We start from the raw sequence: 111812 nt of genomic DNA, 5'->3' as shown, positions 1-111812 counted from the left end.
CAGGCGCTGATCGATCAGCAAGGCGGGTCCATCAAGCCGCTGCTGATGCAGGTCGGCTTTGACATCAATGGCCTGCGTCAGGCTCTGGCAAAAGAGCTGGACCAACTGCCGAAAATCCAGAATCCCACGGGCGATGTGAACATGTCCCAGGACCTGGCGCGCCTGCTCAACCAGGCCGACCGCCTGGCCCAGCAGAAGGGCGACCAGTTCATTTCCAGCGAGCTTGTGTTGCTCGCCGCCATGGACGAGAACAGCAAGCTTGGCAAACTCCTGCTCAGCCAGGGCGTGAGCAAGAAGGCGCTGGAAAACGCCATCAACAACCTGCGCGGCGGTGCGGCGGTCAACGACCCCAATGCCGAGGAGTCGCGCCAGGCTCTGGACAAGTACACCGTCGACCTGACCAAGCGCGCCGAGGAAGGCAAGCTCGACCCGGTGATTGGCCGTGACGATGAGATCCGCCGTACCGTGCAGGTCCTGCAGCGTCGTACCAAGAACAACCCCGTGCTCATCGGTGAGCCTGGCGTGGGCAAGACCGCCATCGCCGAAGGCCTGGCCCAGCGCATCATCAACGGCGAAGTGCCCGATGGCCTCAAAGGCAAGCGCCTGCTCGCCCTGGACATGGGCGCGCTGATCGCTGGCGCGAAGTATCGCGGTGAGTTCGAAGAACGCCTCAAAGCGTTGCTCAACGAATTGTCGAAGCAGGAAGGCCAGATCATCCTGTTCATCGACGAACTGCACACCATGGTCGGCGCCGGTAAAGGCGAGGGCGCCATGGACGCCGGTAACATGCTCAAGCCGGCCCTGGCCCGTGGTGAACTGCACTGTGTGGGCGCAACCACGCTCAACGAGTATCGCCAGTTCATCGAAAAAGACGCAGCGCTCGAGCGCCGCTTCCAGAAGGTGCTGGTCGAGGAACCGAGCGAGGAAGACACTATCGCCATCCTGCGTGGCCTGAAGGAGCGCTACGAGGTGCACCACAAAGTGGCCATCACCGACGGTGCCATCATCGCCGCGGCCAAGCTCAGCCACCGCTACATCACCGACCGTCAGTTGCCGGACAAGGCTATCGACCTGATCGACGAAGCGGCCAGCCGCATCCGCATGGAGATCGACTCCAAGCCTGAAGTGCTCGACCGCCTCGACCGTCGCTTGATTCAGCTGAAGGTGGAGTCCCAGGCGCTCAAGAAAGAAGAAGACGAGGCCGCGAAAAAAAGCCTCGAGAAGCTGACCGAGGAAATCGAGCGTCTGGAGCGTGAGTACTCCGACCTGGAAGAAATCTGGGCCTCGGAAAAAGCCGAGGTGCAGGGTTCTGCGCAGATCCAGCAAAAGATCGAGCAGGCCCGTCAGGAACTCGAAGCTGCCCGCCGCAAAGGTGACCTGAGCCGCATGGCCGAGCTGCAGTATGGGATCATCCCTGATCTTGAGCGCAGCCTGCAGATGGTCGACCAGCACGGCAAGACCGAGAACCAGTTGCTGCGTAACAAGGTGACTGAAGAAGAAATCGCCGAAGTGGTCTCCAAGTGGACCGGCATCCCGGTGGCCAAGATGCTCGAAGGCGAGCGTGAGAAGCTGCTGAAGATGGAAGAGTTGCTGCACCAGCGCGTGATCGGCCAGAACGAAGCCGTCACCGCCGTGGCCAACGCCGTACGTCGCTCCCGGGCCGGTCTCGCCGACCCGAACCGCCCAAGCGGCTCGTTCCTGTTCCTCGGCCCGACCGGTGTGGGCAAGACCGAGTTGTGCAAGGCGCTGGCCGAGTTTCTCTTCGATACCGAGGAGGCCATGGTACGGATCGACATGTCCGAGTTCATGGAGAAGCACTCCGTGGCTCGCCTGATCGGCGCTCCACCCGGATACGTCGGTTACGAGGAGGGCGGTTACCTGACCGAGGCTGTGCGTCGCAAGCCGTATTCGGTGGTGCTGCTGGACGAAGTGGAAAAGGCTCACCCGGACGTGTTCAACGTGCTGTTGCAGGTACTTGAAGATGGCCGCTTGACCGACAGCCATGGCCGTACCGTGGACTTCCGCAACACGGTGATCGTGATGACCTCCAACCTGGGCTCGGCGCAGATCCAGGAACTGGCCGGTGACCGTGAGGCGCAACGTGCGGCGGTGATGGACGCGGTAAGTTCGCACTTCCGTCCGGAGTTCATCAACCGGATCGACGAAGTGGTGGTGTTCGAGCCGCTGGGCCGCGAGCAGATCGCCGGTATCACCGAGATCCAGCTTGGCCGCCTGCGCAGCCGTCTGGCCGAGCGCGAGCTGTCGCTGAGCCTGAGCCCAGAGGCCTTGGACAAACTGATCGCAGTCGGTTACGACCCGGTGTATGGCGCACGGCCGCTCAAGCGTGCGATCCAGCGCTGGATCGAAAACCCGCTGGCGCAGTTGATCCTCGGTGGGCAGTTCCTGCCTGGTGCGGCGATCACCGCCAAGGTCGAAGGCGACGAAATCGTCTTTGCCTGAGCCCGGCAGTCAAGAAAGAGCCCCGCCTTGGCGGGGCTTTTTCGTTTCGGCTTTGCGGCGTTGGGCCTGTCGACGCAGTTGCTCGGTAACGCAAACCCCTGATTTTTCTGGGCCCGATCTAACTAGCTGAATATTTTGAAAAAAATGCTTGCACAGAAAATCGAGTGCCCCTAATATACGCCCCGCTGTCAGGCACTACACAGATCACCGGCGGTACAAGGGATCTGAAAACAATTTGCAAATCAGTAACTTGAAAGCAAATTGGGGGTTGACAAGCAAAACGAAGAATGTAGAATAGCCGGCCTCAGCAGCGACAACGCTGAAGAGTTCGAAGCTAACACAGGCTTCGAAGTTGTACGAAGTTCAGTTCCGCGATAGCTCAGTCGGTAGAGCAAATGACTGTTAATCATTGGGTCCCTGGTTCGAGTCCAGGTCGCGGAGCCAATTTCGGGGTGTAGCGCAGTCCGGTAGCGCGCCTGCTTTGGGAGCAGGATGTCAGGAGTTCGAATCCCCTCACCCCGACCATTTTCCGGGTCGTTAGCTCAGTTGGTAGAGCAGTTGGCTTTTAACCAATTGGTCGTAGGTTCGAATCCTACACGACCCACCATGTAAAAAGGGCATCTCGAATGAGATGCCCTTTTTCTTTTGCCTCGAATTTATCCAAACTTGTCACTGCACGACGGCACCCGTCAGTGCCCCTTCAAAGATTTCGGGCAGTACCCGACGATGAAGCACAAAAAAAGCACCTTCCGGTGCCTTGATGTGTATCGCCGCCGGTTGGAGGAGCGGGTTTGCCTGCGAAAGCGATAGCCGATTCACTATCGTACTCGCGGACAACCCCATTCCTCCAAGCGAGAGCTGGTCTGTCAGTGCAGTTTCAGGCGCGGCTCAGTACCCCGCCCAATCTTGCTACCCAGCATCATCAGTGCCGTGCGGAAGAACCCGTACAACGCCATTTGGTGCATCCGGTACAGCGACACATAGAACATCCGCGCCAACCAGCCCTCCAGCTTCACGCTGCCCATCAGGTTACCCATCAGGTTGCCCACCGCCGAGAAGCGAGACAGCGAAACCAGCGAGCCGTAGTCCTTGTATTCATAAGTCGGCAGCGGCTTGTTCTCAAGCCGAGCCCTGAGGCTCTGGGCAAGCATCGAAGCCTGCTGATGCGCGGCCTGGGCCCGTGGCGGCACGTTGCGGTCGCTGCCGGGTTGCGGGCAGGCGGCGCAGTCACCGAAGGCGAAGATGTTGTCGTCGCGGGTGGTCTGCAGGGTCGGGCGCACCACCAGCTGGTTGATGCGGTTGGTTTCCAGGCCATCAATGTCCTTGAGGAAGCCTGGCGCCCGGATACCGGCCGCCCATACCTTGAGGCTCGCCTGGATCACTTCGCCGGACGCCGTCTTCAGACCATCCTCGGTCACTTCACTGACCGCCGCGTTGGTCATCACTTTCACCCCGAGTTTTTCCAGGGTCTTGTGCACCGGCACGCTGATACGCTCAGGCAGGGCAGGCAACACGCGTGGGCCTGCCTCGATCAGCGTGATGTGCATGTCCTTGGGCTGGATGCGGTCCAGGCCGTAGGCCGCCAGTTCGTGGGCCGCGTGGTGCAGTTCGGCCGCCAGTTCCACACCGGTGGCGCCGGCGCCGACGATAGCCACGCTGATCTTCTCGCTGGCCACATCACCGGCATGGGCGCGCAGGTAGTGGTTGAGCAACTGCTGATGGAAGCGCTCGGCCTGCTTGCGGGTATCCAGGAACAGGCAATGCTGCGCTGCACCGAGTGTGCCGAAGTCGTTGGTGTTGCTGCCCACGGCGATGACCAGGGTGTCGTAGCCCAGGGTGCGCGCAGGCAGCAGTTCGCGACCTTCTTCATCGAGGGTTGCGGCCAGTTGGATCTGCTTGGTCTCACGGTCCAGGCCGCTCATGCGCCCCAGCTGGAAATTGAAGTGATTCCACTTGGCCTGGGCCACGTAGTTCAGTTCGTCTTCCGAGGAGTTCAGCGAGCCGGCGGCCACTTCGTGCAGCAGGGGCTTCCAGATGTGCGTGAGGTTGGCGTCGACCAGGGTGATCTCGGCCTGCTTGCGCTTGCCCAGGCTTTTACCCAGGCGGGTCGCCAGTTCCAGGCCGCCGGCGCCGCCGCCGACAATCACGATGCGATGAGTCATGGGGATATCTCATAAGGTTTAAGGAATTCTTGGCCCCAAGGGCCGGCCGCGACAGGGGCGAGGGGAGGGCGAGCGCAAGGCAGCTCATAGCACCAGTCCACTCAACAGGCGGCTAAGCAGGCCCAGGCCGATGGTCACAGCCACCACTACCACGAGGAGCAGCAAAGGCCGGAATGGCTTGCGCTCGACTCGATGCTGAGGTGCCTGCAGGTATTCATCGACACGACGCTGATCTTCTGGATTCAAGCGGCTGGTCATGGTGGGCCTCGTCAGATAGACGCTTGTGACTGCGAAAACACCACAGGGTTCTCGCAAGCACTTGATATCGAATGATAATGCTTTCTATCACTGGCGCCGAGTGTACGCCATCGCAAAGACTCTCGGCAGTGGATCAAAGACTGATACCGACATCGAAGACAATGCTGCGCCCCAGGTTCCCGCGCAGAAAATCCGGTGCGTCGGGGTGGGCGAACAGCACCCGGGCGAACGTCGGCCCCACCAGCGACAGCGAGCGCCACCCCTGGCGCAGGTATTCGGTAGGCGGCGGGAAGTGGCTGTTGAGGTCCAGCACTTCGCGCTTGAGGCTGGCGAAGGCGATGATATCAAGCTCGCTCAGATCCAGCCCGCGTTCCCGATAGTTGTGCGCCTTCTTGCGCAGCGTCGGGGCCAGGCGCCCGAGCAGCTCCTGGGCGCTGATCCGCCTTGGCCGCGCCTCGCGACGCACCAGCTGGCTCAGGGAAAACGCACTGCGCCGGCGTTGCAGCTCCTCGCGCCATTCGTCATTGAGCCGGCGCCCTTCATCGAGCACGAAGAACACCTCGAAGGCGGCATCACGAAACAGCACGTCAGGCGGCTCCTGGCCCGCCGGTGTGAAGTCCTCGCTGCGATAAGCGATGTTCAAGCCTTGCAACAGGCGCTGGCACACCCAACGCTCTCGTTCCCATTTGCGGGCGTTGGAGAGAAAGGCATTGGCTTGTTCGGCCTGGATGGTGAGCAGGCGCAGGTAGTCTGAGTCATCCATGGGAACAAGCTTAGTCGCTAATCCATGACGGTAAGATGCTGTTTGTGCGCAGGAAACCGGTGGCAGAACGATAGCCTCGGCAATCGGGTGTAGACTCGGCGTATCCGCGACCGTCCGAAGGAGCGAACCGGTGATCAGTGCGCAGGTCCTGTCCACCGCCAGCCTGACCCTGGGTTGGCTCGGCTATGTGCCCCTGTTGGTATGGGCCCTAAGCCGCACGCGTTGGGTCGAGTTGTTCAGTGACAGCCGTCGCCAGCATTTATTGTTTGGCACGGTCTTCGGCTTGTTCGTGCTGTGGTTGGTCCGGCGGGATTTCGACACAGGCGTCTCCTACCACTTCATCGGTATGACTGCGGTGACCCTGTTGCTGGACTGGCCGCTCGCGGTTCTCGGCGGTTTCCTCGCCCAACTCGGGTTGCTGGCGCTGGGCCGACAGGACCTGGCCGCCCTGGGCGTCAACGGCCTGTTGATCATCGGCCTGCCGGTGCTGGTCACGGAGGTCTGCGCGATCCTGGTCGAGCGCGCCCAGCCGCGTAACCTGTTCGTCTATATCTTCTCTGGATTTTTCGCCGCGGCGTTGTCGGCCTTGCTGTGCGTCCTGGCTGGGCTTGGCCTGCTCTGGCTGGATGGACGTTTCGCCATGCCGGAATGGCTGTCGGACTTCATTGGCTACCTGTGGTTGATCATCTTCCCCGAGGCTTTTATCAATGGGACGGTGATCAGTGCTTTAGTGGTGTTTTGTCCGGAGTGGTTGGAGACGTTCAATCGCACCCGATATTTACAGGCGCCTTGGAATGATGACGAGAGGCGTTGAATAGTTATCGCCGGTAGTCAGTTCTTGTTTGATAGTTCCAACAGTGTCTGTAGTACGTTTCCTTGTTTGACCTTTTACTGCGCTTGCGCCGTTGCCGCGTGCTTCATACGTCCCTACTCTCGATCAGCTGTTGGTGCTGAATAATTAAGGGAAATACGTATGAGGTACCTGAGTCTGAAGCCCGGTCGTTTATCAATCTTGAAACCAAAAATTACGAATCGCTTAAATCAGAGCTGATGCTTTCACGAAATCAACTCGCGAAATTCGATGTTTTAAATGCGCATCTTGCCGGCGGCGTGGTGATAAAAGGTGAGCTGGTGATTCTCGGTGATCCCTCTACACCAAACTGCACCAGCCATGAGGCCTTTCTGATGGCCGAGGCTGCAAACATCCACGCCGATCTGGCCCGCAATGGTCCAGATGACTTCCTTATCCAGAACTTTGACTTCATTAAAGGCTTGCTGGCCCACGCTTCAATGGGGGTGGGCATGGCTAGTGATGCCTGGAGCAGGCATCTGGAGAGCATCAAGAAAACACTTCAGGAAATAGAAAAGCTTTATCAGGACTTTCTGAGGGATGGACGTGGCAACCGGCGTGATAGGTTTTATGTAAAGCGCGCGGATTTATTTGCGAGGTTGAGGCAGCAACTGCGCTTCTTCGCCTCCTTTGGCTCGGGGCTACGGGGAGACGGATCGATAAAAAGCCGCTTGGGTATCTCCACGAAGAGCTTTTTGCACACCGGTGAAATACCGGGGTATGCCGAAAAGGTCGCGGGTGTGGTGCGGGCGTCGAATCTGCTCAAGAGGGGGACCTACCTAGCCATGACAATCGAGGTGGGTTCCACGGCATTGTCTATTAATAAAGCCTGCACCTTGGGACGTGAGGAGGAATGCCGTAAAGCCAAATATGTAGAAGGCGGAGCGCTGGTCGGTGGTGTCGGTGGAGGCTGGGGGGGAGGCATTCTCGGCGCCGGTGGCGCTTCGTACATATGTGCCGCACTCGGGATTTCTTCATTGGGCACAGGCGCATTGATTTGTTCAGTTCTGGGGGGAGCGGTAGGAGGAACAATAGGAGGGATGCGCGGGAGCGAGTTGGGCGAGGCACAAGGTCTCAAGTTATATGAGGGGGGAGGGCTTTGACTATCAGTTTCGGGCTAACGATAGGGTTATTGATATTGGGTTCGCTGTGGGTTTCTCTTTGCGTATTGGCATATGTGTCGTGGCGCTATCTAGACTATCTAGAATCCTTGATGTCGAGAAGCAAATATGTGGTAGAGACTCGAGAGTATTATTCGAATGCAGGGCTGCCGGGGCGAATGATTCGGCTCATCTCAATTTCTTTGGCGCTGTCTTATTCCAAGATTGGAGTACGTAAAGGATTTGTGAACGCTGAGGATGTAAAAAACTTTCCGCTGCATATAAAAAGAAGATTGCTTTTGCTGTTGTATTTTCTCCATTTTTCCTTAGCAGCGTTGATTCTCGGTAGTTATCTGACGCCAAGCTGACCAATTTTCGCTTGCAGATAAAAAAGAGTCTCTACCTCTGTCAAGCAGGGCAGGCGAAGCAGTGCTGCAAAGGGGCGCAATGCGCCCCAAAACGCCACCGATCAATGCCTCGGCTCCAGATCCCCGGAATACAACTCATCCTCCGACTCTTCCGAAGCCGGAATCTTATGCTCCTCAGCCGCCCAGGCGCCCAGGTCGATCAGCTTGCAACGATCAGAACAAAACGGCCGAAACGGGCTTTTCTCGCTCCATTCCACAGGGGCCTCGCAAGTCGGGCAGTCAACGGTCAATGGCTGGCTCATGGCTGGCCTCCTCGTAAAGTCAGGTAAAAGTGATGCAGACGATCGATCTGCTCATGCAACCAGCCCAGGTCTCGGTCGTTGACCACCACGTCATCGGCATGGCGCAACCGCTCCTCGCGGGCGGCCTGGGCCTTGAGAATCGCCTGCACCTGTTCCGGGCTGGTGTTGTCGCGGGCCAGGGTGCGTTGGATCTGCAGCTCCTGTGGCGCATCGATCACCAGCACACGCTGGGTCTTCGCGATCTGGCCGGACTCCACCAGCAGCGGCGACACATAGATCGCATAAGGCGATTCCGCCTTGGCCAGGTAGCTGAAGATTTCCTGGCCGATCAGCGGATGCAGCAGCGCCTCCAGCCATTGGCGCTGGGCGGGGTCTGCGAAGATCAGCTTGCGCAGGGCTGCGCGGTCGAGCTGGCCGTCCTCCTGCAATACGCCCGCGCCGAAGCGCTCGACGATACTCGCCAGCGCCGGCCGGCCAGGCTCGACGACCCAACGCGCTGCCTGGTCGGCATCGACCAGATGTACACCCAGCTCGACGAATCGCTCGGCCGCAGCGCTTTTGCCGCTGCCGATGCCGCCGGTGAGCCCGAGAATCCAGGGGGTAAATGCCGCAGTGGTCATCAGTGTCCAAACAGTTGCAGGTAGGAGACGTACATTTCATCACCCCAGAGCACTGCGATCCAGCCCGCAATGGCCAGATACGGCCCAAACGGCATGGCCGACCCCATCGATGCTCGGCGCAAGCGCAACAGGCACAGCCCAATCACCGCCCCCACCACCGATGACATTACCAGCGTCAACGGCAATACCTGCCAACCGCCCCAGGCGCCGATCAAGGCCAGCAACTTGAAGTCGCCATAGCCCAGCCCTTCCTTGCCAGTGAGCAGCTTGAATAGCCAATACACCCCCCAAAGGCTCAGATAGCCGATGGCCGCACCCCAGAGCGCATCGGGCAAAGGCGTGAACAGGCCAAAGGCATTGCACAACAGCCCCAGCCAGAGCGTGGGCATCACCAGTACATCGGGCAGCAGTTGGTGGTCTGCATCGATCAAGCTCAGGCTCAGCAGGCACCAGGTCAACAACAGGGCGAACAACGCTTGCAGCGACGGCCCGAAATGCCAGGCCACCACTATCGAAAGAACTGCACAGCCCAGCTCCACCAACGGATAACGTGCATCGATGGCAACCTTGCACGCCGAGCAGCGACCGCGCAGCCACAGATAGCTCAGTACCGGGATGTTCTCCCAGGCGCGAATGCGATGGCCGCAATGGGAGCAGCGCGAGGCCGGCAGGCACAGGTCGAAGCGCTCATGCGTCACCACCGGCAGGCCCAGCACCTCCTGCGCCTCGCGCTGCCACTGACGCTCGAGCATGATCGGCAAGCGATACGCCAGCACATTGATGAAGCTGCCGAGCAACAGCCCCAGCAGCCCGGCGAAGGTCAGAAACAGCACCGGCTGATTGGCGAAAACAATCCAAAGATTCATGTCAGACCAAGTTACCCAGCTGGAAGATCGGCAGATACATGGCGACCACCAGGCCACCCACCACCACCCCAAGGACCAGCACGATGGTCGGCTCCAACAGGCCGGTCAACTGGTCGAGTGCCTGGTTGACCTGTTCCTCATAATGGGCCGCGGCCTTGTTCAGCATCTGGTCCAGCGTGCCACTGGACTCACCGATCGCCGCCAACTGCACCAGCATCGGCGGAAACAACCCATCCGCCTCCATCGCCTGATGCAGCCCCTGGCCGTTGCCCATGGCCTGGCGCAGCCGCCCAATCGCCTGTTCATGCACTGGCCCACCGCTCACCGCCGCCACCGTGCCCAGCGCATCGAGCAGCGGCACCCCAGCCCCATAGGCCGTGCCCAGGCTGCGGGAAAATCGCGCCAACGCCGCTTCGGCCAGCAACGTGCCGAGCACAGGCAAGCGCAACACCTGGCGAGATATCCACAGGCGGGCAGGGGCATGGCGTTGATACAGCTGGCGCAACGACACACCCAACATCACAAGCGCGCCCAGCAACCACGGCGCATGCCGACCCAGCGCTGTGGATAAGTCGATCACCCATTGCGTGAACGGGGGCAGCGCCGAATCGAAACTGGCGAACAACCCCTGAAACCGCGGCACGACCTCCAGCAACAACAACGCCGATACCCCCAAGCCCGTCAGCAACAGCAGCAGCGGATACAGCATCGCCTTGCGCACCCGCCGCTGCAGCGCCCGGCGCCGCTCCAGCAGGTTGGCGAGTTGCTCGAGCTGCCGATCCAGCGTGCCGGACTGCTCACCCACCCGCACCAGGTTGCAATACAACCGGTCGAACCACCTCGGGTGACGCTGCAGCGCATCGGCCAGGCCCAGCCCTGCGCCCACATCCTGTTGCAATTGCGTCAGCAGCCGCCCCAGGTGTTCATCCCCACCGCTGCGCCCCATCACCTCGAATGCCTGCAACAGCGGCACCCCGGCCCTGAGCAAGGTCGCCAGTTGCCGGCTGAAGCCCGCCGCATCCGCCTTGTCGCGCCCAGCGGGCCAGCGCCACTGCACCCGGCTCGCCGGCCGCACGCGGGCAGCGCGGATGCCCTGGCGCAGCAACTCGGCCCGCACGAACGCCTGGCTGCGCCCCTCGGTGCGGCCATTGATCTTGTTGCCGTTGATGGTGGTGCCTTCCCAGGCGTACATGCGTGTCGAATGGCTCATGCAAACGTCCCTAATTGCCGCCCCGACAAGCCCCGTAACAGCTTGTCGCGTCCCTGACCGGGCGGGTTTCCCTGTTGATCACTAGAGTAGTCCAGCGAGCCCGGCCACCTGACGGGCAGGGGTGACAAAAGGTGTCGGTTCGGCTCTACTGCGCGCCTGTCTGCCCGGGGGCCGAGACTGCAACCCAGGCATAGCCGTATCAACAAGGAAAAGCGTTCATGAAAGGGCAACGGGGCATCACCCTGATCGAGCTGATGATTGTCGTGGCGATCATCGGCATCGTGGCGACCATCGCCATACCCATGTACACCAACCAGCAAGCTCGCGCCAAAGCTGGCGCCGGCCTTGCGGAAATCTCCGCACTCAAGACCGCAATGGAACTGCGCCTGAACGAAGGCAAGGACGTCACCGACGTCACCGCCCTCGGTGGCCAGCCCAGCACCGCCCACTGCGCCATCACTGCCCGCGGCACCGCCGCCGATGGCACGGCCAGCATCACCTGCACCCTCGCCGACGCCCCCGCCAACGTGCTCGGCAAAACCCTCACGCTCACCCGCTCCGCCACCGGCTGGACGTGCACCACCAACGTCGAAGCAGACCTCGCCCCGACCGGGTGCAGGGCCTCCTGACCCAGGCGCCGGGGGAGGGGGAATAAGCGAGGCGAAACAGGCGTTTGCGTAACCGCCACGGCAGTGGTAGCGTTGCGCTCACGCCGGTGTAGCTCAGTCGGTAGAGCAGCGCACTCGTAACGCGAAGGTCGCAGGTTCGATTCCTGTCTCCGGCACCAGTCAATAGATTCATGCAGTGCCAAGCAGTCGCATGAAACCCCTCAGAAGCCCGCCTAGTGCGGGCTTTCTGTTTCATACGGTGCCATCCGATCCCATCCCAGCCCTTGCCATCTGAGTACCCCTGCGAGTACCTTTGCGCTGTTCAATAATCTATGGGTACTCACATGCCTTTGACAGCGCTGCAAGTGAAGAACGCTGCACCCCGCGAAAAGGACTTTGGCCTTGCTGACGGAGGAGGCTTATTCCTCTGGATTCGAGCCGCCGGCGGCAAGTCTTGGCGCTTCCGTTTCAGGCTGGACGGTAAGCAGTCGCACATTTCTTTGGGCACTATCGACAACGTTACGTTGGCGCAGGCTCGCCAGCTTGCATTTGATGCACGCCAGCAGGTTTCGCAGGGGCGGCATCCAGGCCTTGAGAGAAAGGTCGCTCGGGCCCAGGCGGCAATTTCTCGTGCTAATACCTTCAAAAGTCTCGCATTGGAGTGGCATCAGCATAAGTCTGCACGCTGGTCAGAAGGGTATGCGACTGACGTCATCGAGGCTTTTGAGCTGGACATCTTTCCGCAGGTTGGAACCTTGCCCCTGTCTGAGATCAAGCCCATGCAGTGGTTACAGGTCTTCCGCCGCATAGAGTCACGTGGGGCTTTGGAAAAGCTACGCAAGGTTCGACAGCGCTGCCAAGAGGTGTACCGCTTTGCGATTGCCACGGGCAGGGTCGAATACAACCCCATCGCAGATATCGGAGGAGCACTTCAAACGCCTACCTCCCGGCACTATCCCTTCCTTCCTATCGCCGAAATCCCAGATCTGATTCGAGGCTTCCAGGCGTGCCCAGGGCATGACGTGGTGAAAATTGCTACCCGTTTACTAATTCTCACGGGTGTACGGACTGCCGAGCTCAGAGGGGCGCCGTGGTCCGAGTTTGACCTCGACAATGGACTTTGGACGATTCCAGCCCAGCGGATGAAAATGCGCCGCGCCCATCTAGTCCCGTTGTCGACGCAAGCGGTGACTGCATTGCGTGAACTAGAAGGCATCACAGGTGGTTACACGCTTGCGTTTCCTGGTCGTAATGACCCTGCGAAGCCGATGAGCGAGGCTGCGATCAATCAGTTGTTGAAGCGCTCCGGTTACGACGGCAGGGCTACAGGGCATGGTTTCCGCCACACGATGTCAACCACCCTGCATGAGCAGGGATATCGAAGTGAGTGGGTCGAGACCCAGCTGGCGCATGTGGATAAGAACAGCATTCGCGGTACCTATAATCACGCTCAGTACTTAGAAGGACGTCGTGAGATGCTTCAGTGGTACTCAGACCATTTAGACGCTTTGTCATGCAACGAAGCCGGAGCCCATGCTGGAGGCAGTACTGCATGAATGATGTAGTAAAACTTTCAGAATTAATTTTGGGAAGCACGCACGGCTCTAAACTTGATTTTGAAGAGTCAGTGTACGACTTATGTGGGTTGGTCAAGGGGCTGCGAGCATATTATGAGCAGCAAGGAAGGGTTATGCTGCCTGCTAATGTGCTTTGGGTTGGAGGAGGAGACTCACCAATAAAATCGGTCCGTAACTACAAGGTTTCATATGCAGGGTTGGAAGATTATTTAAATAATTTGTGTGGGCCTGTTTCTGAGAGTGGCTGCGATTTCATTCCATCCTATTGCGAGACTGACGCCACCGTTAGGGACGTACCTATAAACTTGATCTACGTCTCTTTGAGTGAGCTAGAGAAATTGACTTTGGAGGCGGGGGTAAAACATTGGGCGCCTGTATCGAAAGCAAAATTGACTGTCAGTGTTCAGGCAAAAGCCTCAGGTGAGGAACTTCGACAGATAGAGCTTAATAAAGTTAGTGTGATAATTAATGGGCTGATTAGCTTGGTGAAGGAAGTTGGCAAGGCCTACTCGGATAATCACGTGGGTGATGTGGAAAAGCGGCGCGCGGATTATATTAAGAGTGCTGTGCGTAATATTAATAACGCAACGCGTAAAGACTTTGACATCTGTAATGCGCTAAAGCTGCTTGCCGATGATGCTGGTGTTGATATGCGAGTAGATCTCCAGACATTTAAAAAATATAAAGCGGGAGGGGCAAAAGTAAAGTCTTAATTCTGAAAGTCTAGAGAGAATTTGGGAATCTCCGACATAATTTGGGAATTCCCATGACTTTCATCTTGGTGTGCCATTGAATGCCTAGCCATCCAACCCGGCCTCAGGAGGGCCTCTAGATGGCTAATCAATCTGTCTCACCTTTGTTACTTCGTCTGCCGGGAGTCTGCGCCCTTGTGGGGCTGAGTAAGTCTCAGATCTACCGCTTGATTCGAGCTGGGGAGTTTCCTTCCGGAATTTCTCTCGGAGCGAATTCTGTGGCATGGCCGGCGGAGCAGGTACAAGCTTGGGTAGCGGATAAAATCAGTTCGTCTGTTCGTTGACGATGGCTACAAATCCGCCACTGCCACCGCGCGTGAATATAAAGATAGAGGAGCTTAGAAAGAGCTCCATTGCTCGGCGTAAAGAAAAAGATAAGGATAAACACGTTGAGGTCGAGGTTGAGATCGAAACCAAACGTGAATCTCTACCAAATTGGTCCGACTCTGTTAGGCGTGTACCTAATGTGGCTCTTAGATCGGCGTTATTTGGAGCCTTGAGGAAGGGGGGGCGACCTTATGTTGAGCAGATGGAGGTCAACGCGCTAGGTAGCGTCAGCATCCTCTATACAGGGGTTCTCCTTGATCAAGGAGATTTAGATGTTTGGGAGGCAGTTCTACACTTGGCGCGCATGCAAGAGTTGGGAGTGGAATGCAGAATTACTGCCTACCGTCTTCTGAAGGTTTTGGGGAAAACCGATTCAGGTAAGAATCGACGTATCTTAGACTTGAGCATCAGTCGCTTGAAAGCCACTGCTTTACAAGTAAAGGTTGGTAAATATTCATATGAAGGCAGTTTGATTCATGAGGTTTATCGCGATCATCATGAGCGGAGTGAGCGAGTTTATGTCATGCGATTAAATCCAAAGCTGGGTGTTTTGTTTCGTGAGGATCAATTCACTGATGTGGATTTGTCTATTAGGTATGCGCTACGCGGTAAGCCGCTTGCACAGTGGATACATGGATTTTATTCCAGTCACGCACGGCCGTATGATCTTAAAGTCGAAACTTTGCATAGGTTGTGCGGAAGTCGTGCAAGCTCCTTGGTTGACTTTAAAAAGGACTTGCTGAAGTCTCTTGAGGCAGTAAAGCAAGCGAGTGCCAACGTTGGTAGACCGTTTAGCTATCTTGTTGAAGCTCATTTGGTCCAAGTTAAGACAACTCCTAGCGCCTCTCAAAAGCGGCATCTAGATAAGAAACGTTGATACCGCCCCAGTTCCGCTGGTACCGCTCAAGCATTCCTGCTCGTAACGTACCAGCTTTCTACTTATACCGTTCCAGCGCCCCTGTTAATGTCGTTCCAGTACCCCTTTTGATGCCTTCACCACCCCTGTCGATACCGGTCCAGCACCCCTGTCGATACCGTTCCAGCTCCCCTGTCGTTGCCGTTCCAGCACTCCTGCCGATACCATTCCAGCACTCCTGCCGATACCATTCCAGCACTCCTGTCGATACCGTTCCAGCACTCCTGCCGATGCCGTTCCAGCACTCCTGTCGATGCCGTTCCAGCACTCCTGTCGATGCCGTTCCAGCACTCCTGTCGATACCGTTCCAGCACTCCTGCCGATACCGTTCCAGCACTCCTGCCGATACCGTTCCAGCACTCCTGCCGATACCGTTCCAGCACTCCTGCCGATACCGTTCCAGCACTCCTGTCGATACCGTTCCAGCACTCCTGCCGATGCCGTTCTAGCACCCCTGAATACCGTTCTAGCACCCTTAGAATGCCGTTCTGACACCCCCATCATTACCGTTCCAGCACCCCTTGGACGATTTGAAAAACCGCGCTCCAGCCCAGTAGGAATAGGGTGTCGGCCGTAGCACGGGAGGCTGCTAATCTCTTACTAATCAAATCTAATCGCTGCTTACAGTTGGGTGCTAATAACTGACTGTGAGAAGAGATTACGATCCCTCTGGAGGGCTTGTTTCACGACTGCTGCCGTCGCATCGTCGCCAGTAGCCCATGTCTCCATGAGCACGTTTAGGTAAGCGATGCGGTCGTGCATCAACTTGACCTGTCTCTGATCGTCAGAGGCGGCCTTGATCGCGGCGTCTCGCTCTTGGTCAGCGATACCGAGAATCTGCATAAGGCTAGCTACCTCATGTCGATGATGCGTTGCAGTTGCAGCTAAGCGCTCAAGGTGCAGCTGTTCGAGAGCTTCAATTTCTTTGCCTTGTTCTTTGTGCAGAGCTAGCTGTCGCTGAGTGCTGGCATCCAGCAACGTTTCAGTTTGCGCTATAGCTTTTTTGCTCTCGATAAGTAAGAGGAGGAGCACGACAATTAGAATGAGCGACGCACCTAAAACGAAGAGAAGGCAGCTTTGAATCAGGGTTGGATCGATAGTGGTGCTCAACGCAGATAGACCTCGGTAATCTCAGGGCGGAAATGGCCCAGTTCCTGTGAGACCACCTCCAAGGCTTGTTTCCGTGGGAGATGACGTTGTAGTGAAGCCATTCGCTCTTGAGCGTACGTGTGGCGTAATCCATGTGCGCCATTTGACCAGCCGAGAGCTTCCTTCGAGGCAGTGCTGACGCTTTTGCTCCAAGGCTGGCCGCCGCCAATTGCATAGAATTGCTGGTAGTTGATGCCGCGATCCGTTACGCCCCGTGGTGCCGCCAGCCTGGTCCTTTCTAATCGTTGAGCCAGTGGAATCGGGATACGCACCTCGCGAACCAGTCCACCTTTACCGTGAACGGTGTAGCTGATCGTGGTTTCCCGAATTCCTGCAAATTTCATCCCGTGCGTTGGACGTTCATCCGCTACACGGCGATGAGTTCTTTGGAGGCTCAGCAATTCATGTGCACGGAGACCCGCTGCGTATGCAATCTCTGTCGCAAGCGAGTTGTGAGGCGCTTGCCGAGAGGCGATCAGCGTCATCTGCTCGCGGTTATATGCTCGTGTTTGGTTGGCCAAACGGCGACCCAAAGTCGGATGCTCCTTCGTGCTCGTGCGAGCGGTCGCGCTGCTCTTGATTACTTCTAGAGTCTGGCCTAGCGGCAGTTGTAGGGTGACGTGCTGCATCATGGCCTGGAGAGCCTGACGCTCCATATCCAGGGTTTTCTGGCCCACGGTCGTCGCTCTTTGCTGTAGGTAGCTAATAGCGCGATCAGGGGTCATTTCACGGAGGCTGCCTAAGCGATGCTCCTGTAGGTAAGCGGTGATGCGTACCAACCGCTGCTCATAGTTACGAACAGTGCCCACGGATCGAATGTGGGTGCCCTGGAGCTTTTTCATCACGGATGCAGCTTGCGTTGTAGGCTTGGCAAACTTAGCCACTCAGGCGATTCCGATGTAGCCATCGGTGCACTGTAGAACGCTGAATTTTGATACCTTTTTCCGCTATCCAGCGTTGCAGTTCGGTGCCATTGCAGCCTGCGGAATCAAGCTGCAACAGCTCGTACTTATAGTTATCCAGCAATGAGCGACGTTGGGCATAGGTTCGGGGTTTTCTCCGAATCCTAGATTCGGCCTTGAGGCGTGCAGTAATGCTCTGCGCATCGAATTCGCTCATGGGATTCTCTCTATCAGGTGTAAGAACTCCTGACCGTTACCGGTTCAGCGACACACCATCCGTAGATGGTTCGTTGTGTGCCTGTTCGCCCCCCTTAGCATGAGATGCAGGCGGGGACTGTTCACGCCTACTCGGATTCTCCGAGTGAGTTCCTGAGTGTCCGCTCAGGTTCGGCTGCCATTGGGTCTGGCTGACCATGTTGGGTTGTCTTCTCTCCTCAAGTGATTGGTCGTTGATGGTCCCGATTTGTAGTCGGCGTTGGGCCGGGCACACACGCGATGACGCAGGTGTGGCCGATGGGCTAATGCCCGCGATGACGCAGGCCGAGCCCCCTGCCACTGTCCCAACCCATGAATCACACGGGTAACGAGACTGCCGGGCAGTGCGGTTTGGTTCGTGATCAGCTTACGAAAATGGGGGAGGGCAAACAACGCAACTGCGCTGCGTTGTATTTGTTGCGCGAAATCAAACCGTTCGATGGTGCCCGCTATGTGGCGCGACGTTTAGGAGCGTTACATAGCGGGCACGGGGCGCGAGCAGAACCAGTAGCAGTAACTACATAGGGTTCGGTAGAACCGCAGCCAGTGGATTCATAGGATCGATACGTATCCTTTATCACTGGAGTGATGTGACGATGAAATTCGCGATTTTTTTGGACTGGGTTCAGGTGCGTATGCCATTCCTTACCAGGTGGGCGGGTCGGCTGGGATTGCTCCTAGGCCCCGTTCTTTGCGTTCTGCATCTGATCGCCGCATCAATTTTTCCACCATACGGGCAACTCGTACTCGCCCAATATGATGCGGTCCAGCTCACCGGAAGCCTCTTAGCCGCTCCGACTGCGCAGTATTTCATTCTGTTGGGCGTGGTCTTCGGTGTCCTGTGGGTATTCCTTTGGGCTGTCCGGTGTGCCTTGGCTCTGCGTAGTTGGATCATCTGTCGGCGGGCGGCATGATGAGCATTGGCACGGCTGAGGATTTCGCCGGATTCAATTGGGTATTCGGGCTGTGGGAAAACGTTGCGTTGACGATCCTGACTGCCACCGAGCCGCTATTTGTTGCATTCAACGAAACCAGCAACGCGCTTATCGTTGCGGTTGGTTTTGGGTGGATGCTGCTCGTTGCATTGCGCGTGGGACAGGGCGCGGCGCGTACGTTGTTGTCCGGAATTATGATTTTCCTGGTTGTAGCGTACGGAATGAGACCGGTGACCGTAACCCTTCCAAGCGGAGCAACGGTCCGGTTGGTTGAGGCTCAGGCGGTGCCGCTCAGTTTCGTGATGACGATTCACAAAATCTACAGACAGGCTTTTGATCAGGTTCTTAGTGATCAAACAGTAGCAGGGACAATCGTCCCCGCGCAGTCCGCGATTGACAACATGGTAGGTCGATCAGCCGAAGTGTTTGCCGGCAGTGATTTGGCTCGGTTGATTAGAGATTACAACGCTAGTTGTGCCCCGGCGCCGGCGGAGCTTGCCGGTCCCGAGCACGCGGCCAAAGTCGAAGCTTTGCAGTCTATAGGGCTGCTCGGCGGTGGTGGCTTGGGGATACCGGATGAAGAAGTCGGCGTGATAGCACAAGCACGCACCGCTATTGGCGGCGCGTGGACATATGTGTTCGGTTCAGCCGAAGAAAATGGAGGTTGGGGAGCTTATCTGTTAGGCGGCGGGGCTGCCCGAGCTAGTCTGGGTCAGGTGCTTGACCAGAGAGCTATCCAGTCGCGTCGTGAGGCCGGTATTCGTGCTCTTGAATCTGCCGGGCCGTTCATGGGGGAACGCTATGCCCTGCCAACGCAAGCGCATTGGGCCGCCAAGCTTGCAGGGGAATCTCAAGCTACGCCGTCTTACTTGTCGATCAGCACAGTGCCAGGGCAGGAGTCGGCTATCGTCGGCGACGATCAAGGAATAATGTTTCGACCCACCAGTTGCATCGAGGCATACAAAATTGCCCAGATGGGCGCTGAGCAGGCGTATCAGGCGTTGCGCGAGTCGGGTGCGGTTATAGCAGGTGGGCAGAGAGTAAGCGCTGAGGTGGGGGCTGTCAGTACAGCGACAGCTTGGCAGCGATTCATGGCTGGTTCATTGCAGAAAACGGCGGGCCTCTCTCGTGGGGATAGTGAGGTTGCTGGAAGCTTCTTAGCCGCGGCTCAGATGTGGAAGAACTTTAGCGGGTGGCTTGATCTGCAAACGCTGTTACCTGGTTATGTGATCATGTCAGCCTGGTTGTTTTGGATTGTGTTACTCCTCGCGCCGTTCTTCTTGATGCTCGCGCCTCTCAGGGGCGGTAGGATGTTGACCAATTGGCTGTCGCTGCTGATGCTGCCGGTCATCTCCGTCATGACCGCACAGATGATCACTGTTGCGGTGTCCCAGACGGTGGCTGCTGTTGCGGTTGCCCAAGCGGGGGCTGCTAGTGGGTGGTCAGGCGTCGGAGCGGACTATGACGGTCTTCGTGGGTTGATGTCAGCTATTGCAGCTGTATCACTGGGCATTTCCACCTGGATCACTTCGAGTATGCTAGGTGTATCGTTGGGGGGGTTGGCTGGTAGCCTGTCCGGCGCTGTGGCAACTGCCAGCGATGTAGGACGCCTAGGTATGAAAGCGGTTGGGTTTGCCATGATGGGCTCCCGAATTGCTAGCATAGCGGGAGCGGCCTCGACTGGGCGCAGGCGTGGCTCTAAAACTCAGTCGGGCAACGAAACCCCTCCATCCATGCCACCGTCAGCCAATCCGGTTGGGCCTAGCTCGATTCCCACATTTCGGCCCGGTAGCCCTGGTGTGAGATCGCTAAACCCACCGAAAGCCGGACGTTAGAGTTCGGGCAAGGGGGGCGGCGCTGACCGCCCTGGTACAGGTGATGACGTCGCTTTTTGCGGGGCTCATCTGTACAAGCCCACCATTTCCGAAAGAAACCAACAGATGCATTCGCGGCGCCCTAACAACTCAATTGGGGGCACCGCTTTTGCGTTGCCGAAGCAGTTGGCCGCACAAGCTCGCAACTGCCGTTCCAGTGACTCACCTTTAAGGCTCCTCTGAGATGAGTCACTGGTTCTTCGCCCTGCCATTGGCATGGCGTCGCCAGACCCAATCAAGCCTGCGCCACACCAGTGACTACCCAGCGAAAATCTCCGAAAAACCACTGAGAATCATCGGCGCACCCTCTCGTGCTTTGGGGGACTGTTGATACACCCCGGCTTACCTATGAGATCCGCCACGAACTCCTCGATTCCCACTTGGGGTAGTGAGCATTTTTTTCCGTGGCCCGATGACACCATGCCAAGTGGTGTTTTGCTTCCCCCTCTACTGGGAGAGGAGATGAGCATGAAGACTCTTTTGATCACGGTTGTATGCGCTGGGGGAGGGTATTTGCTGGGAACGAATCGCTTAGTACCTCCATGGCTGGTAATCGGATTGGGAATTTTGGGCGTGGGGTTATGGGCCATTGCCGAGTGGATTGAGCTCCGGGAAGGGAATGACGAGGGCAAACCATGATGTATGCCGATATGAAGGATCTTGCCGTTCTATCTGCAATGTTTCCTTCCTGGAGTTGGAGGCTGGCGGTGAGACGACGGGTATTTGTGGCATCGGAAGGGCCAGTCATCCGACTCTACTGGATGCCAGCCTTGTTGAGCCTTGACGAGTTTCGTGCCCAGCTTTTTGTGAAGGAGCTCAACGCCTTAGGCGCGTCTGGTGGCTCAAGACAGGGGGAGAGGTGATAATGGCAAATTGTTATCAAGGAGTGTGCTGTGTGAAAAAATGGAAACTGGTGATGCTGGCTGTGGCATCCGCCTCCCTTGCCGGGTGCTGGCAGAGCGATTACGCCTTTGAGGGGAAATACTTCGTTGCGGAGGGGGAGGAGTGCGCGCCCCCTACTAGCGCCTCGGATCGCGAGCAATATCTTCTGGATATCACCAAACAGGTCCACGACGGTAAAGCTTTGTACTCGGCCAGATTCCCAATCGCTGCGAAGCTGGGAGCTCCTCTCACCAGCGAACAGAGCGTGACTGCAACAGACGATAATGAGCTGACTTTCCGGTTCAATAAACCTGAAGTTTCCGGAGTGTTTTCAGGAAGCCCGGCAGTGGAAATCATGCTCACCGTCGTGCCTAACAAGAGCAGAAAAGATCATCTCTGGATGAAAAAAGCGACTTTCACTAGCGTTCGAGACGGGAAGGTCATCGAACGAGATTTTTTAGCCAGTCTGAGAGCTGCAAGCAAGGTCGGGGAGTCCGGTGCTTGTTTGAGAAAAGATAGCGTCGCCCTATGATTGGCTAAACATCGGGCTGCCAGAGATAAGGGGGAGCGCCTTGGCGCTCCCTCCGTGTAACAAACCAATCGTGTTGCAGTTCGCTTGAGAGCGGGCAGAAGCCGCGAGCCATTTGGGATTTTCGAGTGATGCGCTAAAGTCCGCTATTTTCGCTCTGTCACTCGGCCAAGATAGTGGCAGTCTGTTTCCCGGTTGAGTATGTCTATAATTTCATCAAGTGCAATTTTTTTATGCAGTCCAATTTTGAAGCTGGCTCCATTGGTATAAAAAAGGTCGGCATGGTCTAAGGGGTGTTTGTGCCCATCTCGTCTGTCGGGGTCATGGTCGAAGCGCAGATATCCGTCTTCTGCATCAAGTAGCTCGGCCAGAACAGGCCAAAAGTCATTTGAAGCCCCACCCTGGCTTTCGAAATGTTCCGCTAGAGTCCACTCATTGATCAAGCCATTATTTTTCAGAAGTGATGCTATCAGTAGTATTTCTGAGGATAGCCTACTATCAATATCAATGCCGGAGATGGTTTTTACGGTAAATGAGCCTGCATCGGCTTCAACCCTAAATGGAAAGGCTACGGAAAAAGTTTTAGGGCCGCTGGAGTAAAATAGTCTACTCATTCTGGAGTTGTGGATGTGGATTTCTGCGGCAGTAATAGCTTCATGCGGTGGAAAGTAGTTGATGATTACTTTTATTGAGTCCATCCATAGTCTCAAAATATCAAACCTGCTGCGTATGGCCTTAGTGAAAGCTTCAGTCTGATATTGGTCCACTTTGAAAATATTTACCGTCATACCGAGCTATTCCGACGTAAGCTTACGGGCAAGCTTGTGGATCTCGACTTTAGATGCATCAGGATCGAGGAGAGACTTCATTGCACTGAGATAACGAGCGACTTGAGATTCAGGTGTGCCCAGTTCTGTGAGAATGTCTAACGCGAGATCATCGAAAGATTTAAGTCTGCCATGCCATTTGACGGAGGCTCTAATTCGATCTTGTTCTTCAGCTGGTGGCGGCATGACTCTCAATACACCGCTTTCGGAGATCTTTTCTAGACCTTCCTGAATCCTGTCGAGCGTTTGATTCATAGCCCCATTCGGGACTAAAAAATACGTCTTAAGGAAGGACCTCGTAATTGCCATGTAGAGTGCATTTCGATGATTGAATGACTCCGAGAGGTGGGAGGTTACGCAGATTACAAATGGGAACTCTAAGCCCTTCACATGGTTAGTGTTGCTGAGGAAAAGCTCTCCATCTTTGCTTGGATTACCAGATTCATAGGCTTTGTTAACAGGCCAGCCGACTTCTCTAGGTATGATCTGAGCAAGCATGTCAGACATTTCGTAAATTGCTTTTCCTTTGTCGATCATGATAATACCGACATCATTTGCAGTTACGTTGGGGTACTGTCTTTTTATATCTCTTATGCATTCTATGATTTGCAGGCAGCTTTGCTGACGATACTCTCCATTTAAGCGAATTAAGTCTACGCTTCTGCTTTCTTGAGATATGTCTTCAAATCTGCTGATAGGCTCGCGCTTGAGAATTAGCTCTCCCGTGTGCGGATCGGTATGGTTTTGGTAGCCGCAAGCATCTAAATCGTCGTTGTCTAGCCAGTTAAGTTTCCGGTCTTCGAAGTATCCCATAGCTAGCGCCTGTGCGAACATAAGCGTAGTGGGTGCCGTGCGGTAGCACTTGCTAAGTGTAAATTCCGCCTTAGCTCCGGCGTTTTTTCTTTCGTCGAAAATGCTTTGGAATATGTCGCCGGCTATGAATAGAGAGTTTTTTGTTGCCAGTTCGCATAGCACAAAGAAACTCTCGGGGAAATCTTGACTTTCATCGATCAGCATGTAATCGAACGCATATACTCCGTCCGTTCCACCTTTCGCTTTCAGTGCTTCTAAAGACAGTGAGCAAGCTCGGTCAAAATCCATGGAGCGTGACCAGGGGTGGCAGGGGATATCGTACGCGCTGCAAATAGCTGCGTATGCGCCGGAATATGGCTGGCCAGATGAACCCCATGCATGAACACAAAGAAGCCTTTGGTTCCATTCAATCTGCTGCTCAACCTTCATGAAGTTAAAGAACTTCGGGATTCTTGCTCGAAGGTTAGCGGCAAGAATTTTGTTGTGGCACGTGACAGCAATTTTGGAACTGTCATCGGCAACGTAGAGCTCTTTAAGCTTGTGAAGCAGTAACTCAGTTTTGCCGGTCCCTGAGAGACCTTGTATGCGGACTTCTTTTTGTTTCAAGTCTTGATATACGAAGCGAGTCTGATCTCCATCGAAAAGCAAAATATTACGCTTAATTCGATCGAGGTCATTTTCAGGTACTTCTACACCGACACGTTCGATGTCGTTAATGCTGCCGGTGGCTAATGAAACAAGCAATTCTGAAAGGCGTTGTTCTTCTGGGTTGTCTAGTTCCGACGCTTCAAGGTATTCTGCTATTGATAGATTTTCGGCGTTTGGCTTCTGAGAGGTTAAAACATTTTGCCAGCGCTTCGGTCGACCGATTTTTTCTTTGTAGTTGAATTTTGTTGAGATGTAGCCAATATCCTCAACGAAATCATCGGCATATTCTGATAGGGTGTTTTCGTCTGTGCTGCAACTTGCGAATACGATCTTTCGTTTTGGGATTAATATGGCGAAACATTTGTCTGATTCGTAGTTGCCTTTGACTTCAATCAGTGGCTTGTCGATTATGTAGCACTGTACGAATTTTTGTGCGCACCAATCGGCCAGCTCATGCAGAAAACCTTCAATTTCTGCGCTTGCCTCAATGCTACTGAAGATATAACTGCTCATATTTTTCTCTGTTCTGGATGGCGCTTGAGCGAGGGGTGGTGCTTTTTACTGAGTACTCAAGCTAGGTCGTGAACGGATGATGGCCCAACCTTGGGCCACCGGCAAGGAAAGCAGCTGTTACCGGCGGTGTCTCAGCTCTACCTACAGGCTCACCAGCTCGGATATCACCGTAAGGATGCTTTGTCCTTTGTCCTACCGCTGAGAGCGCCGAAGGTAGCCCTCAATCGCATTCCCTTGTGAAGACGAGCCCGAGCCCGAGCTGAGTACCTAGATGAGTGCCTTTTTGTATATTCAAACTGAATTAAACGCCTGATTCTCTGGCGTTGAGCTAGCTGATTCGACTCCTGTCTCCGGCACCAAACATCAAGGCTTGCAGCAATGCAGGCCTTTTTTGTGCTTCGAAAAAGTGTGGCGCTGAGCGGGTTCGTGTCGCCCGCTGAAACTTCACACACCCAACCTGCGACTGCCCTACTCATCCCAGAGCCTGCACGATCCCTGTGTGAGCGGGTTCACCCGCGAACACGGGCGCAGCCCGTGCCATCCAATACATCATCTCTGGTTAACGTGGGCCGCTGACGAGCTAATCGTTTTCTATCGCTCTCACTACCCACTGCGGGCTGCGGCAATCTAAACACTAATTGGCACAATTCCCGACAAACGCCGCGTGCTTGGGAATCTGGAATGCGCCTGTGGATAACTAGCGTGAAGCCATTACGGTTCATGACTTTCTGCCTCTTTGGAGTATCCACAGTCTTCGGGCCGCCCAATGAGTGCTGTCGCTAATAGGAGGACGCTTTTGCTCACTAACAGGGCTGCATCTTGGTCCCTCGCTAGCTGGTCAAAACTGGCTGCTTTCGACCCTGCCAACCCGACGACCGTCTGTTCCATCCGTATTTTTATTGACGCCCCGAAAGCCTCTCAGTATCGTCCGTCCTCCCTCCTTTCCGGCCACCTCTGCCGTGAACCGCCCAGGCGTTAACTCGCGAAGCGGTCATACAAGTTGCCGACACTTAATAGGGTTCGCTATCTACTAGTGCGCCTCATTACCTATATCAAGTGTAAAGGATGATTCTATGATCATTCGTCAGGCTACTAACGCCGACCATCCGCATCTGCTCAACATTTGGCTGCGCTCCGTTCGCGTCACTCATCACTTCCTGAAAGAATCCGATATTGAGGAATTGCTTCCACAGCTCCGCGATATCTACCTACCCGCTGTTGAGTTATGGGTTGCGGTAGATGCTGAGGACTGCCCGCTAGGTTTTGTCGGGCTCAATGAAAACCATGTAGAGATGCTCTTCATCGAGCCCGGTCTGCGAGGGAAAGGCATCGGTCGCACGCTGCTGGATCATGCCCGCAGATCGCGCAGTCAGATGAGTGTTGATGTGAATGAACAAAACCCCGACGCGGTGGGGTTCTATCTACATTACGGGTTCATTCAAACAGGTCGTTCTCCGCTGGATGGCGAGGGACGCCCCTTCCCCTTGCTACACCTGAGCCTGGCCGGCTAGGGATGTAGTCGTGAGTCGCTCCTAAGTTTCTGCTTCGGGGCGATTCAAAATCAGCTTAGGCCGATGTTGAGATCTTTGATTGGCCACGGCTTTTGAGGGTTGCTTGAACATCCGTAATGGGTCGAAAGCGGCCGGTCGTGAACGGCAACTTAAAACCCAAACTGGTCATCGCCGTGCAAAGTCTTTCGATCCGAATATGAAGGGGCTAGTTGGCCTGAGCTTGCAGGTAAATTAGTACGATTTTACGCTTGGGAGTTTGAAGGCTATCGAGCCTGAAACTGCCCCCGGTGCGGCACCTTCGAGAATTCTAGTGAAGGACTTTGGTGCCGCCTATCAGGCGCAAAGCACAACAACCCCATCCTCTTCCTCATCCGGCACTTCATCCGTGACAATCACCCGCGCATGAGCACTTCGCTCATCTTCGATCCGCAACCCGAAATACCGTTCATCGTTGTCATCCCAAAACGCTTCCACCTGGGCCATGGAGGCGTTTTCGAGGAGTACCTCGGCGCTGTGTTCCAGGATGATCGAGTAGCGTGTTTGGGTATTCATTACAAAGGGGCTCGCGAAGGCGGGGTGGTGGTGGGGGTCGTAAAAAATGCGATGCCATTATGCCGTCTTGCTGGATTTCAGCCCTAACCACTCATCGTTTCAATGACGTTTCTGTACCCAACGGTATGGCTATCCGTCGGGTTATGGCCGGGCGGGGTGGGATTTCGTAGCAATACCTTTCAGATCAAACCCCAGTCCTTGCGCTGATCGAGCCGCAGGGATAAATTCCCCCGGTCGCGGCAAATTCCGCGTCCGGGTTTGGCGACCCGAACGAAAAGGCGCAATGGCGCCCAGATCACGATTGCAGGCGCTTTTTTTGTGCCCGCAGTCTCGTGTAATGGCGGCTGTGCGTGGGAGACCTTCGGGTCTGCCGAGTTCCTTTTCCTCGGTTCGCCAACCTGCGTACAGCTGCCACCCTAATCGTTTGGCGACGGTTGGCGTGGTGCTTCAAATGAAAAGGACCTCATGCATGACCATCACAAGTCTGTTCCGGATCCTCGCATCCGCTCTCCACCGCCCAACTCCTCGGGCTTCCCACCGCTTCTACCCCATCCACACCCAGGGCAACCCAACGCCAGCCCCAAGGCAGGTGCCTCATGACTGACCATGAACGCCTCACCACCCTGCAAAGCTACGTCTGGACCCTCGAACTGCTCGGCGAATCGCTGGTGCAGCGCGACGAGCAATTGGAGTGCGAGCACGAACCCCAACTGAGCTTTCGCGCCTCGGCGGGGATACATCAGGCGATCAAGATCATCAGCCGGTTGGCCAGTGAGCAGTGTGGCAAGTTGCTGGGCGATGAGGAGCGCGTAGGCCGTTAGCCCGTGATGCTTGATTGAAGCCGCGTCTTGTTGTCAGGACGCGGCTTTTGTTTGGGCTGTGGATAAGTGGAAGGGAGGGTTGGAGAGCGGTGGTGTTCTCTTCGCGGGTAAACCTGCTCGCACAGGGGGCGTGCTGCGCACACTGCTCCCACTGCGCACGCTGCTCCTTACTGCGGGTTAGCCACGTCTGCGGCCATGCTGCGCAGCAGGCCGGCCGAGAGGGTAGAGTCCGGCAGCGAGAGGATGGTGTCGTAGAGCAGGACCATGCTGTTGCAGGTCGCCTTGGGCTCACGGGTGAACCGCTCGGGGTTTGCCACGATTTCCACGGCGCGGCGGTCCTTGGCCATGACGCTCATCAGCACGCGGCGAAAGTCTTGCTCGTACACCGACAAGGGTTTGGCGTGTACCGGGTGTTTGGCCGTTTGCTCCACCACGTCGACCAGGGCTGCCAGGTCTTCGTTGGCCTGGGCTTTGGGGATCTGGTGAATCAGCTCGACTTTGGGCGTGTTGTTGTCCAGGCCGAGGAAGGTCAGGCAATGGGCCGGGTTGGTCTTGCCGAAGAACTTCATCTCCTCGACCTGCGCGCGCCAGTAGCGCAGCAGGGCGTGGTCGGGGGCGCGGACCAGGTAGTTGGGCACGATGGAGGTGGCGATCAGCGCTTGGATGCCGGCCTGGATCTCGACGGTCGAGCGGCCGCTCTGCACGCCGTCGACCACGATCTTTCTCAGGTGGGCATAGTTGTCTGCGTCGTGGGCTGCCAGGGCGGCGAAGACGGGTTGCTTCAACAGGGCCTGTTCGATCTGGTTGGCGTCGCGCCATTGCGTCAGGCCAGACAGCCCGAAGTACCGGGAGTCGACCTGCTCGGTGATGATGTGCTGTTGCTTGAGGGTGTCCTTATCGGGGTACCACATGTCCGTGGGGCTGGTGGTGGTCGCGCGGGTGATGAATTCGGGCGAGGCGCCGACTCGCGAAAGTGCCGTTCTGAAGCTGGCGTTGACGTCCAGCTCGTCGCTGCCGGTGGCGCCATGGACCGAGGCGCTGTGAAAGCCGATCTGGCCTTTTTCACCGATGTAGCGTTCGCGCCCGGCGAGGAAGGCCAGGGCGCAGGCGCTCGAGCAACTGGTGCGGGTGTAGGTGATCAATTGGCGTTGCGCGATCAAGTCGGCGAGCTTGTTGGCTTCGTAGATGCGCCCGCCGGTGCTGTTCAGGTGGATGACGCGCACCTTTGGCGAGGCATCGAGCAGGTCGCGCACGGCGTCGGTGGTGCCGATGGGCAGGCCGCCGGCCACTTCGAGTTCGGTGTCGTCGCGCATCAGGCGCAGGGCGTAGGGCGGGATGTTGTCGGTGCCGCGGATCATGTCCACGCCTTCGCGCAGGATGGGGACGCCGTCTTTGACCACGCTGATTGCCATCTGGATGGCGCCCAGGCACACCAGCACCTTGGCCAGGATCGCCCAGAAGGCCTTGCCGCCGCGCGAAACGTGGGCCGAGGCCGAGCGGAACACGCCGACGAACTGCCAGACCGACACCGCCAGGATGCCCAGGTAATAGCCGACGATCAGCACGCCATGGCCCTGGGGGCCTAGCCTCATGGCGTCGCTGACGGTATCGATCGCCAGGGATAGGCCGATGATCAGCAGCGTCAGGAGAAAGCCGAACAGCCAGTAGGACACGCCGAGCGAGTACTCGCCGCGCCAGTGTTTGGCGATGAAGTTGGATGACTGGGACTGGCTAGGCTGTGCGTCTTGCAAGGTCGCCGTGCCGGTGTCGTGCTTGGCGACGGTCTTGCCGCAGTGGTGGCAGAAGTTGGCTTCGGCCGTGTGGGTGGCGCCGCATTGGGCGCAATAGAGCGTTTCGTTCATGCCGGTCCTTGAACTGCGTTGGCTGTCCTGATGGCCGGTGAGTGTAAGTGGGGTGGGCGGGCAGGGCCACCTTTGGGCCCAATCGCCGTGGGTTCAGTTGTCCAGCTCGGGCACTTCGCTGGCGTGCAGGGCAGGTGCTTTGAGGGTGGCCTCGGTGGTCGACTGCGGCGCAAGGCCACTGCCACAGGGCTTGGCGATGGTGGTGGTCGCGGCGGGGGCTTGGAACCAGGTGGGCCAGGAGCTGCGGTGGCGGGTGTCGGCGTCGATGCAGGGGATCAGGCGTTCGGTGAGCACAGCGGTTTGCCGGACGGCCTTGGCGGTGCGGTACTTCACGCTGTGGATGCACTCGCGGTCGCCGAACTCGCAGCGGTTGAGCGTGGTGCCGCCGCAGGGGCCGTTGGCCAGGCCTTTGGGGCAGGTTTCCGGGCAGATGTAGAGAGTGTCTTCCAGGCGGCAGGTACCGCAGGTGTCGCACCCGACCAGAGGCCTTTTCGCACTGCGTTCCAGGCGATGGAGCACGCGGGCGCCGGTTGGGGTCTTCCACAGCGGGCGTTGCACGGCCCAGCCGAAGGCCTGGCTCAGTGGGTTGCGGCGGCTGAACAGCAGTGAATGCAGGCCGTGCAGCAGGTGATAGCGCGCGGTCTCCTTGGGCGAGGCGCTGACCTGGGATTCGCCCAATCGCTAGTTGGCGCCGGGCGGGTGGAAGGTGACGTCGGGTAGGCCGGGCATCTGCCAGCACGCTTGCCAGGCGGGGGCCCATTGTTCCAGTGAGAGCAGGCGTGCCTGCCAGTGCTCGAGGCTGCGCTCCAGGGCGTCCAGCTGCTCCAGGTCGTGGATGCCGGAGAGGTGGATGCCGGCATAGCCCATCAGGCGCAGGCCGATGATCTGCAGGGCCAGGCGTTCGAGGCTGCGGGCTTGGGCGTGGGCCTTGGAGACCTCGGCTTCGGCGGCGAGCACATCGTGCATGGACGGGGTGACGACGATGCCGGCGACGTGCTCGAAGATCTTCGCGCGCCCCAGGGTGAGGCCCATCACGCAGGCCGTAAGCGGCTTGGGGTGGGGCTGGCGGCGCATCCACTCGATGGCTTCGAGGTGCTTGCTGGCGTCATAGCCCAGTTGCAGGGCCAGAAAGTCCGCGCCGGCGGCGAGCTTCTTTTCGGCCTTGAAGTATTGGGCGCCGCCTTCTTCCTCGCGGTACTTGAACGGGTGCATGCCGGCGCCGAGTAGCCAGTCGGGGCGTGCCTGGCGCACGGTCTGCAGGGCAGCGATGGATTCGAGGTAGCGCACTGGGCGCTGGCCGGGGACGTGGCCGGGCAGGCGGTCGCCGGTGAGCAACAGCAGTTGGTCGAGGCCGGCGGCGTCCATCTGCTGCAACTGCTCCAGCAAGTGGTGGCGCTCGCGGTCCTTGCCGGAGAAGTGCAACAGGGCCGGCAGGGGTTGCCTGAAGCTTGAATAGGCGTCCAGCGGCGACATTTCGAAGGGGCTGCCGACCCGGTCGGCGATGGCCACGGTCATGGGCCAGCCGCACAGGTGCTGGCGCGCCATGAGGGCTTCGAGGCTGGCGAAGCGCTCGCTGGAGGACTTGGGCACGAACTCCATGATGCAGACGAAGGTGTTGTCGTGCAGCGCGGTTTTCAGCTGGCTCATGGGCGCTCGGATATCGGGTTGGGGCACGGTGGCATTGTGGGGCAGGGCGAGGGTTGGGTCATGTCCGGTTGCGTAGGGAAATGCGCTGAAAGAGACATTCGAGGTGGTTGTGCTGGCCCTTTCGCGGGTCCTTGTTGCGCTCGACCTGTTCGACGATCATGAGCAATTCTTGAGTTGATCTCAAATTTAATGAGTTTGTCTCACAATGGCTCAGCCGGGAAAATTCCCTCATTCAATTTCAAGATTTCTGAGGGATAAGACATGGCACTGGCGCACAACCTGGGCTTTCCGCGTATCGGTCGGGACCGCGAACTGAAGAAGGCCCAGGAGGCGTTCTGGAAGGGCGAGCTGGACGAAGCCGGCCTGCGCGCCGTGGGCCAGGCGCTGCGGGCCGCCCACTGGCAGGTGCAGAAGGACGCCGGGATCGAGCTGCTGCCGGTCGGCGATTTCGCTTGGTACGACCAGGTGCTGACCCATTCGCTGACCTTCGGCGTGATCCCGGCCCGCTTCGCTGGCCACGAGGGTGCCAAGCCGTCCCTGAACACCCTGTTCGCCATGGCGCGAGGCGTCAGCGACAGCTGCTGTGGCGGTGGCCACGCCCAGGAAATGACCAAATGGTTCGACACCAACTACCACTACCTGGTCCCGGAGTTCACCGCTGACCAAGCGTTCGCCCTGAGCTGGGAGCAGTTGTTCGAGGAAGTGGACGAGGCCAAGGCCCTGGGCCACGCAGTCAAGTCGGTGGTGATCGGCCCACTGACTTACCTATGGTTGGGCAAGACCAAGGGCGCCGATTTCGACAAGCTCGAGCTGGTGGATCGCCTGTTGCCGCTGTACGACCAGATCTTCAACCGCCTGGCCGCCCAAGGTGTGGAGTGGGTGCAGATCGATGAGCCGATCCTGGCGCTGGATCTGCCCCAGGATTGGAAGAACGCCTACGAGCGCGTCTACAACATCCTGCAGCGCGCGCCGCTGAAAAAGCTGGTCGCCACCTACTTTGGCGGCCTGGAAGACAACCTGGGCCTGGCGGCCAACCTGCCGGTCGATGGCCTGCACATCGACCTGGTGCGGGCGCCGGAGCAGTTCCCGACCATCCTCGACCGCCTGCCGGCCTACAAGATCCTCTCCCTGGGCGTGGTCAACGGCCGCAATGTGTGGCGCTGCGACCTGGACAAGGCCTTGGACGTGCTGCGTTACGCTGCCGAGCGCCTGGGCGATCGCCTGTGGGTGGCGCCGTCGTGCTCGCTGCTGCACAGCCCGGTGGACCTGGCCCGCGAAGATCAGCTCGATGCCGAGCTCAAGAGCTGGCTGGCCTTCGCCGTGCAGAAGTGCCAGGAAGTGGCGTTGCTGGCCAAGGCGATCAACACGCCCGAGGCCGATGAGGTGATCGCGGCGCTGGCCCAGAGCCGCGCCGTACAGGCCAGCCGCGCCACCTCGCCGCGCATCCACAAGCCGGCGGTACAGGCTCGCGTAGCGGCGATCCAGCCCAAGGACAGCCAGCGTCAGTCGCCCTTCGCGCAGCGCATCGCCAAGCAGCGGGCGGGGCTCGATTTGCCGGCGTTTCCCACCACGACCATTGGCTCGTTCCCACAGACTTCTGCGATCCGCCTGGCGCGCCAGGCGTTCAAGCAGGGCACGCTGACCGAGGCCGACTATGTCGAAGCCATGCAGAGCGAGATCCGCCATGCCGTGCAGATCCAGGAACACCTCGGCCTGGATGTGCTGGTGCACGGCGAGGCCGAGCGCAACGACATGGTCGAGTACTTCGCCGAGCAGCTCGAGGGCTACGCTTTCACCCGCTTCGGCTGGGTGCAGAGCTATGGCTCGCGCTGCGTGAAGCCGGCGGTGATCTTCGGCGACCTGAGCCGGCCGAAGGCCATGACTGTCGGCTGGATCCAGTACGCCCAGGGTCTGACCGACAAGGTGATGAAGGGCATGCTGACGGGCCCTGTGACTATGCTGATGTGGTCCTTCCCACGGGAGGATGTGAACCGCGAAGTCCAGGCCCGCCAGCTGGCATTGGCGATCCGCGACGAGGTGCTGGACCTGGAGGCGGCGGGCATCAAGATCGTGCAGATCGACGAAGCCGCCTTCCGCGAAGGCCTGCCGCTGCGCCGTGGCGCCTGGCCGCACTACCTGGAATGGGCCACCGAAGCCTTCCGCCTCTGCGCCTCGGGCGTGCGTGACGAGACGCAGATCCACACCCACATGTGCTACAGCGAGTTCAACGATGTGATCGAGTCGATCGCGGCCATGGACGCCGATGTGATCACCATCGAGACCTCGCGTTCGGACATGGAACTGCTGGAGGCCTTCGAGCGCTTCGACTACCCGAACGAGATCGGCCCTGGCGTGTACGACATCCACTCACCGCGCGTGCCGAGCAAGGACGACATCATCGGGCTGCTGAACAAGGCGGCCCAGCGTATCCCCGCCGAGCGCCTGTGGGTCAACCCGGACTGCGGCCTGAAGACCCGTGCCTGGCTGGAGACCGAGGCGGCGCTGGTCAACATGGTGGCCGCGGCGCGGGAGTTACGCCGTACGGCACTGGCCTGATTCGAGCCCTGAGCTGACGCTACATCGCGATCGATGTAGCGTTTTTTTTGTGCCGGCACGAGAGACGAAGTCGCGCTCGACAGGGTAGTGGCACATTAGTAGCATCCATGCCCGCGATGGAGGCACCCCACCGATCGCGGCCTCCCCCCATGGATGATTGTTCGATGCAAAAGAGCGGATACCTGTGCCTGGCGTTCATGATCGCCGTCGGCTTCCCGAGTTTTTTCCTCGATCGTGAGCTGATGATCGCTTCATTGCTCGCGATTGCCGCCTTCTCGTTTGGCTACTTCGTGTTCTACCTCATCCGCCACAAGCTCTATCACGGGATGCTGCAGGGCATCTTGCTGTCGCTGTTGGTGATCGCTTTCAGCTTCGTGCCGGTGTTGGGCTGGATCGTGCTCATTGGCTTTGTGCTCTACAACATCGCCAAGGCGGTGGAGGGGCTCAAGGTCCTGGTGCCGGACGTGCTGGTCAGTGCGCTGATCTATGGGCTGCTGACGGCACGGGTGGCGTTCGATGTGCGTGACCTGCTGGCCATCTCGGTCTTGGCGATGATCTATCTGTGCGTGTGCGTGCAGTACTGCCGCCGCCTACAGGGGCTGGGCACGGAGCTGGCGCTGTTCAAGATGAGCATCATGTGGCTGTCGATTCCGTTCGTGGTGCTGACCATCGTGTCCATCGTCTCGGCGCTGGGCAATCTGTTCCGCACTGTCAGCTCGACCTTCACCCGCACGATACTGACGCCCCAGACGGTCTCGGCCCATCTGCGCGCGGGCGTTCAAGTGGCCGAGTACACCCGCCATGTGCAGAGCTCCGTGACGCAAACCGTGACCCAGGTGCTGCCGGGTGCAGGCGCAACCATTGCGGGGGCCTCGGGTGGCCTGGCGAGCGATGTGAAGCAGGCCAAGGGCAAGGTGTGAGGCCCAGGCCATAGGGGGCGCTCTGCGCCCCCCGGGCGATGGATCAGCGTTCGATCGCCAGTGCCACGCCTTGCCCGCCGCCGATGCACAGCGTCGCCAGGCCTTTCTTGGCGTCTCGCTTGATCATTTCGTGCAGCAGGGTCACCAGCACGCGGCAGCCCGAAGCACCGATGGGGTGGCCCAGGGCGATGGCGCCGCCGTTGACGTTGACGCGCTCGGCGTTCCACTCCAGCGCCTTGCCCACGGCCAGGGCCTGGGCGGCGAAGGCTTCGTTGGCCTCGATCAGGTCCAGCTCGCCCAGTTGCCAGCCGGCTTTGTCCAGGCAGCGCTGGGTGGCCGAGACAGGGCCGATGCCCATGATCGCCGGGTCCACGCCTGCACTGGCGTAGGCGCTGATCTTCGCCAGCACCGGCAGGCCCAGGGCCTTGGCCTTGTTCGCGCTCATCAGCAGCACCGCGGCGGCGCCGTCGTTGAGGCTGGAGGCGTTGCCGGCGGTGACGCTGCCGTCTTTCGTGAAGGCCGGGCGCAGTTTACCCAGGGCTTCGGCGGTGGTGCCGGGGCGCGGTTGCTCGTCGGTGTCGAACACCAGCGGCTCGCCTTTTTTCTGCGGCAGGACGATCGGGGTGATCTCATCCTTGAAGCGGCCCGCCTCGATGGCGGCCACCGCCTTGCGCTGGGACTCGGCGGCAAAGGCGTCCTGCTGCTCGCGGGTGAGGCTGTATTTTTCCACCAGGTTCTCGGCGGTGATGCCCATGTGGTAGTCGTTGAAGGCATCCCACAGGCCGTCGGTGATCATGGTGTCGACCAGTTGGCCGTGGCCCATGCGCTGGCCGGTACGGGCCGAGGGCAGGACGTAGGGCGCAAGGCTCATGTTCTCCTGGCCACCGGCGATCACCACCTCGGCATCGCCGCAGCGGATGGCCTGGGCAGCCAGGTGCAGGGCCTTGAGGCCCGAGCCGCAGACCTTGTTCAAGGTCAGGGCGGGCACGCTGTAGGGCAGGCCGGCCTTGATCGCGGCCTGGCGCGCCGGGTTCTGGCCGGCGCCGGCGGTCAGCACCTGGCCGAGGATCACTTCGTCGACCTGGGCCGGGTCCAGTTGGGTCTGCTCCAGCAGGCGCTTGATGACGGCGGCGCCCAGGTCCACAGCGGGCACATTGGCCAGGGCACCCTGGAAGCTGCCGATGGCGGTACGGGTGGCGGCGACGATGACCACGTCGTTCATCTTGTTGTTCTCCGTGCAAGGGGTGGACGCCGGCTCGGCGTATTACCGGCAGCATCGGCGGGTTTGGTTCATTTGTTAAGTTTGTTTTTCTTTTGCATTGATCTGAAATTCAAATCAATGGAGTCGTTTCAGGGCGTCCAAAGGCCGCTGGCACTAAGCTTGGCTTCAGCTTCGCGTCGCACACTGCGGTTTCCAAAAACAAAACGGAGCTTCCCGTCATGCGCCAGATCCTGATCGCCACTGCCTTGATTTTCGCCAGTGCCAGCGCCTTCGCCGAACCCAAGTGCACCACTGCCGAGCGCAGCACCTGGCAGGACGCCGACCAGTTCCAGGCCCAGCTCAAGGAGCAGGGTTACCGCATCAACAAGTTCAAGATCACCAAGGGCAACTGCTACGAGATCTACGGCTTCGACAAGGACGGACGCAAGGTCGAGATCTACCACGACCCGGTGAGCGGCAAGGCGGTCAAGAGCGAGATCCATGACTGATGGCCAGCGTGCGGCTCTGGGACCCCTTGCTCAGGTGCTGCCACTGGTCGCTGGTGTTCGTGTTCTTCGCCAACTCGTTCTTCAACGAGGAAGGTGACGACTGGCATCAGTGGTTGGGCTACTACGCACTCGGTGTGGTGATCGTGCGCCTGGTGTGGGGCTTCGTCGGGCCGCGCAGTGCGCGCTGGGCGGACTTCTGGCCGACCCCGACGCGCCTTGCGGCGCATGCCCGGGCCTTGCGGCGGGGTGAGCATTACCAGCGGCTGGGTCATACGCCGATCGGCGCACTGGTGATGGTGCTGATGCTCGCCTGCGTCGTAGGGCTGGGAGTGACCGGCTGGCTGTCCCAGGAGGTAGACGCCCTGTGGGGCGTCGATTGGCCCAACGATGTGCACAGCTTCCTGGCCAACGCGCTGCTGGCGCTGGTCTGCGTGCACCTGCTCGCGGCACTGGTCGAAAGCCTGCGCCTGAAGGAAAACCTGCCCCTGTCGATGCTCACCGGGCGACGGCGTCAGCCCCAAGACCCGCGATGACTGCATGCCTGAGCGCCAGGTTGTTTTTGAATCGCGCCAATCACCCCCGTAATATGTGTCGGATAACCTGCGGGGGTAGTCTCACCCTCTGATCAAACGGAACCGTCCCCTGCGGCGCGCTTCCTCGGCACAAACCTGAAGAGGTACAGACATTGGCCATCATTCATCCTAAGGTTCGCGGTTTCATCTGCACCACGACTCACCCGAAGGGCTGCGAGCTCAACGTCCGTGACCAGATCGAAGCCACCCGCAAGCTGGGCGTGCGCGAGGATGGTCCGAAGAAGGTCTTGGTCATCGGCGCATCCAGCGGCTACGGCCTGGCGGCGCGCATCACCGCAGCCTTCGGCTTCAAGGCCGACACTCTGGGCGTGTTCTTCGAAAAGCCGGGCACCGAGACCAAGGCCGGTACCGCGGGTTGGTACAACGCCGCTGCCTTCGACAAGTTCGCCAAGCAAGCCGGCCTGTACAGCAAGTCGATCAACGGTGACGCCTTCTCCGACGAAGCCCGCGCCAAGGTCATCGAGCTGATCAAGAACGAAATGGGCGGCAAGGTCGACCTGGTCGTCTACTCCCTGGCCTCGCCCGTACGCAAGCTGCCGCAGACCGGTGAACTGGTGCGCTCGGCACTCAAGCCGATCGGCCAGCCGTACAAGTCGACCGCCATCGACACCAACAAGGACACCATCATCGAGGCCAGCATCGAGCCGGCCACCGAGCAGGAAATCGCCGACACCGTCACCGTCATGGGTGGCCAGGACTGGCAACTGTGGATCGACGCCCTGAGCCAAGCCGACGTGCTGGCCGAAGGCGCACGCACCGTGGCTTTCAGCTACATCGGCACCGAAATCACCTGGCCGATCTACTGGCACGGCGCCCTGGGCCAGGCCAAGCAGGACCTGGACGAAACCGCCCTGCGCCTGGACAAGAAGCTGGCCAGCGAAATCAAGGGCGGCGCCAACGTAGCGGTGCTCAAGTCGGTGGTCACCCAGGCCAGCTCGGCCATTCCGGTGATGCCGCTGTACTTGTCGATGGTCTTCAAGATCATGCAGGAGAAGGGCGTTCACGAAGGCACACAGGACCAGCTGGACCGCATGTTCCGCGACCGCATGTACCGCGCCGACGGCGCACCGATGCCGGTGGACGAGAAGGCCCGCCTGCGTCTGGACGACTGGGAACTGCGCGACGACGTTCAGGACGCCTGCAAGGCCCTGTGGCCGCAAGTGACCACCGAGAACCTGTTCCAGCTGACCGACTATGCCGGTTACAAGAAGCAGTTCCTCAATCTGTTCGGCTTCGAGCGTGCTGACGTCAACTACGACGAAGACGTCGCCACCGATGTGAAGTTCGACTGCATCGAGCTGTAAGCCTGTCGCCCCACCGTTGGGGCGATACTCGCTGAAGCCTGCAAGCCCTCTCGCAGGCTTCGCCAGTGCCCACACGCGCAGCGCCTTCCAGGTGTTGCGCGGGCTCCGTGGGAGCAGGTGTAGCCTGCGACGGGCTGCGCAGCGGCTCCTGCTAGGGGATGGCTGAAGACGCTTTTTTTGCTAGCGTTGGCGCACCACTGCAGGGAGCGCGTCATGAGCAGCCTGACCCAGCCCGCCACCGCCTTTCGCCACAGTACCGCCGACGGCTACAGCCTCGGAGGCTTCCTCTGGCGCCACGCTTCCCCCGACCCCCAGCGCCCGCTGGTGATCATCAATGCCGCCACCTCGGTGCGCTGCCGTTACTACTCGCGTTTTGCCGACTACCTTTTCGCCCAGGGCTTCGACGTGCTGACCTACGACTACCGGGGTATCGGCGAGTCGCGGCCGGCTTCGTTGCGCGGCTTCAAGGCGTCGTGGAGCGACTGGGGGCGGCTGGACTTCGAGGCGATGCTGCAACTGGCCGCCGAGCGCTTCGCGGGCCAGCCGGTGGATGTGGTGGCCCACAGTTTCGGCGGCTGCGCGGTGGGGCTGGCGCCGTCCGGCGGGCGGGTGCGACGGGTGGTGATGGTCGGCGCGCAGTTCGCTTACTGGCGCGACTATGCGGCGAACGAGCGCTGGCGGCTGGTAGGTAAATGGCACGTGGTGATGCCGTTGCTGACCCGACTGTGCGGGTATTTCCCGGGCAAGCGCCTGGGTTGGATGGAGGACACGCCGGCGGGTGTGGTGCACGACTGGACCACTCGCACGCCGCGCTACGAGCAACGTCCGAGCGGGCGGACACTGGCGCAATTGCCGTTCGCCCAGGTGCAGGCCGCGACGTTGGCGATCAGCCTCACGGACGACCCGTTCGGGACCGTGGCGGCGACCGAGCGGTTACTGGGCTACCTGCAGCACGCCGAGCGGCGGCACCTGCGGTTGGCGCCTGGAGATATCTCGGTCGCGCAGATCGGGCATTTCGCGTTCTTCCATGACCGCTTCCGCGAGACGCTCTGGCCGATTGCCCTGGCCTGGTTGCAGCAGGGCAGGCTGCCTGAAGCGGTACCGGGACGGATCATCAGCTGAGGTGGCCTGGGCCGCAAAGCGGCCCCGGCGATATCAGGCGTTACGCTTGAGCGGCTGCTCGGCGAAGGTGACGCCGGCCAGCCCGTGCTTGATAAGTGCACGGATGTTGCCATGGTCGCTGCCTTCGGGGGTGGCCAGCACGCTGCGGTAGTGCTCGCCAAACGCCAACAAGGCTTCCTGGTCGCTCAAGCCTTCGAGCAGGGCCAGGCCCAGGGTCTTGCACGAGCCTTCGTTCTGGCCGGCGGCGTTCTCAACGCCACCATTGCTGAAGGCCTGGGGCTGGTAGCTGTAGTTCGCGGCGATGAACGCCAGGGTGTCGGCGAAAACATGCTCGCCGCTGGCGAGGCTGTTACGCAGGGTGGACAGATCAGTCACGTGGCTTTCCTTTTTCGAACGCCGCTTGTTGGTCGGCGCTGGCTTCTTTCTGGTACTGGGCTTTCCAATCGGCATAGGGCATGCCGTAGACCTTCTCGCGGGCATCGTCCAGGCTGACGTCGATCTGGCGCTCGTCGGCGGCGGCCTTGTACCACTTGGACAGGCAGTTGCGGCAGAAGCCGGAGAGGTTCATCAGGTCGATGTTCTGCACGTCGGTGCGCTTTTGCAGGTGTTCGACCAGGCGCCGGAACGCGGCGGCCTCGAGTTCGAGCTGTTGTTGCGGGGTCATGGGGCTTCCCTCAGGTCATGCGATTCTTCAGGTGGCGGCCACCGTTGATGACCACCTGGCTGCCGGTGCTGTATTGGCTTTCGAGCAGGAACATCACCGCCTCGATCAGCGGGCGGGCGCCGGGCTCGAACTCCAGCAGGGCTTTTTTCAGGGTCTGCTGGCGGTAGGCGTCGTCGCCACCTTCCTTGAGGATCAGCAGGCCCGGCAGGATACCGTTGACGCGCACCTTCGGCGCGTATTTTTCGGCGAACGACAGCACCATGTTCTGCAGCGCGGCCTTGGTCGCGGCGTAGCCGATGTGGCTCTTGCTGCCGCGTGAGGAAGTTTCGTCGCAGATGTGGATGATGTCGGCCTTCTCGACCTTGCCTAGCAAATCGCCCAGGGCCAGGTTGAGGTGATAGGGCGCCTCGACGTGCAGGCGGAACATGGTCTGCAGGTTGTCCAGGCCATCGTCCAGCCACAGCGAGGCGTTGTGGATGATCGCGCGCAAGCCGTCGTAATGGCTTTGCAGGTACTCGATCAGCGCCTGGCGGTCGGCCTCCTGGCACAGGTCGGCGCGAAACTGCACGATGTTCGGGTGGGGCGTTTGTGGGTGAATGCTGCGGCTGGCGCTGACCACCGTATGGCCGGCCTGTGCCAGTTCAAGGGCCAGGGCCAGTCCGACGCGCTGGCTGGCGCCGGTGACGAGGATTGGGCTGTTCATGATCGGGGCGTCAACTTGTCTGTCCTTGCATTGATGCCCCAGCATACCCGAACTGTTTCGCTCTTGTGCGGCTGCGCCTCAGCGGCTGCGCAGCCCGCGCGATGCCTGGCCGGTGGCAGGTACTGTTGGGTTCAGCCAGCCGGCCAGCAGACGGGTGGACAGCGGGATGAACAGATAGACCATCACCGGCGTCAGGGCCAGGGTGCTGATCAGTACCCGTGGCAGCAGATCCAGCGGCGCCAGCCAGTGGCCGAACAGCACGTTGAACAGCAGCGAGACCGGAAAGAATGCCAGCCAGATGGCGGTTGCTTGCTTCCAGCGTGGCGGTTTTTGCACTGTATTGGTGCCGAACCAGTCGTCCAGGCCGCTGACGCGCCTCTCTTTGGGGCGCTCGAACAGGCCGTCGCCACGTTGCAGCCAGGCCCGACGCGAGGCCGAATGCTCCCAGGCGTGCAGAGTGGATTCGTTGGTGAAGCGGAAGATGATCTGGAACTCATCGCCCTCGGCCGGTGGCGCGAGGATGCCCGAGCCCAAATAGCCGGGGAAGTCGGTGGCCAACTGCTCGCCTTCATGAAGCCAGGCCAGCAGGTCCTGGTAACGGCCATGGGCGGCGCGGCGCGACACCATCAGGGTGACGGGAGGGGTAGACATCGTGTATCTCCTGGCGACGGGGCTGGCGGGTAGCTGGCCCCTAGGCTTACATCGCCCGGGGTGGTGGGCGATGCGAGCAGGCTTGCAAGAATCGGGCACGGATTATCGCTCAGGATTCGTGACCGGTCAGTGTCAGCCGGCGGATGGTTGCACTGACCTGGCGGAGTGTCCCGGCGTAGAATGCAGAATCTGAAACAAGAGGCGTTGTCCGTGCACATCAATGATCAGGTGGCCACCTCGGCCGGCCTGGAACACCAAGAGCTGTTCCCCATTCGCGAAGTGGCCCGGCTGACCGGTGTCAACCCTGTGACCCTGCGCGCTTGGGAGCGCCGCTACGGGTTGATCCAGCCCACCCGCACCGACAGTGGCCATCGTCTCTATTCCCAGGCCGATATCGACGATATCCGCAGCATCCTCGGCTGGCTGGAGCGTGGCGTGGCGGTGAGCAAGGTGGGCAGTATCCTGGCCCGCAATCAGGGCGTGACGCAGGATGGCCAAGGCGCCGGCAATGCCGAGGAGCTGGCCGGCTGGCGCGGCCAGGTGCAGGAGGCGACCCAGCGTTTCGATGGCCTGGCACTGGAACGGTTGTTCGACCAAGTGTTTGCCTGCCATGCCCTGGACGCGGTGTTCGATGAGGTCTTCATGCCTGTCTGGCGCGGCTTGCGAGCGGGGCAGGGCAATTTTGGCCGGGTCAGTGAGTGGTTGTTCCTCGACCAGTTTTTGCGAGGCAAGGTGCTGCTGAGACTGCAGCTGTCGCGCGGGCCCTGGAGCCAGCGCGTGGTGCTGGCGCCGTTGTCGGGCCAATGCCATGAGCTGGAGTTGCTGGTGGCGGGGCTGTTGCTGGGCAGCGACGAGGTGGGCGTCACGGTGCTGGCGACCGGGCAGCCCATGGAGGAGCTGGCGCTGGTGTGCGAGCGCCTCGCGCCCGATGCCTTGGTGATGTTCTCCCATCAGCCCCCCACTCAGGCGCTGGGCAAGCGCCTGGCGCGGCTGACCCTCGGCGTTGGGTGTCCGGTGGTGCTGGCGGGGGAGGTGGCGGAGCTGGCCCAGGAACAGCTGGGCGGTAGCCCGGTCGCCTGCCTTGGCGCGCAAGGCAGCCTGATGCGCAGGCGCTTGCGCCAGTACCTGGCCGGGCAGTTGGATACTTAGGCGTGCATCTGCTGATGGGCCTGGAGGATGTACTCGCGCAGGCGCTCGAGGTCGTCGGCCGGGCTGCGGGACAGGTCGTAGGCGGCCAGGTCCGGGCCGATGCGCCGGCGCAGCACGCCTTTGAGGCGGATGGGTTCGATGCCCTCGGGGGCGAAGTTCAGGGCGAAGCGCACCGGCGCCTCGGGTAGATCCCGCACTTGCACCAAGGTGCCTTTGGAGGAAATGTCCCGGATCCACAGGCCGCTCTGCTTGCCATGGGTATCCAGCAGCGGGGCCGGCTGCTCCAGCGAAAGACGCCAAGGGCGCGGGGTGGGGCCTTCTTCGAAGATTTCAGGCGAACCCACCTGCAGATGCACGGCATGGAACTCGTCTTCGACCAGCTGCAGCGGGAAGCTGATCTGCTGGTTGTTGTACTGGGCCTGAAGCGTGACTTGCTCATTAGCCACCAGGCGGGCGAGCAGTTCCTGCACATGGCGGTCGCCATTGACCAGCAGACTCGACATGGAGTCGGACACATTGAACTGGGGCGAATGCTGCATGTCCTGGATGAAATCCAGTTCGTCCTGGGTCAGGAGGGCATGTGCTTGCATGATCGGGCTCGAAGGTAGCGATTTCTTCAAGGGGATTGACCGCGCGCAAAGCGCTTCGTTCAGCTACGTTCGTCGGATTCCAGCGCGTGCAGCCGGGCCTGCGCTTGGGCCAGTGCCCGCTCCAGTTCTACCTGACGGCTGACGTCCTTCTGGATGCCGATGAAATAAGTGCGCTGGTCGGCGGGGTTGTGCACCGGCGTGATCGACAGCTCGTTCCAGAAGGCGCTGCCATCTTTGCGGTAGTTGCGCAGCACCTCCCGGCATGGCCGGCCTTCGGTCAGGGCCCTGCGGATTCGCGCGCGGCCGAGTTGGTCGCGATCATCGGCCTGCAGGAAGCGGCAGTCCTGGTAGAGAATTTCGTTGCGGGCATAGCCAGTCAGGCGTTCGAACGCTGCGTTCACGTAGATCAGGATGGTGTCGTCGCCTTCCTGTTCGGCGACCACGATTCCGTCGTTCGATGCATCGATCATCGATTGCAGCAGTTGCGCGTTGATCATGTCCGGGCCTTGGGCAAGCGGGGGACTTTGGTGGGAGTGCGGCCTTTTGCCACGGGTGAATGCTAGTATCCTACGTTTTCACTCAGTTTCGGAATCCTCTGCCCGATGAAAGTCGCCATTATTTCAGGCTCGGTGTATGGCACCGCCGAAGAAGTCGCCCGTCACGCCGAGTCTGTGCTCAAAGCCGCCGGTTTCGATGCCTGGCATGCCGCCCGTGCCAACCTCCAAGACCTGCAGGGCTTTGCCCCGGATGCCTTGCTGGCCGTGACCTCCACCACTGGCATGGGCGAGCTGCCGGACAACCTGATGCCGCTGTACAGCACGATCCGCGACATTCTGCCGGCGGCCTGGCGAGGATTGCCCGGCGCGGTGATCGGCTTGGGCGATTCCAGCTATGGCGATACCTACTGCGGTGGTGGCGAGCAGATGCGCGAGCTGTTTGCCGAACTGGGCGTGCGGGAAGTACTGCCGATGCTGCGCTTGGATGCCAGCGAGACCGTGACCCCCGAGGCTGATGCCGAGCCGTGGCTGGCTGAGCTGGCGGCGGCGCTCAAGGTTTGATACGGGCGCATACCTAACACGGCCCGTTCGCGGGTGAACCCCTACAAGCTCAACGCAATCCTTGTGGGCGCGGGTTTACCCGCGAACAGGACGTCGCCGCGGCTACAGGCCTGACGCAGGCCGTTCGCGCACCAACTGCAACCACGCCTGTGCTGCTTTCGACAGGTAGGCCCCACGGCGCCAGATGAACGCGATGTCCCAGCGCAGATCCGGTGGGTTCAATGGCACCCGCACCACGCCTGGACGTTCCAGAGCCCGCGCCACGACCCGCGGCAGCAGCACCACCCCTTGCCCGGCCGCCACCAGTGCGGCCAGAAAGTCCGCTTGCCCGCTGCGTCCCCCTTCCTTGGGCGTGAAACCTAGTTGTTGGCAGGCACCGAGCAGCCGGTCATTGAGCACGAAACTGCGCTGATACAGCAGAAATGGTGTGTCCGCCAACTGCAGCAACTCGATCTGGAGCTCCTTCGCCAAGGCATGCGCCTGGGGCAACAGCGCATCGAGCGGCTCATCGCAGAATGGCTGGTACTCGAACGCCGGGTCCGTGGGCGTGATGCAACCGCCCAGCTCCAGTTCGCCACTGCTGACGGCCTGTTCCACCGTGCGGCTGCCGCCCTCGATCAGCTGGATCGAAATGTTCGGGTGACGCCGCCGGTATTCGGCGAACAAACCGGCGAACAGCGCATCGCTGCCCAGCAGCGGCAAACCCAGGCGCAGTTCGCCGCGGGCCATCTGGCTGAGATCGTCCAGCTCGTTTTGCAGCTCCTGGCGCTGGCGCAGCAATGCCTCGCCGCGTGCCAGGACGATGCGCCCGGCGGCGGTCAGGTGCAATTGCGAGCCTTGGCGCTCCAGCAAGGGCTGACCTAGGGCCTGCTCGAGTTGCGCGACTTGTTTGCTCACGGCGGACTGGCTGATGTGCAGGGTCTGCGCCGCCTGGGTGAAGCCCCCGCGGTGCACGACTTCGATGAAGCTGCGAAGCTGCTTGAATTCCATGTTTCGAATTCCGTTTTGGAATGGCGATCAGTCTAACAATTCGCTTCTGGCCTAGGCAGGGCAAATCTAGAATGGACCCCAGCCGAGGACCCTTCCCAATGAAACCCGCCTTACTGAAAAAATACCTGCGCCTGCTCGTCGAGCTGGCGGTCCTGCTTGCCTTGTTTCTGCTCGGCGGCCAGCTTTCCACTTGGCTGGGATGGCCGATCCCGGGTGGGGTGATGGGCTTGGCCTTGCTCCTGCTGTTGTTCGCCTGCGGCGTGCTCAAACCTGCCACCTTGCAGGCCGGCGCGGGTTGGTTGATGGCTGAAATGCTGCTGTTTTTCATTCCGGCGCTGATGAGCCTGCTGGACTACGGTGGCCTGCTGCGCAGCGAGGGTTGGCGCATCCTGCTGGTGATCGCAGTGAGCACCCTGATGGTGATGGTGGTGACCGCTGTCACGGTGGAACTGGTCTGCCGCTGGAGGCTGCGCCATGAGCCTTGAGCCAATGCCGTTGTTCTGGCTTGTCCTGACCCTTGTTGCTTACTTGGGCAGCCGCTGGCTGTACCGGCGCAGTGGGCGCTATGTCCTGTCGCCGCTGATTCTGGTGCCGGCATTGCTGTTGGCGGTGGCCGTGCCGCTGCACACTGCGTATGCCGAGTACGCGCGCGACACCCACTGGTTGATGGGCGTGCTGGGCCCGGTGACCGTGGCCTTCGCGGTGCCGATCTGGCAGCAGCGGATGATGCTGGCGCGCCATTGGCCGGCGCTGCTGGTGGGCATGCTGGCCGGTAGCATGGCTTCGATCGCCAGCTCCTGGGGCCTGGCGCACCTGCTGGCACTCGACAATGCGGTGAGCCGGTCGTTGTTGCCGCGCTCGATCACCACGCCCTTTGCCATGCCCTTGGCCCAAGACTTGGGCGGCGTGCCGGAGCTGACGGCGGTGTTCGTCATGTTCACCGGCGTACTTGGCGCCATGTTCGGGGGCGTGTTGCTGCGCGTGCTGCCTTTGCGTACGCCCCTGGCCCGTGGCGCGCTGTTTGGCGTCGGTGCCCATGGCGCTGGGGTCAGTCGGGCGCAGGAGGTGGGCCGTGAGGAAGGCTCGGTGGCCGGCTTGGTCATGGTGCTCACCGGCCTGCTCAACCTGTTCGCCGGCCCCCTGTTGGCAAGACTGCTGTGACCGTTCGTGCCCCTGACCCGCAAAGCCAGCAAGCTGGCTGCCAACGCAAGTTTCGTCGCCCGGTGTGCTGGCTAGACTGAGCCTCGACATAGAGAGCACATGTAAGTGCCGAGGTAACTTGCAATGAACGCAGCCCTGCCTTATGACGCCAACACTTATCTACCGGGACAACACTGATGCCACTGGCCGAAATACCATTGTGCGTCTGGCGTACCCGAGCTCAGAGTTTTGCCTTTCGGGGCCAGACCATCCGCTACTGGACAGCAGGGCAAGGAGAGCCACTGCTTCTACTTCACGGTTTCCCCACGGCCAGCTGGGATTGGCACTACCTGTGGGTACCCTTGACCCAGCGCTTTCGTGTGGTCGCTTGCGACATGCTCGGCTTTGGCGACTCGGCCAAGCCGCTGGACCATGACTACAGCCTGATGGAGCAAGCCGACCTGCAACAGGCCTTGCTCGCCCATCTGAACATCGATCAGCCTGTACATCTGCTGGCCCACGACTACGGCGGCACCGTTGCCCAGGAGTTGCTGGCGCGCCACTGTGAACAACGCATCGAGATCGCCAGCTGCGCGTTCCTCAACAGTGGGCTGTTCCCAGAGTGCTACCAGGTCTTGCTGGTGCAAAAGCTGCTGCTCAGCCCCCTAGGCTGGCTGGTGTCCCGCAGCTTTGGGCGCGATGACCTGGTGCGCAACGTTAGCCATATCTATGGCCCTTGCACGCACCCGAGCGAAAGTGCCCTGGATGATTATTGGAGTCTGATCGTTGCCAATCGCGGCACGCGCATCCTGCACAAGCTGATCGGTTACCTGCCCGAGCGACGCCTGCACCGTGAGCGCTGGGTGGGCGCCTTGCTGCGACGATGTGTACCGCTGCGTTTCATCAATGGCTTGGCCGATCCGCTGTCAGGCGCGCGGATGCTCGAGCGCTACCGGCAGTTGGTACCCGATCCCGACACCGTGGCGCTGCCGGGCATTGGGCACTATCCCCACACCGAGGCTCCGCAACAGGTGCTGCGCCATTACCTGTCGTTTCGTGAACAGCCGATGATCGAGGCGCCACGCAAGGTGGCCTGGTCCTAGGGGGTTGCAGGCATAAAAAAGGCCGCTGCATCGCAGCGGCCAATCGAGACGTTAGATCAAGGAGCTTCAAAATCAACGTCGGTGAACCTTGGTGGCCCGAAAGGCTGGGGGGCGCCTTCGTACCGATCCAATGCCGTAAGAATAGGTGTATCTCGAGGTGGGAAAAACACCTCCTTGTGACATTCACCTTTACATTGCCGGTGATAATCCTTCCCCTCGTCTCGAGGCTCATTGCGGCGTTTTCAGTAGGTTCTTCAGGTCTGAACGTAGGTTAGTACACCTGCATTTCCATCAGCTTTGTTCTTTCTGATTTCTGCACATTGCGATTTCCTACATTGCATTGAGACAGAAGTCATGAATTTTCCCTTGACCTTTCCTTCCACGGTCTCGCCTGTCGCTGGCCAGGATGTCCTGAGCGCTTTGGTCGTGTTGACCATGATGATGCAGGGCGAAGTTGCGCTTGCGCCCGGCTTGCCGCCTCGTGTCACGCCTGTCGACGATCCCGAGCGGTGGCTGGACGAACATTGGCAGGTCAAAAGCGATCACTGGTGGATGGAGCAGTCCCCGCTGCTGAATGAACAGCTTCGGGCGTTGCTGACTCTGCAGGTGCGAGCCCGTGCCTTGCGTCGTGGCGCTCCCAGACAGGACATCGAAGCTCTGCTGCCAGACGCTGATCCCGTCTTTGCATCCGTCTCACTGAAGACGAAAGAGGGTGAGCTGGTGCGTATTCCTGGCTTTGTGGCGCTGTGCGATAACCCCTATGACGATGAGCTGTCATTCGTCCTCTACGGCTTGGGGGCCGGTGTCTGGTTCGATAGCCATTAACGTATGGTCGAGACATTGGTCCGCTACCTGCGGGCGGATAATTGCTGGACACAGGGTCTGCCCGCCCGAGCGCGTGCGGCCCTGACGGACACCACGTCCGTCGAGCTGGTGTTGAGGCCGCTGCGGAGTCGACCTGAGGTGTATCTGCTTGAAGATATGCAGTTGCTGCAACGCCGGCTGGTCATCGACGGGCTTGCTGCTGAGCCTGAAAACGGTGAGGGTGCCGTTGCCCTTGTGCCCTTGTTCGAACAACTCCAAGCAAGCGTGGCCGATGCCGTCGGTGCTTTGCGCAAGGACCTGGCGCCGCAGTGGTTGCGACACCTGTCGCCTGCCGAGCGCGAGCGGTTGGCGAAGCTGCATCAGGCTGTGAACGAAACCGAGCGCCAACTGGCCGAGCAAACTCAGCACAGTGACTTCTATACCTATGCCAGCCAGCAACTTGACGCTTGGTTGACCGCTAAAGGGTTTGCGCAATTGTCTGCCGAACAGGTACGACTGCATGTCAGGCACGACTTCACAGCGGATGCGCCGCCGCAAATGGTTTCACTGCTCGAATGGGTCTGTGGCGGTGCTTACCATGGCAAGCGCCTGGCAATGACGATCCAGCACGAGGGCCTGCGCAAGGCCCTGGGCGACCAAGGCGTATGGTCGCTCGCCAATGAATTACAGCTGCATCGAGGTTATGTCGAGCGCGTCGAGCAGACCTATGCCCTCGACGAAAACCGCTATCTGCTGAGCAGAGCGCTGGATGCCAGGCTGCAACTCGCCAGGCAGGCGGCGGATTTCCAGGGCCTTGATCGCAGAGCGGTGCGGTTGCTCGAGCAGGCCACACAGGACACATGGGCGCAGCGCTCCGGAACAAGCACCATCACGGTGGCCCTGTTGTCCATCAATGGCGAAATGCTTCTGACCGATCATCTGTACATCTACAGCGATGATATCCATGTGCTCTATGCGCCCGGGTCGCCGGCGGGCGATCTGCAAGCGTTCAACTCACCTGGGCAGATGAGTTTCGCGCTGGGGGCACTGACCGCCATGCCTGCGGGGCGCGACTACCTCGTCGAGCGTGTCCGCCATGCCGACCGTCCTGCGTTGAATCGATATCTGACGCGTATAGCCAGCCTGCCTCAGGAATGGTCACGCGAGACGATCACCCTGCATCCGCAGGACATTGACGGCTGGCAGCAGGTGATCCAGCACTGGACCGAGTTGAGGGTGATGAAGATTCTCGACGATCTCGAAGAGATCCGGCCGGTGGTACCTGCCAGGCCGGACGGGACGCTGCAACGACTCGTGGACGACATCGACCACGAGTTGCGCGTGCTGATGACGGATTACCAGGCAGCTGCCCAGGTGCCGACGTTCATGGCCTATGCCCGTGACCGCGTGAGCGAGCGCATCAATCGTTTCCCGGGCAAGAAGGAGGGATGGATCGATGCCGATACCGTTCTGGTCGAGCTGGAGCATGGCGTTCGTCAGTCCTTGACCCAAGTGGTGGCCAGCGGATACCCCGCGGATTTCAATTTTAGGGACTTCGCCAGGCTGACGTCGACCGTGGGCCAGGACCTGTCCCATTTGAGCAACCGAGCGATCGATGGTTACATCCGGGCCGCCAGGCTCGGTGAGGGGTACTGCGATGAGATCCGCAAGAGTTATCTCGACCCGGACGCAGATGCCCAGTCCAGGCCGCTGGAGCTGCATCGCCACATCACAGGCATGAAAATTCAACGCGATTGTCTGGTGGAGCTGCAGAGCGGACGCCTCAGCGACGCGCATGCCGACTGGCTGAAACCGGTCTGCATGGCATTTCATCGGGGCAGTTTTGTCGACGATTGCAAATTGGCAATGCTGAAGATCAACGGGGCCGCTGTAGTCGGTGGGTACCTGCTGCAGTCGCCCCAGGCCAAGGGCACTTTGGTCTATCTCAGCGATGGGCCTGGTGGGCGGTACCTTTATACGGTCGAGGATTTTGTCGAGCAGTGGCGAAGCGATGCTCTGCAGGACTGGGTCTACGCGCATGTCTCGATTGACGATGAGCTGTTGATCCGCGAACTCAATGAGAGCGTGCGAAACGATGACTTCGCCGATGCGTCAGAAAGCAAGGGAAATGCGAGGATCGCCCGGTCGTTGCAGGTGCTGTACAACATCCGGGATCTTTCGGTTGCTCTACGCCAGCGTATACAGCGCTTGCTGGCCGATGCGAAACGCGATGCCTACAGCGCGGCGAGGCGTATCACCCAAGAGGTGTTCTGGCTGGTCGGTCTGGTGGCGGATGTCATCGCCTTGGCGTTCCCGCCGGCGCGAATCGTTCTGGGCTTCATCAAGGCCGGTGCTGGGTTCTACCGCAGCCTCGCGGCGTTGCGTGATGGCGATAAGACGGCAGCACTGTTATCCCTGCTCGGAGCCGTCGCCAGCTTGCCCGGGATTACGGATGTGGTGAAGTTCTATGGTACCCAGCTGGTTGATCGAGGCAGCAAACTCTGGTCGACGTTGTTTCCTGGGGAGTCATCCGCACTGAGTCTATGGGTGAAGAACCAAGTCGAGGCACTCAAAGCGTTCTATGAGCGGCATGAGGTGTTCAAGGAGCTTGGCTCGGGTGCTTTCCAACCGTTGAATAAACGATTCGAGGAAGAGTTGTCGTGGTATACGCAACTGGTTGCTTCCACAGAGCAATCAGCCCCTCGTCAGTTCACCTGAGGCCGCCATCGGGGTCAGGGACGGCACCTCAACGCATGAGCTAGGCCGCTGGCTCATACCCCATACGCTTGCTGACGGCGCCTGCCGCCGCCAGCAAGCGCTTCGCCGCCGGTCCCTGTTCGTCGGCATGAAAGATCGACGTCGGACCGACCACCGTCATCACCGCGGCAATCTGGCCCATGGCGTTGAACACCGGCGCGGACAGCGCGTCCACGCCGGGCATCAGCAAACCGTGCACGTGATGCAGCCCGCGTGCACGGATCTGGGCCAGCACGGGCTCGTAGTCGCTGAATGACTGGTCCATGGCGGCCAGCTCCTGGTCGCGCAGTTCCACTGTCTCGCGTTCGGGCAGGTGGGCGGCGAACACCAGGCCTGTGGACGAACTGAGCAGCGGCAGGACCGAGCCGATCTGCGTGACCACCGTCACCGCGCGCACCGCAGGCTCGATGCTGACCACCGTCGCCCCCTGATTGCCCCACACCGCAATGAAACAGCTTTCGTTGAGCTCGTCGCGCAGTTGCGACAGGGGCAGCGCCGCGACCTTCAGCACGTCGATGCTACCCAGCGCCGCCATGCCCACCCGCAGTGCCTCACGGCCCAGCCCATAATGGTTGGTGGCAGGATCCTGCTCGGCGAAGCCGCTGGCGATCAGCGCCTGCAAGTAGCGATGCACCTTGCTCGCCGGCATGTCCACGTGTTCGGCCAGTCGCGACAGCGACGTGGATGGAGAGAGTTCGGCAAGGGCTTTGAGAATGTCGGTGCCGACTTCCGCCGAGCGGACCTTCTGCTTGCCGTTGTCGGCAGGGGAGCTGGCTTTGGCCATGGGATGGGAATCCAGGGGAGACAGGTGGGCGTCTTTATAGCTTGACGCCTTTCGGCAATCAAATTACGTTATTCGTAATCTGATTACGATAAAAACAATGCAGACGCGCTGCAACGCCTGGAGTACTCACCGGAACGCGCCGGACAGGGCCAGCAGCCAGCTGCCAGCAACGGCTCTCATCGAGCCCGGAGGCACCCGATGAATCTCGATTCTTCCCCTGATCTTCAGTACCTGAGCGGCTTCGGCAACGAGTTCGCCAGTGAAGCGCTGCCCGGCGCCCTGCCGGTCGGGCAGAACTCCCCACAGAAAGCCCCTTACGGCCTGTACGCCGAACTGCTCTCGGGTACCGCGTTCACCATGGCCCGCAGCGAGCTGCGTCGTACCTGGCTGTACCGCATTCGTCCCTCGGCGCTGCACCCGCGCTTCGAGCGTCTGGAGCGTCAACCGCTGACCGGCCCGCTGGGCCAGATCACCCCCAACCGCCTGCGCTGGAGCCCCCAGCCGATCCCGTCCGAGCCCACCGATTTCATCGAAGGCTGGCTGCCGATGGTGGCCAACTCGGCCTCGGAGAAGCCGGCTGGCGTGAGCATCTACATCTATCGTGCCAATCGTTCCATGGAACGGGTGTTCTTCAATGCCGACGGCGAACTGCTACTGGTGCCGGAGCAAGGCCGCCTGCGCATCGCCACCGAACTGGGGGTGATGGAAGTCGAGCCGCTGGAGATCGCCGTGATCCCTCGGGGCATGAAGTTCCGCGTCGAGCTGCTCGACGGCCAGGCCCGTGGCTACATTGCCGAGAACCATGGTGCCCCGCTGCGCATCCCGGACCTGGGCCCGATCGGCAGCAATGGCCTGGCCAACCCGCGTGACTTCCTGACCCCAGTGGCGCGCTACGAAGAGGTCAGCGGGCCAGTGCAACTGGTGCAGAAGTTTCTCGGCGAACACTGGGCCTGCGAACTGCAGCACTCGCCGCTGGATGTGGTCGCCTGGCACGGCAGCAACGTGCCGTATAAGTACGACCTGCGTCGCTTCAATACCATCGGCACGGTCAGCTTCGACCATCCCGATCCTTCAATCTTCACCGTGCTCACCTCGCCGACCAGCGTCCACGGCATGGCCAACATGGACTTCGTGATCTTCCCGCCACGCTGGATGGTGGCCGAGAACACCTTCCGTCCACCTTGGTTCCACCGCAACCTGATGAACGAATTCATGGGCCTGATCCAGGGGGCCTACGACGCCAAGGCTGAAGGTTTCCTGCCGGGCGGTGCCTCGCTGCACGGTGTGATGAGCGCCCACGGGCCAGACGCCGAAACCTGCGAGAAGGCCATCGCCGCGGACCTCGCTCCGCACAAGATCGACAACACCATGGCATTCATGTTCGAGACCAGCCAGGTGCTGCGTCCGAGCCGTCATGCCCTCGAGTGCCCGCAACTGCAGGCCGACTACGATAGTTGCTGGGCCACCTTGCCGAGCACCTTCAACCCGAATCGGAGATAACCCATGAACCAGACCGCCATCGCCCGTAGCTGGGTCGAGCACGCCAACGGGCACAGCGACTTCCCGTTGCAGAACCTGCCCCTGGGCATCTTCAGCCGTCCAGGCCAGGCACCGCGTTGTGGCGTAGCCATCGGTGACGCGATCCTCGATCTGGAAGCCGTGCTGGGCGCCGGCCTGTTCGACGGCCAGGCCAAGGTCGCTGCCGAAGCCACCCGAGGCGGCGCGCTGAATGCGTTCTTCGCCCTGGGCCGTGAAGCCCGTGTGGCCTTGCGCGAGCGTTTGATGGTGCTGCTGGGCGAGCACAGCGAGCATCAAGCGGCCTTGAAGGCTGCCCTGTATCCGGCCAGCGATTGCCAACTGCACCTGCCTGCGAAGATCGGCGACTACACCGACTTCTACGTAGGCATCGAACACGCCAAGAACGTGGGCAAGCTGTTCCGCCCGGACAACCCGCTGCTGCCCAACTACAAATACGTGCCGATCGGTTACCACGGCCGTGCCTCCACCATCCGTCCCTCTGGTACCGACGTGCGCCGTCCCAAGGGCCAGACCCTGCCGGCCGGGCAGACCGAACCGAACTTCGGCCCGTGTGCGCGCCTGGACTACGAGCTGGAATTGGGCATCTGGATCGGCCAAGGCAACGACATGGGCCAGCCCATCCCGGTGAGCGACGCCGCTGAGCATGTGGCCGGCTACTGCCTGCTCAACGACTGGTCCGCGCGCGATATCCAGGCCTGGGAATACCAGCCACTGGGCCCGTTCCTGTCCAAGAGCTTCATCACCAGCATCTCGCCCTGGGTGGTTACCGCCGAAGCCCTCGAGCCGTTCCGTTGCGCCCAGGCGCCGCGTCCTGAAGGCGACCCGCAGCCCCTGTCCTACCTGCTGGACAAGCGTGACCAGGACGCGGGTGCCTTCGATATCGAACTGGAAGTGCTGCTGGTTACCGAGAAGATGCGCGAGCAGGGCCTGCCAGCCCATCGCCTGACCCTGAGCAACACCCGCAGCATGTACTGGACCGTGGCCCAGATGGTGGCTCACCACAGTGTCAACGGTTGCCAGTTGCAGCCGGGTGACCTGTTCGGTTCGGGCACGCTGTCCGGCGCCACGCCCGGCTCGTTCGGCAGCCTTCTGGAGATCACCGAAGGTGGCAAGCATCCGGTGGAGCTGGCCAGCGGCGAGGTGCGCAAGTTCCTGGAGGACGGCGACGAGATCATCCTGCGTGCCCGCTGCATCCGTGACGGCGTGGCGAGCATCGGCTTCGGCGAATGCCGCGGCAAGATCATCTCGGCCAACTGAGAGGTCAGGGCGATGGAGCTGTTCACCTATTACCGTTCCACTTCCTCGTATCGGGTACGCATCGCCTTGGCGCTCAAGGGGCTGGATTACCAGGCCCTGCCGGTCAACCTTCTCAAGGGCGAGCAGCGTGGGGCGCACTACCTGGCGCTCAACCCCCAGGGGCGAGTGCCCGCGCTGCGGACCGATGGCGGGGAGTTGCTGGTGCAGTCACCGGCGATCATCGAGTACCTCGAAGAGGTTTATCCACAACCTGCGCTGTTGCCGGCCAGTGCCGAGTCTCGGGCCAAAGTGCGGGGTGTGGCGGCGATCATCGGCTGCGACGTCCACCCGCTGCACAACGTCAGCGTGCTCAACCAGTTGCGTCAGTTGGGCCATGACGATACCCAGGTCAACCAGTGGATCGCCCACTGGATCGGCCAGGGCCTGGCGGCGGTGGAACAATTGATCGGTGATCGAGGCTTCTGCTTCGGTGACGAGCCGGGGTTGGCAGATGTCTACCTGATCCCTCAGCTCTACGCCGCCGAGCGATTCAATGTCGACCTCAGCGGCTATCCACGCATCGCTCGCGTGGCTGCTTTGGCACAGGCACACCCGGCCTTCGCCAAGGCGCATCCCTCCTGCCAGCCGGACACCCCGGCTCAGTGAATCGAACGCTTGGTCGACGGGAGTTGGCCAAGCCGTTCGCTCAATTTCAGACGTTGGATCGGGTCGTCGGTCAGCAGCAAGGCGTGCTCCAAGTCATAGCGCTCGGCCTGGGGGCAATCCAGGTGCTGGTAGAGCGTGGCGCGGGCCAGGTAGTCGCTTGCCAGTACCGGGCCTAGTTGCATCACCCGTTCGGCGTCGATCAAGGCGGCCAGGTCGTTTTCGTTGCTGCTGTGCAGATGACGCAGGTTGCGCGACAGGCGCTGGAGCATCTGCATGGGGGCTGCGCTGTGCATGTGTTCGGCGCTCAACGGCATATGGGGACCGAACTGGCGGGCCAGCAGTTCTCGGCAGTCGGCGGGGTACAACCGTCGCCCGCCACAGGGATCGAGCAAATGGTCGGCCCCGGGCACACGCAGCAGGAAGTGGCCGGGGAAGTTCACGCCCTCCAGGGGGATCGATAGGCGTCGCGCCAGTTCCAGGGCGAGGATGGCCAGGGTCAACGGCTGGCCGCGGCGGCGCTGCAAGACTTTGTCCATCAACGCCACCTGGGGTCGCAACGGATGGTATTCATCCTGCGCGAAACCCAGGGCATTGAGTTGACGCAGCAGGGGCTGGGCCAGCTCGTGGAGCGGCAGCATTGGCAGGTTGGCGCTGATTTCTCGCTGCAAGTCGTGCACTTGGGCGAGGCTCGCCGCCGGCTCTACCGTCCGGTCGTGCTCGGCCGCTATCCACAGCGTTGCTTCCAGCAGCGCGACAGGCTCGCGATCCAGGCAGGCCAGGCAGGCTTGACGTGGGTTCATGGGCACTCTCCGCATACGCTTATCTTTTAGCCTTGGCGCGTGCTTTCGTCCAGTGGTCCGCCAGAGGCTCGGAGCCTGGCGGCCTGCCTATACTGGAAGGAGCACCTCTCGGGGGAGCCCGTTGATGTTCGCGCTCATGCAAAGCACCCGCACCCAGTCCTTGCACCTGTGCATCGACCCGCCGACAGGCCTCAAGGCCGTCGTGGTCATTCATAGCGAGCAGTTGGGCCCGGCCATGGGCGGCTGTCGCTATCTACCCTACGCCGATGATGAAAGTGCCATGACCGACGCCATCCGTCTGGCCCAGGGCATGAGCTACAAGGCGGCATTGGCGGGCCTGCCTTTGGGGGGCGGCAAAGCGGTGATCGTGCGCAATCCGCATGTGGAAAACCGCGCCGCGCTGTTCGAAGCATTCGGCCGGTTCATCGATACCCTGCAGGGGCGCTTCATCACCGCCGTGGACAGCGGCACCTCCACCCTGGACATGGACTGCATCGCCCAGACCACACCCCATGTCACCAGCACCACAGCCTCAGGCGACCCGTCGCCGCATGCCGCGATGGGTGTGTTCGCGGGCATTCGCGCCACGTCCATGGCGCGTCTGGGCAGCGATAACCTGGAGGGGCTGCGCATCGCTGTGCAAGGCTTGGGCAATGTCGGCTATGCCTTGGCCGAACAGTTGCACGCGGCGGGCGCGGAATTATTGGTCAGCGACCTGGATCCTGGACGCGTGCGCCTGGCCGTGGAGCAATTGGGGGCACATCCTGTGACCAACGACGCGCTGATCAGCACTCCCTGCGATATCTTTGCCCCCTGTGGCGTCGGGCCGGTGCTCAATGGCCAGAGCGTGATGCAGTTGCGCTGCGCTGCCGTGGCAGGCGCGGCGAACAACCAGCTCACTACGCTGCAAGTGGCGGATCAGCTGGAAAATCGCGGCATCCTCTATGCGCCGGACTACGTGATCAATGCCGGTGGCCTGATCTATGTGGCCCTGACCCACCGGGGCGAGGACCTGGGCACCATCACCGCACACCTGGCGCGCATTCCCACGCGGCTGACCGAAGTGTTTGCCCATGCCCAGGCGGAGAAGCGTTCGCCAGCGCGGGTGGCGCAGATGCTGGCGGAGCGGTTGCTCTACGGATGAGCCTGGGTCATTCAGCCTGATTCTCAAGCAGCTCGGCCAAGGCATCCGGCTGGTTCTTGAAGGCCCGGGCGAACACGTCGCGGTTCTTGGCCATGTAGATGCCGGCTTCCTCGACTTGCTGTTCGCTCAACGATGGCACGGCCTTTTGCAGCACCTCGGCCAGGCGCTCGGCCAGTTCGAGCATTTTGTCGTGACGGTCTGCTTCGGCCTTATCCATGAACAAGCGCTCCGGGTCGCGGCTGCTGCGGTACACCACTTCGACGGCCATTCATCACCTCTGTGCCTTTTGCTGTTGGGGTTATGGGTTAACTGTATTTATATACAGTACTCGCTCCAGCCACCGTGATGCAACTCAAGTGATGGCCTTTTCCCTTCAGAGCCTAGCCCACAGGTGTCTTGCGGCAATTGGTCGCCTTCCAAGGCAAAGGCCTGGCCTTTTTACTGCATGCACAAGCGTCACAGAGGTGACGCATCATCCTTCAGCTCGTATCGGGGAAAACGAACATCGTGAACATCAAATGGGCAGAAAAACTACGCAAGGGCCTGCATGGCTCGGCGGACTCGCTGGGCAACCTGTGCGTCGAGGCGTTCCACTACCTGGCGTTGTTCGGCATCGGCGCCATCACTGCCTATGCGGCGGTGGTGACCTTCCTGGACATGCTGGGCAAAGGTGGGGTCAGCGTCGATGACATCCTGCTGCTGTTCATCTACTTGGAGCTGGGGGCGATGGTCGGTATCTATTTCAAGACCAACCACATGCCGATCCGCTTCCTGCTGTATGTGGCGATCACCGCGCTGACCCGTCTGCTGATCGGCGATGTCTCGCACCACAAAGCGCCAGACGTCGGGCTGCTGTATCTGTGCGGCGGCATCCTGCTGCTGGCGTTTTCGATTCTTGTGGTGCGCTACGCCTCGTACCGCTATCCGTCCACCAAGGTGCTCGATGCCAATGGCAAAGAGGTCGAGGACGGCAAGTAGGGGTCAGTTGGCCAGGCCTGGGCCATGCTGTTGTTGCTCGGTTGCGAACCCGGCGCTGAACGGGTTGAAGAGTAGCCGTGTCCCCAGGGATATGAAGTGTATTTGCGCAAAGGCCAGACTAGGCGAAACGGGGTCAGAAAGCGAAGTGCGCTGGAGTGCATGAGCATTCCGAGCCCCGTTTAAACGTAGTATGGGCGAGTGCGGATACATTCCGTACAGAGTCTAGGTGTTCAAGATGTGCAGCTGGTGAACATTGAGTTCACTGTCGTGACAAGTATCGTCTTGGACTGTCTTTGCTCGGCAGACAAAATATTTGAACCAGGGCGCTTATGAACGCGATCCAGCGGATTATATAGTCACCTCCCAAAAAATCTCGGGAGGGTAGATAGAATAAAACATAGCCATAACGGGCTACGCTGAGTTGGGTCGCTCCCCAGAGTATAAGTGGTGCAAGAAAAATTAAAAATACTCTAGGGGTAAGACGTGCTCCGGAAATTATTTTTGATGTCGAGTGGAAGGCCAAGAAGGCTATCAAGGAGATCAGTAGGTATAAGGCCTCCATCAGTAACGGGTTACTGGTCACCGCTTTGACTCTCCATATATAAGGCGTTGAGGGTGGCGGTGTCGGAGATGGCTTCAAATGCTAATGCCGCTTTGCTTGATTTCTCATATCCTCGAACATAATCGCTGCGTACATCCTAAATAAACGCCATGCATCTGGTTTCAATATCAGCTTACTAAGGCTGTAGGCCGAAAGAGCCAAGTCGACGGAACCATAAGCCATATTTCCTTCCAAGGCGCCTGCTCCCACTCTTTTTGCAGCCTGTTGGTAAGCCTTCCTCACTGAGCACAATCTGAGCGACCGGCCGATAAATTGCCTCTATTTCATACATATTATTGGACATTCTGCCGTGCCCCAGCGATACGAAACTTCTGGCATAGACTGAGAAATAGTCATCGGTTTTTTTATTGCACGCAGGCGTACCGGCTCTCCGGGATCTAGTAATCGCCTGATGCTAGATAGCGTATTGGGGTGCGTTGCGCGGAAGCCGCATCTGTACCTGTGCGGCGGCATCCTGCTGCTGGCGTTTTCGATTCTTGTGGTGCGCTACGCCTCGTACCGCTATCCGTCCACCAAGGTGCTCGATGCCGATGGCAAAGAGGTCGAGGACGGCAAGTAGGGGTCAGTTGGCCAGGCCGGCGGCGGGGAAGCGGCGTGGTGTCTGGTGGGGGGCTTGGGTGAGGGCGGCCATGACCTCCAGCGGGTTCTGGCCCAGTTCGATGGCCAGCCCCAGGCGGATGCTGTCGATCACCCGCTGCAGACGCTGCGGGTCATTGCGCTGGGCGGCGGTGATCAGGCGTTTGGCGACCACACCGCTGTCGTCGGAGAGGGTGAGCATGATGCTGCCGTCCAGGCGTTCGATGCTTAGGTTGACCCGGTACTCGGGGGCGAAGGCGTCGCTGATCTGGTCGAATGGATTGTGCATGGTCGGGCTGTCTGCAATGAATGACTGCAGAGGTTGACCGACTGAGCGCGCGGTTGGTTCAGGGCCATTGATCGGTGGACATGAAAACGCCCGGCAATGCCGGGCGTTCTTTGTCGATCGCGGGGTTCAGGCTTCAGGGTCGCTCATCTGAAGTACCCCACGTTTGCTGCGCAACTTGCCGTAGAAGTGATCCAGCGCGTTGTTCAGCTTGCTGGCGGCGCCATCCACAGCCTGGTCCAGGGACGTGGCGGTGTGGGTCACGGAAATCGGTTGATGGCCTTTCGGGCGAGCCTCCATCTGGCAGCGTTTGTCATGTGGGCCGGGCTTGGCGCCGTTCTCGTCACGCAGGTGGACCTCGATGCGGGTGAGGTCGTCCTCGTAGCGTTCGAGCGTGCTTTCAAGCGTGCTGCGAACCCACTCGTTGAGCCGGATGTTGCCTTCGATGTGATTGCTGCTGTTGACCTGGATTTGCATGATTCAATCCTTATTCAGCTTGCTCGCAAGAGACGCGCCTAGGCCTTTGAGGCCCTTGGAATTTCTTCGCCTCTTGACCCTAAAGTCAGCCAACGGCGAAACGAAATCAAGCCCCTTTAGAAAATAAATTTTCTGTTGCAAATCGGCCTTGGCAAACCGCCGAAACATGCTTCTGGTGCTGATGCGCCCGGCGAACGTGCGCTCGTCGCTCAGCCGGAGAAGGCCGCCCGGTAGTCCCCGGGCGTCGCGCCCAGGGCCTGGCGGAAGCGGTTGCTGAAGTGGCTGGCGCTGGCGAATCCACATAGCAGGGCCACCTGGCCCAGCGGCAACTGGCCCAGGCGCAACAGCTGGCAGGCGCGGTTGAGGCGGCGGGCCAGCAGGTACTGGTGCGGCGGCAGGCCGAAGCTTGTACGGAACATGCGGGCGAAGTGGTATTCGGACAGGTTGCAGCGCACGGCCAGCTCGCCCAGGGTGATGGGTTGGTCCAGGTGCGCTTCGATGTACTCCACCAACTGCCGGCGCTGGTGCGGTGCCAGGCCGCCCTTCAGGCGCAGGCCCTGGCGCAGACCTGCCTGGCTGAGCACGGCGTGGTCGACAATTTCGTGGGCCAGGCTACTGGCCAAGAGACGCTCGCCGGGTTCGTCCCAGTCCAGGGTCACCAGTTGGCGGAAGCGTCGGGCCTGTTGCGGATCATCGAGGAAGGTCGCCTCTTGCAGCTGCATTTCCCGCGGTTCGCGGTCGAGCAGGTGCAGGCAACCCAGGGCGAACTGGGCCTCGCTGATGTAGAGGTGGGCCAGGCGGATGTGCCCATTGACCACCCAGTTGGACTCGTGACCTGCGGGCATGATGCACAGTTTGTCCGGCGCGCCCTTGTCGGCCGGGCGCTGACGTCGGAAGGTGCCGGTGCCGTCGGCGATGTAGCACGACAGGGTATGGTGGCTCGGTGCCTGGTAGTCGCGGGCATCGTCGCGATTGCTCCACACTGCTGCAGCAAGGCCGTCGCCCAGGTGCGCGCTCAGCTCCAGGCGGGCATTGGGGGAGGCGTGCATGGCGTTGAAAACTTGCAATTGGGTCAGTGGGGTCATCGGCGATTCCTCGTGTTGCCATCCTACTGCGTGGCGTTCGGGCTGACAGCCCCGGGGATGGCAAATGCGCAAGTTTGTGCAAGCGCAGGCATCGGCGGCGGGTGGAGACTGGAGATCACGACGAGGGCTGGGCCCTCGATCACAGGCTTCGCCTGCAGGTGCCACTGAGCCTTGTGGGCGCTGGCGAAGCCTGCGATGGGCTGCAACGCAGCCCCAGCTCTTGTGACCGCCACGGAAGTCCTGCCATGAACCTCTCGCTCTATCTGCTCACTGTCCTGATCTGGGGCACCACCTGGATCGCCCTGAAACTGCAGCTGGGCGTGGTCGCCATCCCGGTGTCGATCGTCTATCGCTTCGCCCTGGCCGGGTTGATCCTGTTCGCCATCCTCTTGCTCACCCGGCGCCTGCAACCGATGAACCGCCGCGCCCACCTGGTGTGCCTGGCCCAGGGTTTTTGCCTGTTCTGCGTCAACTTCATGTGTTTTCTCACCGCCAGCCAGTGGATTGCCAGTGGGCTGATCGCCGTGGTGTTCTCTACCGCCACCCTATGGAACGCACTCAACGCGCGGATCTTCTTTGGCCAGCGTATCGCCGCCAATGTGTTGGGTGGTGGTGCCTTGGGGCTGGTGGGCCTGGGCCTGCTGTTCTGGCCGGAGCTGTTCAGCCACACCGCCAGCCGCGAGACCTTGTACGGCCTGGGCCTCGCCTTGCTGGGCACCTTGTGTTTCTCGGCGGGCAACATGCTTTCCAGCGTGCAGCAGAAGGCAGGGCTCAAGCCCATGACCACCAACGCCTGGGGTATGGTGTATGGGGCGATGATGCTGGCACTGTACTGCCTGCTCAGCGGCATTCCCTTCGACATGGAATGGAACACCCGCTACATCGGTTCGCTGCTGTACCTGGTGATCCCGGGGTCGGTCATCGGTTTCACCGCCTACCTGACCTTGGTCGGACGCATGGGGCCGGAGCGGGCGGCCTACTGCACGGTGCTGTTCCCGCTGGTGGCGTTGAATGTCTCGGCCGTCGCCGAGGGCTACCAGTGGACGGCGCCAGCGCTGCTGGGGCTGGTGGCGGTGATGGCGGGCAACGTGCTGGTGTTTCGCAAGCCAAAGGCCAAGGTGATGGGGCGTGCGGTCGGCGTGAGGTAGGCGACGGCCCTCTGGTGCGGTTCTTTCATGGGGAAGCCCGCGAATACCGCGCGTCAGATTCGCCGGTGTCTACACTAGGCCAGACCTTTTATCGTTGGATCCGGCCATGTCGACACTGTCAGCCTGGGACCGACACCTGTCGTACCGCCAGGTGCAGTTGCTGTGCCTGCTCGCCCTCGGCCTGCATCTGATCCCGCTGTTGCTGGCTGACTACCCGTACATGGACGACAGCTGGCGCGGGCATCTGGCCGGCAATGCCTGGGCAGTCGAGGGGCGGGTGATGAACGACCTGTTCTACGGCGCGCTTGGCTTCGGCGATGGGGCGCCGAACCTGTTCCCCTTGCCGCTGTTGCTGGCAGGCACGGCGGCCGCCCTGGCCCTGGCCCGCCTTGTGCGTCACTATTTCGTCGCTCCCACCGCCAGCGCGGTACTGGTGGTGCTGCCGCTGTGGTATCAACCGTTCTTCCTGCAAAACCTCTCTTACCAGTACGACGGACCGACCATGGCACTGGCGCTGGCCGCCTGTGTGCTGGCCATCACCCTGGAGCCTGGCAGCTGGCGACAGATACTCTGCGGCGCACTGCTGGTGGCGGTGGCGCTGGCTTTCTACCAGATCAGCCTGAACGTGTTCGCCGGGCTGTGCGGTGTGGAGGTCATGCGCCAGGTAATGCTGGGCAAGCGGTGCGGCCAGGTCTGGCGCCATGCGCTAGGGCGCCTGGGCCAGGCGCTGGGCGGTTGTGCGCTGTATGGGCTGACGGCCTATCAACTGATGACGCCCTTGCGCCAGGGCTTGCTGCCTGTCGAGGGGCCTTGGCCGTTCATCACTGTGGCACGGCTGGAGGTGATCGGCGAGCGAGTGGGGTTGTTGTTCACGCCGGGCACCACGTGGTGCTGCCTGGTGTTGATCGCGCTCGCGATCGTCGCGCTGGCCCGGCAGCTCTGGCGTGTGCTGGACGGGCAGGGCAGCGTCGGCGCCCGGGTCGGCTTATGCCTGGCGTTGCTGGTGCCGATACCGGTGATTCTGCTGCTAATCCCCGGCATCACGTTGGTGTTCGCCGATTTCAACGATGGCGCGCGCACCTTGATGGGCCTGGGCGTGCTCATGCTGCTGGTGCTGCTGCTCGCCCATGAGGCGCTCAGTGAAATCCACCCGCGCCTGGGCTGGCTGCTGGTGATACCGCTGTTGTGCATGCTGTCGTTCGCCTTCGCCTACGGCCGCGTGCTGATCGTGCAGAAGACGCTGCACCAGGCCGTCACCTTCGCCCTGGCCCACGACATCAGCGCCCAGCCCTCGCTGGCCAGCGCCCGACGCTACTACGTGCTGGGCATCGACTCTGGCGGCCAGTGGTTGCCGGCCGCCAGTGGCTCGTTCAAGGCCATGCCGGCGCTGCGTTATGTGCTCAACATCAACTACCTGCTGCTCCCGGAAATGATGCCGCGTGTAGGCCTGAGCAACTTCGGCTCGCATCCGCCGCTGGACCGTCGACAGGTGCTGGCGCGTAGCCCGCAACCTGTAGTGCGGGGCAAGTTCTATGACATCCATGGGGTGGGCGATACCGTCTACGTGCTGATGAAAAAGCCCCGCGACCCCGAGCGCTACCGTTGGTGAACCTTCGGCGCTTCGCCCGCTATGGCGTGGTCGGCCTGGTCAACACAGGCGTGCACTGGCTCGTGTTCTTCGTGCTGCACCTGGTCCTTGGGCGCAGCCAGGCGCTGAGCAATGTATTGGCCTTTGCCGGGGCGGCGAGCCTGTCCTACCAGCTCAACGCCCGCTACACCTTCTTCGCCCGGCCAGGCGGCAAGCGCTACCTGTTGTTCCTGGCGGGTATGGGAGGGCTGAGCCTGGCCATGGGGGCGGTGTCCGACTGGGCGCGCCTGTCGCCCTGGTTGACCCTCGTGGCGTTCTCCACGGTCAGCCTGGTGGTGGGCTATAGCTATTCGCGCACTGTAGTGTTCAGACGGAGGGCGCCATGAACATTTCCCTGATCGTGCCGGTGTACAACGAGCAGGACACCCTGGAGCGCTTCTACCGCGCCGTGCGGCGCGAGCCGTCGTTGCAGGGCATGACAGTGGAGATTCTGTTCATCAACGATGGCAGCACCGATGGCACCGAGGCCATCTGCGCAGACCTGGCTATGCGCGATGAATGGGTCACGGTGATCAATTTCTCGCGCAACTTCGGCAAGGAGTCGGCGCTGTTCGCCGGGCTGGAGTACGCCGAGGGCGATGCCATGGTGCCGATCGATGTCGATCTGCAGGACCCCATCGAGCTGGTCGCGCAGATGGTCGAACGCTGGCAGCAGGGCGCCGACGTGGTCCTGGCCAAGCGCCGCGACCGGGCTGCCGATACGCCGTTCAAGCGCTGGAGCGCGCGGCTCTATTACCGCCTGCACAACCGCATCGCCTCGACCCACATCGAGGAGAACGTCGGTGATTTTCGTCTGCTCGACCGCAAGGTGGTCGCCGCGATCCGCCAGTTGCCGGAGCAGCAGTTGTTCATGAAAGGGGTATTGTCGTGGGTGGGGTTTCGCACCGAAATCATCGAGTACGACCGGCCGCCGCGGGTCGCGGGCAACAGCAAGTTCAGCGTCTGGCGACTGTGGAACCTGGCGCTAGACGGCATCACCTCGTTCAGCACCGTGCCCTTGCGGCTATGGACTTACGTAGGCGGTGGGGTGTCGCTGTTCGCGTTTGCCTTTGCGGTGTACATGGTGGTCGACAAATTGCTGTGGGGGACCGATGTGCCGGGATATCCATCGTTGATGACGGCCATTTTGTTCCTGGGCGGGGTGCAGCTGATCGGCATCGGCATCCTGGGGGAGTACATCGGGCGGATCTACCAGGAAACCAAGCACCGGCCGCGCTATGTGGTGCGCAAGGTCGTCGGCAGGCGGCGCAAGATCAGGTAGTGCGGCGCTGAGGCCTTCGTGGGTTCACCCGCGAAGGCCTCCTGAAACACGACTCAGCCCTTCCAGACCTGCGGGTTGACCAGGTCCCGAGGTCGCTCGCCCAACAGCGCCGCGCGCAGGTTGTCGATCGCCCGATTGGCCATGGCTTCGCGGGTTTCAGCGGTGGCGGAACCCACGTGTGGCAGGGTCAGGGCATTGGGCAGCGTGAACAGCGGCGAGTCGGCCAGCGGCTCTTTCTCGTACACGTCCAGCCCGGCACCGCGAATCGTGCCGCTCTGCAGCGCCTCGACCAGCGCCGCCTCGTCCACCACCGGCCCGCGGGAGACGTTGACCAAAAAGGCGCTGGGCTTCATCAGTTTGAGCTCGCGGGCACCGATCAACTTGCGCGTGGCCTCCGACAACGGCACCACCAGGCACACGAAGTCGGCTTCGGCCAGCAGTTGCTCCAGGCTGCGGTATTGGGCTCCAAGCTCCTGTTCCAGCGCGGGCTTGCGGTTGTTGCCGCTGTACAGCACCTGCATGTTGAAACCGAAGCGGCCGCGCCGGGCGATGGCGGCGCCGATGTTGCCCAGACCGACGATGCCAAGGGTCTTGCCATGCACGTCGCTGCCGAAATGGGCTGGGCCGACGGTGGCTTGCCAGTGGCCAGCCTTGGTCCAGGCGTCGAGCTCGGCGACCCGGCGCGCACAGCCCATGACCAGGGCGAAGGCCAGGTCGGCGGTGCTTTCGGTGAGCACGTCGGGGGTGTTGGTCAGGGCGATGCCGCGCTCGTTGAAATAGTCCAGGTCGTAGTTGTCGTAGCCGACCGAGACGCTGGACACCACCTCCAGCTTGCCTGCGCCCTCGAGCTGCGCCCGGCCGAGCTTGCGACCGACGCCGATCAGGCCATGGGCCTGGGGCAGGGCTTCGTTGAACTGGGCGGCGATGTCACCGTGCTTGGGGTTGGGCACGATCACGTTGAAGTCTTGCTGCAGGCGTTCGGCCATGGCCGGGGTGATGCGGCTGAAGGCCAGGACGGTCTTTTTCATCGGGCTACTTCTCATGGCAAAAAATTGAAAGCTACAAGCTTCACGCTTCGAGCGGCAAGAAAAGCCGGGCGGCGTGGGCCTGGTTTTTTCTTGCGGCTTGAAACTTGCGGTTAGCGACCGCTCTCGTGGATCTTCAGGTCCGCCTCGTGGGCGGCGAGGATTTCCGGCAGCGAGTTGCGCAGGTATTCGACCCAGGTCTTGATCTTGGCATCCAGGTACTGGCGCGAGGGGTAGATTGCGTAGAGGTTCAGCTCCTGCAGACGGTAGTCGGGCATGATCCGCACGATGCTGCCGTCGCGCAGGCCGTCGATGGCCGAATAGATCGGCAGCACGCCCACGCCCATGCCGCTGCGGATCGCCGTCTTCATGGCGTCGGCCGAATTGACCTGGAACGGCGAGCTGGTGATGTTGACCACCTCCTGGCCTTCCGGACCGTCGAACAGCCACTTCTCCAGCGGGATCACCGGGCTGACCATGCGCAGGCACGAATGCTTGAGCAGGTCGGATGGTTTGTGCGCGGTGCCGTGCTTGGCCACGTACTCGGGCGAGGCGCAGACGATGCTGTAGGTGATGCCCAGACGCTGGGAGACGAAGCCGGAATCCGGCAGCTCGCTGGCCAGCACGATGGACACGTCATAGCCCTCGTCGAGCAGGTCCGGTACGCGGTTGGCCATGGTCAGGTCGAAGGTCACGTCCGGGTGCGACTCACGGTAGCGGGCGATGGCATCGACCACGAAGTGCTGGCCGACGCCGGTCATCGAATGCACCTTCAACTGCCCGGCCGGGCGGGCGTGGGCATCGCTGGCTTCGGCCTCGGCTTCTTCGACGAAGGTGAGAATCTGTTCGCAGCGCATCAGGTAACGCTTGCCCGCCTCGGTCAGAGCGATGCGTCGGGTGGTGCGGTTGAGCAGCCGAGTTTGCAGATGGGCTTCCAGGTTGGAGACCGCCCGCGAGACGTTCGCGGTGGTCGTATCCAGTTGCGCCGCGGCGGCAGTGAAGCTACCGAGTTGGGCTACGCAACTGAAAGCACGCATGTTTTGCAGGGTGTCCATGGGTCACTCTCAAGGTAGAGGACAAAATTGTGACATGAAGTAACCAAAACGGTCTTCAGACTAAAGCCGGATTATCACTGTTTTGGTAACAAAGATTCGCAGGAATATGCGCTTATCGCCAGTGCGACCGCCCCCTAGAATTGCCCGGCCTCTTCATCTCATCCTCGGGAAATCGCAGCTGTGCCGCGTCGCATCATCAGAGCGCTGAATGCGCTCAGTGCCTGTGCCCTTAGCCTCACCTTGAGCGGCTGTATCGGAACCTGGGGCATCGCCCCGCAAAGCAAGACGCTGCAAGCCAACACCCTGACCACCGACGACGCGATCCGCGAAGCTGCCACCGACGCCCATTGGCCGGCGCAACAGTGGTGGCGTGCCTATGGCGACCCGCAGTTGGACCGCTGGGTCGAGCTGGCCCAGAGCGGCAGCCCGACCCTGGCCATGGCTGCGGCGCGGGTGCGCCAAGCCAAGTCCATGGCCGGTGTGATCGAGTCGGCGGAAAAGCTCCAGGCCAACGGCCAGGCCACCCTCAAGCGCCACAACTGGCCGGAAGATCAGTTCTATGGCCCTGGTGCGCTGTCCGGGGCCAACACCTGGGACAACAACGCCGCCATCGGTTTGAGCTACGCCCTGGATCTCTGGGGCCGTGAGCGCAATGCCAGCGAGCAGGCCGTGGACCAGGCGCACATGAGCGTTGCCGAAGCCCGCCAGGCCCAGCTGGAGCTACAGAACAACGTGGTGCGCGCCTACATCCAGCTGAGTCTGCACTTCGCCCAGCGCGATATCGTCCAGGCCGAGCTGAAGCAGCAGGAGCAGATCCTCGCCCTGGCCAAGCGGCGTCTGGACAGCGGCCTAGGCACGCACTTCGAGGTCAGCCAGGCCGAGGCCCCTTTGCCTGAAACCCATCGTCAGCTCGACAGCCTCAACGAAGAGATCGCCTTGACTCGCAACCAGTTGGCCGCCTTGGCTGGCAAGGGGCCGGGGGAGGGCGCGCAGATCCAACGCCCCACCCTGAGCCTTGGCGCACCGCTGAAGCTGCCGTCGAACCTGCCCGCCGAACTGGTCGGCCAGCGCCCCGATGTGGTCGCCAGCCGCTGGCAGGTGGCGGCCCAGGCTCGTGGCATCGATGTGGCTCACGCGGGCTTCTTCCCCAACGTCGACCTGGTCGGCAGCCTGGGCTTCATGGCCACCGGCGGTGGCCCGCTGGAGTTTCTCACCGGGCGCAAGTTCAACTACAACGTGGGCCCGGCCATCAGCCTGCCGATCTTCGACGGCGGTCGCCTGCGCTCGCAACTGGGCGTGGCATCGGCGGGCTATGACATGGCGGTGGCGCGCTACAACGAAACCGTGGTCGGTGCGCTGAAGAACATCTCCGACCAGCTGATCCGCCGCGAGTCGATGAAAGAGCAGTCGCACTTCGCCGCACAGAGCGTGGCTGCCGCGCAGAAGACCTATGACATAGCCATGGTCGCCTTCCAGCGCGGGCTGACCGATTACCTGAATGTGCTCAACGCCCAGACCCTGCTGTTCCGTCAGCAGCAGATCCAACAGCAGGTCCAGGCCGCGCGCCTGAGCGCCCATGCCGAGCTGGTCACCGCCCTCGGTGGTGGGCTGCAGGCCGGCCAGGACGTACCGGACGAGCAACGCCAGGTGGCGCCGAAAACGCCTGCGACCCTGGCCATTTTCGACACGCCGAGCCACGCCGAATGAGCACATCGAGCCTGCCCCTGCGCTGGCTGCAGAGCCTGGAATGGCGCCGGGGCTTCTTTGCCTGGGCGCGCACCGACGGGGTGACCTGGGTCTACATCTTCAAGGTCCTGGCAGCCGCCTTCATCACCTTGTGGCTGGCCATGCGTCTGGAGCTGCCGCAACCGCGCACGGCGATGATTACCGTGTTCATCGTCATGCAGCCACAGAGCGGGCATGTGTTCGCCAAAAGCTTCTACCGGGTGCTCGGCACCCTGGCGGGCTCGGCGATGATGGTCGCGCTGGTCGCGCTCTTTCCGCAGAACACCGAGCTGTTCCTGCCCAGCCTTGCGTTGTGGGTCGGCCTATGTTCGGCCGGCGCCATGCGCTACCGCACCTTCCAGGCCTATGGTTTCGTGCTGGCCGGGTATACCGCGGCGATGATCGGCCTGCCGGTGTTGCAGCACCCCGACCAAGCGTTCATGGCGGCGGTGTGGCGGGTGCTGGAAATCTCCCTGGGGATCCTGGTGTCGACCTTGGTCAGCGCGGCGATCCTGCCCCAGTCGGCCAGCGCCGCCATGCGCAACGCCCTGTACCAACGCTTTGGCGTGTTCGCCGGGGTGGTGGTCGAGGCCCTGCGTGGCGACAGCCAGCCGGACCGCTACGAAAGCAGCAACGTGCGTTTCATCGCCGAGGCCGTGGGCCTGGAGAGTCTGCGCAACGTCACCGCCTTCGAAGACCCGCACATGCGCAGGCGCTCGGGCCGGCTGGTACGCATGAACAGCGAGTTCATGGCCATCACCACCCGCTTCAACGCCCTGCACAGTCTGCTGGAGCGCCTGCGCGCCCGTGGGCCGTTGCAGATCGTCGGGGCCATCGAGCCGGGCCTGGCGACCCTTGCCGAATTGCTCGACCCCTATGTGGGCCGCGCCCTGACCGACGCCGATGCGCTGCGCCTGACCCTGGAGCTGGCGGCCTACAAGGAAGGGCTGCAAGCCCAGGTGCGCGGCCTGCGCGCCGACTACCTCGAGACCGAGCCCAGCGAGTCGGACCTGCTCGACTTCCACACCGCCTTCGAGCTGCTTTACCGCTTCGTCGACGAGATGTACAGCTACGCCCAGACCCACGCCTCGCTCGCCGCCCACAGGCACGAGCGCGAACAGTGGGACGAGCCCTACGTGGCCCAGACCAACTGGCTGGTGTCGCTGGCTGCCGGCGTGCGTGCCTCGGCGGTGCTGTTGCTGCTGGGCAGCTACTGGCTACTCAGCGACTGGCCAAGCGGCGCCATGATGACGCTGATCGCGACAGTCACCGTGGGGCTGTCGGCTGCCTCGCCGAACCCCAAACGCATGTCGTTCCAGATGGCGTGCGGCACGATGATCGGCGCCTTCGTCGGCTTCTTCGAGACCTTCTTCGTCTTCCCCTGGATCGATGGCTTCCCATTGCTGTGCATGGTGCTGGCGCCGGTGTTCGTGCTCGGGGCGTTTCTGTCCTCGCGCCCGGCCTATGCTGGCTACGGGATCGGCCTGCTGGTGTTCTTCGCCATCGGCTCGGTGCCGAACAACCTGACGGTGTACGACCCCTACGTGTTCATCAACGATTACATCGGCATGGTCATCGGCATGCTGGTCTGCGCCGCCGCCGGGGCGATCATCCTGCCGCCCAACAGCCGTTGGCTGTGGAGCCGCCTGGAGCAGGACCTGCGTGAGCAAGTGCTATTCGCCATCACCGGTCGCCTGCGCGGATTGGGCTCGGCGTTCGAGAGCCGTACCCGCGACCTGCTGCACCAGGCCTACGGTTTGGCTGCCGGCCGGCCGCAGGTGCAGAGCGAGCTGATGCGCTGGATGTTCACTGTCCTGGAAATCGGCCACGCGATCATCGAGCTGCGCAAGGAACAGGTGCGCGCCCCGATCCACCCGGCCTATGCCGAAAGCCAGCCCTGGCGCCAGGCCATCCGCGTGATGGGCCGGGCCTTGGCGCGGCTGTTCCTGCAGCCCAACGCCAGCAACCACGAACGCGCCCTGGTGGCGGTTGACCATGCCATCAGCCGCGTGCAGGCCACCGACGAACCCTTCGCCCGGCACTTCGACACCTCGGTGTTGCGTCGGGTGCAGAGCTACCTGCATTTCATTCGTACGTCCCTGCTCGACCCCAAGTCGCCCCTGGCTCCGGCCAAAGGATTGCACCATGCCTCGTGAAATCGCCTTCCATGGCGTGTACATGCCCACCATGACCTTGATGTTCCTGTTCGCCGCAGGCCTGGCCTGGGGCCTGGACCGCTTCATCGCAAGCCATGACGGCTACCGCTTCTTCTGGCACCCGGCGCTGCTGCGCCTGTGCCTGTTCATCTGCCTCTTCGGCGCCATGGCGCTGTCTGTCTACTGGTGAGAATCCTTCGATGAAAAAATTCTTCAGCCTGATCGCCACCCTGCTGGTGCTGGCGGGCGCCGTGGTGATCGGTCGCCAGTTGTGGCTGCACTACATGACCACCCCCTGGACCCGTGACGGCCGGGTGCGCGCCGACATCATCAACGTCGCTGCTGACGTGCCGGGCTACGTGGTGGACGTGCCAGTCAAGGACAACCAACGCGTGAAGAAGGGAGACCTGCTGATCCAGATCGACCCCGAGCACTACCAGCTGGCGGTGGACCAAGCCAAGGCCCTGGTCGCCTCGCGCAAGGCCACGTGGGAGATGCGCAAGGTCAACGCCAAGCGCCGCGCCGACCTGGACAACCTGGTGATCTCCAAGGAAAACCGCGACGACGCCAGCAACATCGCAAGCGCCGCGCTGGCCGACTACCAGCAGGCCCAGGCCCAACTGGCGGCCGCCGAACTCAACCTCAAGCGTACGCGGATCATTGCCACGGTCGATGGCTACGTCACCAACCTCAACATCCACAAGGGCGACTACGCCCGCACCGGCGAGGCGGTGATGGCGGTGGTGGATGAGAACTCGTTCTGGGTGTATGGCTTCTTCGAGGAGACCAAGCTGCCCCACGTGAAGGTGGGCGACCAGGCCGAACTGCAGATGATGAGCGGCGAGCGCATCAAGGGGCATGTGGAGAGTATCGCCCGCGGCATCTACGACCGCGACAACCCGCAGAGCCGCGAGCTGATCGCCGACGTGAACCCGACCTTCAACTGGGTGCGTCTGGCCCAGCGGGTGCCGGTGCGCATTCATATCGATCAAGTGCCGAAAGGCTTTTTGCTGGCGGCGGGGACCACCTGCACGGTGGTGGTCAAGCCGAGCGAGGGCTGATCCGAATTCGGCATTGAGGCTCCTGACGCATTCGCGGGTTCACCCGCGAATGCGTTGGTGGCAGCGCCGAGCCTGTTGGCTTATCCCGCCGCCCCGACCAACACCGGAACCTGCACCCGGTCGATCACTTTCGCGCTGATCGATGGATCCAGCAGCCGCCCGAGCCGCGACAGATGGCGGTGGCCCATGATGATCAGTTCGCATTCCAGCGCTCTGGCCTTGCCGACGATGGCCTCGACGGGCTCTGCGGCGACCATGCAGCCATGGCTGCTGAAACCGGCCTTGCGCAACGCACGTACCGCCGTGGCCACGGCCTGGTCTGCCAGGTGCTGTTCTTCGCAGGCGGCCGGATACTCCTGCTGTTCCTCTTCGGTGTAGGCCATCGGGTGATCGTGCACGGCGAAGGTCGTGTCGATGGCCAGCAGCACGTGCAGTTCGTGCTCGCCGGGCCGGCAGTAACGCTGGGCGAGGTCGAGCAGGGCGCTGGTGGCAGGGGAGGCGTCGATGGCGATCAGGACCGGGCGGGGCATGGAGGTTCCTTCGGTTCGGTGGTGGCCTTGTTGCGGGTTCACCCGCGAAGCTGTGCGCACCATTCTTGATCGTCCATCGCGTTGGATAAATGGCCCACCACGCACGGGGACATTGCGCCAGACGCAATCATCCGGCCTGATAAGATGTCCTTTCCCACAGCTGTCACGGAAAACGGCCCATGCAATTGCCCGACATGAACCTGCTCGTCGCCCTCGATGCCCTGCTCGACGAGGGCAGTGTGGTCGGCGCGGCGCAGCGCATGAACCTCAGCCCCGCCGCGATGAGCCGCACCCTGGGGCGGATCCGCGATGCCCTGGGCGACCCGATCCTGGTGCGCGCTGGCCGTGGCCTGGTGCCCACGCCCCGAGCCCTGGCCCTGCGCGAGCAGGTCTCGGCCTTGGTCGAGCAGGCCGGGCAGGTGTTTCGCAGTGGCGATGAGGTGGATCTGCCGAACCTGGAGCGGGCCTTCAACATCCGCACCAACGACCTGTTCATCGCCCTGTACGGCGCCCAGTTGTTGCGCATGATGCACGAGCAGGCGCCGCGCACGGTGCTCAGGTTCGTGCCCGAGAGCCCGGGTGGCGATGACGATAGCGTGCTGCGCGACGGGCGCACCGATTTGATCATCAGCTCGACCGTGGAGTTGGGTCCGGAGATCAAGGTGCAGAGCCTGTTTCACACCGAATACATTGGCCTGGCGCGCCGCGACCACCCGATCTTCGACGCCCAGATCACCCCGCAGCGCTTTGCCGCCTACCCGCAGATCAGCGTGTCGCGACGCGGCCGGGCTAACGGGCCGATCGATGTGGAACTTGCCAACTTCAAGGCTCAGCGGCGCGTGGCGCTGATCACCCCGAGCTTTCATTCGGCGATGTTCTCGCTGCCGGATTCCGACCTGATCCTGCCGATGCCGGCCAACATCCTCAACAGCGTGAACAAGCTGGGCCTGCCGCTGCGCTCGTTCCAGATCCCGCTGCCGCTGGAGCAGGTGACCGTCATGCAGGCCTGGCACCCGCGCTTTCAGAACGACCCGGCCCATCGTTGGTTGCGCCAGACGCTCAAGGCCTGTTGCAGCGTCGATCCCTGACGGGGCCATTCGCGGATAAATCGGAGCGACGATCACCGCAGATTCATTAGGCGCGGGTTCAGCCGTGACCACGGGCGCAGCCCGTGCCATGCGCCGCGTCGTCTGATTTCGCGAGTAAGCCCGCTCACACAGGGGATATGTGGGCGCGGCGACTCCCCCACTAACAATTGTGTCGATTGCGTCTGGTGCAACATAAAACTGCCAATAAGTCAGTTTTCGTCAGCATTCGACCTTCTTAGACTTCCCTCCTGCCTTGAATTTGTTGCTGGAGATGTCTGTCCATGAGTTCCCTGTCCGCGCCTTCCGCCGTGCCTGTCGCCGCTCCGGCGCCTGCAGCACCGGTGCAGACGGCGTTCGGCCTGCGGGTGGTGGTCGGGCTGTTCGGCGTGTTGTTGGCGGTGCTCTGCGCCGGACTCAATGAGGCGGTGACGAAGATTTCCCTGGCCGACATCCGCGGCGCCATGGGCATCGGCGCCGATGAAGGCGCCTGGCTGCTGGCGGTGTATTCGGCCGCCTCGGTCTCGGCCATGGCCTTCGCGCCTTGGATGGCCGGCACCTTTTCCCTGCGCCGCTTCACGTTATGCGCGACCGGTCTGTTCGCCGTGCTAGGCCTGGTCCAGCCCTTCGCGCCCAATCTGCACAGCCTGATGCTACTGCGCATCGTCCAGGGCCTGGCATCGGGGGCCTTACCGCCGATGCTGATGACCGTGGCGCTGCGCTTTCTGCCCCCGGGTATCAAGATCTATGGCCTGGCCTGCTATGCCCTGACCGCGACCTTCGGCCCCAACCTGGGCACGCCATTGGCGGGCTTGTGGACGGAATATGTCGGTTGGCAGTGGGCGTTCTGGCAGATCATCCTGCCGTCGGGTCTGGCCATGTTCTGCGTGGGCTGGGGCTTGCCCCAGGACCCGCTGCGTCTGGAGCGTTTCAAGCAATTCGACTGGCGGGGCGTGGTGCTCGGCCTGCCGGCCATCAGCTGCATCGTCCTGGGCTTGTCCCTGGGCGATCGTTGGGGCTGGTTCGATTCGCCGCTGATTTGTTGGCTGCTCGGTGGTGGCGTGCTGCTGCTGGTGCTGTTCATGTACAACGAATGGTCCGAGCCACTGCCGTTCTTCCAGCTGCGCCTGCTGACGCGGCGCAACCTGAGCTTTGCCCTGGTGACACTGGCCGGCGTGCTGATCGTGCTCTCGGGCGTGGGCAGCATCCCTTCGGCGTACCTGGCGCAGATCCAGGGCTATCGCCCGGCGCAGACCAGCCCGTTGATGATGCTGGTGGCCATGCCGCAACTGATCGCCCTGCCGCTCACGGCAGCACTGTGCAACATCCGTGCGGTGGACTGCCGCTGGGTGCTGGCGCTGGGCCTGGGGATGCTGGCGGTCTCCTGCGTGGGCAGCAGCCTGTTGACCTCGCAATGGATCCGCGGCGATTTCTACCCCTTCTACCTGCTGCAGGTGTTCGGTCAGCCGATGTCGGTGCTGCCGCTGCTGATGCTCTCCACCAATGGCATGACGCCCCAGGAAGGCCCGTTCGCCTCCAGCTGGTTCAACACCGTCAAGGGGCTGGCCTCGGTGATCGCCACCGGGCTGCTGGACGCCCTGGGCACCGTGCGTCGGCATTTTCATTCCAACCATCTGGTGGACAGCCTGGGCAACGCGCCACTGGTCGATGACCAGGCGGCAGGCCTGGCCCGGCGCCTCCACGAACAAGCCCAAGTGCTGACTTCGGCCGACTTGTACCTGGTCATGGCCGGTGTCGCCGTGGCCCTGATCTGCCTGATTCCTTTCGTGCCTACCCGGATCTACCCACCGCGTGCGGTGGCCTGACGCCTGGATGAATTCGAGACTGTAGAAATGACCAACAACCGCAAGACACTCGTGATCGGCTCGGTGCTCGCCGTGGCCGTGCTGGCTGCCCTGGTGACCCCCTGGATGCTGGGCAGCGACCACCGGCAAAGCACCAACGATGCGTATGTGACCGCCGACTACACCGTAGTCGCGCCGAAGGTGCCAGGTTTCATCAAGGAAGTGCTGGTCGAAGACAACCAGCAGGTCAGCGCCGGCCAGTTGCTGGCGACCATCGATGATCGCGACTACCGCGCGGCCCTCGACGCCGCCCAAGCCCAATTGCTGGTGGCCAAGGCGCAGAGCGCCGATGCTCGCGCCACCCTCGAGCGTCAGGCGTCGTTGATCGCCCAGGCCGAAGCGGCGGTGAAGGCCGCCCAGGCCGAAATGGCCTTTGCCGATCATGAAGTGACCCGCTACAGCCGCCTGGCAGAGCAGGGCGCCGGTACCGTGCAGAACGCCCAGCAGGCGCGCAGCCGTGTCGAGCAGGCCCGCGCGCGTCTGGCCAACGCCCAGGCGGCGTTGGTCGCCACGCGCAAGCAGGTGGACATCCTCACGGCCCAGGTGGCGAGCGCCGAGGGCCAGCTCAAGCGTGCCGAGGCTGGCGTTGAGAAAGCCCAGTTGGATCTGTCCTACACCCGCATCACCGCGCCGGTGGATGGCATGGTCGGCGAGCGTGCCCTGCGCATCGGTGCGTACGTCAATCCGGGCGCGCGTCTGCTCTCGGTGGTGCCGCTGCAGCAGGCCTACGTGGTGGGCAACTTCCAGGAAACCCAGCTCACTCACGTGCAGCCGGGCCAGCCGGTGAGCATCAGTGTCGATACTTTTTCCGGGGAGAAACTGCACGGCCATGTGCAGAGCATCGCCCCGGCCACCGGCGTCACCTTCGCCGCGGTCAAGCCAGACAATGCCACCGGCAACTTCACCAAGGTGGTGCAGCGTATTCCGGTGAAGATCGTCTTCGATGATGGCCAGCCACTGCTCGAGCGCCTGCGGGTGGGGATGTCGGTGGTGGCGACCATCGACACCGACGGCGACACCCTCGATGGCAAAGCGGTGAGCGCGCGATGAAGGCGGTAACACGCATTAGCCCTCTGCTGCTGGCGGTGATGCTCGCCGGCTGCACCCTCGGGCCGGATTTCAAGCGCCCCGAGAGCCAGGCGCCCCAGGCCTGGGCGCAGCTGCAAGGCGAGGCGGCGGCAAGTCAGCCGACCGCCGAGCCGCTGGAGCTGCGCTGGTGGGACAGCTTCCACGATGCCCGTCTGAGCGCGCTGATCCAGCGCGTCGCTGAACGTAACCTTGACCTGCAGATGGCCAGTGCGCGCCTGCTGCAAAGCCGCGCCTTGCGCAGCACCGTGGCGGCCGACGAGGTGCCTTCGGTGGATGTGAACGCCGGCTACAGCCGCGCGCGCAACAGCGCCGAAGGCCTGAACGACCCGTCTGGCAAAGCGGGCAAGTCTGCCTTCAATCTATGGCAGGGCGATCTGGTCGCAGGCTGGGAGCTGGACCTGTGGGGACGGGTACGTCGCCAGGTCGAGGCGGCCGATGCTTCGGTGCAAGTGGCCGAGAACGACCGGCGCGGCGTACTGCTGGCGCTGTTGTCCGAAACGGCAGGTGATTACATCCAGTTGCGCGCGGTGCAGCACACCCTGGAAGTCACCCAGGACAACCTCAAGGTCGCCCGGCACAGCCTCAAGCTGTCCCAGGATCGTCAGGCCGAAGGCGTCGCTACGCGCCTGGACGTGGCCCAGGCCAGCGCCCAGGTGGCGTCGATCGAGGCGCGTTTGCCCACGCTGGAGGCGCGCCGCGACGACCTGATCAACGCCCTGAGCCTGCTCGCCGCGCAACCTCCGCGTAGCCTGCAAAGCGAGTTGCTGGCCCCTGGCGATTTGCCGACACCGCAGCAGCGCTTTGCCATCGGCCTGCCGTCAGCGCTCGCCGAGCGCCGTCCTGATATCCGCCAGGCCGAGGCGCGGCTGCACGCGGCTACCGCCAGCATCGGCGTGGCCAAGGCCGACTTCTACCCGAGCATTCGGCTCTCCGGCAGCGTGGGCTTGCAGGCCATGCAGCTGTCCGACTTCGGTGCGTGGGATGCCAGGCGTTTCGCCTTCGGCCCGCAGTTGTCGTTGCCGATCTTCGAAGGCGGGCGCCTGAAAGGCACGCTCGAGCTGCGTGAGGCGCAGCAGCAGGAGGCGGCGCTCAATTACCGCAAAGTGGTGCTGAGTGCCTGGCATGAGATCGACGATGTGCTGCGGTTGTACAACGCCAGCCAGTTGCGTCGCGATCATCTGGCCGAGGCGGTGAGACAGAACCGCGTCGCGCTGGAGACGGCCCAGCGACAGTACGTGGAAGGGGCGGTGGACTTTCTCAATGTGCTGACCGTGCAGAGCGCGCTGCTGGCCAGCGAGGAGCAGTGGATCGATAGTTCGGCGGCAGTGTCCCAGGCGCTGGTGGGGTTGTACAAAGCCCTGGGCGGTGGCTGGCAGGCGTTCGACGAGAAGGCCTAAGGGGCCGCTATGCGGCCCGTCCCAGGCTTCGCCAGCGCCCACAGGTACTGTGGCTTTCAAGGGCCGCAGGGCACCTGTGGGCGGGGGGTAGCCGCGAAAGGCGCTGCGCCGTATCAGAGTGGGCGCAGCAACCCGAAGCGTTTGCGCAGCACCTTGTCCAGCAACCGCCGGGGCAGCAGCCGGGCCAGCAGCGGCAGGGCCGTGCTGCCATTGCCCAGGCGTACCATGGCAGGCGTCGGGCGCTTACGGGTCGCTGCCAACAGCCCTTGGGCGAACACCGCGGCTGGCGTGGGTTTGTCCTGGGAAGCTCGGGCCCGCGCCTGGATGTAATTGCGCAACGGCCACCACGGCGAATCCGCCGCCAGCACCCCTTCGGCTTCACGTTGAGCGTTGTCGGCGAACTGCGAGGCGATGGCTCCGGGCTGCACTTCCATCACGCGAATGCCGAACGGCGCGAGCTCCAGGCGCAGGGCATCGCTCAGGGCATTCACGGCCGCCTTGGAGGCGCAGTAGGCGCCAGCGAACGGGGTGACCAGTACACCCGACACGCTGCCGATGTTCACCACCAGGCCCCGGTTGCGACGCAGCAGCGGGAACAGCGCGCGGGTGACCCCGACCACGGCAAAGACATTGGTCTCGAACTGCTGGCGCATGGCCTCGACGCCACCGTCGAGCAGGGGCCCCATGGCGCCGTAGCCGGCGTTGTTGATGAGGATGTCCAGACCACCATGGCGGTCCTGCAGCTCGTCGGCCAGACGCGCCAGGTCATCGGGGTGAGTGACATCCAACTGCCGCGCCGCAAAGCCTGCGGCGGCCAGTCGTTCGACATCCTCGGGCTTGCGGGCGGTGGCCCACACGTGGTGGCCGGCATCGCGGAAGGCGTCGGCCAGGGCGCGGCCGATGCCGCTGGAACAACCGGTGATCAGGACGGTGGGCATGGGTTCAGGCCTGTTGGCAGAGGGGATGGGTATGAACTTGTGTCGGCTCCCTCGCGGGTTACTCGCGAACGGCTCGACACCGGCAACACATTAGTTGGCGAATGTACCTTGCAGATGTTCGGCACGAAATTCCAATGTCTGCGGCCGGTACCCACTGCGCAGCGGCGGCAGGGGCAGGCAGTCGGTCCATTCGGCGCCCGGTTGCAGCTCGCCGGGGCCTCGGTAGCGCGGGGCGTTGTAGGTGTTCTCGGCCAGGTTGACGGTGTCACCTGGGGCATAGGCGGCGACGCGCCAGCGCAGTTCGGTGAGGGGCACTGAATTGCCGTTCTTCATGTGCACCTGCAAGGTGCGATCGGCAGGGCACTTGTCGGGGGCGTAGCTCAGGCGCAGGTCCAGGCGCGCCAGCTGCGAGGCTTCGCGACTGTCCTGCCACACCACCCCGAGTGCCACCAACCCGAGGCCGAACACCGCCGCCAGGGAAATCGGCAAGGCCTTGGCCGGGTAGCGCAGCAGCAGAACCAGCCAGGTGAGGATGAGCAGGGCGCCAATGAGCATGTCGTCCAAATTCCGTTTCGAGGATTTGGGTATCTTGGAGTTGCGAGCTTCAAGCTTCAAGCGGCAAGCCACAAGAAAAAAGCAGGGCGGTGGTGAATCCGAATGGTCGGTTCACGCCGCCCTGCTTTTTTCTTGCAGTTTGCCGCTAGCGGCGAGCCGCTCTACTGCGCAATGGTCTTGATCGAGATGCCGCGTTCCACTGGCGTCGAGGTGCGGCCATAGACATCTTCGAAGCGCTCGATGTCATCTTCGCCCAGGTAGCTGCCGGACTGTACTTCGATGATCTCCAACGGGATCTTGCCTGGGTTGCGCAGGCGGTGGACCGAGGCGATGGGGATGTAGGTCGACTGATTCTCGGTGAGCAGGAACACGTTCTCGTCGCAGGTCACCTCGGCGGTGCCGGACACCACGATCCAGTGTTCGGCGCGGTGGTGGTGCATCTGCAGCGACAGGCTCGCGCCCGGCTTGACGGTGATGTGCTTGACCTGGAAGCGTCCGCCCATGTCCACCGAATCGTACGAGCCCCACGGGCGGTATACCTCCAGGTGGTTCTGGGTCTCGCTGCGGCCTTGCTGGTCAAGGGTGTTGACCAGTTGCTTGACGCCTTGGACCTTGTCTTTGTGGGCGATCATCATGGCGTCCTTGGTCTCGACCACCACGATGTTCTCCAGGCCGATCACCGACACCAGCTTGCCGTTGCCGTGGATCATGCAGTTGTGGCTGTCTTGCACCACCACGTCGCCCTTGGTGACGTTGCCGTTGTCGTCTTTCTCGTGCACTTCCCACAGCGACGACCAACAACCCACGTCGCTCCAGCCGGCCGACAGCGGTACCACGCAGGCACGCTGGGTCTTTTCCATCACCGCGTAGTCGATGGAGTTGTCCGGGCAGCAGGCGAAGGTCGCAGCGTCGATGCTCAGCACGTCGCTTTGTTCGTCGCTGCGCTCCAGGGCCAGAAGGCAGGTGTCGTAGATGTCCGGGTCGTGCTTTTTCAGCTCTTCGAGGAAGCGGCTGGCGCGGAACAGGAACATGCCGCTGTTCCAGAAGTAACCGCCGGCGCGGACGAACTCGTTGGCGCGCTTCTCGTCGGGTTTTTCGACGAACTGCGCCACGCGCGCCACGCCTTCGGGCAGCAGGGCATCCTGGCTGGAGCGGATATAGCCATAGCCGGTTTCAGGCTTGGTCGCCGGCACACCGAACAGCACCATCTCGCCGCGCTCGGCGGCCACGGTGGCCAAGGCCAGGGCGCGTTGCAGGGCCTTCTGGTCCTCGATCACATGGTCGGCCGGCAGCACCAGCATCAGCTCGTCGCGGCCTTCGTTGACCAGCTTCATCGCGGTGATGGCCACCGCAGGCGCGGTGTTGCGACCGAAGGGCTCCATGAGGATGCCCTGGGTCTGCAAGTTGAGTGCGGCCAGTTGCTCCTGGACGATGAACTTGTGGTCCTTGTTGCAGACCACGATCGGGCTGTCCATGCCTTCGAACACCAGGCGCTCCAGGGTTTGCTGGAACAGGGTGTGCTCACCGGTCAGGGCCAGGAACTGCTTGGGGAACTGCTTGCGCGACAGAGGCCACAGACGCGAACCGCTACCACCAGAAAGAATTACCGGAATCATGATGTTTCTCCAAAAGGTCGATAGGGGTTTGAATCAGTTGCTGGCAACGGGACGGGTGACCCAGACCGGCGACAGGTTGCTGCCGGAACCTGTGACATAGAGCACCGCGGCTTCACCGCGCTCAAGGGCGACCGGCTTGAGGTCGCTGACTTTCTTGTCGCCTTCGTAGAGGGCCAGGCTGACCTTGACCGGGTTGATCTCGCGCTCGCCACGGCCTTTGGCGGCCACAGGCTTGACCACTTCGGTCTTGCCGTCGGCAGTCTTGAGGGTCAGCGACTGGTCGCTCAGGTTCTGCACGCGCACCAGGGCTTTCTGCTTGTTCTTGAACGGTGGTTCTTCGATCAGTTGCGGGCTGCCGCCAGCGTTGTTGACCAAGGTGTAGTACTTGTCCGCGGCCAGTTTGACCGGGACGCTCTTGCCGCCGACCTGGGCGGTGTAGTCACCTCCGGGCAGGAAGCTGAAGTCGCTGCTGGCCTGGGCGCCGACCGGCTTGATCTGGGTGTTGCCCACCGACGCCGCGGCAGGGCTGGAGGAGGCGTTGTACAGGCGCACGAAGGTCGAGCCTTTTGGCGCGCTCGGGCCATAGAGCGCCGCATCGGCGCCGGCCAGGGCCTGCAGCGAGAGCAGGGACAGGCCCGCAGCGAGGGTGAAGGCTTTAGCGAAGGAAGGTTTGTTGGTCATGTTGATGTCCTCTTCAGTGAACCGTCCGATTGGACGACAGGGCCAGGTTTTCTTCGGTCTTGCGGGTGTTCTTCAGCTGGGCGATCCAGGTCGGATCGAAGGCGCTGAGGTCGTTCTTCATTGGCAGATAACGTTCGGGGAATTCCCACACCACCACTTGCGGGGGAGCGTCCTTGAAGGCGTCGCTCTGCAGGTACTTGAGCATTGGCAGCAGGGGGCCATGGCCGTCTTCGGCGTAGTTGGCCACGTCGCTGCGCAAGGCTTGCTGCAGGGCGCCGAGGAAGTTCCAGTGCGGGTTGGCGCTGTAACTGGTACCGACCAGCGCCACCGGGATCCGGGTTTCGGCGAACAGCGCGTCGCCTGCTTCACCTTCGGCCTCGACCGGACGGGTGCTGCGTTGCTGCAGATTGTCCGGTGAGGGCAACAGGTTGCTGAACAGTGGGTCCAGCGGCAGGAAGTTGGTCAGGTCGCCCTTGTAGGGGCTGGTGGCGCCGGCTTCGGTGATGAACGCCTGCGGGTCGCCATTGAGCAGGCTCTGGCGCGACACCGCCTCGGCCAGAGCCTGGGCCGCGACCTCGGCACCCATGGGCGTCCAGTGGGTGTCGGTGCGCAGGAACACCTGGCCACGGGCCTTGGCCTGCTCCAGGGGCGCGAGCAGATCCGGAGCGAAGACTCCGGCCTGGCGGGCCTGGGCGTGGAACTGGTTGTACAGGTTCTCGTGCAGGCTGGCCGGTTGGTCCTTGCCCAGGTACTCGGAATAGATCCGCGCCTTGGCCGGGACGATCGCCAGCACCAGCTGCGTGCCCTGGCGCTGCAGGGTGTCGCGCACGCCGCGGATCAGCGCCAGGTTCTCCTGCATCAGCTGCTCGGCGCCGGCAGTGGGCTTGAACTCCTCATCGCTGAACAGCCACTGCTCGCGGCCCAGCACGACGCCCGGGCGGCCTTCGTTGAACAGCTTGTAGTCCAGCGCCGCCCACAGGTTGGTGCCGATGCGTTTGATCGGGAACTGCTCGTCGTAGTGGGTCTCGGCGGCCTTGGCCAGCTTGCCGTTGAGCAGGGTCATCTGCTCGGTGCGGTTGAAGCTTTCAAGGCCGCCCACCGACCAGGCGCCAAGCCCGGTCAGCAGGCCCAGGAACGACAGGGAATAGGTGATGCGTAGTGTCCGGTTCATGGTCCTGTCCTCAGAACTGGAAGTAGAGGAACGGCGAGTAGCTCTGCGCCGAGAGCTTGAGCACCGAGGCAACGAACAGCAGCAGGACCAGGGCGCGGGTCATGACGCGGGTCCAGTCCAGGCCCACGGAGCCGTCGGCGTTGATCTGCACCGGGGTGGCCTTGGGCGTGGGCTTGGCGTTGCGGTAGAAGTCGCGCAGGCCGAACACCGCCAAGGTGACGTAGGCGACCACCAAGGTCGCGACCTGCAGGCCGGTGAGCTGGGCGCGGTTGAGTTCCGACAACTGCCACTCACCGAAGCTGAACATGGCGCCGTACATGCGGCCGGCCACGTGCAGGTTCTCGGCGCGGAAGATCACCCAGCCAACCACCACCAGCAGGAAGGTGAACGCCCACTTGATCGGGTTGAAGCGCTGCGGGTTGGTGTCGATGCCCAGGGCGCGCTCGATGGCCAGCCAGGTGCCATGCCAGGCGCCCCAGATGATGTAGGTGAAGTTGGCGCCGTGCCAAAGCCCGCCCAGCAGCATGGTCAGGAACAGGTTGCGGTAGGTGTTGAAGGTGCCTTTGCGGTTGCCACCCAGGGTGATGTAGAGGTAATCACGCAGCCAGGTCGACAAGCTGATGTGCCAGCGCCGCCAGAACTCGGTGATCGACTGGCTGATGTACGGCTGCTTGAAGTTCTCCATGAAGCGAAAGCCCATCATCAAGCCCAGGCCGATGGCCATGTCGCTGTAGCCGGAGAAATCGAAGTACAGCTGCGCGGTGTAGGCCAGTGCGCCCAGCCAGGCATCGCCCGTGGTCGGGTTCTGCAGGGCGAAGCAGTGGTCGGCGACCACCGCCAGGGTATCGGCGATGAACACTTTCTTGATGAAGCCCTGCATGAAGCGGGTGCAGCCTTCGGAGAACTTGTCCAGGGTGTGGGTGCGGTTGTTGAACTGGTCGACCAGGTCCTTGAAACGCAGCACGGGGCCGGCGATCAGGTGCGGGAAGATCGCCACGAATGCCGCGAAGTCGATCAGGTTGCGCGTGGCCGGGGTGTCGCCGCGGTACACGTCGATGATGTAGCTGATCGACTCGAAGATGTAGAACGAGATACCGATCGGCAACAGCACATGGGTGAGGATGAACGGTTCCAGGCCGAACGACGTGATGATCGCGTTGAGGCTCTCGACGCCGAAGTTGGCGTACTTGAAGTAGCCCAGAATCGCCAGGTCGACTGCCACACCCAGCAGCAGCCAGCGTTGGGCTGGCTTGGTACGCACGCCCGCGGCGCCGACTTTGAGGCCGATCCAGTAGTTCCACAGGGTGACACCGGCGAACAGTGCCAGGAAGTCCACCCGCCACCAGGCATAGAAGATGTAACTGGCGATCAACAGCAGCAGGTTGCGATAGCGTTGCCCGCTCAAGTAATACAGGCCGAGGAAGATCGGCAAGAACAGGAACAGGAACACGTTGGACGAGAAGACCATCCCGGTTCTCCTTTTTTGTTCACAGCATCCGGGGCACAGTGCCCCCCAAACCCCCCACTCGAAAGTGGGAGATACCAAGGCCCTGTGGGAGCGGGTTCACCCGCTTCCCACAGGGTGTCGTGTCACTTCTTGCTCTCTGCGCTCGGGTCGTAGACCCGGGTCAGGTCTCCGCCTAAGCGGAAACTGTTGAACGGCTGCATGCCGCGCTTGCGCTGGAGGGTGTCGCCACTGCACGCATAGAGGCTGCAGTAGGGCTCCATCCACGAATACTTGCTGTCGATCTTCAGGTCGTGCATGTCCTGTTTCTCGCCGTTGCGGGTCTTGAACGCGCTCGGATCCTTCGACCCGCTGAGCACTCGTTGCGCCAAGCGCTGCAAGGCGTTGTTGTTCTCGCCACGCACGTCCACGCCGTTGACCTGGGCAAAGCTTGCGATCATCGCCAGCGGCGGCAGGGCGTAGTTGTGGTAGGCCAGGGCTCGCTGCTTGCGCTTGAGCTCGTTGGGTAAAAAGCCCTGTTCGTCCACCTGGTTGGCGCCGACCTTGTATTCCTTCACCGCCCAGTCGAACAGGTCGCGCCGGTCGGTGGCCACGGCGGTGGCCATCACCGACCAGGCCGCCCAGTAGCTGTGGTTGTTGATCTTCTCCAGCGGCAGGTCGCTCCAGTCGCGCACGGTCTGTTCGGCCAGGCGCGCCAGCCATTTCTCGATCAGCTCGGCCTCGGCCTGGTGCGCGGCCAACGGCTGGGAGTTGGAGAACTTAAGGCGCAGCCACGAGCCGCTCATGCTGCCCAGCGCCCATTTGCGCATCGACTTGCCGGTGTGGTTGTAGTCGGTGGACGCCAGCGCATCGGCCCGCGCCCAGGTACCCAGCCAGGTCAGGGCGCAGTCGAGCTGGGCCGGGCGGCCATCGCGCATGTACTGGCCGACCATCTTGCTGACGCCACGCTCGAGCGTGGTGATGTCCTCGGTGGACTGGCGGAAGGCCTTTTCGGACGCCTTGTTCAGGGTCGCACGGGCACCGTCGGAGCCTTCGTACTTGCTGCGAAACTGCAGGGGGCCGGTGTAGGGCTTGGGCGCCGGTTCGCAGCGGAAGTTGCCGTCGCCTTTCTTGAGCTTCTCGATGCCTGCGTAGTAGCCCTGTGGCGGCACCAGGCTGCCGGCCTGCGCGGCCGGGCCGAACAGGGCCAGGGCGAGCAGGGCAGGTGCGGTGATTGTGCGCAATGGGTTCATGGTCGCCTCACTGGCCGGCCTGCGCGGTGTTCTGCGCATGACCGGCGAAGTTGTTGCGTTTGCACAGCTTGGCCTCGACTTTCTGGGTGCCGGTTTCCGGCCCCTGGATCTCGAGGGCGAGCAGGTTCTGACTGGCCCAGTCCTCGTCTTCGCGCATCTGGAAGACGAAGCGGCCGTCGGTGTCGGAGGTTTCCGGCTTCTCGATCTTGATGTCCTCGTGGCGGCCGTTGAGGTACCAGAGGGTGGCCTGCAGGACCTTTACCGAGGTGTCCTCGAACTTGATGTCCAGCTGGTGATTGCGGTTGATCAGGTCTTTGATCACACCGCCCTTGCCGTTGACCATCAGCTCGTTCTTACCGGGCTTGAGGGTGGCGCTGGCGCTCATCTGGGCCGGACGGTCGTCACAGCCGTCGTCGAGCAAGGCGAGGATCTGGCGCCAGATGGTTTCCTGGTCCAGGCGGTACAGCGGCGAGAACTCCCAGATGAGGATCTTCGGTGGGTTCTTTTTGAACTCTTCACTGCCCAGGTACTGGATCATCGAACCTTCCAGGCCACCACCGGGGAAGGCGACGTTGAGCACGTCGGCACCGATGTACTGCTGCAAGAAGCCCGAGAAGTTGTAGTTCTTGCCGCTGTGGCTGGTGCCGACCAGGGTGATCTTGGCATTGCCCGAATCGCCGAACAGGTCGTCGCCATCGCTCGCACCGCCCTTGGGCTCGGTGGCGAACTGGTCCATGTACTGCACCGCATAGCTGGTGCCGCAAAGTTGCCCGGCGACGTTGTGCAGGGTACCGGTCTTGCCCATGCGGCCGGACTTGTGGGTTTCGAATTCCTTGCGCGGGATGCCTTCGAAGGCTGGCATCTTGTGTACGGTGTCGGCCACGATCTTGGCCGCGCGCTCGGCGCCGTAGGGCGTCCAGTGCTGGTCACCGCGGAAGTAGAAGTCCTTGCCCTGGTCGGCGGCGGCCAATTGCTCGTTGGTCAGCGGCGACAGGTCGGGCACGTTGTAGCCCATGCTGGCGAAGCGCTTGAGCATGGCCTGGTAGTTGCCCAGCGCCTTTTGATAATCGAAGGCGGCTTTCTCGGCGGGGTTGAGCATGTTGCGGTTCACCAGGCCACGGGTTGGCTGGTACACCAGCACCAGTTCCACGCCGCGTTTCTTGAACGCGTCATGTACCTGTTGCAGGCGTTTGTAGCCGGCCGGGGTGGTGTTGAATTCGGTGCGCAGGTCTTCGCGGGTACGGAACAGCCAGTCGCCTTTGGCCTGGACCAGAGTCGTGAAGTTCTGCTGGTAGCGGGTCACGTAACGGCTGGCGTCGTGGGCCTCTGGGCACAGCTGGCAGCAAGGCTCGGCGGTGAAGCTCGGGGCCTGCACCTCGGCGGCGCGCACGCCCTGGCTGATGGCCAGGAGGGCGGCGGACAAGCCGAGCAGTTTCATCAGATGCGGAGTCATGGTCTGGGCTTCCTTAATCGATCATTTCGGTCTGGCGTTCGACCGGGTCGATCAGCACGGCCTTCTGCTGGCGCACCAGCAGGTCGAGGATTTCGTCCTGGCGCTCGCCGAGCACGCCGTTGAGGCTGATGCCGTTGGCCTTGCGCGGGGCGAGCATGGAGACCTTGTAGAGCTCGACCGACAGCGGCGAGTCGATCGACAGGGGACCGGAGCCATTGGCCGCCAGTTCACCGCCGACCACGATCAGCGAGACTTTGGCATCGAAGGGGTCCAGGGCGATGTCGCGGTCGGTGTCGGAGAGGTCCTTGATGTGCCCGTACACGCCCACCAGGCCGTTGGCCATGGCGAGGTTTTCGTACAGGCGGATGTTCACGCTGTTGCGCACGCGGATGCCGTGCCGGCGGTTGTTGAGCAGCTTGTTGCCGTAGATCAGGTTGTCGCCACTTTCGTACAGCGTGATGCCGTCGGTGTGGTTGCGGTAGATCTCGTTGTAGGCCACCAGGTTGTTGACGCTGTTACGGTCCAGGACCACGCCGGAGAGCTTGTTGTCGTAGCTCTTGTTGTTGATGATCCAGCTGTCGTTGACCTCACGCGAGACGATGATCCCGTGCTTTTTCTTGGTGCCGTACACAGTGTTGCCGGCGATGATCAGGCGGTGCGAGCGGTCGTGGGGGTCGATGCCGTAGACGATGTTGTCGCGATAGGTGTTGTCCTTGATCACGAAGTCCTGGGTCTCGTAGCAATAGAAGCCGTACCACATGTCGCTGAATTCGGAGCCGATGATCCAGCCGGTAGGTTCCGGACGGCCCATGCGCTTGGCCATGTTCGGCGTGTACTGGGAGATACTGACGCCATACGACTTGGACTTGGCGTAGCCGAAGCTGGCCATCTTGCTGTTGACGATGTAGGTCTCGGTACCGCCCCAGGACAACAGGAACGGACGGAACTCGTCCGGCTTGCGGAAGGTGGCGGGGCCGTTGTCCTTCTCGCGCCAGGCGGTGACCTGGGTGTCGGTGACGAACAGCTTGCCGTCGTTGATCAGAAATGACCCGCCCTCTTGGGACAGGCGCAGTTCCTTGACCTTGCCATTGATCTCCAGCACGCCCTTGCGCCCGACCACGATCGGCAGGCGTGCCAGGTACACGCCCGGCTCGGTTTCGCGCAGGTACTGCTTGGGCACCTGCTTGCTCAACTGCACCAGGTCCACATGGCCATCATCGATGAAGATCGCCTGGGGAATGCCCTGCTGGCGACGAACCCACTCGGCGCCTTTGTTGTCGCCGCCGATGAACTCCTTGAGCGATTCCTCCTGGAGCATGCGGCGCACGCTGACCTTGCCTTTATGGCTGCGGTCGAGCTTTTTCTGAACCGCTTCGGCGGTGTAGCCGGAGAGGTCGGGCAGCTTGGGCGGGTCCATCTGCAACGGCTCGATCGGCGCGCTGGAGACCGTGTAGGTCTTGGCCTGCTGCAATTCCTTGACCACCGGCTTGACCGGCTCGGCATAGGCCAGGCCGCTGCTGGCCAACAGCAGGGCACTGGCCAGCAGGCCATGGCGAAAATGCGGGTGAAGGTTCATGAGTGTCCTCTCCCGGGCCTCAATAGCGCCAGATCACGTCGACGAAGGCGCGGTGCATGTAGGAATCAGCTTCGCTGCCGTAGGCATCGCCTGGCTTGAACACGCCGGCACGCAGGCGCACCAGGGCCGACGGCTCGTCGATGGCTTGGCTCATCGAAGCCGGCAGCAGGCCTTGCTTGAAGTACTTGGTGACCACCACGTCCATTTCCTGGCCCAGGTCCTTCTCGCCATTGATCAGCGGACGGTTCACACCGTTGTCCTCGACCACCGCGTTGATGCCGCTGGAACCGATGTTCTGCTGGTCATCGACGCGCCAGAACTTGTGGTAGATGAAGCTTGCGTCATAGTCGTCGCGCAGTTGCCAGGAGGCGAACAGGGTGGCCGCCTGCAGGTTGCCCAGCTCGCCACGGAAGGCTTCGCCGAAGCGGTGCACGCGAGAGCGGGTGCCGGTGAAGTTGGAGCGGTTGCTCTCGAGCCCGGTCTGCTCGTAGTTGCTCGAACCGTCGCTGCCGCCACCGCCGCTGCCACGGGCATAGGCCGCACCGACCTGCCAGTTGGGGTCCAGACGCAGGCGTACACCCAAGTCGGTGGCCCAGGCGTTGACATCGCCGCTCTGCTTGCCGGTGGCGACTTGGTCGTTGCCCACGGTCTGGGTGCTGAGGGTGTCGCGATCGCCGGTCAGCCAGGTGACGCTGCCCCAATAGTTGACGGTGTGGTCGTTGCGCCAGTTGTAGGCGTCGCTGTTGGCCTCCAGGCCCAGCCAGGTCAGATCGCCCGTGCGGGTCTTGTCCAACGGGTCGACGGTTTCACCGGGGTCTTTCAGGCTGCCGCTGTCACTGGAGTGGTGGGCGCGCACGCCGACCCAGTGCCCAGGTGTCCACTGGGTGGCAACGTTGCCGTACACGTGGGTGCGGTCCTTGTCCTCGGGCGCAAGCTCGGTGAGGTCGGTGCGGTATTCGCTGAAGCGCTGTGCCACGCCCAGGTCGGCCTTGAGCAGGGTGGTGTCGAAGGTCCAGTTCAACGCTTCGATGTTGGTGTCGCGCCACATGCCGTCGTCGCTGCGCAGGCGTTGGCGGCCCAGGCGCAGCTGTTCGCCTGGGTAGGGCGTGAAGCCGCTGTAGCCGACCCAGAACTCGCGCATGGCCAGGTAGCTCTTGTCCGGCTTGCGGCTGTCATCGGCGTTGTCCACGGTGCTGCCGTCCTCGGACTGGCGCAGCGTGTCGGTCTCGATGATATCGGTGGCGGCTACTGCCTGGCCCATGGCGAAGGCGCTCCAGTTGCCGCGTTCGCCGTAGACCCAAGGGCGCAGGTCAAGGCCCAGGCCGTTGACGTCACCGCCGGAGCGGGTGCCCAGGTCGCGGTCGTCCTCGGATTGGCCGGTGATCTTGATGTCCAGGCCGAAGTTCTTCTCGGCGGTCATGTCCGCCAGGGTCGGGCACGACCACAGCAGGGCGAAGCTCAGGCCAATGCCGGCTTTCACGAAGGGATTGAGCGTCATAGCGAGTCCTCACCGTCTACTTCTTCTTTTGCGTCGTCTTGCAGGGCTTCGAAGGCCAGGGGGTTGGAACCGACCTGGGCCATGCTGCCGCGTGCCTGCTTTTCCTGGTCCAGCAGGCGCTGGGCCTGGTTGCGCTGGTCAGGGCTCAATTGCGTGTCGAGCTTTTGCAGCAGCTCGGTCGATTGCGGCGACGGGTTGGCCTGGGCCAGTTGGGCGAACACCCAGGCGTTGGCCGGAGCAGGGCGAATGCCATGACCTTCGCTGAACAGTTGGGCCAGGGCGTAGTCGGCGCTGTTCTGCCCGCCACGGGCGGCACTGAGCAGGTGGTCGACGGCTTTTTGCGGCTCGACGTGGCCCAGGTAGCCACGGCGGTACAGCTGGCCGAGGTAATAGTGGGCGCTGACCTCGCCGGCGGCGGCGGCGGCCTGCAGGTGTTCTTCGGCTTTGCTGGCGTCGGCCGGGAGCGTCTTGCCTTCGTAGTAGAGGCGGCCGAGCAACAGTTCGGCGCGGGGCTGCTGGGCCTGACGGCCCTTTTCGATGTAGGCGAGCAACTGGTCGTTGTCGCCCAGCTCCGGGAAGTCGTACACCAACTGCGCCAGGCTCACCCAGGAAGCCGGATTGACCGGGGCGACTTGCTCGAGCAGCTCCTTGGCGGTCTTTTCGTCGGTCTGGCCCAGGCTGCGGTCTGCCAGCACGCGGGCGACGCTGTCGACCCGGGTGGCCGGCACGATGCCACGGCCATAGGCGGCCTTGAGCTGCTGGATCAGTGCGGCCTGCTGGTCGGGCTGGGCGCGCTTTTGGTAGACGGTGGCCAGTTCCACATAGCAGATGTCGGTGGTGTCCAGCGCGGCCTTGCAGATTTTTTCGACGTCGCCCAGGTGCTGGTCGTAGGTGCCCTGGGTGCGGTAGAGCAGCACCTGGGCCAGGCCCGCCTCGGGGTTACCGGCGGCGCGCCACTGGTCGATCTGCTGCTGGGCGTTCACCTTGGGGAAGCTCTGCGGGTATTGCAGGTAGAGCATCGCCAGCGGGATCAGGGTGTTGCGCTCGCCTTGCTGGGCGGCGAGCTTGAGCAGGGTTTCGGCCTCCTCGCGCTCGGCCTGGGTAGTGCCAGGCTTGGCCACCAGCAGGCGACCCAGGCGTGCCTGGGCTCGGGGCGAGGTGGCAGCGGCGGCGCGGTAGGTGGCCTCGGCTGCCTTGAGCTTGGCAGGGTCCTGGCTGGCGACCTGGATATCGGCCAGGCCCACTTGGGCATCGCTGTAGCCAAGGTCGGCCAGGGCCTTGTAATTGCGCTCGGCCAGGGCGGTGTCCCCGCGCTTCATGGCCTCGTTGGCCAGACGCTGGTCGGGCAGGCCCGAGCAGCCGGCCAGGGCGACGGCCAAGGCCAGGCCGCACCAGGCCAGCGGGCGAATGCTGCGCGCAGGGCTCGATTCGATCCCTGTGGGAGCGGGTTTACCCGCGAACAAGGCCCCGGCCGCTTGCAGCGGTGTCATACGGTTCGAAGGGTTCATGGTCCGATCCCTCTTACAGCCCGCGGGCTACGGCTTTGTCGATCAGCCAGTCCAGGGACGGGCCACGATCGGCGTTGACGGCCGCCGGGCGACCGGCCAGTTCTGCCGGCAGGCCACTGTCAGGCTTGATCTGCACGCGGATATCCGAGGCCAGGTCTTCGCTGTTGAGGCTGGCGCTGCTGACGATCTTGCCGGTGCGCATCTCGTCTTCGCCGGCCACCTGGAACTGCACGCGGGTGCCTGGCTTGACCTGGTCGAACTGGCGATAGCTGAAGCGCGCCTCGACCATCGGGTTGGTGGTGCGTGGCACCAGTTGGAAGATCGGCTGGCCCTTGCTGGCGTACTGGCCGTCATCCACCAACTGGCGGGCGACGACGCAGTCGCATGGGCTGGTGAGCGTGCCGGAGAGCTGCTTGCCGAACAGCTCCTCGACCTTGGCGGGCTCGAGCTGCGAGTCGTCCAGATGGCCTTTGAGCAAATCGAGCATGCTGGTGCTGAAGCTTGCCAGCGGCGCGCCCTTGACCACCTGGGCGCCGTTTTCCACTAGGCTCTGCACACTGCCGTCGCGCGGCATGGTGACGTTGGTGGTGGGCACCGAGACCACACCGGCCTCGGCGTGGCTGACGAAGTACATGCCGTACAGCGACTTGGCGATGAAGCCGAACGCGGCCACGCCGACCACGAACACGCCCAGGCTGACGGTCACCGCGCGCAGGCGACCGAAGGCCGAGAGCCCCGAGCCGCTGTCTTTCTGCTTGCGTGCCTTGGTGAAGTTGTCGCGTTGCAGGGTGCTGAGCACGCCGCCGACGTTGATCATCTCGCCGGACAGGAAAGTGGTGATGATATGGCGCAGGGTGGCCACGTCGCGCGGTTCGAGGTTCTGGAACTGCACGCCGGTGCGACCGGTGCTCTGGTAGGAGCGCACCTGGAACTCGACGTCCATGGACAGGCCCAGGTTGTCGACCGTGAACTGCAGGCGACCGCGCAGCACATCGCCGACGTTCAAGGGTTTGCTGGTATGGAAGGACAGGCCCCCGGCGGAGAGATCGTCCACCTTCACATCGTGCGGTTCGCGATTGCGGTCCAGGTAGCGCAGCTTGGCAGGGATACGTACCCGGACATGCTGGCGCTGGGCTTCGGACTCATGCACGACATTGGCGTTCACGGCGGTATTCATGGCGATTTCGTTCCTGTTAGATCCGTTCCGGGGGGCTCACACGACCATGAACAGCACAGCGACGAAGATGCTGGCTGCCGAGAAGGTCATGGTCCGTGAAGACCAGGTGTTGAACCATTGTTGAAAGCTTTCGAGGTCACGCTTGAGGGCAGTCGGCTGACGGGTCCAGGACTGCTTGTCGAGGCGGAAGAACACGTAGATCTTCATCAGCGCGCCGACGATCTGGTTGTAATAGAGAATCAGCGGGTAGGCCGGCCCCACGTTATGGCCCGAGCACAGCAGCATGATGGTGAGGATCAGGCGGGTGATGCCGATCCACAGCAGGTACACGAGCAAGAAGCCCATGCCGAACTTGAGGCTGGCGATCACCGCCACCGTCAGGCCCAGCAGGCTAGTCCACATGGACACGCGCTGGTCGAGCAGGACGATGCAGGTGAACAGGCCCAGGCGCTTGAGGCCCAGCCCCAGGGCGCGGGAGTTCTGCCGCAGGTTGTTGCCGTACCAGCGGTACATCAGCTTGCGGCTGGCCTTGATGAAGCTCTTCTCCGGTGGGTGCTCGACCGTGTTGATCGCAGCATCCGGCACGTAGAAGGTGTCGTAGCCCAGGCGCATCAGGCTGAACCAGCTGGACTTGTCGTCCCCGGTGAGGAACTTGAAGCGGCCCAGGCGCCAGTGGTGCAGCGAGTCGCTTTCCACGTCGGCGATGAACTCAGGATCGGTCACCACGCTTGCGCGGAACATCGACATGCGCCCAGTCATGGTCAGCACGCGCTTGGACAGGGCCATCGAGCACATGTTGATGTGGCGCTGGGCGAAGCGCAGCTTGTGCCACTCGCTCATGATGTAGCCGCCGCGCACTTCGCAGAATTCGTTGGTGGTCAGGCCACCGACATTGGGGAACAGCTTGAACCACGGCACGGTCTTGCGGACCACGCCTTCACCGAGCACGGTATCGCCGTCGATCACCGCCACCACGGCATGCTCGTCCGGCATCATCCGCGAGATGGCCCGGAAGCCATAGGCCAGGCCATCGCGCTTGCCGGTACCGGCGATGCGCACGAAGTCCAGGTTGACGTGGGCGGGCGGGTTGTACTTGGCCCACAGGCTCTTGACCAGCAGCTCATCGGACATCTCCACCAGCGAGCAGACCACGGTGGTGGGGAAGCCGCATTCGATGGCCTCGCGGATCACCGAGCTGTACACCTGCGCGGTGGTCAGGGCATCGATGCGAAAACTGGTGACCATCAGGTACACGTGGGACGGGTCGGCAGCTTTGCCCAGCTTGCGTACCTTGCGGCGCAGGTAGGGGTAGACGCCGTAGAGGAACACCATGCCACGGATGAAGTGGGTGGCGCCCATGGAGTAGCGCCAGATGCCGACCGCGCCGACCAGGAAGATGAAGTGCTTCGACTGCGAGTCGAAGATGTCGCTGGGCAAGGCCAAGGCGATCAACATGAGCAGGCTCATGTAGAGCAGCCATCCGGCGCACTGCAGCAGCACTGTCTGGAGTCTTTGCATGTTCAGCATCCGTCGCGCGAATCAGGGGGAAGGGCAGCGGTCGCCCGCTGCCCGGCCGGGGGTTACCAGCAGATGCCTTCGGTGCGGCTGGTGGTGCAGGTCGGCTTGGTCATGAAGCCGACCAGGTCGATCACTTGCTTGCCTTCCGGTGCCTGCTGAGCGAGGGCGCGGAACTTCTCGTCGCGGTTGCCCAGGACGATCACGTCGGCGTTGTCGATGACGTGTTGAAGATCGTCATTGAGCAGCGAGGACACGTGGGGGATCTTCGACTCGATGTATTCCTTGTTGGCGCCGTGGACACGGGCGTACTGGACGTTCTGGTCGTAGATGTTCAGCTCGTAGCCTTTGCCGATCAGGCGCTCGGCCAGTTCCACCAGCGGGCTTTCGCGCAGGTCGTCGGTGCCAGCTTTGAAAGACAGGCCGAGCAAAGCGACCTTGCGTTTGTCGTGGCTTTCGATGATGTCGAAGGCGTTCTGCACCTGGGACTCGTTGCTGCGCATCAGCGAGTCGAGCAGCGGAGCTTTCACGTCGAGGCTGGAGGCGCGGTAGGTCAGGGCACGCACGTCCTTGGGCAGGCACGAGCCGCCGAAGGCGAAACCTGGGCGCATGTAGTACTGCGACAGGTTCAGGACTTTGTCCTGGCAAACCACGTCCATCACGTCGCGACCATCGACACCCACCGCCTTGGCGATGTTGCCGATTTCGTTGGCGAAGGTGACCTTGGTGGCGTGCCAGACGTTGCAGGTGTACTTGATCATTTCGGCCACTTCGACCGGCTTGCGGATGATCGGTGCGTCCAGTTCCTCGTAGATGGCCTGGAGCACGTCGCCGCTGGCCTTGTCCAGCTCGCCGATGACAGTCATCGGTGGGCGGTCGTAGTCGGCGATGGCGGTGCTTTCACGCAGGAACTCCGGGTTGACCGCGACACCGAAGTCGACGCCGGCTTTCTTACCGGAGCAGTCCTCGAGGATCGGGATGACCACGTTCTTGACGGTCCCCGGCAGCACGGTGCTGCGCACCACGATGGTGTGGCGACGCTCGGTGTCGCGCAGCACGTAGCCGATCTCGCGGCACACCGACTCGATGTACTCAAGGCCCAGGTCGCCGTTCTTCTTGCTGGGAGTGCCGACGCAGATCATCGACACATCGCTGGCGCGGATGGCTTCGGCGAAATCGGTGGTGCCACGCAGGCGGCCGTTGGCGATGCCTTGCTGCAGGAGCTGTTCCAGACCCGGCTCGACGATGGGCGACTTGCCCTGGTTGATCAGGTCGATTTTGGTCTTGGACACGTCCACGCCAATCACTTCGTGACCCCGTGCCGACAGGCAACCTGCACAGACCGCACCCACATAACCCAAACCAAAGATGCTGATACGCATCGTATTCACCTCGTGTGTTTATCACGTCGGCTCCTTCGCAAAAGAGCCGGACCGGGTTGATTAACCAGCAGTTTTCGGGCGCACGGTGCCATGGCGATTGCACATATCACCGAACGCAGGCATGAATAAATCCAGAGCGCGCAAAGTTGTGCACTCAAAGTTGGCAGTTAAATGGCCAGTATTAAAAGGCGTGCCCTGAAATGCAGCCGTCTTTATTGCAGTGTGCTATTACGCCTACTGCTGTGCTTGCTCTTTCAATTGGAAAAATCCTATGAAATCAACCACTAGGACGATTAATAGGGGCGCGTCTCTCCTTCGTGGACAGGGCTTTCGGTTGATACCGTTGCGTCTGTCGAAGTTATCGGAGCCGGTAGTGGATACCGGCCGGTTGTCATCTGTAAGTCATCTCTCACGACACCCGCAAGAAAATCGTTACGGGTCCTATGAGCGATTGCCGGTAGCAGAAGTTCCAAGGTGGGTTCTGCAGGTATGAAAGATTTCTAAATATTTTTTCAGTGGAAAATACTTTCAATCTGATAGCACGTATCAGTTTCACCCCTATATATAAAGGGCGAAAACGACGTGGGATGGTTATATGCCAGCATGCGAAAATTTTTTTCAAAATTCGTCAAAAAACTACGAACGGTCTTATGGCGTTTTGCAATAACGGCTGGGCAGTGGTTTTTTTGACGTCGAAATTATGACGAGATGGCCATTTGAAGCCTGCCCCATTGCAGGGCTGTCGGATGCGGTGAGACGACCAGTAGCAGCAGCTGTCTTGTTCAGGGGTGTCCTCTTCGCGGGTTTACCCGCGAAGAGGCCGGTGCAAGCAACGCAAGACTGTTGCTCCCACTGTTAATGCGCAGGACCTGAAGGTCTTACTCGCCAGGGTGGTCGCGCAGGAACACCAGGTGGTCTGGCTTGGACTGTTCGGCACTGTAGTAATAGCCCTGCACATCGAAGCGCTTGAGCTGTTCGGGGTCGTTGATGCGCTCCTGGATCACGAAGCGGCTCATCATTCCGCGGGCTTTCTTGGCGTAGAAGCTGATGATTTTGTACTGCCCGTTCTTCCAGTCTTTGAAGTCGACATCGATCACCCGTGCCTTCAGGGCGCTGCGCTTGACCGCGCTGAAGTACTCGGTGCTGGCCAGGTTCAGCAGGATGTCATCGCCTTGATCGGCCAGGGCCTGATTCAGCCATTCACTGATGCGCGTGCCCCAGAAGGCATAGAGGTCTTTGCCGCGGACGTTGGCCAGCTTGGTGCCCATTTCCAGGCGGTAGGGCTGCATCAGATCCAGCGGGCGCAGCAGGCCGTAAAGGCCCGACAGCATGCGCAGGTGGTCCTGGGCGTAGCTGAAGTCGTCCTCGCCGAGGCTTTCGGCGTCCAGGCCTGTGTACACGTCACCCTTGAACGCCAGCAGCGCCTGCTTGGCGTTGGCCGGGGTGAAATCCGGGGTCCAGCTGCCGAAGCGGGCGGCGTTGAGGCCGGCGAGCTTGTCGGAAAGGTGCATCAGTTCACTGATTTGTGCGGGTGTGAATTCGCGCAGTTGGGTGATCAACACCTGGGAGTCGTCCAGGTACTGGGGCAGGGTGAACCGCTGGGTCACCGGCGGGGTGTCGTAGTCGAGAGTCTTGGCGGGGGAAATCACCGTCAGCATCGGGTCGGCTCCTGGAATCGTCGAGGCGGATTCTACGGGCTGGGGCCGGCAAGACCAAACTATCGCGACGATAGTCACGGACCATCGCCCAACGCCACGTTATAGTGCGCGTCATGTTGCTGCGGAGAGCTTGATTCGTGCGTATTGCCTTCGTCCTGCTGGCCGGCCTGCTGAGCCTTGCCGCCCAGGCTGCCCCTTCGCCCCAGGCCACCCTGGACCGCACGCTGTGGCCTGAACAACTGGACAGCCCGGCGTTGTTCGATGTCGCTTCGCGGGCCGAAATCCTGTCGTTCGCCCAGGTGCTGCAGGAGAGTGAAATGCTCGACGAGCCGGCTCTGGCGGCGCGCCTGCAACTGCGCCAGATCAACCTGGCGGTGATACGTGCGGTGCGCGCGCGCATGTGGCAGCGGCTATGGGAAAACTATCAACAGGCCCAGCGCAGTTGCGAGCAGGATGCGTCCTTCTGCTATCCGCTGGAGTCCATGGCCGAACTGCGGACCCTGGCCGCCACTTTCACCTCCGGCGTGGGCGAGTTCTATACCGGCTGGCTCGAGCCCAGCCGGGCATTCCACACCCGTTACCTGGATGAACAACTGCGCAAGGCGGCGTTGTTCCCTCAGACCAGCAGCGAGGTCGAGCGCCTGTCGGACAGCGAGCGCACAGGCGATGAACTCAACGACCGGGTGTTCCTGCTGACATTCGTCGGTGGCCCCACTCCCGCGGGCGGTGCCACCGACGAGCTGGCCGATTATCTGCGCCGGCAGAAGCTCGGCGGCCTGTTCTTCGTGCTCGGTAACCGCTTGCAGCAGCGCGCCCCTGTGGGGGCGCTCTATACCGGGCAATGCGTGGGCATCCAGGGCTGGGAGTACCGCTCCCATGCCCAATGGCTGGACTGGCAGGATTCGCTGCGCCGGGCCCAGGCCCGGGTCCAGTCCGACCTGCCGGCGCAGTATGTGCCGTTGTTCCGCCCGCCGTACGGGCAGCGTCGTGCCGATGGCGAGGCATTCATGGCCAGCCAGAGGCTTCAGGTTTCGCTGTGGGAGATCGACGCCCAGGATGACAGTGCGCTCAGCGCCGAGGCCTCGGCACATCGGGTGCTGACCTTGATGCTGTTGTGGCGCAAAGGGGTGATCCAGTTCCACGACAACCTGCCCAAGGCGCAAACGGCGCTGGATTGGCTGTTGCGCAACACGGCGCAGAGTGGAATCGGCTGGGAAGATTGCCGGGATTATGGGCAGCGTGATGGGGCTTGATCTTTGACTCTAGTCCCGCTCACGGCTCAAGCCAAGTCCTGAACGTCAATCGGAAAAATAAAGTTCAAAGGAACGTAAAAAGACTTTTTTTGGTCATCATTAATGCGGTATGTAGGTACCAGACAGCCGAATCCTGCAGCACAGGTGGCGTCATCCAGGCCCTCCTTGCCAGGTGCGCTCCCCGCCCGTAACGACGCGGATACGGGGAGAACGGCGGTCACTCTGCGGCGCAGCATTACGCGTCGTGTGGCTTTCACATAAGGTGACCGAGTATGGATGACCAAGGACGCAATTCTTCCTCCACCCAGCCAATCCTGTATGTGCTCGATACCAATGTCCTGATCCACGATCCAAACGCTTTGCTCAACTTCGAGGAGCACCATGTCGCCATTCCGATGACGGTGCTGGAGGAACTCGACAAGCTCAAGACCGGCAAACACACCATCGCCGCCGAATGCCGCCAGGCCATCCGCCTCATCGACCAGACCCTTGGCGATGCCTCGCCCAGCGACGTCGAGCAGGGCGTGCCGATCCAGCGTGGCAAGAGCGGGCCCAAAGGGTTCCTGTCGATCCTGATGAGCCCACGCAACGAGCCAAACCGGCTGCTGCCCGAAACCCTCAACGACAACATCATCATCAACCAACTCCTGGAGTTGCGTGCCCGCCGCTGCGATCTGGACGTGGTGCTGGTGACCAAGGACATCAACATGCGCCTGAAGGCGCGTGCCTGCGGCATCGCCGCGGAGGACTACAGCACCGACCAGTTGGTCGATGACGTCTCCTTGCTGTCCAAGGGCTACCACTCGGTGACCGGCTCGTTCTGGGATCGCGTCAGCAAGGTCGAAACCCGGCAGGAGCGTGGTCGCACCTGGCATCGGGTACAACTGACCGACAACCTGCCGGCGGTGCACGTCAATGAGTTCATCATCGACGAGCAAGGCTTCGTCGGCTGGATCAAAGGCATCCGTGAAGACGAACTGCTGCTGCTCGACCTGCACCAGGAGCCGTTGCTGCACCAGGAAGCCTGGGGGCTGAAACCCCGCGACATCCATCAGAGCCTGGCGTTGTTCGCCTTGCTCGACCCAGATATCCACCTGGTCAACCTGACCGGCGCCGCCGGCTCCGGCAAGACCATCCTGGCGCTTGCCGCCGCCATCGAGCAGACCATGGTCAGCAAGCGCTACCGGCGCATCATCGCCACCCGCAGCGTGCAGGGGCTGGACCAGGAGATCGGCTTCCTGCCGGGGACCGAGGCCGAGAAGATGGAGCCTTGGCTGGGCGCCATCACCGACAACCTCGAAGCCCTGCACATGGATGACGAGAGTACCCACGGTAGCGTCGAGTACATCCTCGAGCGGGTCCCGTTGCAGTTCAAGTCGCTGAACTACATCCGTGGGCGCAGCTTCCAGCAGAGCCTGATCCTGATCGACGAGTGCCAGAACCTCACCCCGCACCAGATGAAGACCATCATCACCCGTGCCGGGGCAGGGTCCAAGGTGGTGTGCCTGGGTAACCTGGCGCAGATCGATACCCCTTACCTGTCGGCCACCAGCTCCGGGCTGACTTATCTCACCGAACGCTTCAAGGACTTCCCTCACGGCGTTCATATCACCTTGCAGGGCGTGCCACGCTCGGTGCTGGCCGAGTACGCCGAGTCCCACCTGTAAACCCCAGTCTGCCGGGCGGTTCGCCGCCCGGCTTCTGTGATGTCCTCTACGCCGATTAACCCGCTCCCATGGCGGCCAGCGGGATTTGGCTTGCCCGCGACACAACCACTGCTCAAAGCTGACCTGCGGGTTTACACTCTTTGTTCCCTTCACAGGAGCAATGCAGTGCTGACTCATCTCGATTCCCAGGGGCGCGCCAACATGGTCGACGTCACCGAAAAGGCCGTGACCGCGCGTGAGGCGGTGGCCGAAGCGCGGGTGCGCATGTTGCCGCAGACGTTGCAGATGATCGTCGACGGCGAGCATCCCAAGGGCGATGTGTTCGCCGTGGCGCGCATCGCCGGGATCCAGGCGGCGAAGAAGACCAGCGACCTGATCCCGCTGTGCCACCCGCTGATGCTCACCAGCGTCAAGGTCGAGCTCAACGCCGAAGGTTCTGATGCGGTGCGCATCGTCGCCCGTTGCAAGCTGGCCGGGCAGACCGGTGTGGAAATGGAAGCGCTGACTGCCGCCAGCGTTGCGGCGCTGACGATCTATGACATGTGCAAGGCCGTCGACAAAGGCATGGTGATCGAGCAAGTGCGCCTGCTGGAGAAGCTCGGCGGCAAGAGCGGCCATTACCAGGTGGAGGCGTGATGAAGGTTCAGGTGGTGTATTTCGCCCGTTATCGTGAATTGCTAGGGGTCGATGGCGAGCCGCTCGAAGGTGCCTTCGCGACCCTGGACGACGTACGCCAGGCCTTGGTGGCCAAGGGCGGGCAATACGAGGTGCTGGCCGAGCAGAACGTGATGTGCGCACGCAATCAGGATCTGAGCAAGCTGGCCGAGCCGGTGGAGGAGGGCGACGAAGTAGCGTTCTTCCCGCCGGTCACGGGAGGTTGAGCATGGGCGTTCGAGTACAGGAGCAGGCCTTCGATCCAGGCCTTGAGGTCAATGCGATGCACGCGGCCAACGTCGGCGTGGGCGCGGTGGTAGGGTTCGTTGGCTATGTGCGGGATTTCAACGATGGCCGTGAAGTGGCGGGGATGTTCCTCGAGCATTACCCAGGCATGACCGAGAAAGCTCTGGCCAAGATCGTCGTCGAGGCCGAGCAGCGCTGGCCACTGCTCAAGGTCGAGGTGCTGCACCGCATCGGCGCGCTGGAGCCGGGCGAACCGATCGTCTTTGTCGGCGTGGCCAGCGCTCACCGTCAGGCGGCGTTCGATGCCTGCAATTTCATCATGGACTACCTCAAGACCCGGGCGCCGTTCTGGAAGAAAGAGAACACCCAGGATGGGCCGCGTTGGGTCGAAGGTCGGCAAAGCGACCAGGATGCCGCCGGTCGCTGGTGAACCTGGCGGGGCACGGGCGGGCCGGATGCGTCTGCCCTTGCCGCACGTTGTGGTTGGTAGTTGAGTTTCTATACAAAAAAGTCCAGTATGGAATCATAAGTACAAAATGATTCCAGGCAGCCTTGCGCCTGTCACCTTTCCTCTGTCTTGCACCACACCTCCAATAACGAGCGAGAGAGATCCCCCCATGAAAAAGCTCATCCTGATCAGCGGTCTGGCCCTGGGCCTGTTGGCCGGTAGCAACCTGTACGCTGCCGAGAACGTCCTGCGCATCGGTATCGAGGCCGCCTACCCGCCGTTTGCCGCGAAAAACGACAAGGGCGAAATCGTGGGCTTCGATTACGAGATCGGCAATGCCCTGTGCGCGCAGATGAAGGTCAAATGTGTCTGGAACGAGGTCGAGTTCGACGGGCTGATCCCCTCGTTGAAGGTCAGGAAGATCGATGCGGCCCTGTCGTCGATGACCATTACCAAAGAGCGCAAGCAATCGGTGGACTTCACCCACAAGTACTACTTCACGTCATCGCGCCTGGTGATGAAGAAGGGGGCGGTGGTCGATGACCAGTACCAGAGCCTCAAAGGCAAGACCATCGGCGTGCAGCGTGCCACCACCACCGACCGCTACGCCACCGAAGTGCTCGAGCCCATGGGTGTGAAGGTCAACCGCTACAGCAACAACGAAGAGATCTACATGGACCTGGCGTCCGGGCGTGTGGATGCCATTTTTGCCGATACCATTCCCCTGGAGGACTTCCTGTCGATGCCTCGTGGCGCCGACTTTGCCTTCGTAGGGCCGGAGCTGAAGGACCCCAAGTATGTCGGTGAAGGTGCCGGCATCGCGGTGCGCAAAGGCAACACCGAATTGGTGAGCCAGCTCAATAGCGCCATCGATGCCATTCGTGCCAACGGCGAATACCAGAAGATCCAGGCCAAGTACTTCAAATCGGATATCTACGGCGACTGAAACACTGCGCTGGGGGCGCCTTGCGCCCCTTTTCCGACCGCTGTGTAGTCCCGGCAATCGTCAAGGGACCTCTGCAGCACTCAGGCCTTGAGTTCCTTCAAGTGCTTGTACACCGTCGCCCGTCCCATTCCCAGCACGTTGGCCACGTAGTTGGCCGCACTCTTGCCCTTGAAGGCGCCCTCGGCATGCAGGGCCAGGACCAGCTCGCGCTTGTGATCGCGGGTCAGCAGGTTAAGGCTCAACTGACGCTGGCGCAGCCAGCCGTTGAGGAAGGTGTTGATACGTTCCTGCCAGTCATCGCGAAACAGCGCGTCGGGTTGGGGAATCAATCGGCTGGGTGAAAGGAACAGATCCAGCGCCGCCTTGGCGTTCTCGAACAGCGAGATATTCAGATTGATGCACAGCATGGCCAGGGGTGTGCCTGCGGCATCGCGCAACACGGTGCTCAACGAGCGGATCTTCTGCCCGTCCCAGTTGAGTTTTTCGTAGGGGCCGATGTTGGTTTCATCGGTACCGTGCTCGAGCATGTCTTCCAGGGCCGCATCGTCGCCGATCTCGCGTTTGGACAGGTTGTTGGCGATGTAGTCGATCTTCTGGGTGCGCAGGTCGTGCAGCACCACTTCGGCGTGGGGGAAGAACAGGGTGGCGATGGCATCGGCGATGGCCCGGTAGTTGTCCAGGGTCGGGTCAGGGCGAGGGGATGGCATTGAGGCAGGCTCCAGGCTGTGTCAGCGCCCTGCGGCGAGGGCGCTGCGAGTGTGCCGCAATCGCGGCGGCGCGTCATCCCGACAGGCGTGCCGGGGATAGCATGGCGGCCGTCAGGCCAAAGCCATGCAGGTGATCCGGCAGCGCCTCGCCACGCACCAGGGCGGCGCTGGCCTGGCCCATGGCGGGTGAGGTCTGGATGCCGTAGCCGCCTTGGCCCGCGACCCAGAACAGCCCAGGCACCTGCGGGTCGAAGCCGGCGACCAGGTCGCCGTCAGCAACGAAACTGCGCAGCCCGGCCCAGGTGCGGGTAGGACGGCGGATGCGCAGGGTGGTGGCTTCCTCGATCTGATAGATGCCTAAGGCGATGTCGAGCTCTTCGGGTTGTACATCGTGTGGCTCCACCGGGTCGGCATTGGCGGGAGAGCCCAGGAGCATGCCGGCATCCGGCTTCATGTAGAAGGATTCATCGAGGCTGACCAGCATCGGCCAGTGGTGGCAGTCGACGCCCTCGGGGGCGGCGAAGATGGAGGCAGCGCGGCGCTTGGGTTGCAGGCCGAGGGGACGAGCGCCGGCCAGTACCCCGATGTGGTCCGCCCAGGCGCCCGCGGCGTTGATCAGCACGGGGGCGCTGAAACTGCCCTGGTTGGTATGCACCTGCCACAGCCCTTGGGCGTCACGCTCCACCCGTTGCACCTCGCAATCGCTGCGCACTTCGCCCTGTTGCCGGCGAATGCCGCGCAGGTAGCCTTGGTGCAGGGCATCGGTGTCGATGTCGCTGGCGCTCGGGTCGTAGAGGGCGCCATGGACTTTGTCCCGACACAGCACCGGCAGGCGGGCGCAGGCCTGGTCGGCATCGAGCAGCTCGAATTCGGGCACGCAGGCCTTGGCGCTGAGGTACTGGCGTTGCAGTTCGGCCGGATCGCCGTTGAAGTCCACGGTCATCTCACCGCGCGGGGTGAGCAGAGGATGCTCGGCGAAACCACTGGGCGGATGATCGAAAAAAGCACGGCTGGCGAGGGTCAGGGCGCGTACCTGTGGCGTGCCGTAGGCGGCGGTGTAGAGCGCCGCCGAACGGCCGGTGGAGTGATAGCCAGGCTGGGATTCGCGCTCGAGCACTAGCACGCGGCCATGGGCGGCGAGCCAGTAGCCGGTGGAGGCGCCGGCGATACCGGCGCCGACGATGATGTAGTCGGCAGTCTGCATGCTGTTCTCCTCAGGCTTCGCGCAGAAGCTGATACAGGGCATTGGCCAGGGCAATGTCCTCCAGGCCCAGTCCGATGGAGCGGAAGAAGGCATGGCGCTGGTAGGCCGGCGCGGCGGCGTCGCCACTGAGCAGTTGCGGCAGGTCGCCGACGATCGCGTCTGCCTGCCACCCCAACTGCTCGGCGGCGATGCGCATTTCGCCTGCGCTTGCGGGGGTGGTTACCCGGTAATCGCAGTAGACATCCATCTCGGCCAGGCAGGCTGGCGGGATTTCATGGGCGCGTACGGCATTGGTGCTGATCGAGGTGATCAGCGCAGGTTTGCTCAGCGTGCGTGGGTCGATGACTGGCACGGCCGAGGAAGTGCAGAGCATGATCACGTCGGCATCGTCCAGGGCCTGCTCGAGGTTTTCCATCAATTGCAGGCGGCTGTCGAGGCCGGCCAGGTGTTCGCGTTGCCCTGCGCTCTGTTGGCCCAGGCTGGGGGAATACAGGCGAATGTCCTGCCAGTCGCGCAGGCCGCGCACATAGTGCAGGTGAGCGCGGGCGATCGGGCCGCTGCCGATCACCGTCAGGCGGCGGGCATGGCCTGGGGCCAGCGCGTCGATGGCCACGGCAGTGGTAGCGGCGGTGCGGGCGGTGGTCAGTTCGCCGGCGTCGCAGAGCATCAGAGGTTGACCGCTGTCCATGGACATCAGCAGGGTCCAGGCGGTGACCAGGGGGCCTTGGTCACGGACGATGTAGGGCGAGGTTTTTACCCCATAGACCCGCTCCGTGGCCAACACGCCGCCATAGTTGATGAAGTCGCCCCGGCCAGCCGGAAACTCCACCAGTTGTTGGGGCGGCTGTACCGCCTGGCCACGGGCCAGGTCACGGAACAGGTTGCGCAGGATGTGCGGGACATCCACCTGGGCGAGCAATTGGCGGGCGTGTTGTTGATCGACGACGAGGGGCGCGGTCATACGAAGCTCCAGATAAACTATTTTTTCCATTATGGACTTTTTGTTTATTTGGACAATATCGCAGGCGCAAAAAGGTTGCGGCGCAATTCGGCGCCAGAAAGGGAGGGGTAGAGAAAGCAGGGGTGGGGCTTGGCCCGCAGAACAGGCCCTGCGGCTCGGAGCAGGGCCTGTGGGAGCGGTCTTGCCGGGGCGCCGGACCGCTCGGGAAGGGGCAAAAGGTGCCCCAAGGTATACGGCTCAGTGGTGCTTTCGCGGTATCGACTTCAGCAGTTCGTCCGGTGGCATCTCGCACTTGATCTTGCGCCCCAGCAGCTCTTCGATAGCCGGAAGCTGGTAGGCATCGTCCTCGCCGGCGAAGCTGATCGATACGCCGCTGGTCCCGGCACGGCCGGTACGGCCGATGCGGTGTACGTAGTCGTCCGGGTCTTCCGGCAGGGTGAAGTTGATCACGTGGCTGATGCCGTCGATGTGAATGCCACGGCCGGCCACGTCGGTGGCCACCAGCACCGCGATGCGACCTTCGCGGAAGTTCTCCAGGGTGCGGATGCGCTTGTGCTGCGGCACGTCGCCCGACAACTGGGCGGCGTTGATGCCGTCACGCACCAGGCGCTCTTCGATGCGGCGCACTTCATCCTTGCGGTTGGCGAAGACCATCACCCGTTCCCACTTGTTCTGCGTGACCAGGTTGTACAGCAGCTTGTACTTGTCGCTGCTGGCCACTGCATAGACGTGCTGTTCGACCGTTTCGCTGGCCACGTTCTCCGGCTCGATCTCGACGATGGCCGGGTTGGTGGTCCACTGCTTGGCCAGGTTCATCACGTCATCGGTGAAGGTGGCGGAAAACAGCAGGGTCTGACGCTCGCTCTTGGGCGGGGTCTGGCGGATGATCTGCCGGACCTGGGGGATGAAACCCATGTCGAGCATGCGGTCGGCTTCATCGAGCACCAGCACCTCGACCATGTCCAGATGCACTTCGCCGCGCTGGTGGAAGTCCAGCAGGCGGCCTGGCGTGGCTACGAGGATGTCGCAGTGACGCGCTTCCAGGGCCTTGAGCTGCTTGTCGAAGTCCATGCCGCCGACGAACGTCATGACGTTCAGGCCGCTGTACTTGGTCAGGGCCATGGCGTCCTTGGCGATCTGCACCACCAGCTCGCGGGTCGGCGCGATGATCAGCGCGCGCGGCTCGCCCATGTAGCGTTCCTTGGGCGGCGGTACCTGCTGCAGCTGGGAAATGATCGAGATCAGGAACGCGGCGGTCTTGCCGGTGCCGGTCTGGGCCCGGCCGATGGCGTCCTTGCCGCGCAGGGTATGACCCAGCACCTGGGCCTGGATCGGCGTGCAGTACGGGAAGCCCAGGTCATGGATGGCATGCATCAGCTCGTTGGAAAGCTTGAAGTCATGGAAGCGGGTCTTGCCCTCCTGGGGCTCGACCACGAAATCTTCCGGCTTCCACAGGCTGGCCTGGGGCTTGGGTTTGCGTTCGCGACGTGGCTTGTCCTTGGCGGGCTTGTCGTCGCGAGTGGGGGACGTGGCCTCGGGCGTATTGACCGGCGAGGCTGGGGGCGCCGGCGGTTCGACCGCAGGTGCAGGTGGGGGCGTCATCACGCCGGCTGCAGGCACGTTGGCCTGGGGTGCGGCGTCGCCCTTGGCGAAAATTTTCTTGAGTGCCTTGAGCACGATCGTCTCGTCAACTGGTTAAGGAATGTACGCCCGGCAGTGTAATGCAAGAACCGGGCAGGGCGTAGTGCGGTGCGCCTACAACTACAGCAGATTGCACCGCTAGCGCAGGTGGCGCACCAGCCAGTTGTAGATATCGTTGATTTCCTGGGGCACCACTTCGTGTTCCATCGGGTATTCCTCCCAGGCCACTTCGACGCCCCACTGCTTGAGGTGCTCATAGGCCGTGCGGCCCATGGACGGGATCACCACCGGGTCGTGCACGCCGTGCAGGCAGAGGGCCGGAGTGCGCTGCTGGCAGGCGCTCAGCTGATGGTTTTCATTGAAAGTGGGCGCGTAGGTGGACAACGCCAGTACACCGCCCAGGGCTTCCTGCCACTTTATATAGGCCGTGTGCAGCACCACCGCGCCACCCTGGGAGAACCCCGCCAGGAAGATTCGCGTCAGGTCGATGCCCTTGGCTCGCTCGGCTTCGATCAACGCCACCACCTGATCGGCGGACGCTTCCAGCTGCGCTTCGTCGATAGCGCGCGCAGGCGTCATGGCCTTGATGTCGTACCAGCTGGGCATGGCGTAGCCGCCGTTAATCGTTACCGCGCGTGTCGGCGCTTGGGGCATAACGAAGCGGGTGCTGAGCAGGTGTTCCTGCAACGCTTCGGCCACCGGTAGGAAGTCGTAACGGTCGGCCCCCAGGCCGTGCAACCAGATAACACAGGCGTCTGCGGTGTTCTGGGGTTCGAGGATCAACGGGTTGGTCATGACTGCTCCGAAAGTGTGCGCACGCGCCTGATCGAGTGCATGAAATAAAGGCGTGCATGGGTAATGCCACAAGAAGATGTCGCAACTCTACAACTTTTCCTGCTTGACGACCCCTTAAACGCTTGAGCCCGAGACTGTGGTACGCCCTTTGCTATGAATCAACCGATGCGAGGGGATGGCCGGAGACGGTAACACCCCTCGTGCGGATAGAAGGCTGTCACCAGAACGGCCCATTGCGCCAATTGACCCGATAACAAGCCAACAAGGGGTCGGATGCGCCTCATAAGGGTGCGGTGCAATTCCGGCTCGATACAACAAGAGCGATTGGAGGTTGTGAATGAAGATGTTGAAAACCACCCTGGCAGTCCTGACCGCTGCCGCTGCGCTGGGCGCCACCAGCTTCGCCCACGCTGGCGCTACGCTAGATGCGGTAAAGAAGAAGGGCTTCGTCCAGTGTGGCGTGAGTGACGGCCTGCCGGGCTTCTCGGTACCGGACAGCACCGGCAAGATCGTCGGTATCGATGCCGATGTGTGCCGCGCCGTGGCCGCCGCCGTCTTCGGCGACGCGACCAAGGTCAAGTTCAGCCAGCTCAACGCCAAAGAACGCTTCACTGCGCTGCAATCGGGTGAAGTCGATGTCCTGTCGCGCAATACCACCTGGACCAGTTCGCGTGATGCCGGGATGGGCCTGGTATTCGCCGGCGTGACTTACTACGACGGCGTCGGTTTCCTGGTCAACAAAAAGCTGGGCGTCTCCAGTGCCAAGGAGCTCGATGGCGCGACCATCTGCATCCAGGCCGGTACCACCACTGAGTTGAACGTCTCTGACTTCTTCCGTGCCAACGGCCTGAAGTACACCCCGATCACCTTCGACACTTCCGATGAAAGCGCCAAGTCGCTGGAGTCCGGTCGTTGCGATGTGCTGACCTCCGACAAATCGCAGCTGTTCGCCCAGCGCTCCAAGCTGGCGGCGCCAAGCGAGTATGTAGTACTGCCGGAAACCATCTCCAAGGAACCTCTGGGCCCGGTCGTGCGCAAAGGGGACGAGGAGTGGTTCAGCATCGTCAAGTGGACCCTCTTCGCCATGCTCAACGCCGAAGAGGCAGGCATCACCTCGAAGAACGTCGAGGCCGAGGCCAAGTCCACCAAGAACCCCGACGTCGCTCGCCTGCTCGGTGCCGACGGCGAGTACGGCAAGGACCTGAAGCTGCCCAAGGACTGGGTGGTGCAGATCGTCAAGCAGGTGGGTAACTATGGCGAAGTGTTCGAGAAGAACCTGGGCCAGAGCACTGACCTTAAGATCGATCGTGGCATGAACGCCCTGTGGAACAACGGCGGCATCCAGTACGCGCCACCAGTGCGCTGATGGTTGCACCTGCGGCGGCACCGCGCCGCCGCAGGTTGTTCGATCCCATCCTTTCGGGGCATTACATGCAAAATCAAATTGGCGCGCAGAAGGGGTTTTCCCTGAGCGATCCACGTGTGCGCGCGTGGCTGTTCCAGATCGTCACGGTGGTCTTCGTGGTCGGCCTGGGCTGGTACCTGTTCCACAACACGCAAACCAACTTGCAACACCGGGGCATCACCTCGGGTTTCGACTTTCTCGAGCGCAGCGCAGGCTTCGGCATCGCCCAGCACCTGATTCCCTACGTGGAGTCGGACAGCTACGCCCGGGTGTTTCTCATCGGCCTGCTCAACACCCTGCTGGTTACCTTCATCGGCATCATCCTGGCAACGCTGTTGGGCTTCATCATCGGTGTGGCGCGGCTGTCGCCGAACTGGATGATCAACAAGCTGGCGACAGTCTATGTCGAGACGTTCCGCAACATTCCGCCGTTGTTGCAAATCCTGTTCTGGTACTTCGCGGTGTTCCTGACGCTACCGGGGCCGCGGGGCAGCATCAACCTGCAGGACACTTTCTTCATCAGCAACCGTGGCGTGAACATGCCCGGTGCCTCCATGGCCGAGGGCTTCTGGCCATTCGTGGGCGCCGTGGTGCTGGCGATCGTCGCCATCGCGCTGATGGTGCGTCTTGCCAACAAACGCTTCGATGAAACCGGTGAGCCGTTCCACAAGTTCTGGGTGGGGCTGCTCATGTTAGTTGGCATCCCAGGCGTGTGCGTGCTGCTGTTCGGCAATCCGTTGAGCTGGGAAGTGCCGCAGCTCAAGGGCTTCAACTTCGTCGGTGGCTGGGTGCTGATCCCTGAGCTGCTGGCCCTGACCTTGGCGCTGACCATCTATACCGCAGCGTTCATCGCCGAGATCGTGCGTTCGGGCATCCGTTCGGTCAGCCATGGCCAGACCGAGGCTGCGCGCTCTCTTGGCCTGCGCGAGGGGCCGACCCTGCGCAAGGTGATCATCCCCCAGGCTTTGCGAGTGATCGTGCCGCCGCTGACCAGCCAGTACCTGAACCTGGCGAAGAACTCGTCCCTGGCGGCCGGCATCGGCTACCCGGAAATGGTCTCGCTGTTCGCCGGTACCGTGCTCAATCAGACCGGTCAGGCCATCGAGGTGATCGCCATCACCATGAGTGTCTATCTGGCCATCAGCATCAGCATTTCGCTGCTGATGAACTGGTACAACAAGCGCATCGCGCTGATCGAGCGGTGAGGATACGCCAGTGACTGCCCATGTTTTCAAACCTGACATGCCGCCACCGGTCAAGACCGTCGGCGTGCTCGCATGGATGCGTGCGAACCTGTTCTCCAGCTGGCTGAACACCCTGTTGACGCTGTTCGCCCTGTACCTGGTGTGGCTGATCGTGCCGCCTTTGGTGCAATGGGCGTTCATCGATGCCAACTGGGTCGGCACCACCCGTGCCGATTGCACCAAGGAAGGCGCCTGCTGGGTGTTCATCCAGCAACGCTTCGGCCAGTTCATGTACGGCTACTACCCGGTGGAGTTGCGCTGGCGGGTCGACCTGACTGTCTGGCTCGCTGTGCTGGGCGCCGCGCCGTTGTTCATCAAGCGTTTCCCGCGCAAGGTGGCCTATGGCTTGGGCTTTCTGGTGCTGTACCCGATCATCGCCTACACCTTGCTGCACGGTGGCTACCTGGGGCTGAGCACGGTGCCGACCAGCCAGTGGGGCGGCCTGATGCTGACCTTGGTGATCGCCACCGTCGGCATCGTCGGTGCCTTGCCCCTGGGCATCCTGCTGGCGCTGGGACGGCGTTCCAACATGCCGGCGGTGAAGGTGGTCTGCGTGACCTTCATCGAGTTCTGGCGTGGCGTGCCACTGATCACTGTGCTGTTCATGTCCTCGGTGATGTTGCCGTTGTTCCTGCCTGAGGGTATGAGCTTCGACAAGCTGCTGCGGGCGATGATCGGGGTGATCCTGTTCCAGTCGGCCTATATCGCCGAGGTGGTCCGCGGTGGGTTGCAGGCCATCCCCAAGGGCCAGTACGAGGCGGCTGCGGCCATGGGCCTGGGCTACTGGCGGTCGATGGGGCTGGTGATCCTGCCTCAGGCGCTCAAGCTGGTGATCCCCGGCATCGTCAACACCTTCATTGCCCTGTTCAAGGACACGAGCCTGGTGATCATCATCGGCCTGTTCGATCTGCTCAACAGCGTCAAGCAGGCTGCGGCCGACCCGACCTGGCTGGGCATGGCGACCGAGGGCTATGTGTTCGCCGCCTTGGTGTTCTGGATTTTCTGTTTCGGTATGTCCCGCTACTCCATGCACCTGGAGCGCAAGCTGGACACTGGCCACAAGCGTTAGGAGTCTCGAAATGAGTGAAGCGATCAAGCAGCCTGTCGGCCCCGAAGGCATCATCCAGATGCAGGGTGTGAACAAGTGGTACGGGCAGTTCCACGTACTGAAGGACATTAACCTCAATGTGCGTCAGGGCGAGCGCATCGTGCTGTGCGGGCCGTCGGGCTCGGGCAAGTCCACCACCATCCGTTGCCTCAATCGCCTGGAGGAACATCAGCAGGGGCGCATCGTCGTCGATGGCG

At 61.7% G+C, this 111812-nt stretch carries 104 protein-coding genes, 4 tRNA genes and 2 pseudogenes (2 of these 110 running past the window's edge); 57 read left to right on the top strand and 53 right to left on the bottom strand.

Going from position 1 to position 111812, the window contains the following annotated elements:
- The 4 genes from clpB to AB1N67_RS20955 form a co-directional block, all read left to right on the top strand.
- Nucleotides 1-2460 carry the 3' portion of an ATP-dependent chaperone ClpB gene (gene clpB / locus AB1N67_RS20970; protein WP_367863363.1) on the top strand. It extends 105 nt beyond the left edge of the window, so the window shows 2460 of its 2565 coding nt (coding positions 106-2565); the start codon falls outside the window, past its left edge; it ends in the stop codon at nucleotides 2458-2460.
- A gap of 368 nt (nucleotides 2461-2828) precedes the next feature.
- Nucleotides 2829-2904, top strand: a tRNA-Asn gene (locus AB1N67_RS20965).
- A gap of 4 nt (nucleotides 2905-2908) precedes the next feature.
- Nucleotides 2909-2985 (top strand) — tRNA-Pro (locus tag AB1N67_RS20960).
- A gap of 6 nt (nucleotides 2986-2991) precedes the next feature.
- Nucleotides 2992-3067: transfer RNA gene (locus AB1N67_RS20955), tRNA-Lys, on the top strand.
- 259 nt (nucleotides 3068-3326) lie between these two features.
- On the opposite strand, the gene AB1N67_RS20950 is transcribed toward AB1N67_RS20955, so the two are convergent.
- From AB1N67_RS20950 to AB1N67_RS20940, 3 genes are all read right to left on the bottom strand, one after another.
- Complete coding sequence (locus AB1N67_RS20950) at nucleotides 3327-4622, bottom strand: NAD(P)/FAD-dependent oxidoreductase (protein WP_253131678.1); 1296 nt, start codon at nucleotides 4620-4622, stop codon at nucleotides 3327-3329.
- An 84-nt stretch (nucleotides 4623-4706) separates the two neighbouring features.
- Complete coding sequence (locus AB1N67_RS20945; protein WP_043209647.1) at nucleotides 4707-4880, bottom strand: DUF3094 family protein; 174 nt, start codon at nucleotides 4878-4880, stop codon at nucleotides 4707-4709.
- Between the two features lie 133 nt (nucleotides 4881-5013).
- Entirely contained in the window at nucleotides 5014-5643 is a 630-nt protein-coding gene (locus tag AB1N67_RS20940; RefSeq protein ID WP_043209644.1) for a DUF1780 domain-containing protein, read from the bottom strand.
- 130 nt (nucleotides 5644-5773) lie between these two features.
- Between AB1N67_RS20940 and AB1N67_RS20935 the strand changes: the two genes are divergently transcribed.
- Complete coding sequence (locus AB1N67_RS20935; protein ID WP_043209642.1) at nucleotides 5774-6457, top strand: energy-coupling factor ABC transporter permease; 684 nt, start codon at nucleotides 5774-5776, stop codon at nucleotides 6455-6457.
- Nucleotides 6458-6693: 236 nt separating this feature from the next.
- Nucleotides 6694-7596 (top strand): hypothetical protein, encoded by a 903-nt coding sequence (locus AB1N67_RS20930; protein WP_367863362.1) that lies wholly within the window; start codon nucleotides 6694-6696, stop codon nucleotides 7594-7596.
- Nucleotides 7597-8062: 466 nt separating this feature from the next.
- On the opposite strand, the gene yacG is transcribed toward AB1N67_RS20930, so the two are convergent.
- The 4 genes from yacG to AB1N67_RS20910 are packed head-to-tail and all read right to left on the bottom strand — an operon-like array spanning nucleotide 8063 to nucleotide 10959.
- A complete protein-coding gene (gene yacG, locus AB1N67_RS20925; protein WP_367863361.1) occupies nucleotides 8063-8263 on the bottom strand; it encodes a DNA gyrase inhibitor YacG in 201 nt (66 codons plus the stop codon).
- Nucleotides 8260-8883, bottom strand: a complete 624-nt coding sequence (gene coaE, locus AB1N67_RS20920; protein ID WP_043209638.1) for a dephospho-CoA kinase — start codon at nucleotides 8881-8883, stop codon at nucleotides 8260-8262. Before coaE ends, yacG begins: the two co-directional genes overlap by 4 nt.
- Nucleotides 8883-9749, bottom strand: coding sequence for an A24 family peptidase (locus AB1N67_RS20915; RefSeq protein ID WP_043209636.1), 867 nt, complete (start codon nucleotides 9747-9749; stop codon nucleotides 8883-8885). Before AB1N67_RS20915 ends, coaE begins: the two co-directional genes overlap by 1 nt.
- Nucleotide 9750: 1 nt before the next feature.
- Nucleotides 9751-10959, bottom strand: coding sequence for a type II secretion system F family protein (locus AB1N67_RS20910; protein WP_367863360.1), 1209 nt, complete (start codon nucleotides 10957-10959; stop codon nucleotides 9751-9753).
- A 218-nt stretch (nucleotides 10960-11177) separates the two neighbouring features.
- On the opposite strand from AB1N67_RS20910, the gene AB1N67_RS20905 reads away from it, so the two are divergent.
- The 6 genes from AB1N67_RS20905 to trfA all read left to right on the top strand — a co-directional run bounded on the left by AB1N67_RS20905 (nucleotide 11178) and on the right by trfA (nucleotide 15100).
- On the top strand, nucleotides 11178-11588 hold the full coding sequence (locus AB1N67_RS20905; RefSeq protein WP_367863359.1) for a pilin: 411 nt from the start codon (nucleotides 11178-11180) through the stop codon (nucleotides 11586-11588).
- An 82-nt stretch (nucleotides 11589-11670) separates the two neighbouring features.
- Nucleotides 11671-11746 (top strand) — tRNA-Thr (locus AB1N67_RS20900).
- A gap of 165 nt (nucleotides 11747-11911) precedes the next feature.
- Nucleotides 11912-13123 (top strand): tyrosine-type recombinase/integrase, encoded by a 1212-nt coding sequence (locus tag AB1N67_RS20895; protein WP_367863358.1) that lies wholly within the window; start codon nucleotides 11912-11914, stop codon nucleotides 13121-13123.
- Nucleotides 13120-13857, top strand: a complete 738-nt coding sequence (locus AB1N67_RS20890; protein ID WP_367863357.1) for a hypothetical protein — start codon at nucleotides 13120-13122, stop codon at nucleotides 13855-13857. The genes AB1N67_RS20895 and AB1N67_RS20890 overlap by 4 nt, the downstream gene beginning before the upstream one ends.
- 119 nt (nucleotides 13858-13976) lie before the next feature.
- On the top strand, nucleotides 13977-14180 hold the full coding sequence (locus tag AB1N67_RS20885) for a helix-turn-helix transcriptional regulator (RefSeq protein WP_367863356.1): 204 nt from the start codon (nucleotides 13977-13979) through the stop codon (nucleotides 14178-14180).
- Between the two features lie 32 nt (nucleotides 14181-14212).
- Nucleotides 14213-15100 carry a plasmid replication initiator TrfA gene (trfA, locus tag AB1N67_RS20880; protein WP_367863355.1) on the top strand — a complete coding sequence of 296 codons (888 nt, stop codon included), beginning with the start codon at nucleotides 14213-14215 and terminating at the stop codon, nucleotides 15098-15100.
- Nucleotides 15101-15760: 660 nt separating this feature from the next.
- Here trfA and AB1N67_RS20875 read toward each other — a convergent pair.
- From AB1N67_RS20875 to AB1N67_RS20865, 3 genes are read right to left on the bottom strand one after another with little or no spacing between them, the layout of a single operon-like run.
- Nucleotides 15761-16249 (bottom strand): hypothetical protein, encoded by a 489-nt coding sequence (locus AB1N67_RS20875; RefSeq protein WP_367863354.1) that lies wholly within the window; start codon nucleotides 16247-16249, stop codon nucleotides 15761-15763.
- On the bottom strand, nucleotides 16246-17172 hold the full coding sequence (locus AB1N67_RS20870; RefSeq protein WP_367863353.1) for a site-specific integrase: 927 nt from the start codon (nucleotides 17170-17172) through the stop codon (nucleotides 16246-16248). Before AB1N67_RS20870 ends, AB1N67_RS20875 begins: the two co-directional genes overlap by 4 nt.
- The gene (locus tag AB1N67_RS20865; RefSeq protein WP_008091975.1) at nucleotides 17165-17407 is read right to left on the bottom strand and encodes a hypothetical protein; all 243 of its coding nucleotides are present in this window, start codon (nucleotides 17405-17407) and stop codon (nucleotides 17165-17167) included. The genes AB1N67_RS20870 and AB1N67_RS20865 overlap by 8 nt, the downstream gene beginning before the upstream one ends.
- Before the next feature lie 948 nt (nucleotides 17408-18355).
- On the opposite strand from AB1N67_RS20865, the gene AB1N67_RS20860 reads away from it, so the two are divergent.
- Nucleotides 18356-20215 carry a hypothetical protein gene (locus AB1N67_RS20860; RefSeq protein ID WP_367863352.1) on the top strand — a complete coding sequence of 620 codons (1860 nt, stop codon included), beginning with the start codon at nucleotides 18356-18358 and terminating at the stop codon, nucleotides 20213-20215.
- A 934-nt stretch (nucleotides 20216-21149) separates the two neighbouring features.
- The gene (locus tag AB1N67_RS20855) at nucleotides 21150-21668 is read left to right on the top strand and encodes a hypothetical protein (protein ID WP_173895566.1); all 519 of its coding nucleotides are present in this window, start codon (nucleotides 21150-21152) and stop codon (nucleotides 21666-21668) included.
- Nucleotides 21669-21811: 143 nt separating this feature from the next.
- On the opposite strand, the gene AB1N67_RS20850 is transcribed toward AB1N67_RS20855, so the two are convergent.
- Entirely contained in the window at nucleotides 21812-22453 is a 642-nt protein-coding gene (locus AB1N67_RS20850; protein WP_049870065.1) for a hypothetical protein, read from the bottom strand.
- Between the two features lie 6 nt (nucleotides 22454-22459).
- The gene (locus AB1N67_RS20845) at nucleotides 22460-24466 is read right to left on the bottom strand and encodes an ATP-binding domain-containing protein (RefSeq protein ID WP_367863351.1); all 2007 of its coding nucleotides are present in this window, start codon (nucleotides 24464-24466) and stop codon (nucleotides 22460-22462) included.
- 1073 nt (nucleotides 24467-25539) lie between these two features.
- Here AB1N67_RS20845 and AB1N67_RS20840 point away from each other — a divergent pair.
- The gene (locus AB1N67_RS20840; RefSeq protein WP_367863350.1) at nucleotides 25540-25977 is read left to right on the top strand and encodes an acetyltransferase; all 438 of its coding nucleotides are present in this window, start codon (nucleotides 25540-25542) and stop codon (nucleotides 25975-25977) included.
- A gap of 333 nt (nucleotides 25978-26310) precedes the next feature.
- Here the strand turns inward: AB1N67_RS20840 and AB1N67_RS20835 are convergent, their stop codons facing one another.
- Nucleotides 26311-26529 (bottom strand): hypothetical protein, encoded by a 219-nt coding sequence (locus AB1N67_RS20835; RefSeq protein ID WP_043209622.1) that lies wholly within the window; start codon nucleotides 26527-26529, stop codon nucleotides 26311-26313.
- Between the two features lie 596 nt (nucleotides 26530-27125).
- On the opposite strand from AB1N67_RS20835, the gene AB1N67_RS20830 reads away from it, so the two are divergent.
- Nucleotides 27126-27350, top strand: coding sequence for a hypothetical protein (locus AB1N67_RS20830; protein ID WP_090346812.1), 225 nt, complete (start codon nucleotides 27126-27128; stop codon nucleotides 27348-27350).
- 167 nt (nucleotides 27351-27517) lie between these two features.
- Here AB1N67_RS20830 and AB1N67_RS20825 read toward each other — a convergent pair whose 3' ends face one another.
- Together AB1N67_RS20825 and AB1N67_RS20820 are read right to left on the bottom strand one after the other, a co-directional pair.
- A complete protein-coding gene (locus tag AB1N67_RS20825; RefSeq protein WP_367863349.1) occupies nucleotides 27518-29212 on the bottom strand; it encodes a hypothetical protein in 1695 nt (564 codons plus the stop codon).
- A gap of 93 nt (nucleotides 29213-29305) precedes the next feature.
- Nucleotides 29306-30859: pseudogene (locus AB1N67_RS20820) on the bottom strand (methylenetetrahydrofolate reductase C-terminal domain-containing protein).
- Between the two features lie 261 nt (nucleotides 30860-31120).
- Here AB1N67_RS20820 and metE point away from each other — a divergent pair.
- Together metE and AB1N67_RS20810 are read left to right on the top strand one after the other, a co-directional pair.
- The gene (gene metE, locus AB1N67_RS20815) at nucleotides 31121-33415 is read left to right on the top strand and encodes a 5-methyltetrahydropteroyltriglutamate--homocysteine S-methyltransferase (protein ID WP_367863348.1); all 2295 of its coding nucleotides are present in this window, start codon (nucleotides 31121-31123) and stop codon (nucleotides 33413-33415) included.
- A 164-nt stretch (nucleotides 33416-33579) separates the two neighbouring features.
- The gene (locus AB1N67_RS20810; RefSeq protein WP_367863347.1) at nucleotides 33580-34335 is read left to right on the top strand and encodes a hypothetical protein; all 756 of its coding nucleotides are present in this window, start codon (nucleotides 33580-33582) and stop codon (nucleotides 34333-34335) included.
- 43 nt (nucleotides 34336-34378) lie between these two features.
- On the opposite strand, the gene AB1N67_RS20805 is transcribed toward AB1N67_RS20810, so the two are convergent.
- Nucleotides 34379-35557, bottom strand: a complete 1179-nt coding sequence (locus AB1N67_RS20805; protein ID WP_336201704.1) for an acetyl-CoA C-acetyltransferase — start codon at nucleotides 35555-35557, stop codon at nucleotides 34379-34381.
- 218 nt (nucleotides 35558-35775) lie between these two features.
- Between AB1N67_RS20805 and AB1N67_RS20800 the strand changes: the two genes are divergently transcribed.
- The 4 genes from AB1N67_RS20800 (at nucleotide 35776) to AB1N67_RS20785 (ending at nucleotide 39064) form a co-directional block, all read left to right on the top strand.
- Complete coding sequence (locus tag AB1N67_RS20800) at nucleotides 35776-36045, top strand: PepSY domain-containing protein (RefSeq protein ID WP_043209611.1); 270 nt, start codon at nucleotides 35776-35778, stop codon at nucleotides 36043-36045.
- Nucleotides 36045-36578 (top strand): cytochrome b/b6 domain-containing protein, encoded by a 534-nt coding sequence (locus AB1N67_RS20795; RefSeq protein WP_043209610.1) that lies wholly within the window; start codon nucleotides 36045-36047, stop codon nucleotides 36576-36578. The genes AB1N67_RS20800 and AB1N67_RS20795 overlap by 1 nt, the downstream gene beginning before the upstream one ends.
- A gap of 152 nt (nucleotides 36579-36730) precedes the next feature.
- A complete protein-coding gene (gene fabV, locus AB1N67_RS20790; protein WP_070576356.1) occupies nucleotides 36731-37942 on the top strand; it encodes an enoyl-ACP reductase FabV in 1212 nt (403 codons plus the stop codon).
- 213 nt (nucleotides 37943-38155) lie between these two features.
- The gene (locus AB1N67_RS20785; RefSeq protein ID WP_090346819.1) at nucleotides 38156-39064 is read left to right on the top strand and encodes an alpha/beta fold hydrolase; all 909 of its coding nucleotides are present in this window, start codon (nucleotides 38156-38158) and stop codon (nucleotides 39062-39064) included.
- A 33-nt stretch (nucleotides 39065-39097) separates the two neighbouring features.
- On the opposite strand, the gene AB1N67_RS20780 is transcribed toward AB1N67_RS20785, so the two are convergent.
- The 4 genes from AB1N67_RS20780 to AB1N67_RS20765 form a co-directional block, all read right to left on the bottom strand.
- Nucleotides 39098-39439, bottom strand: coding sequence for a HopJ type III effector protein (locus AB1N67_RS20780; protein WP_043209605.1), 342 nt, complete (start codon nucleotides 39437-39439; stop codon nucleotides 39098-39100).
- Entirely contained in the window at nucleotides 39432-39728 is a 297-nt protein-coding gene (locus AB1N67_RS20775) for a DUF1244 domain-containing protein (protein WP_043209604.1), read from the bottom strand. The genes AB1N67_RS20780 and AB1N67_RS20775 overlap by 8 nt, the downstream gene beginning before the upstream one ends.
- Nucleotides 39729-39738: 10 nt before the next feature.
- Nucleotides 39739-40431, bottom strand: coding sequence for a dihydromonapterin reductase (folM, locus tag AB1N67_RS20770; RefSeq protein ID WP_043209603.1), 693 nt, complete (start codon nucleotides 40429-40431; stop codon nucleotides 39739-39741).
- A gap of 78 nt (nucleotides 40432-40509) precedes the next feature.
- Entirely contained in the window at nucleotides 40510-41082 is a 573-nt protein-coding gene (locus AB1N67_RS20765) for an antibiotic biosynthesis monooxygenase (protein WP_043209601.1), read from the bottom strand.
- A gap of 180 nt (nucleotides 41083-41262) precedes the next feature.
- On the opposite strand from AB1N67_RS20765, the gene AB1N67_RS20760 reads away from it, so the two are divergent.
- The gene (locus AB1N67_RS20760) at nucleotides 41263-42231 is read left to right on the top strand and encodes a MerR family transcriptional regulator (RefSeq protein ID WP_253131666.1); all 969 of its coding nucleotides are present in this window, start codon (nucleotides 41263-41265) and stop codon (nucleotides 42229-42231) included.
- Here AB1N67_RS20760 and AB1N67_RS20755 read toward each other — a convergent pair.
- On the bottom strand, nucleotides 42228-42821 hold the full coding sequence (locus AB1N67_RS20755) for a hypothetical protein (protein ID WP_043209597.1): 594 nt from the start codon (nucleotides 42819-42821) through the stop codon (nucleotides 42228-42230). The two genes, AB1N67_RS20760 and AB1N67_RS20755, sit on opposite strands and share 4 nt — an antisense overlap.
- Before the next feature lie 59 nt (nucleotides 42822-42880).
- On the bottom strand, nucleotides 42881-43318 hold the full coding sequence (locus AB1N67_RS20750; RefSeq protein WP_043209595.1) for a PAS domain S-box protein: 438 nt from the start codon (nucleotides 43316-43318) through the stop codon (nucleotides 42881-42883).
- 105 nt (nucleotides 43319-43423) lie between these two features.
- On the opposite strand from AB1N67_RS20750, the gene AB1N67_RS20745 reads away from it, so the two are divergent.
- Nucleotides 43424-43879 (top strand): flavodoxin, encoded by a 456-nt coding sequence (locus AB1N67_RS20745; RefSeq protein WP_090346822.1) that lies wholly within the window; start codon nucleotides 43424-43426, stop codon nucleotides 43877-43879.
- A 102-nt stretch (nucleotides 43880-43981) separates the two neighbouring features.
- On the opposite strand, the gene AB1N67_RS20740 is transcribed toward AB1N67_RS20745, so the two are convergent.
- Nucleotides 43982-44869, bottom strand: a complete 888-nt coding sequence (locus AB1N67_RS20740; RefSeq protein ID WP_090346823.1) for a LysR family transcriptional regulator — start codon at nucleotides 44867-44869, stop codon at nucleotides 43982-43984.
- 98 nt (nucleotides 44870-44967) lie between these two features.
- Here AB1N67_RS20740 and AB1N67_RS20735 point away from each other — a divergent pair, with 98 nt between their 5' ends.
- From AB1N67_RS20735 to AB1N67_RS20715, 5 genes are all read left to right on the top strand, one after another.
- Complete coding sequence (locus tag AB1N67_RS20735) at nucleotides 44968-45354, top strand: CidA/LrgA family protein (protein WP_043209588.1); 387 nt, start codon at nucleotides 44968-44970, stop codon at nucleotides 45352-45354.
- A complete protein-coding gene (locus AB1N67_RS20730; protein ID WP_070576323.1) occupies nucleotides 45344-46030 on the top strand; it encodes an LrgB family protein in 687 nt (228 codons plus the stop codon). The genes AB1N67_RS20735 and AB1N67_RS20730 overlap by 11 nt, the downstream gene beginning before the upstream one ends.
- 176 nt (nucleotides 46031-46206) lie before the next feature.
- Nucleotides 46207-47112, top strand: coding sequence for an alpha/beta fold hydrolase (locus tag AB1N67_RS20725; RefSeq protein WP_102081602.1), 906 nt, complete (start codon nucleotides 46207-46209; stop codon nucleotides 47110-47112).
- Between the two features lie 354 nt (nucleotides 47113-47466).
- Entirely contained in the window at nucleotides 47467-47937 is a 471-nt protein-coding gene (locus AB1N67_RS20720) for a hypothetical protein (protein ID WP_367863346.1), read from the top strand.
- 3 nt (nucleotides 47938-47940) lie between these two features.
- Complete coding sequence (locus AB1N67_RS20715) at nucleotides 47941-50634, top strand: hypothetical protein (protein ID WP_367863345.1); 2694 nt, start codon at nucleotides 47941-47943, stop codon at nucleotides 50632-50634.
- A 40-nt stretch (nucleotides 50635-50674) separates the two neighbouring features.
- On the opposite strand, the gene AB1N67_RS20710 is transcribed toward AB1N67_RS20715, so the two are convergent.
- On the bottom strand, nucleotides 50675-51457 hold the full coding sequence (locus AB1N67_RS20710) for an IclR family transcriptional regulator (protein WP_182816385.1): 783 nt from the start codon (nucleotides 51455-51457) through the stop codon (nucleotides 50675-50677).
- 198 nt (nucleotides 51458-51655) lie between these two features.
- Here AB1N67_RS20710 and hmgA point away from each other — a divergent pair, with 198 nt between their 5' ends.
- From hmgA to maiA, 3 genes are read left to right on the top strand one after another with little or no spacing between them, the layout of a single operon-like run.
- Entirely contained in the window at nucleotides 51656-52957 is a 1302-nt protein-coding gene (hmgA, locus tag AB1N67_RS20705) for a homogentisate 1,2-dioxygenase (protein WP_043209578.1), read from the top strand.
- Between the two features lie 3 nt (nucleotides 52958-52960).
- Nucleotides 52961-54253, top strand: a complete 1293-nt coding sequence (gene fahA / locus AB1N67_RS20700) for a fumarylacetoacetase (protein ID WP_250033980.1) — start codon at nucleotides 52961-52963, stop codon at nucleotides 54251-54253.
- Nucleotides 54254-54265: 12 nt separating this feature from the next.
- Entirely contained in the window at nucleotides 54266-54898 is a 633-nt protein-coding gene (maiA, locus tag AB1N67_RS20695; RefSeq protein ID WP_090346825.1) for a maleylacetoacetate isomerase, read from the top strand.
- Here the strand turns inward: maiA and AB1N67_RS20690 are convergent.
- Nucleotides 54892-55698, bottom strand: coding sequence for a SirB1 family protein (locus AB1N67_RS20690; protein ID WP_070576309.1), 807 nt, complete (start codon nucleotides 55696-55698; stop codon nucleotides 54892-54894). The two genes, maiA and AB1N67_RS20690, sit on opposite strands and share 7 nt — an antisense overlap.
- A 124-nt stretch (nucleotides 55699-55822) precedes the next feature.
- Between AB1N67_RS20690 and AB1N67_RS20685 the strand changes: the two genes are divergently transcribed.
- Nucleotides 55823-56842: a Glu/Leu/Phe/Val dehydrogenase dimerization domain-containing protein gene (locus AB1N67_RS20685; protein WP_090346826.1), complete on the top strand. Its 1020-nt coding sequence runs from the start codon at nucleotides 55823-55825 to the stop codon at nucleotides 56840-56842.
- 7 nt (nucleotides 56843-56849) lie between these two features.
- Here the strand turns inward: AB1N67_RS20685 and AB1N67_RS20680 are convergent, their stop codons facing one another.
- Entirely contained in the window at nucleotides 56850-57110 is a 261-nt protein-coding gene (locus AB1N67_RS20680) for a YebG family protein (protein ID WP_043207364.1), read from the bottom strand.
- A 239-nt stretch (nucleotides 57111-57349) separates the two neighbouring features.
- On the opposite strand from AB1N67_RS20680, the gene AB1N67_RS20675 reads away from it, so the two are divergent.
- Nucleotides 57350-57820: a phosphate-starvation-inducible protein PsiE gene (locus tag AB1N67_RS20675; RefSeq protein WP_043207367.1), complete on the top strand. Its 471-nt coding sequence runs from the start codon at nucleotides 57350-57352 to the stop codon at nucleotides 57818-57820.
- Nucleotides 57821-58463: 643 nt separating this feature from the next.
- Here AB1N67_RS20675 and AB1N67_RS20670 read toward each other — a convergent pair.
- Nucleotides 58464-58631: a DUF4225 domain-containing protein gene (locus AB1N67_RS20670; RefSeq protein ID WP_367863879.1), complete on the bottom strand. Its 168-nt coding sequence runs from the start codon at nucleotides 58629-58631 to the stop codon at nucleotides 58464-58466.
- 247 nt (nucleotides 58632-58878) lie between these two features.
- Between AB1N67_RS20670 and AB1N67_RS20665 the strand changes: the two are divergent.
- Nucleotides 58879-59001: pseudogene (locus AB1N67_RS20665) on the top strand (phosphate-starvation-inducible protein PsiE); the annotation flags it as partial.
- 3 nt (nucleotides 59002-59004) lie between these two features.
- Here the strand turns inward: AB1N67_RS20665 and AB1N67_RS20660 are convergent.
- The 3 genes from AB1N67_RS20660 to AB1N67_RS20650 all read right to left on the bottom strand — a co-directional run bounded on the left by AB1N67_RS20660 (nucleotide 59005) and on the right by AB1N67_RS20650 (nucleotide 60866).
- Nucleotides 59005-59307, bottom strand: coding sequence for a DUF3509 domain-containing protein (locus AB1N67_RS20660; RefSeq protein WP_367863344.1), 303 nt, complete (start codon nucleotides 59305-59307; stop codon nucleotides 59005-59007).
- Between the two features lie 126 nt (nucleotides 59308-59433).
- The gene (locus AB1N67_RS20655; RefSeq protein WP_043207371.1) at nucleotides 59434-59781 is read right to left on the bottom strand and encodes an HPF/RaiA family ribosome-associated protein; all 348 of its coding nucleotides are present in this window, start codon (nucleotides 59779-59781) and stop codon (nucleotides 59434-59436) included.
- A gap of 209 nt (nucleotides 59782-59990) precedes the next feature.
- On the bottom strand, nucleotides 59991-60866 hold the full coding sequence (locus AB1N67_RS20650) for a helix-turn-helix domain-containing protein (RefSeq protein WP_090346829.1): 876 nt from the start codon (nucleotides 60864-60866) through the stop codon (nucleotides 59991-59993).
- A 245-nt stretch (nucleotides 60867-61111) separates the two neighbouring features.
- Here AB1N67_RS20650 and AB1N67_RS20645 point away from each other — a divergent pair, with 245 nt between their 5' ends.
- The 4 genes from AB1N67_RS20645 to AB1N67_RS20630 all read left to right on the top strand — a co-directional run bounded on the left by AB1N67_RS20645 (nucleotide 61112) and on the right by AB1N67_RS20630 (nucleotide 64923).
- Nucleotides 61112-62014 (top strand): DMT family transporter, encoded by a 903-nt coding sequence (locus tag AB1N67_RS20645; protein ID WP_043207378.1) that lies wholly within the window; start codon nucleotides 61112-61114, stop codon nucleotides 62012-62014.
- Nucleotides 62015-62120: 106 nt separating this feature from the next.
- A complete protein-coding gene (locus AB1N67_RS20640; protein ID WP_317847962.1) occupies nucleotides 62121-63623 on the top strand; it encodes a glucosyltransferase domain-containing protein in 1503 nt (500 codons plus the stop codon).
- The gene (locus AB1N67_RS20635) at nucleotides 63620-63988 is read left to right on the top strand and encodes a GtrA family protein (protein WP_306106463.1); all 369 of its coding nucleotides are present in this window, start codon (nucleotides 63620-63622) and stop codon (nucleotides 63986-63988) included. The genes AB1N67_RS20640 and AB1N67_RS20635 overlap by 4 nt, the downstream gene beginning before the upstream one ends.
- Nucleotides 63985-64923 (top strand): glycosyltransferase family 2 protein, encoded by a 939-nt coding sequence (locus AB1N67_RS20630; protein ID WP_043207384.1) that lies wholly within the window; start codon nucleotides 63985-63987, stop codon nucleotides 64921-64923. The genes AB1N67_RS20635 and AB1N67_RS20630 overlap by 4 nt, the downstream gene beginning before the upstream one ends.
- Nucleotides 64924-64976: 53 nt before the next feature.
- On the opposite strand, the gene AB1N67_RS20625 is transcribed toward AB1N67_RS20630, so the two are convergent.
- Together AB1N67_RS20625 and AB1N67_RS20620 are read right to left on the bottom strand one after the other, a co-directional pair.
- Nucleotides 64977-65951 (bottom strand): D-glycerate dehydrogenase, encoded by a 975-nt coding sequence (locus AB1N67_RS20625; protein ID WP_043207386.1) that lies wholly within the window; start codon nucleotides 65949-65951, stop codon nucleotides 64977-64979.
- A 110-nt stretch (nucleotides 65952-66061) separates the two neighbouring features.
- Nucleotides 66062-67003 carry a LysR family transcriptional regulator gene (locus AB1N67_RS20620; RefSeq protein ID WP_043207389.1) on the bottom strand — a complete coding sequence of 314 codons (942 nt, stop codon included), beginning with the start codon at nucleotides 67001-67003 and terminating at the stop codon, nucleotides 66062-66064.
- A 180-nt stretch (nucleotides 67004-67183) separates the two neighbouring features.
- Here AB1N67_RS20620 and AB1N67_RS20615 point away from each other — a divergent pair, with 180 nt between their 5' ends.
- The 4 genes from AB1N67_RS20615 to AB1N67_RS20600 are packed head-to-tail and all read left to right on the top strand — an operon-like array spanning nucleotide 67184 to nucleotide 71945.
- Nucleotides 67184-68710 (top strand): efflux transporter outer membrane subunit, encoded by a 1527-nt coding sequence (locus AB1N67_RS20615; protein WP_367863343.1) that lies wholly within the window; start codon nucleotides 67184-67186, stop codon nucleotides 68708-68710.
- Nucleotides 68707-70884, top strand: coding sequence for an FUSC family protein (locus AB1N67_RS20610; RefSeq protein ID WP_043207393.1), 2178 nt, complete (start codon nucleotides 68707-68709; stop codon nucleotides 70882-70884). Before AB1N67_RS20615 ends, AB1N67_RS20610 begins: the two co-directional genes overlap by 4 nt.
- Entirely contained in the window at nucleotides 70874-71074 is a 201-nt protein-coding gene (locus AB1N67_RS20605) for a DUF1656 domain-containing protein (protein ID WP_043207396.1), read from the top strand. The genes AB1N67_RS20610 and AB1N67_RS20605 overlap by 11 nt, the downstream gene beginning before the upstream one ends.
- Before the next feature lie 10 nt (nucleotides 71075-71084).
- Nucleotides 71085-71945: an HlyD family secretion protein gene (locus AB1N67_RS20600; RefSeq protein WP_102081614.1), complete on the top strand. Its 861-nt coding sequence runs from the start codon at nucleotides 71085-71087 to the stop codon at nucleotides 71943-71945.
- An 80-nt stretch (nucleotides 71946-72025) separates the two neighbouring features.
- Here the strand turns inward: AB1N67_RS20600 and AB1N67_RS20595 are convergent, their stop codons facing one another.
- Nucleotides 72026-72475 (bottom strand): universal stress protein, encoded by a 450-nt coding sequence (locus tag AB1N67_RS20595; RefSeq protein ID WP_102081615.1) that lies wholly within the window; start codon nucleotides 72473-72475, stop codon nucleotides 72026-72028.
- Between the two features lie 179 nt (nucleotides 72476-72654).
- On the opposite strand from AB1N67_RS20595, the gene AB1N67_RS20590 reads away from it, so the two are divergent.
- The 4 genes from AB1N67_RS20590 to AB1N67_RS20575 all read left to right on the top strand — a co-directional run bounded on the left by AB1N67_RS20590 (nucleotide 72655) and on the right by AB1N67_RS20575 (nucleotide 77911).
- Nucleotides 72655-73563: a LysR family transcriptional regulator gene (locus tag AB1N67_RS20590; protein ID WP_043207404.1), complete on the top strand. Its 909-nt coding sequence runs from the start codon at nucleotides 72655-72657 to the stop codon at nucleotides 73561-73563.
- A gap of 281 nt (nucleotides 73564-73844) precedes the next feature.
- Nucleotides 73845-75386 carry an MFS transporter gene (locus AB1N67_RS20585; RefSeq protein ID WP_043207406.1) on the top strand — a complete coding sequence of 514 codons (1542 nt, stop codon included), beginning with the start codon at nucleotides 73845-73847 and terminating at the stop codon, nucleotides 75384-75386.
- A gap of 27 nt (nucleotides 75387-75413) precedes the next feature.
- On the top strand, nucleotides 75414-76475 hold the full coding sequence (locus AB1N67_RS20580) for an HlyD family secretion protein (RefSeq protein ID WP_043207407.1): 1062 nt from the start codon (nucleotides 75414-75416) through the stop codon (nucleotides 76473-76475).
- The gene (locus AB1N67_RS20575; protein WP_043207408.1) at nucleotides 76472-77911 is read left to right on the top strand and encodes an efflux transporter outer membrane subunit; all 1440 of its coding nucleotides are present in this window, start codon (nucleotides 76472-76474) and stop codon (nucleotides 77909-77911) included. Before AB1N67_RS20580 ends, AB1N67_RS20575 begins: the two co-directional genes overlap by 4 nt.
- Nucleotides 77912-78024: 113 nt before the next feature.
- Here AB1N67_RS20575 and AB1N67_RS20570 read toward each other — a convergent pair whose 3' ends face one another.
- From AB1N67_RS20570 to yaaA, 15 genes are all read right to left on the bottom strand, one after another.
- A complete protein-coding gene (locus AB1N67_RS20570; RefSeq protein ID WP_367863342.1) occupies nucleotides 78025-78849 on the bottom strand; it encodes an SDR family oxidoreductase in 825 nt (274 codons plus the stop codon).
- A gap of 90 nt (nucleotides 78850-78939) precedes the next feature.
- The gene (locus AB1N67_RS20565) at nucleotides 78940-79404 is read right to left on the bottom strand and encodes a hypothetical protein (protein WP_043207411.1); all 465 of its coding nucleotides are present in this window, start codon (nucleotides 79402-79404) and stop codon (nucleotides 78940-78942) included.
- A gap of 161 nt (nucleotides 79405-79565) precedes the next feature.
- Complete coding sequence (locus AB1N67_RS20560) at nucleotides 79566-81020, bottom strand: mannose-1-phosphate guanylyltransferase/mannose-6-phosphate isomerase (protein ID WP_043207412.1); 1455 nt, start codon at nucleotides 81018-81020, stop codon at nucleotides 79566-79568.
- Between the two features lie 33 nt (nucleotides 81021-81053).
- Nucleotides 81054-81701, bottom strand: coding sequence for an alginate O-acetyltransferase AlgF (locus tag AB1N67_RS20555; protein WP_043207413.1), 648 nt, complete (start codon nucleotides 81699-81701; stop codon nucleotides 81054-81056).
- A gap of 13 nt (nucleotides 81702-81714) precedes the next feature.
- Nucleotides 81715-82872 (bottom strand): alginate O-acetyltransferase, encoded by a 1158-nt coding sequence (locus AB1N67_RS20550; RefSeq protein ID WP_043207414.1) that lies wholly within the window; start codon nucleotides 82870-82872, stop codon nucleotides 81715-81717.
- A gap of 10 nt (nucleotides 82873-82882) precedes the next feature.
- On the bottom strand, nucleotides 82883-84340 hold the full coding sequence (locus tag AB1N67_RS20545) for an MBOAT family protein (protein WP_070576265.1): 1458 nt from the start codon (nucleotides 84338-84340) through the stop codon (nucleotides 82883-82885).
- A gap of 122 nt (nucleotides 84341-84462) precedes the next feature.
- Nucleotides 84463-85569 carry a mannuronate-specific alginate lyase gene (locus AB1N67_RS20540; protein WP_043207417.1) on the bottom strand — a complete coding sequence of 369 codons (1107 nt, stop codon included), beginning with the start codon at nucleotides 85567-85569 and terminating at the stop codon, nucleotides 84463-84465.
- 7 nt (nucleotides 85570-85576) lie between these two features.
- Nucleotides 85577-87022, bottom strand: a complete 1446-nt coding sequence (locus tag AB1N67_RS20535; RefSeq protein ID WP_090346837.1) for an alginate O-acetyltransferase — start codon at nucleotides 87020-87022, stop codon at nucleotides 85577-85579.
- Nucleotides 87023-87035: 13 nt separating this feature from the next.
- Nucleotides 87036-88598 (bottom strand): mannuronan 5-epimerase AlgG, encoded by a 1563-nt coding sequence (gene algG, locus AB1N67_RS20530; RefSeq protein ID WP_182816359.1) that lies wholly within the window; start codon nucleotides 88596-88598, stop codon nucleotides 87036-87038.
- 19 nt (nucleotides 88599-88617) lie between these two features.
- Nucleotides 88618-90096 (bottom strand): alginate export family protein, encoded by a 1479-nt coding sequence (locus AB1N67_RS20525; protein ID WP_043207420.1) that lies wholly within the window; start codon nucleotides 90094-90096, stop codon nucleotides 88618-88620.
- Nucleotides 90093-91604, bottom strand: coding sequence for an alginate biosynthesis TPR repeat lipoprotein AlgK (algK, locus tag AB1N67_RS20520; RefSeq protein WP_232092067.1), 1512 nt, complete (start codon nucleotides 91602-91604; stop codon nucleotides 90093-90095). The genes AB1N67_RS20525 and algK overlap by 4 nt, the downstream gene beginning before the upstream one ends.
- A 13-nt stretch (nucleotides 91605-91617) precedes the next feature.
- The gene (locus AB1N67_RS20515) at nucleotides 91618-92781 is read right to left on the bottom strand and encodes an alginate biosynthesis protein Alg44 (RefSeq protein WP_043207421.1); all 1164 of its coding nucleotides are present in this window, start codon (nucleotides 92779-92781) and stop codon (nucleotides 91618-91620) included.
- Nucleotides 92782-92817: 36 nt separating this feature from the next.
- On the bottom strand, nucleotides 92818-94299 hold the full coding sequence (locus AB1N67_RS20510; protein WP_043207422.1) for a glycosyltransferase family 2 protein: 1482 nt from the start codon (nucleotides 94297-94299) through the stop codon (nucleotides 92818-92820).
- Nucleotides 94300-94361: 62 nt separating this feature from the next.
- Nucleotides 94362-95678, bottom strand: a complete 1317-nt coding sequence (locus AB1N67_RS20505; RefSeq protein WP_043207423.1) for a nucleotide sugar dehydrogenase — start codon at nucleotides 95676-95678, stop codon at nucleotides 94362-94364.
- Nucleotides 95679-96556: 878 nt separating this feature from the next.
- A complete protein-coding gene (gene yaaA / locus AB1N67_RS20500) occupies nucleotides 96557-97336 on the bottom strand; it encodes a peroxide stress protein YaaA (protein WP_331370727.1) in 780 nt (259 codons plus the stop codon).
- Between the two features lie 137 nt (nucleotides 97337-97473).
- Between yaaA and AB1N67_RS20495 the strand changes: the two genes are divergently transcribed.
- The 6 genes from AB1N67_RS20495 (at nucleotide 97474) to AB1N67_RS20470 (ending at nucleotide 102550) form a co-directional block, all read left to right on the top strand.
- Nucleotides 97474-98589: a polysaccharide deacetylase family protein gene (locus AB1N67_RS20495; protein WP_182942316.1), complete on the top strand. Its 1116-nt coding sequence runs from the start codon at nucleotides 97474-97476 to the stop codon at nucleotides 98587-98589.
- 272 nt (nucleotides 98590-98861) lie between these two features.
- Entirely contained in the window at nucleotides 98862-100256 is a 1395-nt protein-coding gene (locus AB1N67_RS20490; protein ID WP_043207427.1) for a PhoH family protein, read from the top strand.
- A gap of 165 nt (nucleotides 100257-100421) precedes the next feature.
- The gene (gene moaC / locus AB1N67_RS20485; protein WP_043207428.1) at nucleotides 100422-100892 is read left to right on the top strand and encodes a cyclic pyranopterin monophosphate synthase MoaC; all 471 of its coding nucleotides are present in this window, start codon (nucleotides 100422-100424) and stop codon (nucleotides 100890-100892) included.
- Nucleotides 100892-101137: a MoaD/ThiS family protein gene (locus AB1N67_RS20480; RefSeq protein ID WP_043207429.1), complete on the top strand. Its 246-nt coding sequence runs from the start codon at nucleotides 100892-100894 to the stop codon at nucleotides 101135-101137. Before moaC ends, AB1N67_RS20480 begins: the two co-directional genes overlap by 1 nt.
- 2 nt (nucleotides 101138-101139) lie before the next feature.
- Entirely contained in the window at nucleotides 101140-101586 is a 447-nt protein-coding gene (gene moaE, locus AB1N67_RS20475) for a molybdopterin synthase catalytic subunit MoaE (RefSeq protein ID WP_043207430.1), read from the top strand.
- Nucleotides 101587-101773: 187 nt separating this feature from the next.
- Entirely contained in the window at nucleotides 101774-102550 is a 777-nt protein-coding gene (locus AB1N67_RS20470; RefSeq protein WP_367863341.1) for an ABC transporter substrate-binding protein, read from the top strand.
- A gap of 80 nt (nucleotides 102551-102630) precedes the next feature.
- Here AB1N67_RS20470 and AB1N67_RS20465 read toward each other — a convergent pair whose 3' ends face one another.
- The 5 genes from AB1N67_RS20465 to AB1N67_RS20445 all read right to left on the bottom strand — a co-directional run bounded on the left by AB1N67_RS20465 (nucleotide 102631) and on the right by AB1N67_RS20445 (nucleotide 107858).
- Nucleotides 102631-103257 carry a transcriptional regulator gene (locus AB1N67_RS20465; protein WP_090346843.1) on the bottom strand — a complete coding sequence of 209 codons (627 nt, stop codon included), beginning with the start codon at nucleotides 103255-103257 and terminating at the stop codon, nucleotides 102631-102633.
- A gap of 73 nt (nucleotides 103258-103330) precedes the next feature.
- On the bottom strand, nucleotides 103331-104461 hold the full coding sequence (locus AB1N67_RS20460; protein WP_367863340.1) for an NAD(P)/FAD-dependent oxidoreductase: 1131 nt from the start codon (nucleotides 104459-104461) through the stop codon (nucleotides 103331-103333).
- A 10-nt stretch (nucleotides 104462-104471) separates the two neighbouring features.
- Nucleotides 104472-105422, bottom strand: a complete 951-nt coding sequence (locus AB1N67_RS20455; protein WP_043207434.1) for an ornithine cyclodeaminase family protein — start codon at nucleotides 105420-105422, stop codon at nucleotides 104472-104474.
- 237 nt (nucleotides 105423-105659) lie between these two features.
- Nucleotides 105660-107099, bottom strand: coding sequence for an ATP-dependent RNA helicase RhlB (gene rhlB, locus AB1N67_RS20450; protein WP_043207436.1), 1440 nt, complete (start codon nucleotides 107097-107099; stop codon nucleotides 105660-105662).
- A 102-nt stretch (nucleotides 107100-107201) separates the two neighbouring features.
- On the bottom strand, nucleotides 107202-107858 hold the full coding sequence (locus tag AB1N67_RS20445) for an alpha/beta hydrolase (protein WP_043207438.1): 657 nt from the start codon (nucleotides 107856-107858) through the stop codon (nucleotides 107202-107204).
- Between the two features lie 337 nt (nucleotides 107859-108195).
- Here AB1N67_RS20445 and AB1N67_RS20440 point away from each other — a divergent pair, with 337 nt between their 5' ends.
- The 4 genes from AB1N67_RS20440 to AB1N67_RS20425 all read left to right on the top strand — a co-directional run.
- Nucleotides 108196-109224 (top strand): amino acid ABC transporter substrate-binding protein, encoded by a 1029-nt coding sequence (locus AB1N67_RS20440; protein ID WP_043207439.1) that lies wholly within the window; start codon nucleotides 108196-108198, stop codon nucleotides 109222-109224.
- A gap of 65 nt (nucleotides 109225-109289) precedes the next feature.
- Complete coding sequence (locus tag AB1N67_RS20435; RefSeq protein WP_090346849.1) at nucleotides 109290-110468, top strand: amino acid ABC transporter permease; 1179 nt, start codon at nucleotides 109290-109292, stop codon at nucleotides 110466-110468.
- A 10-nt stretch (nucleotides 110469-110478) separates the two neighbouring features.
- Entirely contained in the window at nucleotides 110479-111576 is a 1098-nt protein-coding gene (locus tag AB1N67_RS20430) for an amino acid ABC transporter permease (RefSeq protein WP_070576229.1), read from the top strand.
- A gap of 10 nt (nucleotides 111577-111586) precedes the next feature.
- Nucleotides 111587-111812 carry the 5' portion of an amino acid ABC transporter ATP-binding protein gene (locus tag AB1N67_RS20425; RefSeq protein WP_043207442.1) on the top strand. 539 nt of this gene lie beyond the right edge of the window, so 226 of the gene's 765 nt are visible here — the first part of the coding sequence; it begins with the start codon at nucleotides 111587-111589; the stop codon falls past the right edge of the window.

Origin of the sequence: Pseudomonas guariconensis, from assembly GCF_040822035.1 — a bacterium.
Lineage (GTDB): Bacteria > Pseudomonadota > Gammaproteobacteria > Pseudomonadales > Pseudomonadaceae > Aquipseudomonas > Aquipseudomonas guariconensis.
Note: the sequence above shows the minus strand (reverse complement) of the source record. Positions and strands in the feature narration are given on the sequence as shown.

Bases quoted from the DNA above. Each gene is read 5' to 3' on its own strand.
- AB1N67_RS20950 (WP_253131678.1), bottom strand. From the start codon at position 4,622: ATGACTCATCGCATCGTGATTGTCGGCGGCGGCGCCGGCGGCCTGGAA.
- AB1N67_RS20945 (WP_043209647.1), bottom strand. From the start codon at position 4,880: ATGACCAGCCGCTTGAATCCAGAAGATCAGCGTCGTGTCGATGAATAC.
- AB1N67_RS20940 (WP_043209644.1), bottom strand. From the start codon at position 5,643: ATGGATGACTCAGACTACCTGCGCCTGCTCACCATCCAGGCCGAACAA.
- AB1N67_RS20930 (WP_367863362.1), top strand. From the start codon at position 6,694: ATGCTTTCACGAAATCAACTCGCGAAATTCGATGTTTTAAATGCGCAT.
- yacG (WP_367863361.1), bottom strand. From the start codon at position 8,263: ATGAGCCAGCCATTGACCGTTGACTGCCCGACTTGCGAGGCCCCTGTG.
- coaE (WP_043209638.1), bottom strand. From the start codon at position 8,883: ATGACCACTGCGGCATTTACCCCCTGGATTCTCGGGCTCACCGGCGGC.
- AB1N67_RS20915 (WP_043209636.1), bottom strand. From the start codon at position 9,749: ATGAATCTTTGGATTGTTTTCGCCAATCAGCCGGTGCTGTTTCTGACC.
- AB1N67_RS20910 (WP_367863360.1), bottom strand. From the start codon at position 10,959: ATGAGCCATTCGACACGCATGTACGCCTGGGAAGGCACCACCATCAAC.
- AB1N67_RS20905 (WP_367863359.1), top strand. From the start codon at position 11,178: ATGAAAGGGCAACGGGGCATCACCCTGATCGAGCTGATGATTGTCGTG.
- AB1N67_RS20895 (WP_367863358.1), top strand. From the start codon at position 11,912: ATGCCTTTGACAGCGCTGCAAGTGAAGAACGCTGCACCCCGCGAAAAG.
- AB1N67_RS20890 (WP_367863357.1), top strand. From the start codon at position 13,120: ATGAATGATGTAGTAAAACTTTCAGAATTAATTTTGGGAAGCACGCAC.
- AB1N67_RS20885 (WP_367863356.1), top strand. From the start codon at position 13,977: ATGGCTAATCAATCTGTCTCACCTTTGTTACTTCGTCTGCCGGGAGTC.
- AB1N67_RS20865 (WP_008091975.1), bottom strand. From the start codon at position 17,407: ATGAGCGAATTCGATGCGCAGAGCATTACTGCACGCCTCAAGGCCGAA.
- AB1N67_RS20860 (WP_367863352.1), top strand. From the start codon at position 18,356: ATGATGAGCATTGGCACGGCTGAGGATTTCGCCGGATTCAATTGGGTA.
- AB1N67_RS20850 (WP_049870065.1), bottom strand. From the start codon at position 22,453: ATGACGGTAAATATTTTCAAAGTGGACCAATATCAGACTGAAGCTTTC.
- AB1N67_RS20845 (WP_367863351.1), bottom strand. From the start codon at position 24,466: ATGAGCAGTTATATCTTCAGTAGCATTGAGGCAAGCGCAGAAATTGAA.
- AB1N67_RS20840 (WP_367863350.1), top strand. From the start codon at position 25,540: ATGATCATTCGTCAGGCTACTAACGCCGACCATCCGCATCTGCTCAAC.
- AB1N67_RS20835 (WP_043209622.1), bottom strand. From the start codon at position 26,529: ATGAATACCCAAACACGCTACTCGATCATCCTGGAACACAGCGCCGAG.
- AB1N67_RS20830 (WP_090346812.1), top strand. From the start codon at position 27,126: ATGACTGACCATGAACGCCTCACCACCCTGCAAAGCTACGTCTGGACC.
- AB1N67_RS20825 (WP_367863349.1), bottom strand. From the start codon at position 29,212: ATGAACGAAACGCTCTATTGCGCCCAATGCGGCGCCACCCACACGGCC.
- metE (WP_367863348.1), top strand. From the start codon at position 31,121: ATGGCACTGGCGCACAACCTGGGCTTTCCGCGTATCGGTCGGGACCGC.
- AB1N67_RS20810 (WP_367863347.1), top strand. From the start codon at position 33,580: ATGCAAAAGAGCGGATACCTGTGCCTGGCGTTCATGATCGCCGTCGGC.
- AB1N67_RS20805 (WP_336201704.1), bottom strand. From the start codon at position 35,557: ATGAACGACGTGGTCATCGTCGCCGCCACCCGTACCGCCATCGGCAGC.
- AB1N67_RS20800 (WP_043209611.1), top strand. From the start codon at position 35,776: ATGCGCCAGATCCTGATCGCCACTGCCTTGATTTTCGCCAGTGCCAGC.
- AB1N67_RS20795 (WP_043209610.1), top strand. From the start codon at position 36,045: ATGGCCAGCGTGCGGCTCTGGGACCCCTTGCTCAGGTGCTGCCACTGG.
- AB1N67_RS20785 (WP_090346819.1), top strand. From the start codon at position 38,156: ATGAGCAGCCTGACCCAGCCCGCCACCGCCTTTCGCCACAGTACCGCC.
- AB1N67_RS20775 (WP_043209604.1), bottom strand. From the start codon at position 39,728: ATGACCCCGCAACAACAGCTCGAACTCGAGGCCGCCGCGTTCCGGCGC.
- folM (WP_043209603.1), bottom strand. From the start codon at position 40,431: ATGAACAGCCCAATCCTCGTCACCGGCGCCAGCCAGCGCGTCGGACTG.
- AB1N67_RS20765 (WP_043209601.1), bottom strand. From the start codon at position 41,082: ATGTCTACCCCTCCCGTCACCCTGATGGTGTCGCGCCGCGCCGCCCAT.
- AB1N67_RS20760 (WP_253131666.1), top strand. From the start codon at position 41,263: ATGCAGAATCTGAAACAAGAGGCGTTGTCCGTGCACATCAATGATCAG.
- AB1N67_RS20755 (WP_043209597.1), bottom strand. From the start codon at position 42,821: ATGCAAGCACATGCCCTCCTGACCCAGGACGAACTGGATTTCATCCAG.
- AB1N67_RS20750 (WP_043209595.1), bottom strand. From the start codon at position 43,318: ATGATCAACGCGCAACTGCTGCAATCGATGATCGATGCATCGAACGAC.
- AB1N67_RS20745 (WP_090346822.1), top strand. From the start codon at position 43,424: ATGAAAGTCGCCATTATTTCAGGCTCGGTGTATGGCACCGCCGAAGAA.
- AB1N67_RS20740 (WP_090346823.1), bottom strand. From the start codon at position 44,869: ATGGAATTCAAGCAGCTTCGCAGCTTCATCGAAGTCGTGCACCGCGGG.
- AB1N67_RS20735 (WP_043209588.1), top strand. From the start codon at position 44,968: ATGAAACCCGCCTTACTGAAAAAATACCTGCGCCTGCTCGTCGAGCTG.
- AB1N67_RS20730 (WP_070576323.1), top strand. From the start codon at position 45,344: ATGAGCCTTGAGCCAATGCCGTTGTTCTGGCTTGTCCTGACCCTTGTT.
- AB1N67_RS20725 (WP_102081602.1), top strand. From the start codon at position 46,207: ATGCCACTGGCCGAAATACCATTGTGCGTCTGGCGTACCCGAGCTCAG.
- AB1N67_RS20720 (WP_367863346.1), top strand. From the start codon at position 47,467: ATGAATTTTCCCTTGACCTTTCCTTCCACGGTCTCGCCTGTCGCTGGC.
- AB1N67_RS20715 (WP_367863345.1), top strand. From the start codon at position 47,941: ATGGTCGAGACATTGGTCCGCTACCTGCGGGCGGATAATTGCTGGACA.
- AB1N67_RS20710 (WP_182816385.1), bottom strand. From the start codon at position 51,457: ATGGCCAAAGCCAGCTCCCCTGCCGACAACGGCAAGCAGAAGGTCCGC.
- hmgA (WP_043209578.1), top strand. From the start codon at position 51,656: ATGAATCTCGATTCTTCCCCTGATCTTCAGTACCTGAGCGGCTTCGGC.
- fahA (WP_250033980.1), top strand. From the start codon at position 52,961: ATGAACCAGACCGCCATCGCCCGTAGCTGGGTCGAGCACGCCAACGGG.
- maiA (WP_090346825.1), top strand. From the start codon at position 54,266: ATGGAGCTGTTCACCTATTACCGTTCCACTTCCTCGTATCGGGTACGC.
- AB1N67_RS20690 (WP_070576309.1), bottom strand. From the start codon at position 55,698: ATGAACCCACGTCAAGCCTGCCTGGCCTGCCTGGATCGCGAGCCTGTC.
- AB1N67_RS20685 (WP_090346826.1), top strand. From the start codon at position 55,823: ATGTTCGCGCTCATGCAAAGCACCCGCACCCAGTCCTTGCACCTGTGC.
- AB1N67_RS20680 (WP_043207364.1), bottom strand. From the start codon at position 57,110: ATGGCCGTCGAAGTGGTGTACCGCAGCAGCCGCGACCCGGAGCGCTTG.
- AB1N67_RS20660 (WP_367863344.1), bottom strand. From the start codon at position 59,307: ATGCACAATCCATTCGACCAGATCAGCGACGCCTTCGCCCCCGAGTAC.
- AB1N67_RS20655 (WP_043207371.1), bottom strand. From the start codon at position 59,781: ATGCAAATCCAGGTCAACAGCAGCAATCACATCGAAGGCAACATCCGG.
- AB1N67_RS20650 (WP_090346829.1), bottom strand. From the start codon at position 60,866: ATGACCCCACTGACCCAATTGCAAGTTTTCAACGCCATGCACGCCTCC.
- AB1N67_RS20645 (WP_043207378.1), top strand. From the start codon at position 61,112: ATGAACCTCTCGCTCTATCTGCTCACTGTCCTGATCTGGGGCACCACC.
- AB1N67_RS20640 (WP_317847962.1), top strand. From the start codon at position 62,121: ATGTCGACACTGTCAGCCTGGGACCGACACCTGTCGTACCGCCAGGTG.
- AB1N67_RS20630 (WP_043207384.1), top strand. From the start codon at position 63,985: ATGAACATTTCCCTGATCGTGCCGGTGTACAACGAGCAGGACACCCTG.
- AB1N67_RS20625 (WP_043207386.1), bottom strand. From the start codon at position 65,951: ATGAAAAAGACCGTCCTGGCCTTCAGCCGCATCACCCCGGCCATGGCC.
- AB1N67_RS20620 (WP_043207389.1), bottom strand. From the start codon at position 67,003: ATGGACACCCTGCAAAACATGCGTGCTTTCAGTTGCGTAGCCCAACTC.
- AB1N67_RS20610 (WP_043207393.1), top strand. From the start codon at position 68,707: ATGAGCACATCGAGCCTGCCCCTGCGCTGGCTGCAGAGCCTGGAATGG.
- AB1N67_RS20605 (WP_043207396.1), top strand. From the start codon at position 70,874: ATGCCTCGTGAAATCGCCTTCCATGGCGTGTACATGCCCACCATGACC.
- AB1N67_RS20600 (WP_102081614.1), top strand. From the start codon at position 71,085: ATGAAAAAATTCTTCAGCCTGATCGCCACCCTGCTGGTGCTGGCGGGC.
- AB1N67_RS20595 (WP_102081615.1), bottom strand. From the start codon at position 72,475: ATGCCCCGCCCGGTCCTGATCGCCATCGACGCCTCCCCTGCCACCAGC.
- AB1N67_RS20590 (WP_043207404.1), top strand. From the start codon at position 72,655: ATGCAATTGCCCGACATGAACCTGCTCGTCGCCCTCGATGCCCTGCTC.
- AB1N67_RS20585 (WP_043207406.1), top strand. From the start codon at position 73,845: ATGAGTTCCCTGTCCGCGCCTTCCGCCGTGCCTGTCGCCGCTCCGGCG.
- AB1N67_RS20580 (WP_043207407.1), top strand. From the start codon at position 75,414: ATGACCAACAACCGCAAGACACTCGTGATCGGCTCGGTGCTCGCCGTG.
- AB1N67_RS20575 (WP_043207408.1), top strand. From the start codon at position 76,472: ATGAAGGCGGTAACACGCATTAGCCCTCTGCTGCTGGCGGTGATGCTC.
- AB1N67_RS20570 (WP_367863342.1), bottom strand. From the start codon at position 78,849: ATGCCCACCGTCCTGATCACCGGTTGTTCCAGCGGCATCGGCCGCGCC.
- AB1N67_RS20565 (WP_043207411.1), bottom strand. From the start codon at position 79,404: ATGCTCATTGGCGCCCTGCTCATCCTCACCTGGCTGGTTCTGCTGCTG.
- AB1N67_RS20560 (WP_043207412.1), bottom strand. From the start codon at position 81,020: ATGATTCCGGTAATTCTTTCTGGTGGTAGCGGTTCGCGTCTGTGGCCT.
- AB1N67_RS20555 (WP_043207413.1), bottom strand. From the start codon at position 81,701: ATGACCAACAAACCTTCCTTCGCTAAAGCCTTCACCCTCGCTGCGGGC.
- AB1N67_RS20550 (WP_043207414.1), bottom strand. From the start codon at position 82,872: ATGAACCGGACACTACGCATCACCTATTCCCTGTCGTTCCTGGGCCTG.
- AB1N67_RS20545 (WP_070576265.1), bottom strand. From the start codon at position 84,340: ATGGTCTTCTCGTCCAACGTGTTCCTGTTCCTGTTCTTGCCGATCTTC.
- AB1N67_RS20540 (WP_043207417.1), bottom strand. From the start codon at position 85,569: ATGAACCCATTGCGCACAATCACCGCACCTGCCCTGCTCGCCCTGGCC.
- AB1N67_RS20535 (WP_090346837.1), bottom strand. From the start codon at position 87,022: ATGACTCCGCATCTGATGAAACTGCTCGGCTTGTCCGCCGCCCTCCTG.
- algG (WP_182816359.1), bottom strand. From the start codon at position 88,598: ATGAACCTTCACCCGCATTTTCGCCATGGCCTGCTGGCCAGTGCCCTG.
- AB1N67_RS20525 (WP_043207420.1), bottom strand. From the start codon at position 90,096: ATGACGCTCAATCCCTTCGTGAAAGCCGGCATTGGCCTGAGCTTCGCC.
- algK (WP_232092067.1), bottom strand. From the start codon at position 91,604: ATGAACCCTTCGAACCGTATGACACCGCTGCAAGCGGCCGGGGCCTTG.
- AB1N67_RS20515 (WP_043207421.1), bottom strand. From the start codon at position 92,781: ATGAATACCGCCGTGAACGCCAATGTCGTGCATGAGTCCGAAGCCCAG.
- AB1N67_RS20510 (WP_043207422.1), bottom strand. From the start codon at position 94,299: ATGCAAAGACTCCAGACAGTGCTGCTGCAGTGCGCCGGATGGCTGCTC.
- AB1N67_RS20505 (WP_043207423.1), bottom strand. From the start codon at position 95,678: ATGCGTATCAGCATCTTTGGTTTGGGTTATGTGGGTGCGGTCTGTGCA.
- yaaA (WP_331370727.1), bottom strand. From the start codon at position 97,336: ATGCTGACGGTGATTTCCCCCGCCAAGACTCTCGACTACGACACCCCG.
- AB1N67_RS20490 (WP_043207427.1), top strand. From the start codon at position 98,862: ATGGATGACCAAGGACGCAATTCTTCCTCCACCCAGCCAATCCTGTAT.
- AB1N67_RS20480 (WP_043207429.1), top strand. From the start codon at position 100,892: ATGAAGGTTCAGGTGGTGTATTTCGCCCGTTATCGTGAATTGCTAGGG.
- moaE (WP_043207430.1), top strand. From the start codon at position 101,140: ATGGGCGTTCGAGTACAGGAGCAGGCCTTCGATCCAGGCCTTGAGGTC.
- AB1N67_RS20470 (WP_367863341.1), top strand. From the start codon at position 101,774: ATGAAAAAGCTCATCCTGATCAGCGGTCTGGCCCTGGGCCTGTTGGCC.
- AB1N67_RS20465 (WP_090346843.1), bottom strand. From the start codon at position 103,257: ATGCCATCCCCTCGCCCTGACCCGACCCTGGACAACTACCGGGCCATC.
- AB1N67_RS20460 (WP_367863340.1), bottom strand. From the start codon at position 104,461: ATGCAGACTGCCGACTACATCATCGTCGGCGCCGGTATCGCCGGCGCC.
- AB1N67_RS20455 (WP_043207434.1), bottom strand. From the start codon at position 105,422: ATGACCGCGCCCCTCGTCGTCGATCAACAACACGCCCGCCAATTGCTC.
- AB1N67_RS20445 (WP_043207438.1), bottom strand. From the start codon at position 107,858: ATGACCAACCCGTTGATCCTCGAACCCCAGAACACCGCAGACGCCTGT.
- AB1N67_RS20440 (WP_043207439.1), top strand. From the start codon at position 108,196: ATGAAGATGTTGAAAACCACCCTGGCAGTCCTGACCGCTGCCGCTGCG.
- AB1N67_RS20435 (WP_090346849.1), top strand. From the start codon at position 109,290: ATGCAAAATCAAATTGGCGCGCAGAAGGGGTTTTCCCTGAGCGATCCA.